Below are 115,343 nucleotides of genomic sequence, written 5' to 3'. Positions count from 1 at the left end.
GCCAGAAGTTCGTCTATTTCCGTTGCAGCCCTTTCGAGCTGGTCGATAAGCCCGTCTTCTTTTACCGGCTCGTTGATGAGGATCTTGTCTCTTATGGTCCTTGCCAGGTTTGCCATTCCGTCCCGGCTTTCAAGATCGGTTCCTTCAGGTGTTTTTAGTTCGCTTGCCATGTTTTTCCCCAAGACAGCGTTGCTTTGAATCCTGATCTTTTGAGAGCTTTCCCTGGAAGTTCCTGATCTTTTGAGAGCTTTCCCTGGAAGTTTCCGTCCTGATGTTTTACGGAGTTTTTTCTGGACTCTTTTGTTTTCTTATTGAAAGAGGTCTGTTGGATTTGTTTACCGGCGTTTTATCGGAAGTTTTATGATAGAGGTTCTTGCCAGCATTTGGAATTTTCAATTTTTTATGGTGTCAGGGCGTACTTCCCTTCCTGAGAAGCGTCTGTAAACGCATGATCAGCTATCTGTTTTTTAGCCGCAGGTTTCTTTTTTCTTTCCGGTCCCTGGATGCCTGTGGATTCGGAATGTTTCTGAATGCTTCCGAGATAAGCGTAAGGTTCTTCCATTGTAAGGCCAGTTTCAAAAGGCAGACCTGAATTCACAGGAAATGAGTATGCAGTGCATGCGAAATCCTGAGTTAGTTCATAGTTCACAGGATCCGCTTCAATATCAGAATACCGGAAGAAAGTCCTCTTAGATGAGTGGCTCGGCTCCTGTTCATAAGCAGCAGGAAAGCTTGCAGGAATCGTGTAGATTTGTTTTTCTTCAGGTTCAGGTTTTCTCTGGGATTTCATCCAGTTTCACCTCTTTCCTAAATTAATCAAAAAAGGTTCTTCGCCATTTTCTACAAACAGCTGAATGCTTTTTTCAGCTTGTTATATTTTCAATTCGTTTTTCAATTCGTTTTTAGAGTTTACATGTACTTTTTTTGGAGCATATATCTGTGCAGAAAAAGGCGGGAACCTGAATCATTTTCAGAATAAATAAGAAAGGGGGGAAAAAATCCCATCCTTTCTCAAAAAAGTCGAAGCTTGCTTGTTTTTCAGGAAGCGACTTTTCTCCCGTTTTATCCGATGATCTTCTTGTAGATTTCCGGTCCCTTCTCTGCTACAGTGTAGGTCTGGGCAGTGATAGCGTCACAGGGTGCTCCTGGCGGCACTTCACAGCCGGTTGCAATCGCATACTTGGACTGCATGCCGTTTTCCTTGAGGGCGGTGAGGACGCTCTCCTGGAGGTTCACGGTGTCTGCTTTCATTTTCTCGATGCCTTCTGGGGAGTTGTCGAGGAAAAGGATCGGACTGACTTCCCCGGCGAACATTGTGTCCTTGCCGTAGGTGGAGATCAGGTGCTTGTGGTCCTTGGATCCCTTGTTGACTTCATCCGGATAGAAGGTGTAGCTGTAGTATTTGGTGTCCCACTTGCTGATGAGGTCCCAGTGCGGGGCGTCGGAACAGTTGTGGATGACCGTTGGCTTGTTGTACTGCTTGTAGAGCGGAGCAACCCTGTTCTGCATGATCTGACCTTCGGACTTCATGTATTCGTCAGCGCTGAGGATGACGTTGTTGGTCCAGAGGGTTACCATACAGAGGTTGTCTGGCTGGGCTTCTTCGAACATGCCCTTCATGATCTCTTCAACGTAGGTAGCTGTCTTGTCAAGGGCCTTGAGGACGACATCCGGGTTGGTCCTGAGATCGGAAAGCACGCGGGTTGCTCCCATAATCTGGGTCAGGGCGACCATCGGGCCTTCGATCAGGGCGGTCATGGGGGCATCGATGGAGTGGGCCTTCTCGGTTGCGAGCTTGTTACCCTGGATGAGGTTGTAAGCCCGGGTTCCTTCCTTGATTTCGGGGACTTCGAGTTTCTCGTAGTCTTCAAGGTGGCCGATTGCTGCAGGGGTGTCTTCTTCGGGGTACCTTATCTCTGCGCCGAAGTCGGCTGCATCCACACAAAGATCGGTCAGCCCGACGAAAGTGTCCATGTTAAAGTATTTGATACCTGTGAAGGCACTTTCTGCGTACTTCTCTGCACTTGTCGAGTACTCCTTGTAAGAACAGGGCACGAACTTTCTGGATACACCGCAGGCAAGAGTTGCGATCGGAAGCCTGTCGACCTTCTTGTCTTCGAAGGATGCGGAGAACCTCTCAATCTTGGTCATGGTTTCGTTGAACTTGGGCACGACAGATTCGAACTCTGCTATGACCTTTTCGGCGGTTATAAGACCGATGTCTATATTTTCTTTTGTTCCTTTCTGGGCCAGGATTTCCTTGTACTTCATCTTGCTTTCTGCGATTGAGGAGTCGCTCCAGGAATCGGCAGGAAGTTCGCTTGCAAGGGAGGTCATGGTTTCGACTGCTGCGCTGGCGTCAAGGGCTGTGCCGTCTGCGCCGATCGAGTCTGCGAAGTCTCTGGAAACAGGTGCGCCACCTATCATAACTACGAGGGAGTCTCTGATACCTACCTCCTGGAGCTGCTCGATAACTGTTTCCATGCCGCCCATGGTGGTGGTCATGAGTGTGCTCATGGAGATACCGGTTGCCCTTTTTTCCTTTGCAACTTCTGCGAACTTGTCGAGAGGCACGTCGCAGCCGAGGTCGATCATGTTGAAACCTGCTGCTGTCATCATGGTCTTAACAAGGTTCTTTCCGATGTCGTGCACGTCCCCTTCGACGGTACCGATGATAACGTTCTTGGGCTCAGCGCTTGTGTCTGCGTTGATGTAGGGAGTGAGGATGTCCATTCCGGCATACATTGCGTCAGCTGCGAGCAGAAGGCTTGGCACGAATGCTTCTCCCTTCTCGTACATGTCACTGATGATCTTCATACCCTTTGCAAGCCCGTCGACAATTGCTTCGTATGCATCAACTTCCTCATCAAGGGCTTTTTGTGCAAATTCTTCTGCAATGTCGTCGTCGCCTTCAACTACAGCGTCCGCTAAACCGTTTAAAATGTCTTCTTTTGCCATTGAAAATCTCCTTTTTTCAAGATTAGGTGTGCCAGGTCACGGCATTCCTTTTTCCATATAATGCTGCAGGTAAGGGTCAGTTCAGAAATCCCTGCCCCTTAATTTTTCCATAGAGCTCTTGATGCCCATCCAACCGTTGCTTCCCTGAATAGATGATCTTTCATCGGATTGGTCTGAAAATAACTGTTTTTCCGGCTTCCTGATGTTCACCTTTTTGCTATGGTAGTAACCATTCAATTAGTAGCCTTCAATAATATATAGCATAGCCGACGCGGTTTTTTATATTATATTAAATATTTTCTGTGACATTCTTTTTTCAACTTTTCTCTTTTGCGGGTATCTCCATGTTTTCAGATCTTCCTCTTTTGGGAACCTGGGTCAAATAGGAAAGAATACCTTTCGGGAATTTAGATCAAATAGGAAAGTGTGCCTTTTAGGAATGGAGGCAAAAAAAGATTCCTTCCTGGATAATGGGACCCAGTCAAAATATGTGCCTTCAAAAATTTTCCCTCTTGAAATATTTGAGGGTATTGTTCAGGGCACGTTGATTCAATATTTACTGGACGGTGTATCAAAAAAGCAGGATTGAAAAGCAGGATTGAAAAGCAGGATTAAAAAACAAGATTAAAAAACAAGATTAAAACCTTTATGGTTTTGAATTTATTCCAGCGGTGCAAAAAATACACCGCTGGTTACAGCAGGATATGTTGCAGTTTTCACTTTAATTTACTTTCTCCGAGAGTCCGATGTAGTAATCCGCCAGCTCGTCTCCCCATTCAATGGCACTTTTGTTGAAACTCATTAACCTTCGGTGGTCAAACTCTCCTTTTTTTCTAAAGAGTTTCAGGGTTATAAACTCATCGGTGACCATAAATGAAGAGGGTTTTGTTTCTCCTTTGTAAACGTAGAGTGGAACATTATTTTCAAGAAGGGTCCTGTATGTGTCCTCAAAGTCGTTTTTTAATCTGCTGTATACTTTTTCATCCATAATCAGGTCCATTTTTGTCCCTTTTTTTGCGCAGGTTTCCTGAATTGCAGGAGATTCAGGGCAAAAGAACGAGTAAAACACTCTGAGCCTTGTGGATCTGAATACTATTTCTTTCAGCTCGTTCGGGAATTCGAAAAGGTGACCAAGGTCAGGCTCATCCACTTTGCATTTCCCAAGCATGTGCATTTTATTTATCAGGTGCTCGGGGATTGGCCTTCGGTCGTGCTTTGACCAGTAATCGTTGTTGTCCTCAAAGGCCTGGAAGAGTTCGGTTAGAGGCAGCATTTTTTTAACAATTATTTTCCCTATATCCGTGAGTTCGAAGGTATCTTCGTGCTGGACAATAATGTCCATGTCCTTCAGCTTTTTTAGCTGTGGAGTTATTGAAAGTGTGTCGCCACAAAGTCCGTTTTTGATTTCGTCGGCGCTTTTTGGGCTCTCAGCAAGCAATATAAGAATTTCTTTCCTTTTTTCAGAATAAAAGATCAAATCTACAATCCCGCTCATAATATCAACTTCTGACCCTTTGCCTGGGGGCAACTCCAGAAATTCAACTCCGGGACCTCAACAGAAAGTCTTTTTTCTATATTGCAAATGTTTAAGGTTGCATATGGAACCTGACGTTCCACAGAGCTTTTATCCCATTTGATCTTTCCACTTATTTTCCTTGTATACTCACACAATTGGGAAGAAACACCTATTTTTTTCATGTTTTTCCTCTCTCCATTTCCACGAATAAATTTGTTTTATTTTTCAGGTCTCAAGGGAAACTTATAATACCTTTTTTCTATCCGGAAGGCCTGCTCTCTGTATAAGTTTCGAAGTGCCTGTTAGATCTGCAGGGAGTACAGGTAATTTGTCCACATCTTTACCTGTCAGGGATTTGAGCAAAAGGTCCATATTTCTAACTTCCCTTGAAATCCTTTGGAATTTGCACAGTTCACGTGTGTGAAAATCCTCTTTGAGAGTTTATTACATACAAAACCATTTTTATAATTTTTCAATCCAAAAATATTTATATTCTCCCTAATCTTCCCTATGTTGGAACTGTGGGTATTCTCGATCCTGTGTATTTCTTCAGGTATTTTTTGGCTACTGACCCTGCGCTCGACAAAATTGAAAAGCCGGTTTTGAGGCAGGTGTCTCTATCTTGAATCCATGGTAAGGTCCTGATGCCCCAGTGGAGACTGGATGTAAAAAACGATGGGGCATCATTTCCTCTTATAGGGCCTCCGTTTTACCGATCCGTTATAGACCATTGAAATGGCAAACAAGGTCCAGGATCTAGCTTTCCGGGGCTTTTATGGGTGTATAGGCCGTTTACCTCCCGGGACTGCGCATAAAAATGGCAAACATTTACAGTCCCGGGAGATGGCATTGCAGGTCTATTACTCACTTCTTGGGGGATAGATGAACAATGCCCATAGAGATGGGGATTTAAGGCATTGTCATCAGCGTGATTCATTTCAGTCAAATACCCCGCCAACTTGTTGCGGGGTGCGCCAGCGCAACTTTGATTTTCTGCTTTTCGTCTTTTCTCTTGCTGTGGTGCAGGTGTCCGTTTATCCCGCAGCGCCCCCGGTCCTGCCCTATAAATGATGACAGAAGGGGCACTACAGTTTCGTCTAAATGTGTCCCGGGCTTTGTGATACGGCCCTCTTGCAAGCGGAAATTGTCCTGCTTGAAGGCAGTGCATCCATCCCTGAACTTTTTGAGGTTCGGCGCCCCGTTTTCTACCCGGTGTTCGAGGTGGCAGGGTATCTCCGGTCCCGGGGATTTCCCGGAATTTTCTATACTGTTTCCAATCCTGGTAAAATGGAGTGCCCGGAATGGAGTAATGCTGTATCTATTCCGGGGGCTTTGGTCCAGGACCGGACGTTCCGGGGCATTTTGGGGCTGTAGACTTTCTTTCTTCCAGGAAAAGCACATTAAAATGGCAAAATGTACCTCTCCTGAGAAGGCGTTGCAGGTCTAACTCACTATTTTGGGAATAGATGAACAATGCCCTGGAGAGAGGTATTTAAGGCATTGTCATCAGCGTGATTGATTTTTTCAATTTTTTCTGATTACTCAGCTTTCATTCAGGCTTTTGGGATTATCTCGTCAATCCTGAGGACGTTTCTTGCGGTTTCTGTTGCCGATATCAGGGCAAGTTTCTTGATCGTTGCCGAATCGTAGACTTTCGGCCCCTTATCCGTAACTTTCCTTGAGATATCTATCCTTGCCTCCACTCCTCTGGCGTAGGCGTTTCTCATCTCCACCATCGCATCGATGGTTTTCATTCCCGCATTTCTTGCCAGGGTTTCCGGAACCTTTTCCAGGGCTCCGGCGTATGCCAGGATAGCCAGCTGTTTCTTTCCTGTCTGTGTTGCCGCAAATATCCTGATCATGTGGGCCAGTTCAAACTCAATTGCGCCTCCGCCGTTTACTATCTCCCTGTTTTTTATGAGGAAAGCAGCATTGTTAAGGGCGTCATCCACTGCTTCTTCCACCTTGTCCAGCCCGTACCTTGTCGGGTCCCATATCAGGATCGTGGAAATCGGTTTTCCCTTCACGGTTATGAATACGAAGTTTTCCCTGTTTCGTTTTTCAAGCTTAATCCTGTCGGCTTTACCGAGGTGCCGGGGCAGAATCTCGTCATTCTTGCTCATCAGGGTCGTACCCGTGGCTTCAGAAAGCTTTTCCAGGTCTTTCATTTTCAGTTTCTTGAAAGCCAGTATCTTGCTGTCTCGAAGCAGGGTCTCGATATAGGGGTCTATATCTCCCTCGCAAAAGAGGACGTTTGCGCCCGAATTGATTATTTTTCCCGCAAGCTCCCTGCACATCTCCTTCTTTCTTTCCTCAAACATAAGGGCTGTCTGCACGGAATCCATTCTCAGGTTGTGCTGGGGGTTGAGGTATCCGCTTTTAATCTTGAGGTCGTAATTGATCAGGAGCACCGAGGGGTTTTCAAAGTCCTTTGGCATATCCGTCCTTGCCGGGTTTTCGTCCATTATCAGGCCTTCCAGGGCCACCATCTCCGGCCCTCCCACCTTCTTCAGGACCTTCACGTTCCGGTTGAGGTCGAGGCGGCCTTTCTGCGTCTCGCTCAGGTGGGCGATAACTCCCAGTACGACGTCCGTAATCTCTTCCGCCTGCTTTCTCTCCACTCCTTTCCCTGTGGCAGAGCATGTAATCGTGGTCCTGACATCCTCTTCTCCTGCCTGCCTTATGCTGTACCGGAGCATTTCATAGGCTTTTTGCAGGGCAAGTTCATAGCCTTCTATTATAATAGTGGGGTGGACTCCGGCTCTTATCAGCTCAATTGCGTTTTTAATCAGGTTGCTTGCCAGGATCACTGCGGTTTTAGTTCCGTCCCCGCAGGCCTTGTCCATGGATTCCGCAAGCTTTTTGAGGGTAGTTACGATCGGGTGGAGGACGTCCATTTCCTTGAGGATGACCTTCCCGTCGTTTGTTATGAATACGTCGTTCACCGGGTTTACTACCATCTTGTTCATCCCTTTAGGACCCAGGGATGATGCCAGAAGCTCGTCGATTTCCTTTGCAGCCCTTTCTAGCTGGTCGATAAGCCCTTCTTCTTTTACCGGTTCGTTGATGAGGATCTTGTCTCTTATTGTCCTTGCCAGGTTTGCCATTCCGTCCCGGCTTTCCGGATTAGTACCGTTAGACGTTTTCAGTTCGCTTGCCATGTTTTTTTCCCCTGATTGTGTTGATCGGTCTTGACCTGCTTCTTAACCTTTAATTTTTGACCTGTATTTTTATTTTACAATTTTTATGCAAGTTTTCCGTTTGATCCTACTCCGATCCCGATCAGGCGGGTTTCCAGCGGGGCTTTTCCAGCGCTTCCCACATCGTTTCGTTTCAGGTCATACTCGACGTTTTCCATTTCTAAGCCGTATCCGCCCATGTACTCCGAAACTAGTTTCTGGCTGAGTTCAAGGCCGTAGTCCAGGGCATGTCCGTACTCTTCGAAGATATCTCTCCCAAGTTCGGAGAACACCGTGTACCCGGCATTTCCTGCGGCAAGGGGGCGGATCAGGACTTCTGTCCTGTGGATTACTTTGCCTGCGAGGGCTCCCACGGCATTTCCAACTTCGTGGTATGCGGGGATCCGGATGTCTGCGTCAATAATCTCGTTAAGGTCTTTGAGGTAGGCCCTCACCGGAGCCCCTACTAATACAACGGGGACTTTTACCCGGAATTTCAGGTAAGCTTCTTTTCCTATCAGTTTTTCAATATCCGTTTTCTTCAGGTCATCCGCAAAGAAGGATACCAGTTCCAGGGCAAGTTTCCTTACGACTTCTGCCTTGATATGGGCGGAAAACTCTTCCGGGCCCTTTTTCAGGTAGGGCCCGAGAATTTTTGCCCCGAGCCAGGAGGCTCTTGTATCCCACCGGGCATATTCCCCCAGTACGTGGAGGGCATCTGTCGGGGTAAACCCAACCTGGCCCACATAGCGTTTCTGGATCAGGGCCTTCAGGTTGCTGGCAAACATCAGCGGGTGTTTTCCGGATTTTGCCGAGATTTCATAAACTGAAAGCGGCTCTTCTCCAAGGAGGTCAAGGATTACTTTTTCGTCCTCCCCGAGTTCCGCGGTAAGGTGCTCCTCGGAATGAGGCCCGTTCCTGAAGAAAAATGTTGTTGGCTGTATGATCTCGTCCATCAGGCGTTCTTTTGGTTTTTCGATGGCTTCGAGTTTCTCCAGCAGCACCGGGAATTCCGCGGCTGCAAGGCAGAGAGGAACTACCCTGTTAGGACCCAGGTACGGCTTCCTTTTAATCCAGACCTGGCTGTCCCCGCCAAGCGCGGATGTGTCCATCCTGATAGCCTTCACCATCGTCTTCCAGCCGCCCACTTTAGCACCTGAGTCGCTGATCTCGGGAACACCTTTCGAGATCATGGCAATATCGGTACTTGTACCTCCCACATCCACAGTCACGCAGGTGTCCAGGCCTGTCAGGTGGGCTGCCCCGACAAGACTTGCGGCAGGGCCTGAGAATATGGATTCTACGGGTTTTTGCAGGGCCTCTTCAATCCTTACAAGAGAGCCGTCGCATTTCATCATCATGAGGGTGGCGTTGATACCCTTTTCTTCTATCACGGTCTGGATGGATTTGATGAACTGCTTGCTTATGGGGATGAGCTGGGCGTTCAGAAGGGCTGTCACTGCTCTTTCGTAAGCCCCGAGGCTCAGGGAAAGTTCGTGACCACAGACTACTGGCATGTCCGTTATTTCCCGGATGGCTTCTTTCACTTTCAGTTCGTGTTCGGGGTTTCTGACCCCGAAATATCCTGAAACGGCAAAAGCAGCTACCCTTTTTCCTACCTTCCGGACAAACTCCTTTACTGTTTCCAGGTCTTCAAGGGGAGCACTCTCATTTCCATCGGAGTCGTGGCCGCCTTTGATCGATATTACGTAATCGCCGGAAAGTTTTTTTGGAACGGTGTGTCCGATAAGGATCATCCCTGCCGGGTAGCCTTTTCCCTCAAGTGTGGTATTGGTGGCAAGAGTGGTAGAAACTGATACGGATTTGATGCTTTTCAGGTAGTCGGGGTTTAACCCTTCAATAGAATTTGTTATTCCTCTTATCAAATCCGGATATGTCGTAAGTGCCTTGTTTGATTCGATTATTGTCCCGTTTAACATATCCATGATTGCGGCATCGGTATATGTTCCTCCAGTATCGATTCCCAGACCCAGCTCCATGGTATTCCTCCTCTCTATTGTCTATGGCCACTATTTTGGTTTTTTAAACCGTATGAATTTATTTATGAGATTTATTTATGAGATTTATTTATGAGATTTATTTATGAGATTTATTTATGAGATTTATTTATGAGATTTATTTATGAGATTTATTTATGAGATTTATTTATGAGATTTATTTATGAGATTGATTGGTAAATTCAGGTTAATTCGAAGGCTGCAAAACCCTTTTTAATTTTTACTGATAAAAACACCTTTTTAAAAAAAGACATAACAGTGTTTTCCCGTTTTTCTTCAGGTTGAGGAGGGTGGCGAGCAACCACCCTTTTTCTGTTCTTTTTGCCGGAAGATGCTGCACGACATTCCTCCGCTGTATATTTGAAAGTTTTATGAAGTTGGAGATATATAATGGAACGATTTCTCATCCCTATTGGAGGTTAAAACATTTTTTTCGTTTTTCCGTTTTTTCGTTTTTCCGTTTTTTCGTTTTTCTGTTTTTCCGTTTTTCTGTTTTTCCGTTTTTCTGTTTTTTATCTGGGATTTGGTAAAGGTTTTCTTTGGCTGTGATATGCCGCATTAAAACCAGAGATAAATTTGATTACAGGAGTTTTGCCTTTTGTTTTTCAGTTTCCCGGATTAAATTGAAAAATAGGGGAGGTGAACCTCACCCTATGATTGACTTCTGGAGTTCCGGACCGAGTTCCTTAACGGTGTTCACCATTGCCTGGACTGTGGTCAGCGGGCCTCCTGGTGGGACTTCACAGCCGGTAGACATGACGTACTTGGACTGGAGCCCGTTCTCCTTGAGTACGGGGAGTACGTTTTCGAGCAGGGTCTTCGTATCGTCTGTGACCTTCTGGACCCCTGCAGCGGAGCCGTCCATGAACTCAACCGGGTTGACTTCTCCCATCATACAGCAGATATCTCCGTACTTGGGGATGAGGTCTGCGTAGTTCTGGGAACCCTTTTCCCTGGTCTTTTCATAGTATGCGTAGCTGTAGAGGGATGTTCCGAACTTCCTGATCTGGGTCTCGAAATGAACCGCGTCTGCACAGTTGTGGATCATGTAGGGCTGGTTGTACTTCTTGAAGAGCGGAACGTGCTGTTCATAGACGAACTTCCCGTCAAACTTCCAGTAGTCTTCCTCGCTCATGATGATGTTGTTGGACCAGAGGTTGTCCACACAGAGCCCGTCACAGGCGTCTTCTTCGAAGAAGAGCTCGGAAAGCTGGCAGATGTAGTCGGTACACTTCTGGACCGCTTCAAGGACGACTTCAGGGTTGGTCTTCATGTCCATAAGGACCCTGTCCGCTCCCATGAGCTGGGTAAGGGTAAGAAGCGGGCCTTCGTGGAAGCCAACGAAGGGAGTGTTGAGTTCACTGTTGAGTTTTTCCTTTGCCTTCTTTGAAGCCATGACAAGTTCGTAGCCACGGGTGCCTTCCTTGAGTTCGGGGACCTCAAGCTGATCGTAGTCTTTAAGGTGGCCTTCGGAGGAGGGGGTATCGTCTTCGGGGTATTTGATCTTGCATCCGAAGTCCGCGGAGGTTGCGGAAAGGTCAATAAGCCCCACAAACATGTCCATGTCCAGGTACTTGGACCCGAGGAATGCACTCTCGACAAAGGCGTCTTCGTTTGTTGCGTATTCCTTGTAGGTGACAGGGGCAAACTTTCTGAGGACACCGCAGGCAAGGGGGTAGACAGGCAGACGGTCAACCTTCTTGTCGGACATTGCGGACACGGTCCTATCGATGTGGGTCATTTCTTCCTTGACCTTCACACCCACACTTTCGAACTCTTCCTTGATCTTGTTTGCAGTCTCAATTCCGATGTCGACTTTCTCGGAGACTACTTTCTTTGCCAGGATCTCCCTGTACTTGATCTTGCCCAGGTTGATCTTCTCGTCACTCCAGCGCTCATCCGCAGTCCCGAGTTCTTTCACAAATTCGGTTGCCCAGGCGCTTGCGTGCAGGGCGTCGGGGTGAGTGGAGTCCGCGCCGATGGCTGCTGCGTATTCCTCTGAGACGGGGGCTCCTCCTACCATGACCTTCATGGCGTCGCGGATACCTTCTTCCTGGAGGATCTCAATGACCTTTTCCATGTTTGTCATGGTCGTGGTCATAAGAGCGCTCATGGAAATCAGGTCGGCCTTGCGCTCCTTTGCGGTTTCCACAAACTTCTCGATGGGGACGTCTGCGCCCAGGTCAATCATTTCAAACCCGTTTGCACTGAGCATGGTCTTAACAAGGTTCTTACCAATGTCATGCACGTCTCCCTCGATGGTTCCTATGATACCTACAGCCTGCTTGGAGTCCCCGTCTTTGACCATGTGTGGGACGAGGATGTCCATGCCTGCATACATTGCTCCGGATGCGAGCAGGAGGTGGGGTACAAAGGCTTCTCCTTTCTCATACTGGTCACTGACAATGGTCATTCCTTTTGCTAGGCCGTTGATGACTGCTTCATAGGGGTCAACGCCCATTTCGAGGGCTTTCTGTGCGAGTTCTTCTGCGTCGTCTTCTTCTCCTTCGACGACAGCTTCCGCTAATTGGTTCAAGATGTCTGCTGCCATAAAAACGCTTCCTACATTTTTTGCGGTTATTCCCTTGTTAACAGTGAGTAGCTCGAATCGGGATTCACTTTTCGGGTGCATCCCTTCATGCTGTTAACTTCAAAGCATAAATTGACTTTTATACATATAACATAAACGCAGAAATTTGATTAACGTAGTTAACATCTCTCTTGATGGCCAATTTTGTGAATTTCCCTGATTTTGTTAACTCTCATGATTCTGTAGTTTCATCCGATTTAACGGCGTTAACCTATTTGATCGGGGACTTTAATTTGATCAAAGCCTTTGATCTTATCAGTGTGTCTGATTTGCCTCGGATAAAAGGGCCAATGCATTCTGATTTTGTGTTCATTTGATATGTTTCCCGAATCACGCGGGTATCCTACCTGGTAGAAAAGTCCTTGGTTCTGGAAGTAGATGCCCTGAGAAACAGATTATTCAATAATCAGTAATTCGGGAAATAGCTCGTTCAAGGATCAGTTATTCCGGAAACATCTCATCCATAAAACATCTCATCCATAAAACATCTCATCCATAAAACATCTCATCCATAAAACATCTCATCCATAAAACATCTCATCCATAAAACATCTCATCCATAAAACATCTCATTCATAAAACATCTCATACATAAAACAGATCGTTCAAGGATCAGCAATTCTGGACTCAGATTATTCTGGAAAATAATATCGGGAAATGAGGAAACCGTATCTTGTTGAATTAAAAATAGTCGTTTGTTTTTTAAGTGAGAAAGGGCAGGATTTGTAAACTCAATATGAGCTTGAGGGATCGGGGCTCAATCAGGGGAACTGAGTAATTCTGTTCACTGTAAGAGCACATGTATCCCCCGGCATTCTGCGGGCAAGTTTTCCTTTTTCGGACTGAAATGGAATCTTGAGAACTCAGGTTTACAGTTTGTCCTTTTCAGCCAATTACTTTTTAGTTAATCCTTCTCAGTTAATTCTGTTTCAATCAATTCCTTTTCCGTTATTTCCTTTGAGTTTTTCATGTAATGCAGGAAGAGGTCTTCTCCCCACTTCAGGGCGTTTTCCTCCAGACTCATGATGGCATGGTTATGGTAAATCCCGTTTTTGTAAAATAGGGAGAGTGCCATGAAGCGGTCTGTAACCACACTTGACGCAACTCTTATAGGACAGTCGCAAACGAAGATTTTTGCATTTTCCCGACTCAGGTATTCTTGCAGGGCTGTATTGTATTCCTTTTTCAATCTTTCAAAGACGGGTTTTGTGATTATCAGGGAAACATCTGTGCCTTTTTTTATCAGTTCCACATAGGTTGACGGATAAGCCGGGTTGAAATAGGAGGAGATTTCCATTACATGAGCTGAGATGACCAGTTTTTCTTCTATCTTTTTTGGGGTTTCATACATCCTGTCCAGGTCGGGTTCCACGAATTCGCAGTGCCCGAGATCCTCGATCTTGTCCAGGAGATGGGGTGGAATCGCGCTGATATTGTGGTTTTCCCAGTAGTCCTTGTTCTCCGAGAACACACCCAGGGTTTTAAGGAGTGGTATCATTTTTTTAACAACCACTTTCCCGATGTCAGATAGCTTGTAAAGGTCGTCTTCATGTGTGATCAGGCCCTGGCTGATGAGGATCTTGATCTGGGTCATGATCGCGCTTGAGGTTACATTGAGAATATCTTTGATCTCATCAATATTCCGGGGTTCCTCCATCAACAGCAGAAGAAGATCTTTCCTCTTGTCTGAGAGGAAAAGAGTGCCCAATAGTTCAATTTTCATCTTAAATCTCCAGCCACTTCATTACAACATTTTTTAATTCCGACTATGCTCAATTTCAAATTTTTTGTCTCCACCACACTTGCCTAGCTTCGCCAGCCTAGCTGCACCAGCCGAGTTGCGGCTCGGCATCAGAAAAATCTTTGATTTTTCTTTTAGTTGCGATGAAATCGCAACAGTGCGCGGTGCGTTTCGTTCGCTTTGCTCGCTCAAGCGGACTGATTCAGACAGATTGATTCAGGCAGACTGATAGCTCTCGTTATGCCTCTTTTTCCGGTTCAGGTTTTCTTTTCGGAAGTCTCACATGCATGGTGGTTCCCGAACCTTCCTCACTTTCCACCCAGATTTCCCCGTTATGGGCACTGATAATGTTCTTGCAGATATATAGCCCGAATTCAAGTCCCTGATACCTGCGGCTCAGGGAGTCTTCAACCTGGTAAATCCTGTTGAATAGGTGTGGGATAAGTCTTTTCTGAATGCCGGTCCCGCTGTCCTTGACCGTGATATGGATGCTTTGTTTTTCCTCTTCGGCTTTCACTTCAAGGGTTTCGCCGTGGGGTGTAAACTTGATTGCATTGCTGATCAGGGTGGTGAAGAGCTCGGTAAGTTTTTGTTTGTCTCCACTGATCGGCGGCAGGCTTGCAGGCAGGTCCTTTTCAATCTCCAGTTCTTTTTCATCTATCAGGAGGATGAGGTTGAGGTAGGCATCTGAGAGGACCTTTTTAATCTCGACTTCCCCGAAGGAATATTCGATCTTTCCTGCCTGTTCCTGGCTGAGATAGAGGAGGGAGTCTACCATATGCCTCAATCTGTCCGAATTGTTGATGACCGAATCGATTGCCTTTTGCTGCTGGTCCTCTATAGCTTCCCAGGTTTCAAAATCAATTAGTTCCCCGTAGTCGAGCCTCACAGGGGGCAGGCTTTCAGTCATGAACTCCGCTTTTATCCTGTTCAAAGACCGAAGTTCATCACTGGCTTTCGAGAGGTCTTCGGAGTAGGTTTCCAGGGCGTCTTCGAGTTGCTTTCTCTGGATGAGCTGCCACATGCCCTGCATAAGCAGTGTTAGCTGGCGGACGTCCGATTCGTCATAGTTTTCGTCCTTGTTTCCAACTCCCGCAACGGCAACTATCCTGTCCCCGTCAAACACGGGCACGTTCAGGTGCCGGGTCAGGTGTACGTGGTCTTTCGGGTATCCTTTCTTCAGGGAACTGGGTGCTGTATAGTCATTGGTAATGATGGGTTTTCGCTGCCTTATGGCTTCTCCCCAGAGCCCGGTGGTCTTAATCGGGTAGATGAAACGTTTGTCTTCAATGCTGCACTCCTTCATTGCACTCTTTGACCAGGAGTGCATTATGAGGGCTGTTTCGTAGGCATCCATGAATGCCAGGTACCCGAGTTTGCTTCCCGTGAGCCTGACTGCTTCTTCCCGGGCAAAGTCCGTGATTTCTTTCAGGGACGCACCGGTCATCTGGTTAAGCTTTACCAGGGCTTCGAGCCTGGCTGCGTTCAGAACCTGTGCAGCTTCTGCTTTTTTGCGCTCTGTGATGTCCCTGGCAACCGAGAGGATCGTTTTCTTGCCATCGTAATCAATAATCCTGGCACTTACTTCAAGGGGGACAACTGTCCCGTCCTTACAGATAGCGCCTGCTTCGTAAATCCGGGACCCTTCGCTCTGGATCTTTTTCAGGTTCTCCCTGACGGAGTCCCAGTACTCGGAAGGAATTATCTCTTCGGCTTCCATTTTCAGGATTTCTTCCTTACTGTATCCGAGCCTGTTCACAACTGCCTGGTTGACGTCCAGATAGCTTTTGCCTTCAGGCTCCCGGATGTAGAGCTGGTCGTTGATATTATTGAATATGGTCCTGAACTTGTTTTCGGATTCCCGCAGGGTTTCTTCTGCCAGTTTCTGCTCAACCGCAATGGCTGCAAGCTGGGCGCTTGTCTTCATAAAGTCGAGGTCCTCTTCTTCGGGTTTTCGGACTTCGCCGTAGTACATGGAAAAGACACCGAGCAATTCCCCCGAAGAGGATATGATGGGTTCGGACCAGCAGGCTTTCAGCCCGGCTCTGGCTGCCACCTCCCTGTACTCGGTCCAGTATGGGTTTTCTATCAAATTGTCCGAAGTTATCCTTTTTCCCAGGTAGGCTGCGGTCCCTACAGAAGTCATGCCAAAACCGATCTCAAGCCTGTCGGTCTTCTGCCTGTAAAATTCAGGAAGCCCTGGGGCAACGCAGTAAAACAGGTGTTTTTTCTCCCGGTCGGGGAGCATGACTGAACATGTTGAACCGCTCCTGATCTTTTCCACATTCCTGACCAGGAGGAGGAGTACTTCGTTAAGTGGGGCTCCTGAGGCAAGTTTTTCAAGGACCTTGTTCTGCCCCTTTATATGTTCCTCTGCCAGTTTGCGTTCGGTGATGTCCAGGACAATCCCCTGGTAATGGGTGATCTCCCCTTTCTTGTCCCTTTTTATCAGGGACCTATCATCGATATATCGCACATCTCCTGACTTTGTCAGGACCCTGTAATCCTAGGTACAGTCCGTGTACCCTTCCCTGGAAAACCTGGCCACTTCAGCCTGGAAATATTCCCGATCGTCAGGATGTACAAAGTCGATATACCTTATTTTTCCGGAGGTAAAGTCTTCAGTTGTGTAACCCATCTGCGTAACGTTTTCAGATACGAATTCCACGGGCCAGCCCTCTTCCGGTTGGCAGAGGAACACAATCACAGGGCTGCTGTTGATTACGTTTTTTAGTTCATTATTTCTTTTAAGCGCTTTTTGCATTGAAGCTTCTGCCTCTTTTCGCTGGGTGGCATCGCAGAGAGTTCCCTGGTAGTGTTTTATGTGTCCTTTTTCGTCTCTTCGGATCAGGACTTTTACCTCGACCCAGTGTGTATGTCCCGAGGCTGTAAGTATCCTGTACTCCTGGGTTAGCTCAGGGAATCCTTCCTCAGAGCACCTGAGGATTTCGGCACAGACCTCTTCCCGGTCTTCGGGATGGATTATGTCAAGGTACCGTATGCGTCCTGATATGAAGTCATCTACTTCGTAGCCGAACTGCCGTATGTTCTCGGTTATCAGTTCAACGGGCCAGTTTTTACCTGTGCCGCATAAAAAAATGACTACCGGGCTGCTGTTTATTAGTGATTCCAGATTAATATCGAATTGCTTCATCGATCCATTTCCCGTATTTTATTTCTATGAAATAACCGATCTTTCGAGCTACTGTATGGGTTTTGGGTGCAGGAATAATCAAAATTTTATTTATTGTAAATATATACTTAAGTTCTTCTTCCTTCCATATATAGTTTGATTTTCTTCCTGAGGATGTCTCTCTTTGGGCGGGTCCCTATTCTACTTATTATGTGTGACGGATAATTTAAAAGACATTTTCGAGTTATAATGTCTATACTTATACTATCTTTATGAACGGATTATTTGCAAGTATTAATGAAAAGTTTCAAATAAATAACAGGTGAAAATTAGTGTCAATATAAATAAAAAGTTATGTAATTACTTGTTTTATCCTGAAATAATTTAAATAATACATTACACTGTGCAACCAATACTCATAAGTAATAAATTAGTTAAAGCAAAGACATGAAATAAATTCGCTAGCTTTCCCTGCTTTTTCACATTTTGGTCTTTATATCCTTTTCAGGGCAGGTCTATGTTTTCCCTCAATTTATTTAAATGTCCTATATACTATTATTAGACAACAGTTCCTTGTTTCATTTCTCATTATGGTGGCCTAATTTTTGGATACCTTTATATATAACTATGTTCTATATAGATACTATACAAGTGAATAGACTGCCTCCAGGGGGTTCATTTATCACCAAAGATAAGAGAAAAGTCCAGTTTACGGGAAATTCAACTTATATTGTTTCCCTTCCTATAAAGTGGGTGAGGGATATCGGGCTCCAGGCAGGAGACACGCTTACCCTTACCCCGATGCCTAACAAGACCCTGCTCGTTTCCTCAAGCGCGACTTCAAGGGAACAGTCGGTTCTCAAGGCATCGATCGATTACGTGCATTCCGACAGTGCTGAAAACAACCTGAGGGTTCTTATTTCACATTACCTCGTGGGTTATGACTTCATCAGGCTTACCACCAAGAAAGGCTTCAGTGCCTACGACCGGAAGTTTATCAAAGATTCCGTGCGTCAGAAGCTTATCGGGCTTGAACTCGTGGAAGAGTCCAGAAACGAACTGGTCTTCCAGTGTCTCCTGAATTACCACGACCTGCCACTCAGAAGGGTCATCAAGAACATGTATGGGCTTGTCCTCTCCATGCTTGAGGACTCGATGACTGCCCTTAAGGACCACAACGTGGAAATTGCTGAGGATGTCATCCAGCGGGACGATGACGTGGACCGTTTCTATCTGCTCTCGGTGCGCCAGCTTAAGGCTTCTATCGAGGACGTCGAGCTTTCCGAAAAAATAGGGATCGGTGACCCAAGGGAATGTCTCGGATACAGGCTTATTACCAAGAGCATCGAACGTGTCGGAGACCACGCTGTTCGTATCGCCCAGAACGTAACTAAGATGGAAAACGGAATCAGTTCCGACGACCCCATCTTTAAGATGGCTGACCTTTCCCAGAAGGTTTTTGAAAGTTCGATCGATTCTATGACAGAAGAAGACCTTCAGGCTATAAACAAGATTGTTGTGGAAGCCAAGAAAGTGTCCCAGTTCGGGGTTTCCCTCGAATCCAGGGATGGAGAAGGGTCCGGGAACATCGAGCTCAGCATGATCCTGGAAAGCCTGCGGAGAGTTGCCGAGTACAGTGCCGATATTGCGGAAGTCGCAATCAATATGAACATAAAACCGTCTGTTGCCTGATTTTTCGGCACGGTTGGTTTTAAACGTTCTTTCTGTTTTTCCTTTTTTTATTCCCTTTCTGTTTTTCCTTTCCTTTTTTCCTTTTCTTTATTCCCTTCCTTTATTTCCTTTTCTTTATTTCCTTTTCTTCATTTCCTTTCTTTATTTCCTTTTCTTCATTTCCTTTCTTTTTTCCTTTCTTTTTTTCTTTCTTTTTCCTTTCCCTTTCTCGTTCCATTGGTCTTTTTCCTTTTTCTCTACCTCATCCTTTTTCTTTCTTTTTTCTTGTATTTCTTTCTCCCCTTATCTTTTCAGAAAATGTTTTTTCACATTTATTTTCCTGACAATGTAACAAAAGCTATATGTCTACCTAAAACTCTAAACCATGCCTATGGATTTTCAGATCTTGGATGCGGATTACGAAGTCATTAATGACAGCAAGCCTGTCATCCGCCTTTTCGGGAGAAGTGCGGATGGTAAAAGCGTATGCTGCCTTGTTCCTGATTTCGAACCCTATTTTTATCTCAAAGCTTCCGGAGACCTGCATGCCGTTGCGAGGCTTATCAAAGACACTTTTGAGCAGGTCAAAAAGGTAGAAATCGTTGAAAAGTTTGAGCCTGTGGGGTATCAGGAATCCAGAAAAGATATGCTCAAGATCACCACTTCTTTGCCAAAAAATGTGCCCGAAATCAGGGGCGATGTGCTGAAAATCCGGGATGTGCTCAAAGCCGAAGGCGATTGGGAAATTTATGAAAGTGATATTCTTTTCAGGAACCGTTTTTTGATTGACCGGGACCTTGGTGGGATGGTCTGGGTTTCGGTGCAAGGGACTCCCGTGGATCCTGCAAAGTACTTCCAGGAAAATAATTTTTCAGGCAGGCCCCGCTGCCGGGAATTTGCCTGCGACACCGTGATCCTGGCATCCGATGTCAGAAAAATTGACAACCTTGCCACAGCTCCTCTGAAATACCTCTCCTTTGACATTGAGTGCCTGCCCCTTGACGGGGGGATGCCTGCTCCCGAGACGTCTCCTGTTATCATGGTCAGCTTTTCGTTTGAACCCGAATATAAAGGACATCAGACCCTCATCCTGACGGCCAAGCCGGTAGAAGGGGCGGACAAAGACGTCCTGCCCTGCAAAGATGAAGCTGAAATGCTGAACCTCTTTTTCAAGATCTTTTGCGAATACGACCCTGACATTGTTGTGGGCTACAACCACCAGGACTTCGACATCCCTTATATTACTGACAGGGTGAAGACCCTTTATTCAAGAGGCGAAAAGGTAAATTCCGTGGTTGGCAGGGATGGCAGCTTCATGGGATACCGGAAGTTCGGGCTCATTACCCGGACCGAGATGAAAGGGCGGGTTGTCGTGGATGCACTTCCCCTGGTGCGCAGGGCTTTCAGCCTGAAGCAATATACCCTGCGGGCGGTTTCAAAGGAGCTTCTGGAACGGGAAAAACTCGATGTGGCTCCCTCGGAGATGGAGGAGTACTGGGCTGATTCCGGGGAAAAGCTCAAGAAATTCATCGATTATTCGCGGAGGGACTCCGAACTTGCCCTGGAACTGGTGCTCAATCTCAGGCTACTTGACAAATATGTTGCTCTTGCCCGGGTCAGTGGGACCCTGCTTCAGGAAATCGTGGACGGTGGACAGACTTCCATGGTTGAGCACCTCATGCTCCGGGAGTTCGGGTTAAAAGACCGACTTATCCCTCCGAAACCCGATGACGAACTTTCGGCCAAACGCCACCAGCAGAGTTCGGAGCTGAAAGGAGGGGAAGTCCTTGAACCGAAAAAGGGCCTGCTGGAAAATGTGCTGATCCTTGACTACAAGTCCCTTTATCCCACCATCATGATGGCGCACAACCTCTGCTACACCACGGTTGTGACGGAGGACCGTCCTGGGGGGAAGACCATCAAACCCCCGTCTGGAGGGGAGTTCGTCCCTTCCGTAGCTTTCAAGGGTATCGTGCCTTCCATACTTGAAGATCTTCTGAACCGCAGGGTGGATACCAAGGTCCTTATGAAGAAAACCAGGGATGAAAACGAGCATCGGGTGCTTGATGCAACGCAGTTAGCCCTGAAGATCCTGTTGAACAGCTTTTACGGATACTCCGGGTATGCCAGGGCGAGGCTTTACAGCCTGCCCCTTGCAAACGCCGTGACAAGTTTCGGGCGGAGCAATATCCTGAACACCAGGGACCTGATAAATGACAGGATCGGGAAGGTCATTCTCAGGGGGTCGTCAGCTCTTCTTTCCGGGGAAGCCGGGGAGCTTCTCCCCTCTGACCGGATGGTGGAGCTCTCGGTTGCCTACGGGGATACGGACAGTGTTTTTGTCCACTGCAAAGCAGAAGGGGAACTTTCCCTTGATGACATCAGCCTTGTGGGAAACAGGCTTGCAGAGATCGTTTCGGCATCGCTTCCCGACCCCATGGAGCTCGAATTCGAATCCATTGCAAAGCGCGCCCTTCTGATCGCAAAGAAACGCTATGCTCTCTGGCTGTTTGAGCCTGAAGGGGATGGGTGGAAGGACAAGATCAAGGTGAAGGGGATGGAGACCGTTCGCAGAGACTGGTGTGGGCTGACCTCAAAGACCCTTAACACGGTCCTTGAACTTGTTCTGAAAGATGGTGAAGTTGACCTGGCAGTAGAACATGTCCAGAAAGTCGTAAGCAATGTCCGGAATCTTGACCCTCGAAAAGACACCGAGCTTGTTGAGAACCTGGTTCTTACCCGTACCCTTACCCGGAAAGTGGACAGTTACAAAAGCAAGCAGCCCCACCTTACAGTCGTGGAAAACCTGAAGAAAAGGACCGGGATAATGCCTTCCATAGGAACAAGGATCCCCTTTGTCATCACCGCCGGAAAAGGGCTTTTCGTGGACCGGGCCGAAGACCCTGACTATGTAAGGGAGAACAATGTTCCAATCGATGTGGACTATTATATTAAGAAGCAGATCCTTCCCCCCGTGGAACGCATCCTCGGAGTTTTCGGAGTGAAGACGTCTTCTCTTGATTATGATTCAAAACAAAAAGGGCTCTTCGATTTCGAGCCGAAGAAACCTGAACCGGAAAAGCCTCCTTCTGCAAAGGGATTGACAACTACAGGTGCAGATTCCTGTTCGGAGAATGGGCGAGGAGAGCAGAGGTCTCTTTTTGACTTCTGAGCTCTTCATTTCCTTTTTTCCTGTACCAACGTCTCTTCTCTTTTAGTTTTTTTCATTTTTCTTCCACTTTTAGTTTTTTTTTCATTTTTCTTCCACTTTAGGCTTCTTTTCTTCCTTTTCTTCTCCCATTTTTTATCCTTGATTGTTACTGTTGCTAATAACTTTAAATTTTCCGGGTATTTTTCCCTGCATTTATTCTATATATTTTGTATAGTTGATATATAGTATATTTTTTTATTACATTTATATTTATATTATATATTCCTCTATACTATATGTGGCAAATGTTTATATATAAACTCTTTTCTTAGTGTGATGTGTTAGAAAACTCTGCAACTGCTATAGATTCTTATCTTGGTACATATTTATTGGAGGAATATTTACAACATGGCACATTTAAAAACTTATGCGGTCCTCACAGTTCTCTTGATGGGGCTCGTTTTTTTGGGAATCGGATGTACCGATAATGAAGCCGGAGAAGAAGGGGCTCCTTCAGAAGAAGCTCCTGCAGGCGAAGCACAGGGAATTTCCATCAAGGGTTCGGACACGGTTCTCCCTCTTGCTCAGTATGAAGCTGAACAGTTCATGATAGAATATCCCGATAAGAGCGTTACCGTAACTGGCGGCGGATCCGGTGTGGGAATTGCTGCCATGATCGACGGGGAAGTTGATATTGCAACAGCTTCCAGGGAAATGAAGGGTTCCGAGTTTGAAAATGCCGAAGCAAACGGGATCACACCCCTTGAGCACGTGGTTGCCTTTGACGGGATCTCTGTTGTGGTCAACCCTGAGAACCCGGTTTCCGAGCTTACTTTTGACCAGATGCGTGGGATCTACAACGGAAGCATCAGCAACTGGAATGAAGTGGGTGGAGAAGACAAGGAAATCGCTGTAATGTCCAGGGACAGCAGCTCCGGGACTTATGAATACTTCAAGGAAGCTGTACTCCTTGAGGACGAATACCGGCCTGATGCTCTCACCCAGCCTACAACCGGGGCTATAGTAAGTGAAGTTTCCATGAATCCCAATGCAATCGGATATATCGGTGTCGCATACCTTGATGACAGCGTAAAGGCTGTCAGTGTGGATGCCGGGGAAGGCTTCGTATACCCGAACCCTGAGGACATCATCAGCGGCGATTACCCTCTCTCAAGGCCCCTCTACTTCTATACCGATGGGGAGCCCGAGGGTCTCACAAAGGAATTCGTTGATTTCGTAATGAGTGAAGAAGGGCAGAACCTGGTCATTGAAGTCGGGTACTTCCCTGTTCAGTGAGCCTCCAAACAGGGCTTCAAAAGTATGACTCGAAAAATGAATCAGGGATTTTAAGGGAAAAAGAATGTTCAACAGGAATTATAGGGAAAAGACGATTGAATTCGTGCTCTTTGCAGTGAGCGCCCTGACAGTCGTCATTCTTTTCCTTATATGCCTTTTTTTATTCAGGGACGGTTTAACCCTTTTTGAAGACGTGCCGTTTTTGAGCTTTTTAACCGGCAAATTCTGGTACCCTACATCCGTAAATGCACAGTTCGGGCTTTTGCCTTTGTTTTTGGGCTCACTGATCGTGACTGCGGGGGCAATCCTTTTTTCCGTACCTCTGGGGGTCGCTTCTGCCATCTTCATCTCTGAACTGGCAAATCCCAAAGTTGCGGATTTCCTCAAGCCCTTTGTCGAGATCCTTGCAGGCGTTCCTTCGGTTGTATACGGGTTCTTCGGGCTTGTCGTGCTGGTCCCCTTTGTCCGGGAGACTTTCAACCTGCCCACCGGGCAGACCGCTCTTGCAGGTTCCATTATGTTAGGGCTCATGGCACTTCCCACTATCATCTCCATCTCCGAAGATGCCATCAGTTCGGTCCCCGGTTCCCTCAAGCAGGGTTCTCTTGCCCTCGGGGCTACAAGGTGGCAGACCATCTACAAAGTAACCGTTCCCGCGGCACTTTCCGGGATTTCGGCTGCCGTGATGCTCGGCATGGGCAGGGCAATCGGGGAGACCATGACTGTCATGATGGTGACCGGAAACACGGCTGTTATCCCCTCTTTCCCGGGTGGGATCCTGGACCCGGTAAGGACAATGACCGCCACTATAGCGCTCGAAATGGGGGAGGTCCCTCAGGGCAGTGACCATTTCCATGCCCTGTTTGCAGTCGGGTCCGTACTTTTCATTGTCACGTTCCTTATCAACCTGCTTGCGGACGCAATCAAAAAGAAATACAGGTTTAAGGTGGACTGAGCATGGGCCTGAACGCAAAAACCAGTGAAAAGATTGCCTTTGCCTTTTTGACTCTTGCAGCGTTAACGGTCGCAGGCTTTGTGCTTGTTATCCTCTATTACATAGTCTCCAACGGGTACAGTGCAATCAGTATTGAATTCCTGACTGAAATGCCCCGCAAGATGATGACCGAAGGCGGGATCTATCCGGCAATCGTGGGCACGGTATATTTGATCATCGGCTCAATGCTGGTGGCGCTCCCTATGGGAATCCTGGCTGCGATCTACCTTACCGAATATGCCGGGGAGAACCGGACCACCTGGGCCATAGAAATGGCAATAAACAACCTTGCAGGGACACCTTCCGTGGTCTTTGGGCTTTTTGGCCTGGCTATGTTTGTCAAGTACCTCGGGTTTGGCCCTTCGCTCCTTTCGGCTTCCCTGACCCTTGCCCTCCTGATTATCCCGGTGATTATCCGCTCCAGTGAGGAAGCCCTTCTTGCGGTCCCCCCGGAATACCGGGAATCCTCCCTTGCGCTCGGGATCAGTAAGTGGCAGACCATCAGGCATGTGGTGCTTCCGGCTTCCATTCCCGGAATAGTTACGGGTTCCATTCTGAGTATAGGGAGGGTCGCAGGAGAGACTGCTCCGATTTTGCTTACCGGGGCTGCTTATTTCCTGCCGAGGTTGCCTGACTCGGTCTATTCCCAGTTTATGGCGCTTCCCTACCACCTCTTTGTCCTTGCCACCGCAGGGACGAACATCGCCCAGACCCGGCCTCTCCAGTACGGGACTGCACTTGTCCTGCTTATGATCGTGCTCGCCGTAAACTTTGTTGCAGTGCTGGTCCGCAGGTATTACCGGCAAAAATTGAAAATTTGATTTGAGTTCTAACATTAGATTTGAGGCACATTAAATGACCGAAGCTATCCAAAACGTAGCAAATCCCCAGATTGAGGTCAAAGACCTGAATCTCTGGTACGGGGAAAAGCAGGCCCTTAAGAATATCAACATCCGGATCCCTAAAAACAGTGTAACTGCTTTTATAGGTCCCTCGGGATGTGGAAAGTCTACTTTCATCAGGTGTCTGAACAGGATGAATGACCTTATTAAGAGCTGCAGGATTGAAGGTGAGGTTTCAATCGAAGGTAAGGACATCTATGGGCCAGGTGTGGATGTCGTAGACCTCCGGAAGCAGGTTGGTATGGTTTTCCAGAAACCCAATCCTTTCCCGATGTCTATATATGACAACATTGCATACGGCCCGCGCATTCACGGAGTGAACAAAAAGGATCTCGAAGGTGTAGTGGAGCACGCGCTTCGCTCGGCGGCTCTCTGGGATGAAATTTCGGACAGGATCCGGTCTCCTGCCTTCTCCCTTAGCGGGGGGCAGCAGCAGAGACTCTGCATTGCCCGGACAATGGCCGTGAAACCCGAGATCATTCTTTTCGATGAGCCTTGCAGTGCCCTGGACCCGATTTCCACGGCGAAGATCGAAGAACTGATCATGAATCTGAAAAAGGACTACACTATAGTAATCGTGACCCATAATATGCAGCAGGCTGCCAGGATCTCGGATTATACTGCTTTTTTCCTGATGGGGGAGTTGATTGAATTCGGGAAAACGCGGCAGATCTTTGAAAATCCCGCAGAAAAGAGTACCGAGGATTATATTACCGGAAGGTTCGGTTAACCGTAATTTTCTTGATTGACTATGCTTCCCATAATCGCGAAAACTTCGTGCCGGCTGCAATTTGCCAGTCATAAAATTTTTGAGTATGGCAGCTCAATACTATATATGGTATATACCCAATTTGACGTATCTCCCACATATATAGCTTCTATATCACACCTAAATCTCATCCTGGCATCTCAAGGTGTGGTAGGTAAAGGTGTGGCAGGTAAAGGTGATTAAATGGTTCGAGAAACATATTTACAGCAACTGGCCTTGCTGAAGGAATCTGTCCTCTCCCTGGGGGAGCTTGCAGAGAAAATCCTTCACGATTCCATGGAGTCGGTCATAAACCTTGACCTGGAGCTTGCCCGCGAGACCCTTGACCTGGAGCCGAAAGCGGACAGGCTTGAATACAAAATTGAAGTTACGATTAATGACCTGATAGCATTACAACAGCCTCTTGCAGGCGACCTCAGGCTTGTGGTGAGCGCCCTTAAAATTTCGGCGGACCTCAGAAGGATTGTGGGGCTTTCCATCAATATCGCAAAGATTCCCGGGAAAATCGAAGGCGGGCATTTGAAACCTCTTGTGGACACCAGGAGGATGGGGGATATTGCAGAGGAAATGCTTGCAAATTCCCTCAAAGCCTTTGAAACCCAGGACCCTGACCTGGCCAAGGGCACTGCTGCCCTGGATGATGATGTTGATAAGCTCTTTTATTCGGTCTGGGTGGAACTGATCGAAATGATGGCAAAAGATCCGAGCATCGTTTCCAAAGCAACTCATCTGCTCTTCCTGATCCGCTACCTGGAAAGAATTGCAGACCACTGCTGCAATGTGTGTGAGAGTGTGGTCTACCTTAGCACCGCTGAGAGAATTAAGCTGAACTGATTGGTTTAGTTTATTGGTTTAGTTGATTGTTTTAATTGATTGGTTTAGTTTATTGGTTTAGTTGATTGTTTGAATCGATTGGTTGAATTAGTTGGCTTATCTGAGAGGGCTTTTCCCGCTTTTCTTCTTCATTTTTTCATTTTCTACTTTTTGGTTTTCATCTTCCTTCTGGTTCTTTTTCACTCATCTTTGGAGTTTTCTTCCCCTCTTCAGGTTGTTTTTTTGCCTGCTTTTTGTTCCCTTTTTTTAAAATCTCCGATGATGTACATAATTTAAGTACGGTTTTGAGCATATAGACGCCCATGCCTGATGTCCTGATTAAAAACACAAGGATTTATTACGATAATGTTCTCCAGCCAGCCGAAATCATAATTGAGGACGGCAAGATCGCGAAAATCGGAAAAGACCTCCGGGTCTCAAGTTCGGATATGATCATAGATGCTGAGGGGGCTCTTACCCTGCCTGCGGGAATTGATGTGCATGTCCACTTCAGGGACCCCGGGATGACGTCCAAGGAAAACTGGCACACAGGGTCCTGTGCGGCGGCTGCGGGGGGAATTACCACTGTCATAGACCAGCCAAACACCGTTCCTCCTACCACTGACCGCCGTTCTTTCGAGCAGAAACTCAAGGTTGCCCGGAAAAAATCGATCGTTGACTTCGGGATTAACGGGGGGGTTACCGGGAACATCGATAAACTCAAAGAGCTCTGGAAGCTCGGGGTTACGGCTTTCGGGGAGATCTTCATGGCTGAGTCCACAGGTGGGCTCAATATCAATGAGGAAGATTTTGAAGAGGCCCTGGCTGAGATTAAGCGCCTGGATGCCCTTGCCTCCATCCATGCCGAGGACGAAAAGGTGCGCCTTGAACTGGAGGATATGCTGAAATCGGACAGTTCCTATGAATACCACTCAAGGGTACGCCCCAACTTCTGCGAGGCGGGGGCAGTCCAGAAAGCCATGGGGCTCATAAATGCTCTCGAGGTCAGGGCTCATTTCTGCCATATAAGCACCCTGGAGGCTATAGGGATCATCAGGAAAGAAAAGTACCTGGCAAGAAGGGATCAAAAACAGCCCCTTTTCTCCTGCGAAGTCACCCCACACCACCTTTTTCTCTCAACACATGACTGGGAAAGGCTCAGGTCTTTCGGAAAGATGAATCCTCCTCTCCGGAACATGCAGAGCATCAAGGCTCTCGCAAACGGGCTGAATGACGGGACCATCGATCTCGTGGCTTCCGACCATGCTCCGCACCTGGAGTTCGAAAAAGATACGGATATCCGTGCAGCTCCTGCGGGAGTCCCTGGAGTCGAGACGCTGATGCCTCTCATGCTTGCGGCAGTCAGGAAGAATATCCTGCCCCTCGGGCAGATGATCAGGCTTACGAGCTGGAACCCTGCAAGAATTTTCGGGCTGGATAAGCATTTCAAGGGCAGGCTTGCCGTAGGTTTCGATGCTGACCTTATGATCGTAAATCCCAGGGAACTCCAGCCCGTCAGGGGTGATATGCTGCACAGCAAAGCCGGATGGACACCTTTTGAAGGTATGGACGGCGTGTTCCCGCGTTACACGCTCTCAAGGGGGGAAGCCCTCTGGATGGAAGAGTCAATTACTGCAAAACCCGGAAGGGGCAATTTCCTGGAAGGCCGTGGGAAAATGGCTGGAGATGATGACTATTTAGAGGATGAGTTGGAAGCAGATGAGTGACTGACTGACTGATTGACTGAATAAATTGAAAAAAGCTAGGTCGGAGAAGCAGGTAGTTTACTAAAGGAAATGTGAGGTCCCGAAAGCTGGGACCCCCTTCTTTCCAGTCTTTATTTTCAGTAGAGGTCTATTGAGTCGAGCTGGGACTGCAAAAGTTCCTGGTGTTTTTTCTCGAGGAACTTGTATACTGTGCCGTGGGGGGCGCCATCGATGAGCATCTGGATGGCAGTCCGGATTATGGTGTTTTGCTCTGCGTATCCCAGTATGGCAACGGTTTTTCCGTATACTGAGATCTTGACGCCTATCAGGGATTCTGCGAGTTCTCTTGTCCTCCCGTTTCTCCCGATGATTCTTCCTTTTAGTCTCTGGAGTTCCTTTTGGGTGTGGGCAATATCGGATAGGTCGATAATCTCAAGCATGAGCATATCGTCGTCCAGGATCCTGAGGGCTTTTTCGGGGCTGAATCCCCTGCCTATAGCTTTCAGGGTTTCAAGAGTCCTGAATTCCTTTAAAGGGTCTTCCTCACAGGTGATGTCGATTTTCCCGCTTTCACTGTCAATGTCGATTTGACAGGTGGTTTTTTCTTCGATCAGATTTTTCATTTCCCCTTTCGGACCTATGATTACTCCGATCCGTTCTTTTGGGATTTTGACATACTGGGTCATGTTATTTTCGCCTTTATTTTTGAGGTAAGTTCTTCCGGGCTTTCTTTTATCCCGAAGCGGCTGAAGTATCTCAGGATATTCAGCACGTCCCTGTGCAGGAACTCCCGTGCGTTGGGGTGTTCCAGGGTTACGGACTGTCCCATGTCAATAAAAACAGGGCTCAGGTCCTTAGGGTCTATGAGGATGTTGTATTCGCTCAGGTCGGCATGCACCAGGTTCGCTTCCGTGTAGAGAAGCCGCATATACTCTACGATTATATCGTAAATCTGCCGGGCTTCTTCTTTTCCCAGAGCTACGTTCTTCAGTAGGGGGAAGGGGACTTCGTTTTCTCCCATAAATTCCATTATAAGGATGTTCTTTTCAGCTATTATAGGTTCTGGGACACGTACTCCTGCATTTTTTGCGCGTATGAGGTTCTGGGATTCCTTGCGGGTCCAGGCAAAGACGATATCTCGCTTTTTATGCCGGATATTTACGAAGCGAGGGTCCTTCATGATGTAGGCGTCCATGGCCTTGAAGGTGCTTGAGCTTATTCTGTATATCTTTACCGCAAGTTCGCGTTCCGGACCCTCGGCGTGGAATACATTTGCTTCTTTCCCTGTACTGATGGACCCTCCCATTGCTTCTATTATCCCCTTTTTCGCCAGGTTGTAGAGGTTTTTCAGGGTGGGAATGTCAAAGACATTTTCTTCCACCTTCAGGGAATCGGAGTCTTTTTCCCTGACGCGCAGGTTGTCAGTGGCTGTGTCAATGCGCCTGACTTTTTTTTCTAGCTCTTTTTTCATGTTATCCTTTCAGGTATCCTTTCCTTTCAAGCCAGTCTACCTGGGGCCTTGTGTACTTCCAGATTACATCAGCTTTCTCGTTCTGGAATTCCCAGGGTGTAACGATGACCAGGTCTCCTTCCCGGATCCAGGTCCTTTTTTTCATGGAACCCGGAATTCTGCCCATCCGTACGACTCCATCCATACAGCGGAGTTTCAGGCGGTTTGCACCGAGAAGGCTTTCAACCGTTGCCAGGATTTCGTTGTTTTCCCTGCGCGGGGTGCGTACTCTTGCCACGGGTTCTTCGGTGGCGCCAGCCTTGCCTGGAGGTTTTCTTAATTGAGCCAGTTCGATACCTCTTTTATTTATATTTTGGATTTTTTTAATATCCTTTTATTTTCTGTATACTTAACTAGCATTATATGTCGTCTTTGGACTTTAAGTTTATTCGTTCTGCTGACTCTGAACTTTATGTTGTTATTTTAATCCTGCGCTTTTCTGCTTTCTCTTTTATTTTTTTTGTTTGCCTCTTTTCCCTTAAATTTCTCCCAATCGTAAGTTATTTATATGGGGTGTGCCATTGTGATGTCCTGCGCGTAACACAAACGCGAGCCGCTCTGGAGGTCTAATTTCTCGGGTGGTGTTCGGAATTTGCCAAAAACAAATCCTTTAAATGTCAGGGGCTTGTTTTCGAAAAAATTTCCCGAACGAAAAGCTTTATATACTAAACGGATGTACTATGAATCCCAGTCAGCATGAGTCGAAATGTGCTGGCAGGTTTTTTGTCGTGGTATCTGGGTCGAAGTGTCCTTTATGTTCAAAGGGCAAATGACAACCTTTATATATCATGGACACATACATATATATTCCTGCACTATAATTTGTGCAGTGCTTACAAGTTATCATTTAATGGAGACTGAAGCTTTTTTCAGTCTGACGAGGATTTGTCGGTTCGGTTAATTCTGGTCGGTGGTTTTTACAAACTATCGAGACTCTGGAAATAGCTGAATTGGCTTTTTGTGCAGTTTCAACGACCAATTTCTTTAGAACAAGTGTGCGATACATTAATTCTGGTTGATCCTGCCAGAGGTTACTGCTATCGGTGTTTGCCTTAGCCATGCGAGTCAAATGTTCTTCGTGAACATGGCGTACTGCTCAGTAACACGTGGATAACCTGCCCTCAGGTCTGGCATAACCCCGGGAAACTGGGGATAATTCCGGATAACGCATATGTGCTGGAATGCTTTATGCGTCAAAGGTCCTCCGCCTGAGGATGGGTCTGCGGCCTATCAGGTAGTAGCGGGTGTAATGTACCTGCTAGCCGACGACGGGTACGGGTTGTGAGAGCAAGAGCCCGGAGATGGATTCTGAGACATGAATCCAGGCCCTACGGGGCGCAGCAGGCGCGAAAACTTTACAATGCGGGAAACCGTGATAAGGGGACACCGAGTGCCAGCAACATTTGTTGGCTGTCCACGTGCGTAAAATGCACGTGTTAGCAAGGGCCGGGCAAGACCGGTGCCAGCCGCCGCGGTAACACCGGCGGCCCGAGTGGTGATCGTTATTATTGGGTCTAAAGGGTCCGTAGCCGGTTTGGTCAGTCTTCCGGGAAATCTGTCAGCTTAACTGATAGGCTATCGGGGGATACTGCTAGACTTGGAACCGGGAGAGGTAAGAGGTACTACAGGGGTAGGAGTGAAATCTTGTAATCCCTGTGGGACCACCTGTGGCGAAGGCGTCTTACCAGAACGGGTTCGACGGTGAGGGACGAAAGCTGGGGGCACGAACCGGATTAGATACCCGGGTAGTCCCAGCCGTAAACGATGCTCGCTAGGTGTCATGCATGGTGCGACCGTGTATGGTGCCGTAGGGAAGCCGTGAAGCGAGCCACCTGGGAAGTACGGCCGCAAGGCTGAAACTTAAAGGAATTGGCGGGGGAGCACAACAACGGGTGGAGCCTGCGGTTTAATTGGACTCAACGCCGGAAAACTCACCGGGGGCGACAGCAATATGTGGGCCAAGCTAAAGACTTTGCCTGAATCGCTGAGAGGAGGTGCATGGCCGTCGCCAGTTCGTACTGTGAAGCATCCTGTTAAGTCAGGCAACGAGCGAGACCCGTGCCCACTGTTACCAGCATGTTCTCCGGAACGATGGGTACACTGTGGGGACCGCTGATGTCAAATCAGAGGAAGGTGCGGGCTACGGTAGGTCAGTATGCCCCGAATCTCCCGGGCTACACGCGGGCTACAATGGTCGGGACAATGGGTCCCTTCCCCGAAAGGGGTTGGCAATCTCACAAACCCGTCCCTAGTTCGGATCGAGGGCTGTAACTCGCCCTCGTGAAGCTGGAATCCGTAGTAATCGCGTTTCAATATAGCGCGGTGAATACGTCCCTGCTCCTTGCACACACCGCCCGTCAAACCACCCGAGTGAGGTATGGGTGAGGGCACGGACATCGTGCCGTGTTCGAACCTGAATTTCGCAAGGGGGGTTAAGTCGTAACAAGGTAGCCGTAGGGGAATCTGCGGCTGGATCACCTCCTAAGCTAAAGAAACTGCCACCGGCCAGAGGCCGAAAAACCGACAGATCCTCAACCCTATTCATATTATACTCAATGCACCCGTCGAATGATATCGCCGGGGAAGGATGGATTGTCTGCTTCCGTAGCTGGAAGCCGGCGTGTGAAGTCATGTATAGGTGCTGTATACTGGACGCTTACTGGATCTGGTTAGGTATAACTGGAGTTATGCCGCCAGGTGGATGGCTCGGCTCAAGAGCTGATGAAGGACGTGCCAAGCTGCGATAAGCCTGGGCTAGGCGCATGGAGCCTATGAACCCGGGATTTCCGAATGAGACCTCTCCTAGTGATCAGTAATGATCGGGAACGCCCCGAATTGAAACATCTTAGTAGGGGCGGGAAAAGAAATCAATTGAGATGCCGTAAGTAACGGCGAGTGAAACCGGCACAGTTCAAACCGAATCCCTTCGGGGACATGTGGTGTTATAGGGCGGTTCTCACGGTTCAGTGATTAAGTCAAACTTGTCTGAAACGGCAGACCATAGAGTGTGATAGTCACGTAGACGTACCCTCACTGAACTTGGACCTGTCCCTGAGTACCGTGCGTTGGATATCGTGCGGGAATTTGGGGGGCACCAACCTCCAAAACTAAATACTCCTTGAGACCGATAGCGAAATAGTAGGGTGACCGAAAGCTGAAAAGTACCCCGAGAAGGGAGGTGCAAAGTGCCTGAAACCTGGTGGCGATAGTACGATACGGCACGCAAGGATCTCTGATGCGAAGGAAACAGCCGTGAGGCTGCAGTACGAGCATCACTGCCGGTGTCGTATCTTACGTTTTGAAGAACGGGCCAGGGAGTGTATCTCGGTGGCAATGGCTAACCTTTTTATCTGGGCAGCCGAAGCGAAAGCAACATGTGCGCAACTCTTCTGAGTGAGGCACGGCGTATACAAGTGCGTGGAGTCACCGGGTTACGACCCGAAGCCGGGCGATCTAGGCGTGGGCAGGTTGAAGCGTGGCGAAAGCTACGTGGAGGACCGCAAGCGGTATTGATCTGCAAATCATTCGTGTGACCTGCGTCTCGGAGTGAAATGCTAATCTAGCCCGGCATCAGCTGGTTCCTTCCGAAACATGTCGTAGCATGACCTGATCTGAGATCGTCGGTGGAGTAGAGCACTGATTGGTGGTCCCGGGGGAGAAATCCCTCAACCGCTTGTCAAACTCCAAACCCACCGTCATCGTAGACGATCGGAGTCCGGACTGCTGGGGTAAGCTTGTAGTCCGTAAGGGAGACAACCCAGCCCGTGGTTAAGGTCCCCAAGTGTCGACTAAGTGTTAACGCTAAAGGGCGTCCTAAGCCCCAGACAGCTGGAAGGTTAGCTCAGAAGCAGCTACCCTTTAAAGAGTGCGTAACAGCTCACCAGTCGAGGTTTGGGGCCCCGAAAATTGACGGGGCTCAAGTCGACCACCGATACCACGGAGTACCGTAAGGTAATCTCGTAGGAAGGCGTTGTGTTCGGGCGGAAGCTGGGCTGTGAAGTCCAGTGGACCGTTCACAAACGAAAATCCTGGTAATAGTAGCAGCATAGCAAGGTGAGAATCCTTGCCGCCGAAGGGGCCAGGTTTCCTCGGCAATGTTCGTCAGCCGAGGGTTAGTCGGTCCTAAGACGTACCGTAATTCGAGTACGCCGAAAGGGAAACAGGTTAATATTCCTGTACCATTTAACACTAAAGCCTGACGTTTTGGGGCAGGTTGAGCGGCGTCGTCGCGCCGTCTAAGCACCTAACCCCGTGGAGAGCCGTAATGGCGAGAAGCGGGCGAATGTGTTATGGCGCAAGTCAGCTTCACCCCGGAACCCGTGAAAAGGGCAGTTAAATGTCCGTACCGAGAACTGACACAGGTGCCCCTAGCTGAAAAGGCTAAGGCGTGTCGGATCAATTCAGTTAAGGGAATTCGGCAAATTAGCTCCGTAACTTCGGGAGAAGGAGTGCCTGCTGTGTAGACAGCAGGTCGCAGTGACCAGGGGGCTCTAACTGTCTAATACCAACATAGGAGATCGCAAACCCGTAAGGGCTAGTACGATCTCTGAATCCTGCTCAGTGCAGGTACCTGAAACCCCGGTTCAACGGGAAGAAGGGCCTGTAAACAGCGGGGGTAACTATGACCCTCTTAAGGTAGCGTAGTACCTTGTCGCTTAATTGGCGACTTGCATGAATGGATCAATGAGAGCCCTACTGTCCCTAACTGGAGTCCGGTGAAGCTTACATTCTAGTGCAAAGTCTAGAGACCTCTAGGGGGAAGTGAAGACCCCATGGAGCTTTACTGCAGCCTGTCGTTGTGTTGTGGTTTTGGATGTACAGTGTAGGTAGGAGACATCGAAGCGGGTGCGCCAGCATCCGTGGAGTCGTCATTGGGACACTACCCTTCTGAGACTATGACCCTAACTCCGCGAGGAGGACCCCGATAGGTGGGCAGTTTGCCTGGGGCGGGACGCCCTTGAAAAGATATCAAGGGCGCGCAATGGTTGACTCAAGTGGGTCGGAAACTCACTGAAGAGTGCAAGAGCATAAGTCAGCCTGACGTTAATCAGCACAGCAGTGGTTGACGAGACGAAAGTCGGTTCTAGCGAACTTTTGAGCCTGCTTGGTGCGGGCCAAAAATGACAGAAAAGTTACCCTGGGGATAATTGTGTCGTTGCCGGCAAGAGTACATATCGACCCGGCAGCTTGCTACCTCGATGTCGGTTCTTTCCATCCTGGCTGTGCAGCAGCAGCCAAGGGTGAGGTTGTTCGCCTATTAAAGGAGATCGTGAGCTGGGTTTAGACCGTCGTGAGACAGGTCGGTTACTATCTACTAGAGGTGTTTGAAGTCTGAGGGTAAGCTGCTTTTAGTACGAGAGGAACAGAGCAGCGGCGCCACTGGTGTACCGGTTGTCCGACAGGGCATGCGCCGGGCAGCTACGCGCTACGGAATAAGAGCTGAATGCATCTAAGCTCGAAATCCCGCCTAAATAAGAGACTTCGTTAAGGTTCCCGGTACAAGACCGGTTTAATAGAAACGGGATGTAAGCACCAAGGCAACGAGGTGTTCAGTCCGCGTTCACTAACCATCCGTTCCGGTTTACCATTTTCCAGATCCAGGCGAAATCCAGTATGCAGCACTGTTATACATGACTATTCATTCACATTTTCCAATCCATTTTACAGGTTGAGTATGGCGGCCATAGCGGCAGGGCAACTCCTGTACCCTTTCCGAACACAGAAGATAAGCCTGCCTGCGTTCCACACTGTACTGAAGTGCGCGAGCCTTCGGGAACTCTGGCACGCTGCCATATTCACCTTAATCTACTCCCTTTTTCTAACAAATTTTGTTTTTAAGAGTTTTTACTATGTTTTTTGACTTTTCTTTACTTTATCATTTATCCGATTCTCAATTTTTTGTCCGCTTGATCAAGCGCAGCGAGTGAAACGGACAGCGTACTTCCGTGTCGCAACTCGGAGAAGATAAGCCTGCCTGCGTTCCACACTGTACTGAAGTGCGCGAGCCTTCGGGAACTCTGGCACGCTGCCATATTCACCTTAATCTACTCCCTTTTTCTAACAAATTTTGTTTTTAAGAGTTTTTACTATGTTTTTTGACTTTTCTTTACTTTATCATTTATCCTATTCTCAATTTTTTGTCCGCTTGAGCAAGCGCAGCGAGTGAAACGGACAGCGTACTTCCGTGTCGCAACTCGGAGCTTTCAACTTTATCTCTAAATAGTTCTTTAGGTCTTCCTCCTTAAGTCAGGACCTCCATGCCAGCATACAGGGCCACCAGTGGCATGGTGATTACAAAGATCATTATAGCTGGCAGAAGCACTAATAAGGAGGACTTCCCAAGGATTATGTTATGGACGAAAGTGCTCCCTATGCCATAAAGGTATACACTATATAGTCCGAAGATTATTCCTATATACGGAATCCAGGCTAACGACAGTACGGCAGTCGCATAGGCTGTAATTCTAACCGTTCCTTCGTAAGTCCCTGATCCTCCCAGGGTTCTGAACAAAAAATAGAGAATAGCCGCTTCAATAAATAGAGATATTGTACCTGCAATCGGGGTAATTATTATAGACGCAGGCACCATAAAAGAAGGCAGTTCCCCTTGAAAGGGAAACATACTCCGATTAAAGACCATTGTAAATAAACCGTAGATTGCAAAGCTAATTCCTGCGAATTTTATCGGGTCGCTATAGCCTCCTTCTCTTGGCATATTCTGATAAAAACCCGGAGAATTCAAAACGACCTCTTTCCATGTTCCAATATATCCTATAGGACCACCCCCCCTTTCCTAATATCCCTTTCCTAATATGTTATATATTTATTTAAATAGATTTATTTAATTAACCGGGAAAGTTGGTTCAGCTAAAGACGCTGAAGTGAACTATCTGAAAACCTTTTTTACTCCGGGGGGAGCTGTTCAGGGTGATGATTATTGGGGGGATTGGACTCGATATGCTCCGGGAAAAGAACAAACTGGTAACTCCACAAAAAACCAGGATCGCCAAAAATAGAAAAGTGCTGGCTTCAGGTCTGATTACCCGAAGCCTCCTTCTTTTTTTCAGTTTTTCATGCGAGAAGCTTCAAAATGACGTCTTTCCAGCCCATGACAAAGACTATCAGGATGATCAGGGGGAGGACATATGTCACATATGGTTTGATCCATTTAGGGAACTTGATCCCTTCCCCGGTGTCAGCTTCCTTTATGAAGTTGCTCCAGCCCCAGCCAAAGCCGTTGGTACAGAAGAGCACAAAGACCAGGGCTCCCAGGGGCAAGAGGTTGTTACTCAGGATAAAATCTTCGAGATCCAGCACAACCGTACCTTCTCCCAGAGGGGCAAAGCTGCTCCAGGGCCCAAAACCGAGAGCACAGGGCAAAGAGAGAATGAAGATTCCAATCCCGTTTATGAGGGCGGCTTTCTTTCGGGTCCATCCCCATTCGTCAATTGTGAAGGCCATGATGTTTTCAAAGACGGCAATCACGGTTGTCATGGCTGCAAAGGTCAGGAACAGGAAGAAGAGAGTTCCCCATATCTGGCCTCCGAGCATCTGGTTAAAGATGTTTGGAAGGGTAACGAAGACCAACCCGGGTCCTGTTCCTACGTCCACTCCGAAAGCGAAGGCCGCGGGAAAAATTACCATGCCTGCAAGCAGGGCAACTATCGTGTCAAGCGCCATTACGTGCAGGGACTCTCCTGTCAGGGAACGTTCTTTACCTATGTAGCTCCCGAAAATAGCCATGCTTCCTATCCCCAGACTCAGGGTGAAGAAGGCCTGTCCCATGGCGGCGTAAATAGCTTCCCCGCTAAGGCTTGAAAAGTCCGGCTTCAGGTAGAAGGCAAGGCCTGCCGAGGCTCCAGGAAGGGTAACGGATTTGGCTACCAGAATGAGAAGCATGATGAACATGCCGGACATCATTACTTTTCCTGCTTTTTCTACTCCTTTCTGAAGTCCCAGGGAGCATATGAAAAAGCCCATGACGACCACAATTGCCATCCAGAATATAAGTTCTCCAGTGCTGCCAAGGAATGCCCCGAACATGGATCCTATTTCTGCCGGTTCCAGTCCGTTGAAAGCTCCCGTAGCTTCCCTATATAAATAGGCAAAACCCCAGCCTGCTACTGTGGTATAGAACATCATGAGGATAATGTTTCCAAGGATTCCTAGATAGCCCACTATATGCCATTTGCTTTTCGAGGGTTCCAGGGCTCTGATTGCACCTGCAATGTTTTTACGGCCTGCCCTTCCGATGGAAAACTCCATTATCATGATAGGCAGCCCGAGCAATAACAGGAATACAAGGTATACCAGAACGAAAGCAGCTCCCCCGTATTTTCCGGTAATGAAGGGGAAGCGCCAGACGTTCCCGAGCCCTATTGCGCATCCGGCCGAGATTAATAAAAAGCCGATCCGGCTCGCAAGCTGCTCTCGCTCATCAGTTTTTATTTCTGACATCTTTTTTTCTCCTGAATGCTGCATTCTTTCATCCATTCAGTTCCTTTTTTTAGTTAGGGATGTTAGCATAACATTAGTGATCTGTAGTGTCAAATGATTTTTCTCCGGATCGTGTCCAACGGTTCAAATATTATCTTTTTTATAATAATGGGTGTTATGTTATGTTCTACGATGCCATACTATGTAAAATCATGTCACACCGTGCCCATTAATGTAGAATTAATAACTTATTCTTTTAAAAACATATCTTTTTTATATTAACTGAGATTGGGGGTTGATGTGTTGAGAAGAGCATTTTTGTATAAAAATCATCAAAGTGTTTATTCGGGATATCATTCATATGGAGTTTTATTTCAGAATAGTTGAATTCTGCCTTATAGTCTGATTCGACCCTAATTTGTAAATCTTGTACATTTGGTGCTGGCTGTCGGATTGGGTTTCAGAACAGTTCCGGAATGGGCTGGATAATTAATAATTTCAAAATTGTATATTTTGTACAGTTGGCACTGGCTGTCGGATTGAGTTTCAGAAAAGTTCCAGAATGAGCTGGATAATTAATAATTCCAAAAAAGGGAAATATTCCAAAATCCAGAAAAGGGTTGTTTAATACTCTACAAAATTAAATTCAGCCGCCTCTACTATTAAATCCAGTAATCTCTAAAATTAAAGGAAATCAGGCAGAAGAGAGTGCCACGATGGCTTCTGCCAGATCTCCGGTTGAGTTTTTGAGGGCTTCACGGGCTTCTTCTTCGGAGACGCCTGTCTGCTCCATTACAAGTTTGATGTCGTCTTCGGGGATATCCAGTTCTTTGGGAACTTCCCTTGCGTCACCGACGATTTGATAGGTGTCCGAACCCTGAACCGTCATGATGGTGACGTTTGCGTTTTCAATAATTATATTGGAGTCTGCGGTTTTTATAATTATTTCTTCAACGTCGTTGAGTTCCCTTGTGTTTATCCCCATCTGTTTCATCATCTGTTTCATTTTAGCCGGGTTCATACCCCGGCCTCCCATGCCTGGAAACATAAGATCCCCTTCTCCTTTTTTTTAAGTTTCCGCGTTCTTCTTCAATAAGATGCTTTTATCTGCAGTTTGATGTTGCTATTTAGTGGCATCCGCCGCAGGTTCCGCATCCACCGGCGTTCGGGTTCCGGATCAGGAATCCCTTGCCGTTTTCATCCTCGACAAAATCGATGCTGCCATCGGGGAAGTTTTTCTGGATGTCCTTTGCCATAACAAGCTTGATACCATTGCTTTCCATTGTTACGTCGTCTTCCTTTATTTCTTCGTCAAGGGCGAGTCCGTACTGTGGGCCGCTGCAGGCTATTCCGGCAACGAAAATCCTGAGAGCAATGTCTGGCTTGTTTTCCTGGTCAAGCAGTTCTTTAAGTTCGGCGGCTGCTCGGTCTGTTACTTCGATCATTCTATATACCTCTTCTGTATTTTTCAAAAATATCAATTTATTCTAAGTTTGATTTTTCCAATATAAGATGCCATCTGTTACAGGTTATAGGTAACTTCTAAGCGTTATATACCCTAACTTCGAAACGTTATATAACCTTGCATTTAATACATTATAACGCTTGTGCGAGGTTATATCTCTTTTTTATTCAAAAGAGTCTGGCTTTCGAAGAAAGTCCGTACAGGGCATGGTCCGGATTTTTGCTTCAAGAATCCGGGGGTCCCATGTACGTATAATTATATTTACTATTTTATATAATTTTCTACTCATAATACTGTTTGCTTCACGGGCGCTTCCTTTACACAAATTCCGCATCTTCATCCACGGGTGCTTCCAGCACCTCGGCGTTGTAAGCGTTGATTTCCAGGGAATTTCGTTTCCCTTTTACTTCCCAGACCGGAATATACACGAGCTCTAATTCAAGTTCGATGTCTTCATGTTTTGGTTTGACGCTTCTCTGCTCATAGACGATTGCCTGCCCTTCGGTGTTGTTGAAGCGCATTTCCCGGGTGTTTTCTTCGATGATTTCGTCCAGAAGCAGTTTTTCTGCCTGTTGTTTATTGACGTTTGTCCTTTTTACTTCGTAGACCACTGCCGGGATCCGGGTCGGGGATTCGAGGCCTTCAAGCTCTATGTCTTCTTTTGTCTTGTTCAGGGCGTTGAGGAAACCTTTTCCTTCTCCGGTGATACTCAGGACCTTGGATCTGAAGCGTTTCTCCGATTCTACGTTATAAGAGTATTTCCAGAAAGGCACAAACTTCAGGATGGCATCTTTCGGGTTGCTTAAATATGGTTTTGCGATTATGATGGCCTGTTCTTTGGAAATCCCGGGTTCGACCGATTTTATATTCAGGATATCGTAGGAATCGACTTTAGGGACTTCAATGTGCTCATGCTTTTTTGAAGGGTTCCTTTCCTCCGGAGTTTTTGGGGCTGACCCCGGTACAAAATAAGTTTTTTCCCCTTCAGCCTGCATCTCCTGGAGCGGGATAAGTCCGTTGCTAAAGTCAGTTCTCAGTATCGGACTTTCATTCTCCGCTTCTCCGCTATCCATAGTTAGATCTCCAGGGACCTCGTTGAAGTGCGCCGGGACCTTTTCCTCTACTTTTTCCGGGGTTTCGGAGTCCTGCAGAGGGATGGTTTCCTTCCTCTCCATGTTTGCCAGGACAGCTCTCCCTATCTGGAGGGCAAGTTCGTCCCTGTCCCAGACATAGACCCCGAGTTCGGCCGCGTAGTCGTTAAGTTCTCCCGTGGTTTTCTGGGTTATAACATAGATCCCTGTGCTGTTGTCGATTTCATCGGAAAAAGCCTTTATTTCCCTGTAGTCAGGCTGCAGTGTACACCGGACAAATGCCTTGTGCCCGTTTTTCTCCACCAGGATATCACAAGGGTTGGATATTGTAACACTGTATCCGGATGATTTGAAAATATCCACAAGGATTTCTAACAGGTCTTGCTTCATGATTCTCATTCGCTTATATCTTATACAGCTAAAATAGTTTATGTTTACTATTGAAATATAATAATTTTGGGTCTAATCCAGATTCCGGCTGTCCTTCTCTGCCAACTTTCACATTTTAATTAACTAGTTATGGTGCAGCTATATATTAAATCAGTGTCTAATCAGGTAAGTATGAGTGGGATCTGGCTTGGGGCAGATTCGTTTTCATCTTATGAAGCGGGCATCGAAAAGGAATGGCTCGTAGGGAACGGGCTTGGTGGATATGCCTCGTCCACTGTCATAGGTGCCGCTTCAAGGACCTACCACGGGCTACTGGTTGCAGCTCCCAAGGGGGCTTCAGGCAGGTTCCTCCTGCTTTCCTCCCTTGACGAGGAACTTTCTTGCGGGGAAGAGGTCTTTAGCCTGGCAGTCCATAAGTATCCGGGTACCGTCCATCCCGAGGGCTTTTCCTACCTTGATAAATTTTCCCTCACCCCTTTTCCTGTCTGGGTATACCGGGTCGGGGACTTTACGGTTAAAAAAAAGGTGTTCATGGTCTACGGCAAAAACACAACTGTAGTGCTTTACGAAATAAAGTGCGGAAGGGAAGAGGCCCGGCTGAGGATCTATCCTCTTGTAAATGCCAGGAGCTTCCACGCTACAACTCGTTCCGGTGACCTCGACTTTTTTCAAGAAATTGAGACAAACGGGTTGCGACTTGAAAGCTCAAACGGTTTTGTATTCCGGATAAAATCCAACCTGGAATACCACCCTGACCCCCGGTGGTACTATAATTTCGAATACGGGGCGGAATTGAAAAGAGGACTGGCTTTTCAGGAAGATAATTTCAACCCCGGTTTTTTTGAAATCGGAGTCAAGAAGGGGACTTCCCGCTTTTTTGTTGCCTCTTCTATGGAAGATATTTCGTCCCTTTCTCTTGAAGATGCCGACGAACTCTACACCCGCGCAGTCTACCGGCAAAATCTCCTTGCCTACAATTCGATGCTTTCGGAACCTTTTGCCCTCAAGCTTCTAAGGGCCACGGACCCTTTTATCGTAAAGCACCCTACCACTGGCGAAAAATCCGTTATTGCCGGTTATCCCTGGTTTTCAGACTGGGGTAGGGATGCCATGATCGCTCTTCCGGGTCTGACTCTGGTGCCCCGCCGCTTTGAAGATGCGCGTTCCATTCTTGCAAACTTTTCCCGGAACTGCCGCAGGGGACTGATACCTAATAGTTTCCCGGCTCTCGGCGGAGCTCCTGTTTACAATACCGTTGATGCCTCCCTTTGGTTCATTCAGGCTCTGGGCCGTTACTTTGCATATACCAAGGACCTCGTTTTTCTCTCGGATGTCTGGAACACCATGGAAGATATTATCAGGCACTACAGCCAGGGCACGGACTTCGGGATCGGGATGGACTCTGATTTTCTCATAAGGCAGGGCCCACAGCTAACCTGGATGGATGCGAAAGTAGATTCCCGTGCAGTGACTTCGAGAGCAGGCAAAGCATGTGAGATCAATGCCCTCTGGTACAATGCCCTGAAAATCACCTCCGAACTCGGGGAATTGCTGGACATGGACACCGCAAACTATGAGTCTCTTGCAGAAGGAGCAGCTTCGAACTTTGAAGCCCTTTTCTGGAACTCCGAATATAATTGCCTCTTCGATACCGTCTCCACGGATACCACCGACGAAGCCGGAAACCCTCTAAAAGACCCCGCCATCCGCCCCAACCAGATCCTTGCAGTCGCCCTCCCCCACACCATGCTTACTCCTTACAAAGAAAAAGCCATTGTGGACCGGGTCGAGCAGGACCTGCTCACACCTTTCGGCCTCCGCACCCTTTCAAGGGACCACCCCCACTATACCGGCCACTACCGGGGGGACCCCAAAACTCGGGACCGCGCCTACCACAATGGCACAGTCTGGCCCTGGATCCTTGGCGCCTACGTCAAAGCCTACCGGAAAGTCCACAATAATTCAAAAGAAAGCCTGGAAGACATGCGCTCCCTCCTCCTGGGCTTTGACAAACAGCTCGAAGAAGCAGGCATAGGCAGTATCTCCGAAGTCCTCGACGGCGACTACCCCTACTCTCCTGGAGGTTGTCCTGCCCAGGCCTGGAGTGTTGCGGAGATTTTGCGGGCTTATGTAGAGGATGTGCTCGGGACAAAGCCTTAAGACACGGATTTAAAGGGTTTTTCAAAAAAAGTAAAGGATCAGACCCCTTTTCAGGGACCCGGATCTCAATTAATGATTTTTCACGTTTCAAGCAGGGTCAGGATTCGGTGTAGCTTGTCGTCCCTGACTTGACGTCTCCATTCCAGGGAATCGTATGGCTCACACTGTTCACGGTAAAGGTGAAAGTCAATGTGCCTTTTTTGTACTTGACCTCATCTGAATAAACCGTCACAGCCCCGTTTGCGTTTGTCACGGCAGAATTCGGCTCACTCACCGAGCCGCTCCAATCTCCGGAAACCTTAGCATCTTCAACCGGATTTCCATTACTGTCCCGGACAGTGACAACTGCCTTCCCGAAAACGAACGTATTTCTTCCGGCATTCCTGAGGTTCGGAGTTACTTCCACGCTGTCAATGTAGAGGCTGGCTCCACTGTTTACCGCTGCAACCTCCGCGGTGGTTGTGTCCGTATCTGTTGCACCTTTGTTGTCAGTTGCTGTCAGGATGACATTATAGGTCCCTGCGCCGGTATAGCTGTGCTTGGGTGTAACTCCCGTACCTGAACTGCCGTCCCCAAAGTCCCACTCGTAGGAAGCAATGCCTCCATCAGGATCAGGGTCATATGAGTTTGATCCATCAAATGCTACGGGCTGTCCTTCCTCAGCACTGTACGGGCCTCCGGCGTCGGCTACCGGGGGATTGTTCACAGGTGTTGTGGTAGGGACTTCACTTATCTCTACTGTGGTGCTGCCTGTACTTGCGGCATTTTCGTTATCCCTGACTGTAAGGCTGACCGTGTAAACTCCGGCTTCATTGTAATTATGGGTGGCAGTTTCCCCGTTCCCTGTACTTCCATCTCCAAAGTCCCATTCATAAGAAACAATGCTTCCGTCCTGGTCCGGGTCATATGAGTTTGATCCGTTAAAGGTCACTGTCTGTCCTTCTTCAGCGCTGTACGGACCTCCGGCATCGGCTACAGGTGGGGTATTCGGGGCTGGAGGCTGCTGTGCCTTTCCCATATAATCCAGGGCGGCTTTTGCATCCACAATGCCGTATCCGTAGTACTGGTCCCATCCCTGTTCCCCTTTATCCTTTGCGCTTTGTTCGATTGCAGTTCTGACTTCTTCAGGAGTGGATGAGCCGTTTGCTATCAGGAGGGCTGCAACACCTGAGACGTGCGGGGTTGCCATGGATGTGCCCTGGAAGAACCAGAAGTTGAATTTTGTCAGGTCCCCGTCAAAAGTATTCTGCAGGATTCCGTCCCCGTATCCATCCCCGTTCTGATCGACGGTTGAGTCTCCTCCGGGGGCGGTTACGTCAAGGGCGCTCCCGTAGTTAGAGTAGTAGGCAAGTGTCCCGTCGTACTTTGTAGCACCTACTGCAATGCATTTATCATAGGCCGCAGGATAGCCGACAGTGCCTGTCCCGTCATTTCCTGCGGCAGCAACAATGGTGACCCCGTTATCGTATGCATATTCGAGTGCATTGTCAAGGGCAGGGCCGGGGTAGTATCCGGGAGAGAATCCCAGGCTCATGCTGATGACCTGTGCGCCGTTATCGGCTGCGAAATAAATGCCGTCGATGAGTTGCTGGAGGGTCCCGCTTCCTTCCGCGTCAAGGACTTTCACGGGCATTATCGTACAGTCATATGCCACCCCAGCCACTCCGTATCCGTTATTGGTACTCTGGGCTATGGTTCCGGCTACATGGGTCCCGTGCTGGTGATCATCATTGGGATGAGCGTCGTTGTTTACAAAGTCATAACCCGGGGCAAAACTGGTGCTTGTAAGGTCCGGGGCTACAATATACTGGCCGTAATTCTCGTATGCAACTCCGGAATCAAGTACTGCAACTATTACTCCCTGCCCTGTGGAGATGTCCCATGCGGGCTCGACATTAATCCCGCCTATTCCGTCCTTGAAATTCCATTGTAGGTAGTAGTAAGGGTCATCCGGTGCCCCGGTTGCATGCGCAATAGCGTTGGGCACTGCATATTCGACATTCGGGTTCCTGCTGTAGGTTTCTACCATCTCTTCGACGTTTTTTGTTTTTGGGATCTTCAGCTTTTTGAACCCTGCATAGGGGCTCGCGTATACAGCTTGAGTCCCGTGTCCGGCATTGATCCTTGCGATCTTTTCTTCGGATACTCCTGGCTTGAACTTCACGAGGATTTCCCCTGGGACATACTCCTGTTCCCCGGGCATTTTGATCGTCAGTTTCTCAAAGATGTCGTAGGGCCTGTTGTTCCCCGCTGCCAGTGCAGAAGCCGGCAGGACTATCCCTGTAAGTAATATACACAGTATTAACAGGGGGATTATTTTGTTTTTTAATCTGAACTCCATCCTCTTCATCCTCATAATTTTTAAAAAATATTGGCTATTATCCTCTGTTTTCTTCCTGAAATTAATACCAAATTTTTTATTCTCTTACAGGTATTCTTTCTATAGAATTTAATATATATCTTACTAATTTTTAGTACTTTATTTATGTGGTTTTTATTTCTTCCTATTTGTTTTTTAATGTATTTTGGATTCCAACTCATGATGGTGTTTTTTTATTTTATCTCGAAAATCTAGTGATGAAAGTTTTTTAAAAAAGCAGCTATATAAGGCAGGAAAGAACTGGATGATATGGTTTTTCTTAATCGGTTAATCTGAATGTATTAATCTAAATATCTTCAAAATTTTTATTCATGTAAGGTGGATAAATTGTACTAAATTATAGTTAAGTATGCTTGAAAAAATTGTAACACTATTCCGTTTAGGTGTCGAACCTGGTAAAGGGTAACTTCCAGGTTTTTTTCCGAATTAGTCCCCTGTATAGTCTTGTGTCAGTCGGAACATTAAATTTAAAAATTTTTTAATTTATGGGGATTTTCCGTGTTCACTTATTCATTTTATTAAGGAAATTTCAGTACTATCTCAAGATATCCTCAGACCCATGGCTCAGGCTCTTGGATTAAGCTGCCCGGTTAAGTTTCCCGGTTAAATTACCTGCTTAAGTTAATGGCTCATGCTCACGGCTTAGGCCCATAACTCAGGTTCTCAGCTTTTTGATCTGTGAACCTTACCTGTTTTTTCCAAAAAAGAAAATGAAAGGCCCCTTCTGTGGGACCTTAAATTATTTTATCCCTTATTTTCTGGCTTAGGGATATAATGCCGATCCTGATGCGGTATTTCCGTCCCACGCTATCGTATGGCTCACATTGTTCACGGTAAAGGTGAACGTTAATGTGCTCTTTTTGGGGTAGATGACCTCATCCGAGCTAACCGTCATTGTCCCTGTTGCACCAGTCACAGCAGAATCCGTATCGCTGGCTGCACCGCTCCAGTAGCCGGAAACTGCAGCACCTTCGACCGGATTATTGTTTTTGTCAAGGATGGTCACAACAGCAGTTGCGGTAACGTAAGTTGTTCCGGTAATTTTGGTACTTGTTGTTGTCACACTTACCCCGTCAATGTGTATGACGTTTTCCGCAACCAGAGTGGCTGTGTCAGTACCCGTGGCGTCTTTGTTGTCCCATACTGTGAGGGTTACATTATAGGTTCCTGTGGTTGAATAGGCGTGGTTCGGAGCAATTCCTGATCCTGTACTTCCGTCTCCAAAGTCCCACTCATAGGAGGTAATATATCCGTCACTGTCGTATGAACCTGATCCGTCAAAGGTCACTGTCTGTCCTATTTCACTACTATAAGGGCCTCCTGCATCGGCTACCGGGGAGTTATTCGGGGCTTGAGGCTGGGTTATGTATTCAAGGGCGGCGGTTGCATTTACCAGTCCGTGTCCATAATACTGGTCCCAGCCCTGGTCTCCCATATCCCTTGCCGTATTTTCTATTGCTGCCCTGATTTCATAGGGGGTGGCTTCACTGTTTGCTTCAAGCATCAGGGCTGCGATCCCTGAGACATGCGGGGTTGCCATGGATGTCCCTGTGAGGAACCACCAGTTGAAGTCTGTGGGATCTTTTGTCTGGATGTTAAAGGTATTCTGGAGGACACCGTCCATGTATCCGTCACCGTTCAGGTCCTGGGAGTCTCCTCCGGGAGCTACCACATCAAGTTCTGTCCCGTAGTTCGAGTAGTCTGCCTTCACACCGTTATAATTGGTCGCCCCGACTGCAATGCACCTGTAATAAGCTGCGGGATAACTCACCGAACCTGTCTGCTCATTCCCGGCGGCGGCAACGATGGTGACGCCGTTATTGTATGCATATTCGAGTGCATCGTCGAGGGCCTGGCCTGGATAGTATCCGGGGTCAAAAGTGAGGCTCATGCTTATGATGTCTGCTCCGTTGTCGGTGGCAAAATAAATGCCGTCTATAAGCTGCTGGAGGGTCCCGTTTCCGCTTCCGGCCATGACTTTCACGGGCATTATGGAACAGTCATATGCAACTCCGGCTACCCCGTACCCGTCGTTTGTGTTCTGGGCTACGGTTCCGGCCACATGGGTTCCGTGATAGTGGTCGTCATTTGGGTGGGCATCGTTGTTTACAAAGTCATACCCCGGGACAAAATTGGTGTTTGAAAGGTCCGGGGCTACAATATACGGGCCGTAATTTTCGTATGCTACTCCGGTATCAAGCACTGCAACTACGACTCCCTGCCCTGTGGAAATGTCCCATGCGGGTTCGATATTAATCCCGCCGATTCCGCCCTTGAAATTCCACTGGTATCTGTATAACGGGTCATTGGGTACCATGGAGGCCTGTGCAATAGCATTGGGCAACGCATATTCGATGTTCGGGTTCTTGCTGTAGACCTCTACCATTTCTTCGACGGTTTTGCTTTTAGGGATTTTCAGCAGTTTGAATCCTGCATAGGGACTGGTGTATATTTCTTCTGTCCCGTGTATGGAGTTGATGTTTGCGATTTTTTCTTTGGAAACTCCGGGCTCGAACTTGACTATGATCTCCCTAGGAACATATTTCTGGTTCTGCGTATCGTCCAGCATCCGGGTCTGTGAACCATCTTGAATCTGGTTATACGAATCGTCTAATATACTCTTTTCATAGCTGTCATAGGGTTCTGCCTGCACAAACGCAGATGCAGGAAGAACCGCTCCCAGAATTACTGTGCACAAAACTAACACAGGCAAAATTTTGGTTTTTAATATCAGCTTCATATTCATCTCCTCATGCGATTTTTGCAATTGATTTATGTGGTTCGCAATTTTTTTTGAGAATTGAAGCAATTGAAATACTGTCCCCACTCAGTATTATTTTTGCTACAGTATTCGGTATAAACTTTCTAACTTTTATGGTTTTGTTCGTATAGTGTGTAGTTTATTCGTCTATCATTCATCCATTGGTTTACTCAATGGCCTGTTTGCAGTTCCTTCGCCTCAGGTTTCCCGGGTGGAAATTTTTCCGATCGAGTTAATTTTTATACCATGTAAACTATCAATACGCGCATGATCGACTTCGACACCCTGAAATACGAAAACGGCCTGATCCAGGCGATTGTCCAGGACCTTACGACCAGGGAAGTGCTGATGTGCGCCTACATGAACCGGGAAGCCCTTGAAAAAACCGTAGAGACCGGGATTGCTCATTTCTGGAGCCGGAGCCGGAAGAGTTTGTGGAAGAAAGGGGAGACGTCGGGGCACTTACAGAAGGTAAAAGAGATAAGAATAGACTGCGATCTGGATTCCGTACTCCTGTTCGTGGAACAGGTGGGCGGGGCATGCCACATGGGATATCGTTCATGCTTCTACCGGAACCTCGAGGGAGAGGTTGTCGGAGAGAAGGTTTTCGAGCCGAATGACGTGTACTGAATGATTTACCGGGTATGAGATTTGTTGGGTATGAGATTTGCCGGGTATGAGATTTGCCGGGTATGAGATGTACTGAATTTTAGAGGTATGCTGAAGTTTTTCCGAGGCGAAGCTTTAAGGGTTTTTCAACATTTTTCAGGTCTCTGAGAACCTTGATTTCCTTCAAATTTATGTTTCAACTTTTTTTCATCGCAAAGAAAGCCCCAGAAGTTTTATTATATACTTCTCGGGTCTATCCCCTTATATGGCTGAAGAGACGCGGATATGCAGGATTGTTCCGGATACCAGTGTGATTATTGACGGGAGAATCTCGGCGAGGGTCAGGAGCGGTGAGTACCGGGGAGCTGAGATCATCGTCCCGGAAGCCGTGGTGTCGGAACTGGAAGCCCAGGCAAACAAGGGTAGGGAAATCGGTTACAAAGGGCTAGATGAACTTTCGGAACTGCACAGGCTTGCTGAGAGAGGAGATATCACCCTGAAGTTCAGCGGGGTCCGGCCCACCTTGGAGGAAATCAAGCTTTCGAAAGAAGGTAGAGTGGATGCCTTGATCCGCAGCACGGCCCTTGAGGTAGGCGGGCTTTTTGTGAGTGAGGACCGGGTCCAGTCCCTTATTGCGGAAGCCAGGGGGATTGATGTGGATTACGTGCCCCCGAAGGTCGTGGATCCTTCGGAACTGGGGCCTCTCAGGGTAGAGCATTTTTTCACTGACGACACCATGTCCGTCCACCTCAAAAATAGGGTTTCTCCCATGGCAAAGAAGGGGCCTGTGGGGAGAGTGCGCTATCTCAGGATCCGGGACGAGCCTGTTTCAATGGCAGAACTTCAAAGCATTTCCAAAGAGCTTATCGAAAGGGCAAGGGTCGACCCCGAATCCTTTATTGAGATGTCTTCTGCCGGGGCAACGGTCCTGCAGATCCGGAACATGCGGATTGCAATCGCCCATCCGCCTTTTTCCGATGACATGGAGATTACCGTTGTCCGTCCCACGGTTATAGTGGATCTTGAACAGTACCGTCTGAGTGATAAATTGAAAGAACGAATCGAAAGCCAGCGAGGTATCCTCATTGCCGGGCCTCCGGGAGCCGGGAAGTCTACTTTTGCAGCCGGAGTTGCACGCTACCTGAACGACCACGAACAGGTTGTCAAGACCATGGAATCCCCAAGGGACCTGCAGGTGCCGCCTGAGATTACCCAGTATTCCCCCCTGAATGGGCGGATGGAAGATACTGCAGACCTCCTTCTCCTGGTAAGGCCGGACTATACGGTTTACGATGAGGTCCGGAAGACCAATGATTTCCTGATCTTTGCGGACATGCGCCTTGCCGGGGTCGGGATGATCGGAGTCGTGCACGCAACCCGGGCCGTGGACGCAATCCAGCGCCTGATCGGAAGGGTAGAACTGGGGGTTATCCCTCAGGTAGTAGACACGGTAATTTTTATTGACAAAGGAGAGGTCGCAAAGGTCCTTGTGCTGGCTTTCACGGTCAAGGTGCCCCACGGGATGGTTGAACAGGACCTTGCCAGGCCTGTCATCACAATTGAGGACTTCGAGACCGGAAAAGTTGAGTACGAGATCTACACCTACGGCGAGCAGGTCGTGGTCATGCCTATCGGGACCAGGAAAGAGGAACGAAAACCTGCCTGGAAACTTGCGGAAGAAGAAATCCGGAACGTTATCAGGAAGTATGCCAATGGCCCCGTTGAAGTTGAGGTGACTTCGGACAACAGTGCTATAGTGAAAGTCCGGGACACGGAAATGCGAAAAGTTATCGGGAAAGGCGGGAGCGTAATCGACCGGATCGAAAAGATGCTGGGAATCCATATTGACGTCCGGGAATTCGAGTCCGAACCCTCCAGGCCCGCAAAAGAAATGAAGTACGCCGGGAAATCCGAAGCCTACATGAAAACTGCCGGAATGACCGGTTTTCCGGAAGCCGACCTTCCCGTTTCAGCCCATCCTCTCCTGGAAAAAACAAAAAAACACCTGATCCTTAGTGTCCCGGAACTGGCAGGTGGGGACGTTGAAGTCTATATCGAAGACGAATACCTCTTCAGCGCAACCGTAGGCAGGCACGGAGACGTGAAAATCAGGATTAATTCGGACCTTGCCCAGGAAATCATAGAAGCTATGGACAGTGGGGAACTAATCGAAATCCGGAAGATTTAATCTGATTAGGATATTTTCTTTTTCCCTTTTTTCCCTTTTCTTTTTCCCTTTTTTCCCTTTTCTTTTTCCCTTTTTTTTCCCTTTTCTTTTTCCCTGTTCTTTTTATGTCCTGTTTTCCTTTTTCATCTTTTGATTTTTCTTCTCATTTTTAATATATAACTCATTCATCCAAAAATTTATATTATGTCCTTGCTTCAATTCATATTAGAAATTTAAGTGGGGGTATGGTTTAATTGGGTAAGGTACGTGAAGTAGGTCCCGAAATCAGGGAAGACCTGCACGGGAGGATTGAGGTTTTTGACCAGAGCATCCGGAGTTTTGAAAAGCGGCTTAGGGCAGTAGAGCGCCGCTTGTCCGTGGAAACGCCCGGGAAGTTGCAGCCCGGTGGTTCCTTCTCTAATTCTTTTACTGATCCGTTTCTGAAAGGAAATCCTGGGGATTCCATCGCCAGCTCTTCGGTTTCTCCTGAGTGCCCTTCCGTTTCTCCTGAAAATTCTTTAACGCTGCCTGAGGGTTCTTTACCTTCCGATGAGGTCTCTTCGCTTTCGGAAACAGGTGTTTCGAACCTTTCCTTCAGCGCCGTGCTTTCCTCCGCCGATGTCTCGGAAGGTCCTTTTATTTTCGTGAATACCTCTTCCGAAGTCTCCTCGGGTGCCGATAAAGTTAAGGAGATAAATGCCCTTTTTGCCGGGTTTTCCGAAAGCTTGCGCTCTCTTCAGGAGGCAATAATAGGGCTTTCGGATTTTGTGCATGGGGAACTGAGTGCCGAACTCGAGGCTGCGGACAGGGAAATAAAGGAGGCATGTGAAAGGGAAGTTGCGGCAAGGGAGTCTGCAGAAAGAATTGAACGGCGCCTTGAGGCTGTTGAGAACCAGAACCGTTTCACCCTGGGCTCAATCAAGGTGCCGGTGGAGATCTCCGGAATTACAGGTTCCTCGGTCCTTTTCCTTACCGGTTTTCTGGTCTGGTCAGGGCGCTGGGATATAATAAGGTCTCCGTTTTTCTCCCTGGGGCTTGCAGCGTTGATGGCCGCAGCCGTGCTTTTGAAGTTTTATATGATGAACCGGGAACAGAAATCGATGACAGGTCAGGAATAAAAACAAAGAGAAAAAAGTCCCGGGTCCCGGGCCTTTACAATAATTTCCTCGAGGGTATACGTTTCGCATCTCTGGAATGTGATCGCCGATCTGTCTTTTTCGGACATGCCGCAGCCTTGAAAATCGCCCTATGCTACTGCGAATCAAAATCCTGTAATGTCCGTGAATAAAGCTTTCCTTATTCAGGAGCTTTAAGAGATACGGGAGCTTAGCACATCATTAATATATATCATAACTTCCATCTATTTTGAATATCCACTTTCTCCTGTGGTGATATTCATTATAGAATTGATAAAAGCTCTTATTCTGGGGTTCACAGTAGGTATATCTGCTGCCCTTGTCCCTGGCCCCATGATGTTCGCAACGATCGTGACGTCTTTTAAAGTAGGCTGGAAGGCAGGGCCTTCGGTATTTATCGGGCATGCGATGACAGAATCGACATTATTCATGCTCATAGTGGCCGGGGCATCATCTTTCATCGGGGTAAATCTAATCTCATATATGGCTGTAATTGGCGGTTTGGTAATGGTAATTTTCGGGCTTTTTATGATTAAAAGTGCAAAAGAAACCTCTAAAAAAGATATTTCTGCCTCGGCCAGTAAATTGGACCTGTCGGTTGGGCCTTTGCCTGCAGGGATTGTAACCTCTGCATTGAACCCTATGTTTCTGGGATGGTGGCTGACAGCAGGCAGCGCAATTGTCCTTCAGCAGTACCTTGCAGGCATCTTTGCCGTAATAGCGTTCGTCGCCGGGCACTGGTTGGCAGACCTCGGCTTTCTTGTAGCTGTAGCATCATCTTTTTCCAGGGGAAAGGAGCTGATCTCACAGCGTACACATGAAAGGGTACTATACCTCTGCGGAGGGTTTATGGCGCTTTTTGGCCTGTTCTTCCTGCTCAATTACAAAAACATTTCTGCCATGGTCTGAATCGGTGAGTACTGTTGCCTGATCCCATGTTAACAGTTAAAAATCTAAAAATAAAATAGAATCCGGAATTAGCTCTTTTTCCGGGCCTGGTCTGGCTTTTGAAATAGCTCAACTCCGGGTCACTTTTACAAAATAGTCGTTTACGTAATCCTGATACCCTGTTTTCATGGCTTTCAGGGAAATGTACCCTTCGGATTTTCCCGGGGGAAGCTCCGGATTTTTTAGCTCTATTATAACTTTTCCTTCCGCGTCCGTGACGCCGGAGTATGCCCGGTTGCGATCGGGGCTCCGGAGAATCACATTAGCTCCCCCTACCCTCTGGCTCTCCCCGTCAAGTGCCGTGACAAGGAGGGTCAGATTTGTTTCCGTGTTGTTTTCTTCTCCGGAAGGGAGGAAAACAGCGCTCACGTTTGCTTGCGCATACAGGGGTTCGGGCGGCGAGGGAGCGCTTGAGATGGCTGAGAGGATCGCATAAAACCCTATGAAGCCCACGATCGAAAGGACCACAATTCTTATCGGGAGCCCAACGGTCCCTTCTTCATTCTCAGTTAATTTCCGGGGTTGCATATGCGACCTCCTAACCGAATATCGGTAGTTTTCACTCCTTTTCCCTTTCCGCTCATTTACTTTTTTTCAGTAATTCCTTTTTCAGTAATTTCTTCTGTTTTTAAATGATTTTTTTTCGAAGAGATTTTTCGAAGAGATTTTTTTCTCTTTCAGTAATTTTTCATACTTTCTCAGCTTTCTTCTTTTCAGGTCACCCGGGTCTTTATGATCATAATGGCGTCCTGTTTCTCGTAGTCGTAAAAGCCGTCTGCCAGGATCTTCAGGTCCATAGTCCCCTCATTCTGGTTCGGGTCAAGCCTGGGCATTGCCCCCTCCGGCGTTGTCAGGACCGTGACTCCGTTGATGTCCGTGTTATTCGATGCCGCACCTCCGAGGCCTGTCAGCACCACATTTGCGTCTCTCACTGGGTTACCGTCCTGGTCTGTCGCCTTGATCTTTACCGTTACGCCGAAAGGAGTTTCTGCAACGTCTGCGCTTACTATTATCGAATTTCCTGCCTGAAGGTCTTCTTCTCCCAGGGCTGCTCCTTCAATAAAAACCGACATCTCTTTTGTCGGAGTCGGTATTATTGAAATAAGTGTGGCAAGGGCAACCATCCCCACGACCAGCATCACCACAATATTGATCGGGAGTTCCATAGCTCTTTCGTCATTTCTTAAAAACCGGATTCGTCTCATGAGTTCCCCCACTCTTTGATATTTTCCAGATTATCGAATGTAAATTATTTTACATTTTATCAGTACTCGATCACTGTATATAAAATTATTTGATTTTTAGACCGGCTTATTTTTTAATAATCAATGTTTCTGAATATTTCAGATCATAACTATACACTTATATATCTTCCTGACCATACTGAAATTGAATACTTCATGATTAATCATATCAAATATGCACGAGGAGAAACGGCTTTTTGAACGATAGTGGCTCTGAAGTCTCATCAGAAAAAACGGGTCCGCATAGTTTTTTGTGTTTTTTGGGATTGCATAAATGGAAACGAAAAAGCGGTGCACTTTCCTATTTGCCAAAAGTGGTTGAGAAACGCTATGAATGTGTACGCTGCGGTAAGTCCAGGGTGACTTTTGAAAAGACCGCAGAAAACAAAACGTTAAAGAGCAGGGCAGTAACGAGTAGGGCAGTAAAAAGCAGAGCAGTAAGGAACAGAGCAGTAAGGAATAGAGCAGTAAAGAACGAATCTTACTGAAACTTGCAGCAAAATAAAATTCTCCACAACCGAAAAAGATCCCTTTTAAGCTGGTTGCTTTTTTCCAACTGCCTTTTTTCTTAAATTTTTTTCAATCTTTATATATTTGCTCGTAAACTTAATCTATTTTAACTTTATTTGTTAGAGCTATGAAGAGAATCGTGATTCTCGATTATGGGATCGGAAATCTCCGGAGTGTTCAAAAGGGGCTCGAACACGCAGGAGCGAATCCCGTAATCTCGGGGGAACCTGAAGAGATTCTTGCCGCTGACGGAGTGATTCTTCCGGGTGTTGGCGCTTTTGTGGACGCCATGAGGTGCCTGCTTCCCCTCAAAGAGATCGTTTACGAGTATGCAAAATCCGGGAAACCGATGCTAGGGATCTGCCTCGGACAGCAGCTTCTTATGAGCACATCCGAGGAAGGGCAGCTGACCGATGGGCTCGCCCTGGTCCCCGGGAAGGTCATTCGCTTTCCGAAATCCGAGCTTAAAGTGCCCCATATTGGCTGGAACAATATAAAGATCACACAGGACCACCCCCTTTTCAAGGGAATCTCCGACAGGGCTTTCGTGTATTTCGTCCACTCCTATTACGTGGACACTGACCCGGAGCATACCCTTGCGGCATGTGAGTACGGGCTGGAATTTGCAGCTTCGGTCGTAAACTCGGAGGGCAACGTCATGGGGACGCAGTTCCATCCTGAAAAAAGTGGAGATGTTGGACTGCATATACTGAAAAACTTTGTCAGTATGTGTTGAAGGCTGTTTCAGTCCCTGATTTACTTTTTACTTCTACTTTTATTTTTTCCAGTGCTTGAATGGTAAGGAATCTTGAATATTTATAGTTAATTTCACAAGAAGATGATATTATGGACATAGAAGGCTACGCAAAACGGTCACTCAGGCAGGATCCTGAAAATGAAAACGGGCTTAAGGCACAGCTTGCTGAAAGAATTCTCGAGATAAAGAAGCTAAGCCCGGAAGGCGCCCGGGAGATTGCGTCGGCGGTGATTTCCGAAGCTAGGGCGACTCTAAACGTGAAGGGTGAGGTCTTGAGCTCCACTGTCTCGGGGGTTTCCATGGGTGAATTCGGGGTAGGTTCCAGGGGGACCGGAGACTTCTACGTGCACTCCAAGCTCGGGGAGGTCATAGGCCAAACAGGGGCTGTGGTGGACAGTTCCCAGCTTGATGATTCCGGGGTTGTACGGATAGGCAATGAATATTTGGTGTTGACCATCGACGGTATCCATTCCCGCTTAAGCGACTTTCCCTTCCTTTCCGGTTTCCACGTAGCCAGGGCTGCCCTCCGGGACATTTATTCCATGGGGTCTCGCCCCCTTGCGATGCTCTCCGATATCCATGTCGCAGACGACGGGGACGTTGCAAAGATCTTCGACCATATCGCAGGGATTACTACGGTTTCGGAACTTACCGGAATTCCCCTGATCACGGGAAGCACTCTCAGGATTGGCGGGGACATGGTCATAGGGGACCGCATGACCGGAGGCGTTGGGGCAGTTGGTGTGACTTCTTCCCTGACATCGCGGAACCAGACCGAAGTGGGTGACCTGGTCCTAATGACCGAAGGGGCAGGTGGCGGAACGATTTCCACAACTGCGCTTTACTACGGCATGCACGATGTTGTGGACGAAACCATCAACATCCGTTTCCTGGAAGCCTGCGAAGCCGTTCTTGAGTCCGGGCTCCATGTAAATGTCCATTCCATGACCGACGTAACCAATGGTGGGATCCGTGGGGATGCCCGGGAAATCTCAAAAACCGCAGGAGTAAAACTGGTTTTCGAAGAATCAAAAATGCGGGCCCTTGTGAACCCTAAGGTCCTCTCCATGCTCGAAACCCTGAAAATCGACTACCTCGGTGTGTCCCTGGATGCCCTGCTGGTCATCGCTCCCCCGGAATACGCAGACCAAATCCTCGAGACTGTCCGGGCCGCAGGCGTTGCGATCGACATCATAGGCCATGTGGAAGAAGGTACCGGAGCCGAAGTAATTATTGATGGGGAACGCAGGGACTTTGCCCCGCGCTTCAGGGAATCCGCCTACACCCCGGTTAAAAAAGTCCACGGGGAAGAAAATCCCAGGGGCTTTGAGGAGATGAGGGCGGCAATCGACAGGTCCGCAGCCGAAGCCATTGAGAAAAAGCAGAAGGTTCTGGAGAAAATAAGGAAAGAAAAGAAAAACTAAGACGAGAATGTTTTTTATAAGGATAAATTATAAGGATAAATTATAAGGATAAATTATAAGGATAAAGTCTTGAAAAAGAAATAATGTGTAAAAAGAGTAAATCCTGATAATAATACTTATAATAAAATCAGGATTTACGCTTCACCACAAGCATTTCCTGCTCTTTTCCGATAATTTCCACCTTTTCTCCTTTCCCTATTTCTTCTTCGGACCGGGCCTGCCAGTACTCCCCGCTGTAGCGGATAAAACCCGGCTTATCCGGGCTTATTGCTTCTATTGTCCTTGCGCTGTCTCCGATTATGGCTCCTATAACTGGTTTTTTCTTCCGGGACTCGGCTACTTTGTAGACCGCAAAGACCAGGAAAAGCCCGAAAACGATTGTCGGGGTGACTATGGTAAGGGTTAGCGTCCTCCGGAATTCAGGGGTATAGATGTTTTCAGCCCCCATGGGTACGAGGAAAATACTCCCTATCACAAGGCTTACCAGGCCTGCAATCCCGAAGACCCCGAAACCCGGGGACTGGATCTCCAGAAGCATGAGTCCTACTCCCACGATAATGAGGAAAATGGCGCCGATGTTGACGTCAAAGCCCGTTCCTATCAGTCCGAGCACGATTGCGATGACCCCGAAAATTTCAGCTCCTGCACCGGGATTCGATATCCCGAAAATTATCCCGTAGAGCCCTATGGTCAGGAGGAGGGATGAGATAACCGGGTTTGAGATCAGCCTGAGAAATGCCAGGGGTAAAGGAGGTTCGTAGGTTTCGGTCCTTGCATTTCCAGTTTCCAGGGTCTTTCCCTTTACTTCCTCTCCATCTACCTGGTCAAGGAGGTCGGGTATTGAAGGAGAGACGTATTCGATCACTCCCGAAGCCAGAGCTTCTTCAGCATCAAGGTTTTTGTTTTTGGTAATGACTTCTTCTGCAAAGGTCTCGTTTCTCCCGTGCTTTTTTGCGGTGGAAACCGAGAACTTAACCAGGGCGTTGATGATCTTCTCATCTTCCACAGGCTCGGTGCCTTCGGCAGACATCTGCACGGGCTGGGCGGAGCCAATGACGGTGAACGGGGCCATGGCTGCGATATCGGTTCCCATCAGGATCAGGGTCCCTGCAGACCAGGCTTTCCCACTTTCGGGGACGTAGCCGATAACCGGCACGCTCGTGTTCTCCATCTCTTTTATAAACACCTGGGTCTCTTCAAGGCCGCCACCCGGCGTGTCCAGGCTGATCACCAGGGCTTCAAAGTCCTCGTTTTCAGCCTTTTCGATTGCATCAACTATGACGTTATCGGATGCCGGAGTGATGGCTCCGGCAATTTCGAGTACGAGTACCTTTTCCTCTGGTCCAGCCCCTGCAGGGGTGCCGAATGCTGTCGCAAGGATGCAGCACAGGAATAAAACAGGGAGGAAACGGGAAACCCTTTCCACACTCATGTTTATCGTTCCTTTCTTGTTTATACCACGGTCCTTCTGCCCTTCATTCTATTTTCTTTCCGGAAATTGCCTGGGAAAGGGCGGCTATGTTTCCGGTTTCCACGGTTCCGGACTGCGTTACCACTATGAGGTTCTTTTCCTTGGCAATCTCGGCAAGAGTCTGGAGTTCCCTTAGCTTGATGGCCGCGGGTACTCCCTGGTAGAGGGTAGCGGCATCTTTCATCTTCTGGGCTGCCTGGAATTCCCCTTCTGCAAGGATGATCCTGGCCCGCTTTTCTCTCTCGGCTTCCGCCTGCTTTGCGATTGCTCTTTTCATGTTCTCGGGCAGGGCGACGTCTCTGATAGTGACTCCTGTAACCTTGATGCCCCAGGGGTCAGTGGAGGCGTCGAGCAGTTCCTGGATTTCCATATTGATGTTTTCCCGCTCTGAGAGCACCTGGTCAAGTTCCATCTGCCCCAGCACGTCCCTTAGGGTGGTCTGGGAGAGGGTGGAAGTTGCGAACATGTAGTTCTCGACCTGGGTGATGGCAGCTCCGGGTTCCATGACTTTGTAATAGACAACTGCGTCAACTTCAACTGTCACGTTGTCCTTTGTAATCACGGCCTGTTTCGGAACGTCGATTGTGACAACTCTCAGGTCGATTTTTACGGCCCTATCGATAAAGGGAATGATCAGGAAAATCCCCGGCCCCTTCACGCCACTGAGGCGTCCTAACCTGAAAATAACGACGCGCTCGTACTCATTTACCATTTTTATTGCCTGTGAGAGTATTAATAATACAACTATTAATACAGGAACTAATAATGGACTGGTAAAACCGTTCATAATAATATGCCCCTCTTATTCATTATATTTAAATTGGGCTTATCATTAAATAATTATTCTCTATCCGGGGAATTATGCCTGAAAATTCCTGCTCTAAGAGCATTTCCGGGTTTACAGGTTTTTTATCATGGATTAATCCTCTTAAAACAGGCAAATCCATATAAGGACTCTTCCTGGCTCCTTGTTTCTTTGGAAATTTTTTATTGGGACCATGAGGGGAGTTGAAAGACCCTATTTGATTGAGATCTACCCCACAAACAATAAATTAATAAATGCATAAAGTGATCTAAGCGCAGACAGCGATGCGAGAGTACACGCTCAGGAAGCGATTTTAGGAAGCGATTAGAACTTGAATTACGATTTTGAAGAGCAAAATGAGTGCGTGAAAACGCAGGTTCAAAATATACCCCGGTGTTGATATTCATGAGTAAGGAATGTCCAGATTGCCACGGGCGTGGTTATAGAGTAATTTCAACCGAGGTCTGTCCCCAGTGTAAGGGGAAAGGCAAGGCTAAATCCGTTGATTTAATGAAAATTTCGCAAAACGATATTGACAGTTTACTTAAAAACGGTGCAGAATGTGAAAAATGTAAGGGGACAGGAAATATTGAGAACACGGAACCCTGCGAAACATGCCGGGGGCTGGGAAAGATCTACGCCTGCAGGGTCTGCGGGACATCGATTTATAAGCCTGATGAAGTTGAAGACGAGACCTGTATTTCTTGCTCCAAATCCCAGCACGTCTATGCCCTGGACGACTCATGCGACCTCAAGGACGTGGAAGCCGGGAATCTTTACCACGGAAAGGTGAGCAGTGCGGCTTCCTTCGGGGTTTTCGTGGATCTGAACTCCCACGTAAGGGGGCTCATGCACTCAAGCAATGTAGAGGTCCCTCCGAAAGTCGGGGCAACCGTAATCGTGCTCGTAAAAAGCATCAAGGCCGGAGGAAAACTGGACCTGATCCCCAAAACCCTCCAGAAGTATGAAACTATCGAGCTTGAAAAGGAGCTTCCTGTCAAAAGCTCCGATAATATCGATCCCAGCATGAAGGGCAGGCTGGTCCGGATTGAGGGAGAGATCATCCAGGTAAAGCAGACCAGTGGACCCACTATCTTCACGATCAGTGATGAAGGGGGCTTCGTTCCCTGCGCGGCTTTCGAGAGTGCCGGAAAACGGGCTTACCCGCAAATCGATATGGAAATGGTTGTGTCCATCACCGGGGAAGTGACCCTGCGGGATGACCAGGTCCAGATCGAAGTTATGAGCATGAAGCGGCTGACAGGGGAAAAGGAAAATGCCGTCAGGGACAGGGTCGAAAGGGTAATCGAGGAAAAGGCAGCTCCTGCTGATATCCCCTTCCTGATCGAAAGTGAAATAATGGAAAGGCTTAGGCCCAAGATGCTTCATGTGGCCAGGGAAATCAAAAAAGCGATTCTCCACTCAAAACCCATCATCCTCAGGCACCATGCCGACGCTGACGGGATTACCTCGGCTATTGCCATTGAGAGGGCAATCCTGCCCCTTATTACGGATATCGGGGGTTCGGATGCCGAATATTATTCCTACAAGCGGGCTCCTTCCAAGGCTCCTTTTTATGAGCTGCCCGATATTACCCGGGACATCTCTTATGCGCTCGAGGATGCCTCCAGGCACGGGCAGAAAATGCCGCTGGTAATCCTTGTGGACAATGGCTCCACTGAAGAGGACGTGCCTGCCATGAGGCAGGCTAGGGTCTATGATATGGACATCCTGGTGATCGACCACCACCATCCGGACGAAATTGTCGACCAGTACCTTATAGGGCACGTAAACCCTGCCCACGTGGGCGGCGATTTTGGGGTTACGGCAGGCATGCTCTGTGCCGAAGTAGCCCGTATGATCAACCCCGATATCAGTGAGACTATCCGACACCTGCCTGGAGTTTCAGCGGTTGGGGACCGTTCGGAGGCTCCGGAAGCCGGGAGGTATATTTCCCTTGCCTCGGACCGCTACACCCTTAAGGAACTGAAGGACATGGCCCTTGCCCTGGATTACGAGCAGTTCTGGCTCAAATTCAGCAGTGGTAAAGGTGTGATTGACGACATCCTTGACCTGGGCGACCACAAGACCCACAGGCAGCTGGTCTCTCTCCTCTGCGAGCAGGCAAATGACATGATTCAGGAACAGCTTGACGCCTGCCTTTTCAACATAAAGTCCCAGAAGCTTGCAAATGGGGCCATCATGAACGTGCTTGACGTTGAAAACTATGCCCATAAATTCACCTTCCCCCCCCCGGGAAAGACTTCGGGAGAAGTGCATGACGTGCTCTGCAAAAAGAACCCTGAAAAACCCATGGTAACCCTGGGCTTTGGCCCGGACTTTGCGGTTATCCGTTCAAAGGGCGTGCTCATGAACATCCCGCAGATCGTCCGGGAACTTCGTGAGGAAATCAAGGGTGCCGGCGTGAACGGAGGCGGCCACCTGGTCGTGGGGAGCATCAAGTTCGTGGAAGGAATGAGAACCGAGGTCCTCTCAAGGCTTGCGGAAAAAATTGGATCCACGGAAGTCGAATACTAATAAACGGCTTCTTTTTTCTTTTTCTTTTTTTCTTTTTCCGCTTTCCTTTTTTCCCCCTTTTTGTTTTTCCCCTTTCGTTTTCTTTTTCACAGAGGATGTCCTACTACGGTAAAAATAGCTGCTGGAGTGGTAAAGTAAAAAATCCAGGCAAAGCCCTTGACTAAAAAGAATTGAAACCAAAAAGAATTGAAACCAAAAAGAAGCAAAAAATAAAAAAAGAAGTAAAAGTTAGTTTTTTCTTTCAGTCCACCCTCACAATCCTCACCAGGGACTGTATGGGTACGTTAGCTATGGTATCCGAACCTTTTTTATCTACGAGGACCACTACGACTCTCGGTTTTGCGTCCATTTCCCGCAGGTGTTCTACCACTTCCATGGTGGTGGAGCCAGTCGTGATCACATCATCAACGATCACGCAGTTCTTGCCCGCAACGCTTCCGAAGTTGCGGCTGATGGTCCCTTTATGACCGGGTTGGACAACGTCCTGTGCTTTACGGGAATGGTAGAGGGCAAAGTCTGCTCCCAGTTCGTTTGCCATCATGCTTGCAAGGGGGACACCGCTTGCAGCAACTCCTACGACCACATCCACTTCTGTGTTTGTTTTTTCCAGGGTCTCAAGCACCATGTCGCAGAGGGCAAGGGATATGTAGTGGAGCCTTGTAGCACTTTTCCCGATGCTGCTCCAGTTTACGGAAATGTCCTTCGGTGCGGGAGCTGTAACTTCTTTTTTCGAGCGGGTCAAAAGCCAGGTCACTGTTTCCCTGGAAACATTGAGTTCGTCGGCAATCTGGCCGCTTACAAGCCCGTTGTTTTGAAGTTCAACAGCTTTCTGGATCAAATCTTCTATGTTCTTCATTCCTCCATTCCCACCTGAATATTGTTTTTTTGCTTTGGTATGCAGTATTTTTCAGCTCTTTCTTCCGGCTTATTTCCGGCTTGTCTTGCAAATACTGCCTGAAAAATGTAATCCTGGTATTTTAATACTCAGCTACAAGCATTATTACACTACCAAGCGTTATATCTTTTTCTTCCCCTTTTCATCAGAGCTTTGTCTTTCTTTTCTTCTTGAGGGGTGATCCGCAAACCGGGCAGACATCTCCTTTCTCAAAAGTCTGTTTGCAGCCTATACACTGCTTTTGCCAGATTATGAGGTCCCTTATTTTTTTCTGAGCTATTGGTTTTACCTCAATTCCGAGTTGCACGGCAACGTTTTGAACGGCGTAGTCATCCGTCAAAAGGACCGCTTTTTCTTTGTGTTCCAGGGCTTTTGCAAGGACTTCCAGATCGGTTTTTGAAAGTTCTTCCGAATCCCTGGTATGCTCTGCCTTTTCCCTGACCGCTTTTACCATTTCGGGTTCGGGCCATTCAACTCTAAGCCCTCCTTCCTTTGCCAGGTCAAAGCGTAGGACGGCATCCCTGCTCTTCAACTCGTCTTCAACCGACGGGACGGTGATAAGGAGGGAACTGTCGACGTCGCAGTTGCCCATTATGAAAACTGCCGAGTCTGCTATGTAATAGGTCATTTGCCTCAAATTTTCTCTTTTAGTATAATAATTCATTGGCTTCCTCAATTCATTTGCTTCCTGCCCTGAATATTAGGTTCTTCAAGCATTTCCTGTCTTGGGGTGTATAATGTGTGGGTTTCTGGGAAGAAGGTACGTAAAAAGTAGTCGTGGATAGGTCTTTTGGAAGTTGGGGTGGGGAGAAATAGTTAAAAAACAGGTTTATCGGAAATATGGCCCAGATAAAATAGTCCGAAGCTGGGTTTTAAAATGATAAGTCGCAATGAAGGGATTAAGGGGGTAGCCCCCTTACATTTAATTCGGACAGATTCTTGCCAGGGCTTTAGTGATATCTGGGAGGAGTTCCACGGGGATGCCGATTGTCATTTCCTCATCGGCAATTTCCGTATAGGCCCGGCTTCCGCTGCAGCCTACTGTGATTCCTACCTGACCGTCTCTGTAGGCCTGCACTACTCCGTCGGAACAGACACTCTGCTTTCCGGCAAAACCGACTTCCAGGCGGCCTCCACGTTTGTACATGATTGCCTGGGTGAGCAGCATGATCTGCCTGGGGTTGCAGATGACCACTGCGACGTCAGGTTCAAAGCTAGCTTTATCAAGGGCTCCGTACAGGATCGCTTCGGTGCTGTTGGGGGGGAGCATGGGAGCGTTTTCAACAGTGCGGCGGGCGGCATTGATGTTGCTGAAGTGGCTCAGGCCTTTGTAGTAGAACTCTCCGCTTCCTACTTTTTTTGGCATCTTGCCGAGCCCCATGGAAGCGGCTCCTCCCTTGCACATATGGTCTTCGACCAGGGAGTAAAACTCTTCCCCTGTTTTCCTAACCCTGTCGATCATCTGGCAGTGGCGCATGGTTTCTTCTACCTTTTTGACTTCTGTGGGGATTTCTCCGCCTGCAGGTATCAATCTTACTGCCACCGGGGAGGTCTTGAGGTTCAGACGAGTGATCAGTTCCTGGCCGTAATTGTTGATTTCCTTGATATCCATGTTTCTCTCTCGGGTTTCAATATTTGATACTGTGTTGTGACTATTTGAATCTCTTATTGAAATATACATTTGTTCTGTTTTGTATAAACTGAACACAACCATTTCCATATAAATATTTCGATTTTTATGATTCTAAAAAAAATTTCGCGAGGTAATCCTGAAGGGTATTGGGTTTCGATGAAAATTTATTCTTCTGTGTAGGGTTTCCGGAATTGTGACGAAAGTAATCCGGGTGAATACTTCACCCTATTTGCTAATAATTTATTCCAGCTTGTCAAAAATAATCTGCATCTTTCCCTTTTCCCTGGCAAGATTCTTCGAGATCATGCCGTTTTCCAGCCAGCAGGCATTCATAACGGCTGCAGGGACAAGGCAGGTGGGAGTAATCGGGTTCTCAGCAGACTTTTTGGAAAGGATAGTATCCTGCCCCCCCATGAGATCATTCATCTCAAAGTCAAATTTAGTTCCCCAGTTCCTGAGCTTTTCACAGGTCGTTTTGATATGAACGTGGGTTTTTTTGCCTTCCTTTGTGGCAATAATCTTTGTCGTGTGTCCGCATATACTATCTATAGAAATTTCCGTGACCATTATATTCTCTCCTTAATCCGCTGTTTTTGATTTAGTTTGTTTTTTGATTTAGTTTGTTTTTTGATTTTATAGTCCCGAACGTAAATACTTACACTTACGTTATAACCACTGAAGACACGGAAAGCACGGAAGGATTGTGCCCTATTTCCTTTATTCCGGGTTTTCCGTGCTTTCTGTGGTTAAACTTTCGCTTGAGATTGGTGAAGGAATTTGGGTCCTTGACTATAGTTTGTTTTTTGAATTCGCCCGGTTTAAGTTGCCGATGTTTAAAATTGCCGGGGCCAGGTTTGCCAATTTTTCAAAATTTTCGGGTTTAATTACGCTAATGTTTAATTACGCTGGTGTTTATTCTTCGGTGATACCTGGTTCAACGATTCGGTTTTATCTATTATACCTGGGCTCTCCAGTACTTTATATATTTATATTTCATCTCTTATAATATTTCGGGTATATCCGGATTTTCAGCGTTAACATTTTATTTTGCGTTGATTTTTATACTTGTACTTTGTTACTCTTCAGGCACATTGCCCTTCGAAGACAGGTCGTGCCTGGGGGCCGGGGGCAAATCCGGGAATTATTCGGATGCCTGATCGCAAAGTTCTTATACGATTCTATTTGTAATGATATGTCCGTAGCAAATACTCTTATTAAATACTCCTGTTCATACAATTAATATATTATCAGGGCAATTAAGCTACTTAACGGCATACTTTTGCCCTGATCGGGATCTCCAGATTACAGGATATTTACTATCGGGATAACCTAAACTAATTACATAATGCATATTTGTAGAGTTAAGGCATTAAAAGCATTAAATAAAACATATATAGAATTTTAATACATTCATGAGGCGATAATATGAGATGGCAAGGCAGTTCCAGAAGGAAGGCGACTGGTGGGAAGGTCACAGCTGCCCGCGGGAAGCGTAAGTTTGAGATGGGCCGTGAATCTGCGGATACCCGTATCAGCGACGTTAAGCGGAAGAATGTCCCCACTATGGGTGGCAACAGAAAGGTAAGACTCCTTCAGTCCAATGTGGCAAACGTAACGAACCCAAACGACGGTAAAACAGCGGTCACAACTATCGAAACCGTTGTCGACAACACTGCAAACAAACACTACATCAGGCGTAACATCCTGACCAAGGGCTCTGTCATTAAGACCCCTCTCGGTACTGCAAGGGTAACGAGCAGGCCGGGACAGGAAGGAGTCGTAAACGCTGTCCTGATAGAGTAATTCTTTTCAGGACCTGGTCCCTCTCCAGGGATCAAACCTAAATTTTTGAAAAAACTTCGTGCCGGTGACTATCAATGGATGAAAAGATAAGACACATTCTGGAAATTCTTGAAAACGATGCGAGAGCAAGCTCTGATGAAATTGCAGCACTTACGGATATGACTGCACAGGAAGTTTCTCAGGCAATTGCAAAACTCGAGGAGACAGGAGTTATCCGGCACTACAAAACCATTATTGACTGGGATCTGGTTGGAGAAAACTACGTTTACGCCGTGATCGAACTGAAGGTCACGCTGGAGCGCAACCAGGGCTACCAGGTAATTGCAGAAAGGATCTATAAATTCCCAGAGGTCCGATCTGTTCGGCTTTTGTCCGGGGACTACGACATATCCCTTACCGTTAGGGGTAGGTCTATGAAGGATGTGGCCTTTTTTGTGGCAGAAAAAATTGCGACCCTTGACCAGGTCCAGAACACGGCAACTCATTTCGTGTTAAAGACCTATAAGGAAGATGGGGTAATTCTCCACGAACCGGAAGCAATTAAGCGGCTCCCGGTCTCGCTTTGATTAGAGGGTTCTAATAGGCCTGATCCTTCTATTCCTTTTCACAATTTGTTTTACTCATATAATTTTTGATCGGGGTGTTTTCTTGAGACCTCCATGTGATCCTTCAAAATTTGTTGCGGAAATAGTTAAAAATGTCCCCCCCTCGGGGATACGCCGTTTTTTTGATCTGGTTTCCGGGCTTGAGGATGTCATCTCCCTTGGCGTGGGGGAGCCGGATTTCATTACTCCCTGGCACATCAGGGAAATGTGTATCCACTCCCTTGAAAAAGGGCAGACTTCCTACACTTCCAATTACGGGCTTCCGGAACTCAGGGATGAACTTTCAAGGACTTATTACAGGCGATATGGCCTGGACTATGATCCGGCATCCGAGATCTTGGTTACCACCGGGGTTAGCGAAGCTATTGACATTGCACTCAGGGCAGTGGTAAACCCCGGAGACGAGGTCATCGTGGTCCAGCCTGCTTACGTGGCATACGTCCCTGCGGTGGTCCTGGCAGGTGGCAAGCCTGTGGTCGTTTCCACCCACCGGGGAGATGAATTCCGTCTCACAGCAGAAGTCCTTAAACCTGCTATCACCAGCAAGACCAGGGCAATTGTGCTCAATTTCCCGAACAACCCCACAGGGGCTGTCATGACCCGGGAGGACCTCGAGGACATTGCTGACCTTGTGGCGGAGCATGACCTCTTCGTGATCTCGGATGAGGTCTACGAATGCCTTACCTATGAAGGCAAACACATCCCCTTCTCTTCCCTTGAGGGTATGAAAGAGCGGACTGTCATGCTGAACGGCTTTTCCAAGGCATATGCAATGACAGGCCTGAGACTCGGTTTTGCAATGGCCGCTCCCGAGATCATCCGTTCCATGATGATGATCCACCAGTACTCCATGCTTTGTGCCCCCATAACCGCTCAGGTAGGAGCCATTGAAGCTCTCCGGAACGGGAACGACGAAATGGAAAGGATGGTCCGGGAATACGACCGGCGCAGGCATTTCATCGTCAGGGGCTTTGACAGGATAGGTCTCGACTGCTTTACTCCCAAAGGAGCTTTCTACGCCTTCCCATATGTAGGGGCCACGGGCCTTTCCTCCTGTGAATTTTCAGAACGGCTTCTGAACGAAAAGAGAGTTGTTGTAATTCCGGGGGACGTCTTCGGGGAAGCAGGGGAAGGTTTCCTCCGCTGCGCTTATGCAGCGTCCATGGATGACCTTAAAAAAGCTATCGATCGAATGGGTGAATTTGTAGACGGATTATAACAGTGAAAGGAAGCTGAATTCTTTTTCAGGCTTGCCGAAATTATTCTTCGGCTGCTTTCCTTTCTTATTTTCTTTCTTAAATTCCTTTTTTCTTTCAGGAATTCTCTCGGGGTCCATTTCACTTTTATAATTGGATTATATATAATTTTATTGAAAATTCCTGTAATGTATTTAAAAATTCTTTAGCAACATGGTGTGTATATCCAGATTTTTCATGAGCTATATATCTGAACTGTTAAGGACTGCGTATCCGGAAATGTTTCGTTGGAGTTTTTGGGGTCAGTCTTCCTCATCGTCCATTCTTATGATAAGGATATTCATTTTATCATCCATTTTTTCAATCAAATCGTTCATCTGGTCGTACCATTCATCCACGTTTTTCTTGACCATCGTTTTCATTTCCTGGGGTTCGATTGCCACGTATTCGTAGTAGTATCCTCCGCTTTCAATGGACCGGGTTTCCCGGTAAACAACACCGCAGGCTATCAGGTTTTGAAGGGAACGGTATGCAGTGCTCCTTTCTCTGTTAAGGATTTCACCCAGGTTTTCGGCTGTAAGGGGGCCGGAAGTGAGCAGGGCTTTGTATGCATCGATGTCAAGGGACTTCAAACCAAGCACACATTTTACCATGTCCTCGCACCTGAAGCTTGCTCTTATCATCTCATGAATTGAATTTGCCATAAGACCACTTAGCAGTTTACCTTTTTTCAGGTTTTTCTGTGTTTTCACCTTTGTACTGGCTTAAAATTGCACTCCAGAATCTTTTTGAGCACCAATTTTGTTGCCCGGTTACCATTGGTGATGAATATATTTATTGACTTATTTATGTTAACACTTTTAGGCTCTTTTATTATATTATTGTTTTGCGCTGTTTGCACAAAAGCTCACATTCTCAATTGCCATGCTCAATCACAAAATTATATATATAATTTCTCTGATCAATAGCCCTGGAAGTTATGAAGCCGATTATTCCTGAAGATGAACGCTCTTCCGAGCCTCTTGATAACGAGAGGATTATTTACCATCCGGATATGGTAAGGGCCAACGAGTGGATTTTGAACGAATACGAAGCCCCTTTTAGGGAAATCTGTATTTTTGTTCCCTGTGCAAAGAGGAAACCCTACCATGAAAGCCCATCCCATAAAAAATTCGACCGGATCATCTTCGGACTTGCAAAACCCGAGGATGTGCACGTTGTGACTTTCGGGACCTGCGGGGTTGCCCCCAGGGAACTTGACACGCAGTACCCTTTCATGCACTACAAATTCATGATGGGAAAATGCAATGTGACGCAGATCAAAAGGGATTTTATAAAAATCGAAAGTGAACGGCTTGCCTGTTATCTCGAAAAGACCCGGGATAATTACGGGCACAGGATTGCTTACTGTATCGGGGATTTCCGGACTGCCATGGAAAAGGCTCTGGAAATGGTGGATGTGGAAGTTTCCCTGGTCCCCAGGGAATCCACAATCCGGAGTATGCTCCAGCCCGAAAAATCCTTCATCTACAACAGTCTCTCCTGCAAAGAGTACCTGCAGGACTTTTCCGATGCAATTGCAGAAGCTTTAAAGCTTCCCGGGAGGAAGGTCGGTCTCCGGGAAGACCTCTCGGTTGACGATACGGACTGGTACCTCCTGTAAACTCTCTGCAAATTGTATGCATTTTTCGGGTGTAGCCCGTGTCTTTTGCTGTCTGCATTTCCTTGAGGGCATAAGCTCCGCTCTTCCAGGGGTGGAGGGACAACAGGCCCTTCACTCTTGAGGATATTCTTCCCGGCGGTATTTTACTTAAGGAGTGGTCGGAAGTGCCTTCAATACTTTTTTTGTTTTTCCCTGAAACTTATACATTTTCCGAAAGCTCAGAACTTCTCCTAAGGCTTAGAACTTTACCGGAAGCCCTGAACTTTGTCGAATGCTCAGAATTGGGACACAAAGGTCCTGGCCTGCCAGAGCGCAATCACTGCCAGGATCAGGATTAAAATCATCCACATAATGTCTCCGGCAGGTATGAAGGAATTTGCCCAGTAGGCATTGTAGGCTTCCATTGCGGCTTCTGTTTGTACCATATTAACCCCTCCGTTTCACTTTTACACGTATCTCAGACATGCGTCCGAACCCCGGACTTTTCCGAAGTCCGTAATCATGTACCTGTGCAGAAGGAAACCTTTTTTGTAGATCCCCTCTTCATCCACTTTTTGTTCTATATCTTTCAGCATTCCTCCGGATGCCAGTTCGATGATATCGAAGTTGATGCTGTCCCTGTGGTAATCTCCCTTCATCCCGTACTCTTCCATTATCTTTGAAACTATTTCATAGTTCCAGTGTTCTTTTTCGTCGAGGAAAAGTTCCAGAATCCTGAATTTTAACGGTCGGTTTCCCATTTCACTCACCTCTCAAGGTTTCGAGTTCTCCGGCTTCTTCCGTGAACATGATGAAACTCCCGGCAACACAGAGCGCACCTCCAAGCAGGATTGTCCACTGGGGCACATCCCCGAAGAAGAGGAAGATGAAGATAATGGCACACAGTCCGTAGAGGTTTCCTATGCCCTGCCCTCTCCCGACTCCTATCAGGGGGAAAGATTTGTACCAGCATACATAACAGAAACCAAAGGTAATCCCTGCAAAGATAAGGACCAGCAGGGTCAGAGGCTCAAAGGCCTGGAATGCAAAGGAATACATCGGGAAGCCAACTATTGCCAGAATAGGCACGATAAGGATCCACCAGATGATGTTTTCTCCCAGGAACCTGAGGGTCAGCCCCACATCAGGCTCGGCAATGTCAAGTCCCTTACCTGCGATTGCACCTTCAATTCCCCAGCCGGCAGCTGCCATCAGTCCGCCGAGGTATCCGATCCAGGGCACTTCTCCTGCACCAAGCTCGGTAATGAGCCCGCCGCCAAAGATCGTAATTCCTCCAAGAATAATAACTAAAATTCCGATTGCAGCTCTCTTTGTAATTTTTTCCCCGTACCAGTAATATGCAAGCACGGACCCGACCACAGGATAGAGAAGGGCAGCAACCGCGGCAAATGCGCCGCCGATAAATCCCATTGCCATAAAGGACCCGAGAATCGCAACCGGTCCCCCGAAGATTGAGGCAAGGAAGAACCACTTGGAACAGGGATTGAACTCCTTTAGTGTACGGCCCAGTTCCCCGAATTTTTGCAGCACCCCATTCCAGACCATAAGGGCAAGCATAACCGTAAGTGCATTGAATGCGGTGATCAGGACTGCTGTTACAACCAGGGATACTGCGTCTCCGTTTGTCCCGGCAATGACTCCGAACATTTCGTCAAAGGGGTTCAGCACCCAGACAACAGTGCCCGGCAGATACCAGATTCCCCAGAATACGGCACAGAAAAGGGCCCACATGTACCCTTTACTGATTTTTCGTTTGCTTTCCTGCTTTTTCAAAGCTTTCAGATCCACTCCAACTCCTCCCTTTTATGACCTTATTTATTTTCATGCCCCGATCCGTTTTCATGCCCTGATTCTTTCAGGGCAGGATGCCCGGGGAGCAATTCCCGGATGCTCACCCGGAGCGAGCCTTAAATTGCCCTGAATTTTCCCGGAACTTTCCGCTCTTTAATCTTTTTAGAATCCCAATGCCGCTTTTATCTTGTTCACCGCGTCAGTGGCATTTTCCCCGTAGATGTTGGCCCCTATCTTGTCAGCCCAGTCCTGGGTAACCGGAGCGCCCCCGACCATTGTCCTTACCTGGTCGCGGATGCCTGCTTCTTTAAGCTGTTCCTCGATCTGGATCTGGTTAACCATGGTGGTAGTCATGAGGGCGGAGCTCGCAACGAATTCAGGCTTGAGTTCCTTTGCCTTTTCAATGAAGGTCTTGATGGGCACGTCTCTTCCGAGATCAATCACTTCAAAGCCTGCAATGTTGAGCATGGAAGCAACGATGTCCTTTCCTATGGAGTGGATATCTCCTTCGATGGTCCCGATAACGATTGTTCCTTTCTTTTCTGTTTTGGATTTCCTTCTCTCCATCTCCGGTTTCATAACTTCGATTCCTGCTTTCATTGCCTCGGCTGCAGCTAGCACGTGGGGAAGGAATACTGTCCCCTGTTCGAACTGTTCTCCTACTTCCTGCATGCCCTCCGTAAAGCCGTGCTCGATGATTTCCACAGGGTCTATCCCTTCTTTGAGGGCCTCGTTTGCTGCTTCTTCTGCCATTTCCTCATCATATTCGGTAATTGCTTCTTTTGCTTTGGCGATGATTTCTTCTTTGCTTGCCATTTTTATCCCTCCCTGAAGGCCTTGTCAGCTCTGTCCACGACTGCCTGCATGTCCTTGAGGATGTCGGCGTCGATTGGCGGGACCTCATGGTGTTTCATGACATCCAGGACCTTCTCGTTTGCCACGGCTGCCAGGTCCTTGGAGCCTGCGTGCTCCCAGTCTCCAAACATTTGCCTGTCAATGATCATAGGATCGGAAGGGTAGTCCACAAGCATTCTTGTTTGTTTGAGAGCCAGGAAATTGTTTCCTATGCCTACTTTCTGGATGGACTCAACTGCAAGGGTCTCGGTGTTGACAGGGATTCCCTTCATTGCCTTTTTGGTCATCTTGATGATGTCGTTGTCGATTACCAGCTGTTCCATGGAGAAGGTCATACCAAGCTCAAGCATCCCTGCACCGTAGAGGGTGTTTGCACCAGAGAGGGCTGGAAGGAGACAGGTCATGGTCTTTTCGTGCCCTGCCTGGTCGTCCGGAACTTTGGCGTCAGACTAAGTGCCTGCCACGAATGCAGGAAGACCGTAGAACTGTGCGAGTTTTGCGACAGCTCCACTGATCAGGCCAAGTTCAGGAGATCCGACAGGAGCAGTACCCTTCTTCAGATCGAAGGTCGTGGTGGAACTTCCGTACCAGACTGCTGATCCGGGCACTGTGAGCTGGGCAAGCACGATTCCGGAAAGGACTTCGGCATTGTGGGTCACAAGCGTCCCTGCAAGATAGACGGGAGATGACCCTCCGGACATTGCCATACTCAGGACGTTTACCGGGATTCCCAGGCGGGCACCCTTGATGATGACCTGGCAGGCGTTGACGCTGAGTTCCAGTGGGCTAGTCGGGCAGAGCAGCATGGAGAAGATCGGTTTTCGGCGGGTTTCTTCTTCGTCCCCTCCGTAGAATGCTTTTGCGATGTCCCAGTAGTACTCCACGTTCTCGCCCACGGGATCGATGTGGTGGAAGTGTTTCTGAGTGTTGGTTAACGGAGTGAATGTCTCGTGGACGTCCTGGGCTCCTTTGCCTGCCCAGTCCCTCGCCGAGACTGGCAGGGAGTAGTAGTCGATGTTTTCGGCCCAGTCACAGAGTTTTGCGATATCCGCAATGTCCTGCTCCACGGAGTCCACGGTTACGTACTTGCCGTCCTGGAACCGGCACATCTTGACCCCTGTGCCGAAGCAGGTCCAGTGTACCTTTCCTCCGGCTTCCTGGACAGTGTTGTACTTCTTGTTGCGCCCCCAGAGCACGAACCTGGACGGTGCGAGCTGAAGAGCTCTTCTTACCAGGTATTCCGGAATTTTAACGACCTGGGTCTTCTCATTGACCTCACAGCCGTTTTCCTTGAATAGCTGCCTTGCTTCCGGGTCCGAGACCTGGATACCCGGGTTCATTAAGACTTCCATTGTGGCGTAGTGGATCGCCTTGAGCTCGTCTGCGGTAAAGAGGTTCAGTTCCACGCCCTCAAGATAATCGAATCCTGCAAATGCGTTACATTGTGCCATTTTCTCTCTCCTTTTTCATCGGATTTTCTTCTTATTTCCATTTGGTTCTTATCTGCGGCAGGGCAAGTCTCTGGATTGTATAGTCTCTGGATTGTATAGCCTAGGCTACCGGCATCAATTATATTTTTCAAAAAGTTCCTCCGGTCCCCACTTACGTGATTGTACAGGAGAACCTGTGGAGCTTTTCAACGGAATCCCACTTCCCTTTACGGATTTGCCCCTTTCTCCCGAATTTCATCGGGAAATATTATAATATTTAATCTATTTTTATTTTATCTATTCGTGTATATATGTTTTCCTTATATTTTTTTCTTGAATTTATTTCCGGAAACAATTTTCTGGTTTTCGATTTATGCGATCTGTTTCCTGAAGAGGTCACAGGAGTTTATCTTTGTATCGAGCAGCTTCTCGATGTTCATCTTTGCGGCAATGCCCTTTGCTGCGCCTGCCACGGAGGTGATTACACCGATGTCGAGTTCTTCACGGAGTTCGCGCATGACGTGCTCGTCCGAGAGGTCCAGGGTGCTAACGCCGAGCTTCTTTGCGACGTATTCCTTGGCTTCACCGATTCTCATTTTCTTTGAAAACTCCATCCTTGCTACAAGGTCTCCTGCTGCTCTGATCCCGGTCATCCCGGAAGCCATGATGTGGGAAATCGGCATACCCATCGGGTCGCCGACTCCGATCTATATGCCGTCTACGCCGGCAATCTCGACCATTGCCTTGCTCGCCCTGGTCACCGCATCGATGGGCGGGGTCTCAAGCATCGGGATTCCACCTACACCCATACCCATGTCCACATGACAGGGGATTGTGGATGCTTCCACGGCTGCCTTCATGAAGGTGACCGCACGGCCCAGGTTCCAGGGAGAGGTCTTGCTGGTATTGGTGTTGCATACAGGCCCGAAGACGCTTGCTCCCGCCTTTGCGGCAAGGGGTGCCTGCTGGTGCGGCCAGAGACCTGCAAGGGTTGTGCCGTCGTACTTGAGTTCCCCATGCATCCCGAGAACGCATTCACCTGCCATGCCGGCTTCGATGTAGATGTTCGGGAATTCCTTCCGAAGAGCTTCGATTGCGTGGAGGGATCCGAAGAAGTCTCCGTCTCCTGCTGCCCCGATGGTATCGAAGTTCACACCGTCGGACCCGCTTGCCATGAGCCTCTGCATGATCCAGATGGTGTCCCTGGTGAGGTGTTCTGCGGCATGTTCCATGGAATCCCAGGCTTCCTGAATTTTGAAAGCTTTCATGAGGTCTCCGGGATTTTCGAAGGGACCGTCTGGAGTGTAGTACAGGCCCATGTTCGGCATTGCCCCGTAGAAGAGTGGAACGATCATGTTTTGCTGGCAGACTTCCATTGCCTGGCACTCGTTTGAGATGACAGGCTTAACAGGCTTGTAACTGTAGTCAATGTGACCCAGTTCCATGGTGTCGGCACCAAAAGCCCTCTCGTGCATCATGCAGCCGACCAGGCGGCTGGAGGGAATACCTACGCCGCTGTTCCCCTGGTCCCCGTCAATCCTGAGGGTCCCGATGTCGTGGGTAACAGGCACTTCCATGCCCTGTTCCACACTTACGGTTTTACCCGGCATCATCAGGATTTCTGCGACCTTGTCGATTTCATTCCCGCTGAGAGCAGGGATTTCTCCCAGGTCTGCAGCATCAGCAGACCCCGCTTCAAGCTCCTCCAGAATCTTTTCTTTGCTCAGGAAGATCCTCTTTCCGTCTCCCATTCTCAACGCATATTCCGTTGCCATTTTCTTTCACCTCCTTTTTGAAAATAAGGTTCATTACTTCCCTACTATGAGCTCCTTTGCTTTTGCAACGGCTTCGCTTGCGTTTTCGGCATAACAGTCTGCGCTTATCTTGTCAGCCCAGGCCTGGGTTGCAGGGGCTCCCCCTACCATGACTTTTACCCTGTCTCTCATTCCTTCTTCCTTGAGGAGCTCGATCACTTCTTTCTGCCCCGGCAGGGTGGTGGTCATAAGGGCAGAGAGCCCTATCATGTCAGCATTCACTTCTTTTGCTTTGTTCACGAAATCCCGGATTGGGACATCCCGGCCGATGTCGTGCACTTCGAAGCCTGCGGATTGGAGCATCGTTGAAACAATCGACTTCCCTATGTCGTGCACATCTCCTTCCACAGTCCCGTTCACGATGACGCCCATTTTCTTTTTCTGTTCCCCTGCAGGCATGTCGGCCTCAAGGACCTGGACCCCTGCCGTCATGGCGTCTGCGGCCATCATAACGTGTGGCAGAAAGAGTTTTCCCCTCTCAAAAAGGGTACCTACCTCGTTCATTCCGGCTGCAAGCCCTTTTTCGATAATCTCGGACGGTTCCATCACCCCTTTTGCCTTCTCTACGGCCTCAAGTACCCTGTCTTTCTTGCAGGATATGATTGCATCTGAAAGTTCTTGAATTAGTTCTTCTTTGCTTGCCATTTTAAACCCCCCTTTCAGGCTGATATCATTCGGGCGGGAATGCCTCAATGGTTCAGTATGCCTCACTTAGATGTCTTACTGGCTCATTGGGACTAGCTAGTATGATTGCCCTCTTAAGTCGTGAGGATCTTCCTGCCTTCCTGTTGTTCAGTGTTTTTGCCAGGACCCGGCTTTCCAGTCCGTCTCTATAGTCTCCACTAAGATGTGCGCTGGCTAATTTCTGGTCCGGTATCATCCCCCTCTCCATCTGTGATATCTGATTGCCGGCGAATTCTTTTTACGAACCGGGGTTTTCTGCCTGTTTTCTTAATATATTGTGGTTCTTCCGATTCGTTTTCCTTATGTCCCTTGATGGCCTTCTGTCAAAAGATTGTGCCGGAAAGTTCCGTTTTTCCGGGCTTTTATTCTCCCTGCTTAATATCTTTAGGATCAATGTATTTATTTATATTCTTCCTAAATTTATTTTTTAACAATATGATTTTATTTAATCTGTAAAAACGAGATCTAACTGCTTCTTTTATGGATTAAGCAGCTCCTGAAAATAAGATCCCTGAAATATGGGTTGAATTGAAAGTGAATGTAAAAATATGCAAATATAGGCGGCAAATGTAAAATGAATTGCCGGAAATTTTCCGGATTTCGGACAGCAAATGGGAAGTTTTTCTGGATATAGGCTGAAAAAAAAGAATTTGCCTGGATATATGCCTGAAAACAGGACAATTTTTCCCAAAGCTAAGCTGATAATAAGGGGGGTTTCCGGTCTCCAGGCCGATAATTGGGGGTTTTGAAATATGGGCAGAAGAAAGAGGAGCTTTTGAAAAGGGGTCGAAACAAGAGAGATTTTTGTAATATGGGCCTGTAAAAGGGGATGAAAACGTGCCTTAATGGATAGTTGAACTGAATTCCGGATTATGGAAATTCTTGAATTTAAGTGGGGCATTTTTAAAAAGGTAGTTAAAAAGGTAGTAAAAAAGGTAGTTAAAAAGTAGTAAAAAAGTATAGTTAAAAAGTAGTTAAAAAGTATAGTTAAAAAGTAGTTAAAAAGGTAGTTAAAAAGGTAGTTAAAAAGGTAGTTAAAAAGGTAGTTAAAAAGGTAGTTAAAAAGTAGTAAAAAAGGTAGTTAAAAAGGTTAGTTAATAAGTAGTAAAAAAGTAGTAAAAAAGTAGTAAAAAAGTAGTAAAAAAGTAGTAAAAAAGTAGTAAAAAAGTAGTAAAAAAGTAGTAAAAAAGTAGTAAAAAAGGTAGTTAAAAAAGGTAGTTTAATAAGCATCATCGATTTCCGGGACTTCTCCTCCGAGCATCAGTTCCCCGTAGAGCAATTTCTCAAGGGTTTCTGCAACATATTTCCTTTGCTGGCATTTCTGGATGTCCTCATGCATCCTGAGGTCCGAATCAACCTGAACCCGGAGCAGGGAAAAATGAAAGGCCTTTTCGTTCTTAATCTGCATTGTGTAAAAGGTTTCCAGCATGTAAGGAAGCCTCAGGGGGTCTTCGATAGTTTCGCATAAAAGGAGCATTTCTTCAGGGATGTTTTCCGTGTGGCAACTAACGTCCTTTTTGCCTGTGATTAGCCGGAGGTTTTTCTCGGAATACTTTTTTCCAAGGATAATAACATAGCTGTTTATGTTCTCAACTCCTGTTTTGAATCCCTTCAATTTTAATCGAATCTTTTCCGGCCGGCGGTATGGTATTCGAATTCTTGAGGGGGTGAATAAGGAGAATACTGCCCTCAGGCAAGCATTCCCTTCACGATTATATCTATTGCATCATCTTCTTCGAGGCCACGGGCCATGAGGGTCTCGACTTCCTTTTTGTCCACGCAGCCGATGGCGGCTTCGTGAGTGACCTTAGCAAGGGGGTTGTCGACACGAACGATGGGTACGGCTTCGGCTTTCGCGTTGCCCTGGATAACTTCCATACAGTCCACGTGCCCGCGGGCTCTGGGGGCATGGCCTTCGGTGATTCCCTTGAATTCGGATATCGCGTTGTCGGTGATGGCGATCCTGCTCTTGATGACGCTCCGGGCGTTTTCCCCGTTCAGGGAGATTCTTTCAAGGACTTTTATTACATCGTCCTCTTTCCCGTAGACCTTCGTGATCATTTCGCAGAGGGAGTCCTTTTCGGCATCTACGTCGTAGTCGAACTGGAGAAGGCCTACCCTGCCGGTGATCAGGGAAAAGTTCGTTAAGTATCTGCCTCCTTCCTCAATCTGTATGTGAGCTTTCGGGAGCACCTGTATCCCACCGTAAGGGCCGTGGAAGTGGATTTCGGTGTAGGTTACGGAAGCGTTCTTTCCGACGATCATTTCCGCTTCCATTTTGTGGACGACCTTTACTGCGTTTGGGAAAGTGCAGTGGGCGATCAGTTCGACCTCGGAATCCTCTTCTGCAACGAAATCCATCTTGATTTCCTGTATTCCGTCTTCCGGGATCAGCCCGAAACAGAGGTGGACAGGGTGGGGGATTTTGTACCCTTTCCTGATGGTCATTTTTATGTCTACACCGTGTTCTGTCTCCTGCTTTTCCAGCACAATCCCTTCGGTTTTGTTTGCGCTGAGCACCTTGTTCCCGCTTACAACAAGGCTGGAAATTTCATGGTTATGCAGGACTTCCACATCTCCCCCGGCTACGGTATAAGCTGCGGTCATATCTTCCGTATCTTTGGAAAGCATGTCCAGTTTTGTAAGGGTCATCATCAATTCTCCTTCAGGGGATATACCCTGTTGTCACAGGGGATGCACCTGTTTTTGAAAAATTCACTGATCTCCAGGGGGTCTCCGCTTCTCAGGATCACCCCTTCACACATGAGGGATGCTTTGTCCGAGGCAGCGGCGATTTCTTCCCTGTGTGTGATTACAAGCACCGAAGAGCCGTTTTCCTTGAGTGCCCTGATCAGGTTTACAATTTCCTTCAGGGAGACCACGTCGATTCCCGAGTCAGGTTCGTCGAGGATGGCAAGTCTCGGCTTCATGGTGATGATGGAGGCAAGTTCGATCCTCTTCCTTTCGCCTCCGCTGAGGGCTTCCCCTACTTCCCTGTCCAGATACTTTTCGGGGTTCAGGTCGACTTTGCAGAGGGCATCTTTTATCTCTTCTTCCGTGATGCCGCCGTTGTCTCTTGCTCCGATTGCAAGGTAGTCCCTGACTTTGAGCCCTTCGAAGCGGGCTGGTTCCTGCCAGGCAAGGGTTATGCCTTTTTTTGCACGGTCCGTGATTGAAAGTTCCGCGATGTTTTCCCCGTCAAAAATAACGCTGCCTTCATTTTGTTCATAGCCCTGAAGTCCCATCAGGGTATAGGCAAGCGTACTTTTTCCCGCACCGTTTGCACCAATGATGCTGTGGATCTCCTGGTTTCCAACTTCCAGGTTGACCCCACGCAGGATTTTTTTTCCATCACGGCATAATTCCAGGTTTTTTAAGGTTAGAATATATGACACCTCTAGCAATTTTTTTAATTTGCACATTGCAGCAGTTCCTTGCAGCGCTGCAGGTCCTTAACCGTATTCACATTCATTGCTAGTCTGGGATTATCCAATATCAGATTAAAGTCTTCCTGTTCTTGTCTGATATTCGAACTGTCCAGAATGTTTACTCCCGTCGGGACGATTAGTTTTCCTTCCTTGTTAAAGACGGTGTCCGGTCGGATCCCTGCTTCCTTACAGGTATTGATAGGCACATAAACCGATAGGGCCGGAGTCCCTTCTTCTTCATACTTTTCTATGACCGAGTCGATCATAGCAGAGTCAAGGAGGGGGAGGTCTGACATGATAATCATCACCGGTCCCTTTGTTCCGGAAGTCTCCACGGCGTGGATCATGTCTCCCACATAATTTCCGCCAAAGGTCCGGATTACTCCGACTTCACTTTTGTAGCGTTCCTGAAGCATGATCTCGGTCCTGGGAGTGACCGGCGAGACTGCTACGAAGATCTTGTCTATATTCTTTGCGGCCCTGAGGGTATCGATCACGTAAGAGATAAGTGGTTTTCCAAGTAGTTCTATACAGGGTTTTTCCCCCATCCCGAGCCTCTGGCCCAGTCCCCCTGCCATTACAATAGCGTCCATTCAAATCCTCCCAGGTTTCCGTTTATAGATAGTTTCAGGATAACTGCGATAGTAATCAGGGCAACTACCCTGCCAACTTCGTTTGCCATGCCGATCCCGTCACCGTTGAGGCCCCCGAAATGGGCATAGCTGCGGTTCAGGAGCACAAGAGCTGAGCCGCAGGCTGCAAGGTACGGAAGCAGTCCGATGAACCCCATGGCCAGGAAACATACAACCGCTCCGAAGACAAAGCCTATAATAAAATTCTTTTTAGTTGCGCCGTCTATGGTCATGCTTCCAAGGCCTGGATATGCCTGGTCTCCCTGAGGGGGTATGGGCTTTCCGAATGCTGCAATGGTGAGCATGGACTGTTTGGCGCTGACCTCTGCTATAAACAGAGCTAAAAACATTAGCAAGGGCAGACCGGGTCCGAAAGTAACTATGCCTTCGACCTGAACAGCCCTTATTGAAGCGTAGAACACTAACAACAAAAGAATACAGGAAGATACTCCTCCGGTCCCGAGGTTTGTATCTTTCAAAGCCTTTATTTTCTTTTCAGGGGAGCCATGGGCCATGAAACCGTCCCCGATATCCGTGACCCCGTCAAGGTGGTTGAAGCCTGTAAGATAGTATGTTAATGCCATAATCAGGGCGGCGATAATCGTATTAGGTAAAACTGCCTGCCCGATATATGCGGCTGCCCCGATAAGCAATCCGAGCACGGCTCCCACAACGGGGTAAAAATAGATCTTTTTCATAAGAGCGTCGATTCCTTCCATGCTGATGCCCACTGGAATCGTGGAAAGGAAACCAAAGCCCGACTTAAAAGCAAGTAGATAAGAATTCATCTGCTTCACCGTCCGTTTTTTCAGTCACTGCTCTTACAGTCTGCCATACCTCGCGAATACATGTTGGAAGATACCCCTCCTATCACCCCTCCTATCACGTCATCCATGAAAGGCCCGAGCTTTGCAAGGATTCCCGGTTTTTGCTTATCGAACCTCACGAATTCAAAAGTCCCTTTGGACCCGCTAATGTAGTTCGCGATGCTGTTGCCCAGCACCTCGTCTGCGATGATAAAAGACAGGTCTTTTTCATAGGACTTTTTGCTAAGGTTCGGAAGGGTCCCTGCTCTGCCTTCTCTTTCCAGCAAAATCCCCGAGTAGATCAGGAGGCAGAGGTTCGGGTCCGAAAGGGCGAATTTGAGTTCCCTTTTAAACAACGCCTCGGCTTTTTCCCTGGTCTCGAGCCCCGGGTGCGGGACGTACATTTCGAGAGCCGTATCTGCAAGGTCCTGTACGCTGATGCCTTCTTCTGCCAGAACGTCGAGGATGTCAATAGTAGCTTTTTCCTCTATCTGTTCAGGCTGCCCTTTTTTCAGGTCCCTCTCCTCAATATCGGATAACTTCATAATGATCACTTCGAGAGTTCTCAAAACGGTTGATATAAATTTTAATGTTTATTACGGGTTGTATATCTAAACGGTTGATATAAATTTTAATGTTTATTGCAGGTTGTGTATCTGAACGGTTGATATAAATTTTAATGTTTATTACGGGTTGTGTATCTGAACGGTTGATATAAATTTTAATGTTTATTACGGGTTGTATATCTAAACGGTTGTATCCGTTTAAATGTTTATTTTGGCTGATTTGCCAGTTGACATCTCAGGTCTAAATAAACGGATTCTACAATGTCAATAATTGTCAGGAATTTCTGTTGAGTGCACACAATATGAATTTACTGAATCAGTTGAAATCCCATTTCTTCCGCAAAAATTCTGATTGGGCTAATCCCGATTATTCACAGTGTTACTATATCCGGGTAAACAATCTTCAGGTAAATAATATTCCGATAAACAATCTTCAGGTAAATAATATTCCGATAAACAATCTTCAGATACTATTATCCTGATAAATTCTATCCGGGTTCTGCCAGGGTCACAGATACAGAATCGCTGTTATTTGGACGTAAAGGATCTGGATCACTGCCGCAAAGACGGCAAGTGAGAACCCTGATGCGATTGCTATCAATTGGGATACCCTTTTTATATCCTTTATTTCCGTGGGAGAATACGCTGCCCCAAGCACATAATTGTCGGGTTTTTCGAGCTTCACCCCGAGGGCCCCTGCAGTGGCTGCCATTGGATATCCTGAATTCGGAGAAGGGGTTTTTGCCCCGTCTTTTATAGCGCTTTTTATGCTTTCCAGAGGGTTTACTTTTCCTTCGTTTCTCGGGATCAGAGCAATAAAAAAGGCTGCAATAAGGATAAAAAACACGGAAATACGAGCAGGGATCCAGTTGAGCACATCGTCGGACTTTGCCGAAAAGTATCCGAGTTCCCTGTATGGTTCGGTTTTGTAGCCTACCATAGAGTCAAGGGTATTTATGGCTTTGTATGCGTATGCGGCTACTAACCCGAGCTCCCCGAAAAGGGCGTAATAGAATATCGGGCTCAGTATGCCATCTACGAAATTCTCGGAAACGGACTCTACAACTGCCGATGACATCTGGGTCCTGTTCAGCTTTTCAGGGTCCCGGCTCACGTAGATAGGGAGCAGTTCTCTGACCGCTTCAAGTTTTCCTTTCTCCAGGTTTTTGTATATGTCCCGGGCCGGGGTGAGAAGACAGCGGATAGCAAAGGTTGCTTTCAGGAAGTAAGCTTCGATCAGAAACCCGAAAATTCCTGGCATCCAGGGAAGGGCGGCAATGTAGATCGCCGAATAACCTATCAGGGCTGCAAAAAGCACGCAGAAAAGCGCCATTGCAACCCCATATAGTTTCCTATGGGTTTTTGGGGCCGCTTTTTTCAGGATACCTATAAGTTTCCCTATCCAGACCACGGGATGTACGGCTGCCGGGGGCTCTCCAAACACAACATCGAGGGCCGCGGCTAGCAGGAGTACCAGCGCAAGATGTCCGCTGTCCGGAATGATCATAAAATGGGCTCCATCACCTTTTTCCAGGCAACTTTCACGAGCTCTTCGGTATCGCCTTCATGCATGAGGCAGTCCAGGATCTGCTGGGCGATTTCCGTTTTGTGGACAAGGTGGCAGTCTACGCAACTCCATACCTTCCCACCCCTGGAACTCTTAATCCATTTTCCGCCTGTCCTTTCGTCTTCACAGGGATAGAATGGACAGAAGCAGAAAGTACAGTTCTGGCCTTCAAAGTGACAGGGGTAGTATTCGCAGGTCTTTCGGCCGCCTATTCCTTCTTCAGCCGCCTTCTCAATCACATGCTGGAGTTCCTGCTTCGCCTGTTCCCTGCCCCATTCGGTAATCACTTCTCCGATTGCGGATATTAGTTTGTCATTTTCTTCTGCGGGCCTGACTGCAACTCTTATGAAATCCTTTCCCAGGCACTGGAAGTTGGCACAGTCCCTAACAAGGACTCCTCGGGCTGCCAGGCGCTTGCTCAGTTCCCCTGAGTCAAGCATGAACCCGCTGATGTCGACAAAGATATAATTGACGTTTACTTCGCCGACCTCAAAACCCCTGATCCTGTCAAGCTTTGCTTTCAGGAGCCTTCCTTCTTCCCTGATTGCGACTCTTGATTCTTCAAGGTACTGGCTGCAGGCCCCGCCTTCCATGTTCAGGAGGGCGGTTCCGATCGCATTTGCGATTGTCCCCAGGTTCCAGGAAAGTCGGGCAGTGTTCAGGATTCCAGCCATTCCGGGAGAAGCAATCCCAAAGCCCATCCTGACACCAGGAATTGCAAAGGCTTTGGTAAGCGAACGCATTACAAAGACATAGTCGTTGGAGGTCGTGAGGTCTGCCACACTCTGGGCGGGGTCAGATAGGTCGATAAAGGCCTCATCAACATAAAGTAAGGTTTTGTGGGCCCTGCAACGTTCTGCAAGGGCTTTCAGCTGGTTTCTTGTGCGCAGTTTTCCGGTGGGATTGTTCGGGTTGCATATAAACAGAATTTTTGCCTTTTCCAGGACTTCGTCCGGAAGGGTTTCAATTTCTTCCTGGGAAGGGTATTCGATCTCAGCCCCCATTATCCGGCATTGCATTTCGTATTCTCCGAAAGTGGGCCAGGGGATGAGGACTTTGTCTCCCTTCTCAATCACACATTCAACGAGGAGCCGGATTATTTCTGTCGAGCCGTTTCCCGGGATGATATTCTCGGGGGATACTCCAAGCCCCACGAATTTGGCTGCGGCTTCCCGGAACTCCAGATATCTGTTGTCAGGGTATTCCAGAATTTTTCCGAGACTATTTTTTATAATCTCATCAAAGTCCAGTCCACTTCCAGGATATTCAAAGGGGCTTCCCAACGGGTTGAAGTTTGCACTAAAATCAAGAATTTCACTTTCGGGAATCCCGTATTTCTCCGAAGTTTCCTGGATAAGCCCTCCATGTCGGCAGGGTTCCAGATTCAGCAGATGCTCCCTTACAGGTACACTTCTTTGCTCTGACACGTTAATCGCAAATATTTACAGTGAATCAGGTATATTAAGTTGTTTATTATATTAGTAGGTTTAAACTTGCCTTTATTTGCTTTGAGGTTGTTTGATCTCGAAAAATATGCCTGTTGGAATCCATTCTACTTTATTTTACAAAATTAATATACTATTTCTGTGTTTATATCTTGTTTTCATGAGTGTTCGTACCCCCTGTTTGCGGGTTTGGGGCAAACATCGAAAAGGTAAAATAGCTTGTTTTTAACTACTACCATTCGAAATCCATTTGCACGTTATTCCATTTATATATTATTTGGTTCACATAATATTTGGTTCACATAATATTTGGTTCACATAATATTTGGTTCACATAATATTTGGTTCACATAATATTTCATTTACCGATTATTTATCAAAGATAAATTCTATTTACCGGTTGTTTCATTTACCGATAATTTCGTTTAATTCGATCGAATTCAGGTGCTTTTAAAAATGACAGTCAATAGGCCAAGAGGGACCCGGGACTTTTTACCTGCCAATACTTCCCGGAGAAGGTACGTGGAAAGCATAATGAGGGATGTTGCCCGCAACTGGGGCTACAGCGAGGTTATTACTCCCACGTTCGAACATCTGGACCTCTTCACCCTGAAGTCAGGGGAAGGGATCGTAGGAGAACTCTACAACTTCATGGACAAGGGTGGTAGGGCCATGACCCTCAGGCCCGAACTCACGGCTCCTGTCATGCGCATGTATGTAAATGAACTGCAGGCCCTCCCTAAACCCCTGAAGCTGTTCTATTTTGAAAACTGCTTCCGCTATGAGCGCCCTCAAAAGGGCCGTTTCAGAGAATTCTGGCAGTTCGGAGTAGAGCTTATCGGGACCAACAAGCCCGACTCAGATGCCGAGGTCATTGCCCTGGCAAATGCAATGTTAAAGGCTGCAGGGATCAAAGGTGACCTGAAAATCGGGAACCTGGCCGTGATCCGCACTATTTTGCAGGAACTTGACCCTGAGACCGTGAGCAAGATAATGCGGCTTGTGGACAAGAAAGAGTATGAGGGGCTCGAAGCCCTGCTCGAAGAGATCGATACCGGTGAAACCCTGAAATCAAACCTGTTCAGGCTGATCAAACTGGAAGGCAAGGGAATTCTCCCACAGGTAAAGGAAATCGTAGGAACCATCCCGGAACTCGAAAGTTTCGAAAAGACCCTGGAACTCCTTGACGCATACGGTGTTGAGTATTCCCTGGACTTTGGGATTGCTCGAGGGCTTGATTATTACACCGGAATGGTCTTTGAAGTCTACGGTGAAGGCCTGGGCGCCCAGAAGCAGGTCTGCGGCGGGGGCTCCTACCAGTTGATCCAGCTTTTTGGCGGCGGTGACGTGCCTTCGACAGGTTTCGGGATCGGCTTTGACAGGATCATGGAAATCTGCGAACTTGAGCCCGAAGAACCGAAGAAACTGGTACTGGTCTCAAAACCGGCAACCCACCTGGAAGCTGTCAAACTCGCAAACAAGCTCAGGGAATACGTGCCCGTGTATGTAGACCTGATGGAGCGCAACTTCAAGGCCCAGCTCTCCTTTGCAAACAACATTAATGCCGACTATGTGGTAATCGTGGGAGAAAAGGAACTCGAAGCCGGAAAACTGACCCTGAAAAACATGGAATCCGGAGAACAGGACTCTCTTACGTTGGAAGAAGTTATTGGAAAGGTCTCACGGCAGTAAAGCCGCAGGACTTTTTCTCTTTAATATCTTTTTCGATTTTCTTTATTCCTTCAATTTCTTTTGTTTTCTTTCGATTTTCTTTGTTTTTTGTCTTCTTCGTTTTTTCCGCTTTCTCTGCTTTCTCTTTTCTTTTAATTTTCGTCCCCTTCTTTTTTCCTTCAAACTCTCTTTTAATTACTGAATCTTTTTTGGATGTAAAAATTTTTATATACTTATTGCAAACTTTGTATATTCTTATTCCGTAATTTCAGGGATTCAAAGAGTGGGGTTAGAGTTACGGCTGGTCAGGTTTCGGTTTTAGGGGTATCCATTTCGGGTGACGAGTCTGCAGTCTTCGGACTGCCTTTCAGGCTTTCGGTGGGAGCTTTGCTTTTTGCCGCTCTTCTGGTGCTTTCCTCTATTTTCCTCTCCGGGTTTCTTGAGGATGAAAAGGAACGGGAAGTTGCGGCTGAAGTTTCGAAACTTACAGTTGCGGCCGAACAGCTCTCTCTTCGTGGAGCGGGTAGTGAGGTTACCCTGGAGCTCAGGATCCCAGAAGATGTAAAAGTCGGTTTCGGAGCCCTTCCCGGAAGGGAAGGAGAATGGCCGGCAGATGCCCACAATTATTATTTAAGCATGGGAGGGAGGGAAAGTTTTCACGCCTCATCAGCAAGCTTTTCGGGTCCGGCCATGAAAGGGCCTGCAATTTTGGGTTCCGGACGGCACAGGCTGGTTCTTGAAACTGCTATTGAACCTGAGACTGGGAGGTTATTCGTGCTGGTTTCCGGATCTGAAAGTGAGGGTTTGCAGGGAGCAGATGAAGAAGTGGATGAAGAAGTGGGTGAAGAAGTAGATGAAGAAGTAGATGAAGAAGTAGATGAAGAAGCGGTGGGTTGGGTATGACTTTCAGGATCAGGGGACATTCGCTGAGGAAAATTCTGGAGGACGAATCCGCATGGGCTGATTTCCTTATCTCAAAAGCGGCCCTTATTCTTGCAAGTGTCGTCCTTTTTGCAGCCCTTTTTCAGCTGGGGGCCGGTTTCCGAGACTTTGAAGCCGGAGAAGAGCTTGATGCCGTTTCCATGGACTTCAAAGCTGCTGTTGATGAGGTCGGAGCCGGAAGTTTCCAGGGGGAGTCCTCTGAGGTCCTCTATCATTTTGAAGGAATTGGTCGGTTTCGGGCTTCTCCTTTCGAGCGGGAAGTCGATGCATACGTCTCCGGGGAATACTTCCGGCTGGAAACCGAAATTGACGGAAAAACGGTCAGGGCAGTAAAACCTTTTACTTTCAGGGTTTTGCCTTTAAATGAAACTACTCTGCGGGAAAAGCTCCTGGACAGGTTCGGGGCAGAAGGGGGCAGAGAAGACCCCCTGCCTGCGGGCTATTCGGAAATAAAGGAGTACCTTTTGGCTGTCGGAACCGCGGAAAAGGAGCTGGATATTGTTAAAGATGTCTCGATAAGGAAGGAATTTATTTATGTTAAGGAAGGGGAGGTGGTTTCGGGTTTTGCGTGTATTCTCATCTATCAATGATTTTTCTCTTGTTAGCTGGAAGGTTCCTGGAAAAATTTCAGGAATAATTCCGGGCAAGCTTTCCGGAAAACCCTTTTCCGGGCTGTTCCGGGACGAAAGTGGGGTGCTCGAGCCTCAGGCTGACCTCCTTTCTACAGCTCTTGCTGTAATCGGTTTTGTTGTCTTTGCCGCCCTGCTCTCCCAGGGTTATCTGGGCTACGAGGATCGTTCCTTTGCCCTTGAACACTACGAAAGCGCTTCTCTCCTGGCAGAATCCCTTGCCGGGTCTCCTGTCCTGAGGGCTGGAAATCCTGGCCTCCTCTCTGCCGAGGTTCTCGACGGACTTTTGGGCTCTGAGGGGAATGTAGAAAGGGAACGGCTTTTTGCGGCTTTTTCGGAAAATTATGTTTTCCTTATTGAGGTCAGGACTCTGGATGGAAAATGTAAGTGGGAGATTATTCCAGATGACATAGACCCTGTTTTTTTCCTTGAAGAAATGGACCGTATTGCTGCCTCCGTACCGGTAGTTATCGAATTGAACCCCGCAGAATCGGTCCCTGGGACTCTAACAGTTGTACTCTATCAACCGGGGTGGGTTTGAAAAGGGGATCGGGAGTAAATGAAACTCTCTGGATTCAATTCCCGGATTTAATTTCCGGATTTAATTTCCGGATTTAATTTCCGGATTTAATTTCCGGATTTAATTTCCGGATTTAATTTCCGGATTTAATTTCCGGATTCAATTTCTGGATTTAATTTCCGGATTCAATTTCTGGATATGATTAAAATAAATGAGTTGCGAGAAGCCGAAGAGCATTGGATATAATTATTGGAGGGTCGGAATAATTGACAGACAGGAAATGGACGGTTCTGGGCCGGAAGATTGGGAAAATTTTGGAAGGCAGAAAACACCGGGCGTTGGATTTGTCCGCTTATTCCACGGTCTTTGATGCCCTCTTTTTGCTTGTTCTGATCTCACTTGCGGGAGTTCTGCTTATGCCTTCCCTGCAGGCAGGGGGGCAGTATGAAGCGGCTTATTACACAGCAGGCTCAGAAATGGATTCCCACCTGCTGGAGACGCTTCTCTCCTGCAAGTTTGAAGATTTTGATTATGAAATCTCCCCTTTTTCGGTTTTAGGGCTTGACCTGCCCGAAAATTCCGTGGTTGAAAGTCCTGTGCGCACCCTTTTTGGGAAAGAGCAGAAGCACCGTACTTTTGCCGACCTGACTGCAGAATACCTTGCCCTTTCCCTTATGCTTTCGGATAATGGCTCTTCCGTTCCTCTCAATCCCCTGGTTGCCGATTATAACGCAAGGGTTTCGGATGTTGTTACGGCTTACCTGGACCGGGAACTTGCAGGGAGGTTCTCCTATCGCTTTGAAGCATATTGGTATCCTGTGAAAGCCTTCTCTCTCGGGAGCGAACTTATCATCGGGGATGAAGCGCCTGCCAATGCGATCCGGCAGAGTGCAAAGCTTTCCATGCCTCCTGGTACCTATGCCCCTTCAAAAGAAGCTATCTTGAGTCCTGTGAGTGATACCGTCCTTGTAAGCTCCCTCAATGTTTCCGAGGGGGAAGCCGCGGAAAACCTTTCTGTAGCTTTTGATTCCGTCCTTGATGCCGCTGCTCTTGAAGGGGCAAGGGCGGTATCGGAACTTCTTTTCCCATCGGAATATTTCGGTTCGGTTTTTGGAGAGGACGCAGATGAGTCCATGCAGACGCTGCTCTACGGGGTTCCGGAAAGTCCCGGGTCCGAGAGCTCCTTAAGTCCGGAAGAAGCGTTCCTGGTTTTTTTCGCGGAACTGCTTGAAGCCGATTTTAAATTTGAATCCGGAATCAGCCCCGAGAATGTCTCAGCTTCCGACCTCCCGGTACTTCAGGACCTCCTGCTCGCCGTTCTTGAGGAGGAAATAAGGACAGGGCTTGAAGCTGAGTTTTCGGGGGAAATCAACCGGACCGTTTCGGGCATGGTTGAGGCTGATGATTTCTCAGAGGCACAGGTCCTCAGGGATGCCCAGGTGGAATCGGTTTACAGGCAGGTAAATCCGGGAGGGGCTCGAATAGTCCTGAGCCTCTGGGGACCTTCCTGAGTTCCGGGGAAGGCTTCTCTCCTTCCTCAGTATTTCTCTTACTTCAGTATCTCTCCTTCCCCTGTTAAGGGCGGTAATCTTGAAGAGTGCTGCAAGAATAAATTTTTCAGCCCTGAAAAGAGGTTCTTTCGCCGCTTCCTCTGCCTTTTCCTTCAACACAAAGTATATATTACATGCTGAGCTTACTAGAGTCGCTTTTACCGAAAAACTCCCGCTTTATTCAGGAATACTTATCCTGTAAAAAGTCATACGGCAGTAGTTGCTGTGACGGAAAAAAATCTCCCGATCGGTGTAATTGGTCCGTTATAATCGGTAAAGATATAACTTCAGCCCGGAACATGGACCTCCGGGTGCTGATCAATCGATATCAGGAGAATGACACATGGCTAAAATGCATACAAGAAGTAAAGGTAAGTCTTCATCTACCAGACCCAACAGGACCGAAGTGCCAGAGTGGTGCAAGGTTAGTGCGGAAGAGGCTACCGGAGTAGTGCTTGACCTCTGGAAACAGGGTGTAGCAACCTCAGAAATCGGAATGATCCTGAGGGACCGCTACGGAGTTCCTGACGTGAAACTTCTCACAGGCAAGAAGATCACAGCTATCCTCAAGGAAAACAATGTTGCTCCAAATGTCCCTGAAGACCTCTACAACCTGATCGTCAAGGCCCTCGGACTCAGGAAGCACCTTGCAATTAACAAGAAGGACGTCCACAACAAGCGTTCTCTCCAGCTGACCGAATCCAAGATCCGCAGACTTGTTAAGTACTACCATCAGGAAAAGGTACTCCCCAAGGAATGGCTCTACAAGCCTGAGACCGCTGAAATGATGATTACCAGGTAATTCCGAAACATAATTAGGATTTTTAAGGGTCGTCTCGTCTTTCTGGCAGGCGGCCCTTTTGATCATTTTTTCAGGAAAAATTGTTGATGTTTTTTTGAGTTTTTTTGTTTTTTTGTTTTTGTGTTTTTGAGTTTTTTGAGTTTTTTTGTTTTTGTGTTTTTGCCACTGCACTTTTTGCTTCGGCAACTTTTGTCCCTGTCACCGAACTTCCTTCTTTTTAGTGCAGATATGTTTTTATTCAAGTCTACAAGGTTAATTGATTGCGATGTTGAAATTTGGCACTGTATAACGCGTAGTTTAATTTAAGCAAATTGTTCGATATCAAGCGACACTTATATGCTTGGAAATACGGGCCTAAAGCTGTTACTTTTTTGCCTCTCTTTATATATTCTGTTTTTAATACTCCCGTTTTTTCCCTTAACGGTGTTTATTACTGTCCCTCATTTATTGATTATTTGTTTTCATTAATCGCTGACTAAATCGTAAGTTTTATACATTAAAACTAATATCCATATAACTTGGTATTACTAAAATTTTGATTATTATCTTGCAGAAACATAAGAATTTTTATCTACATATGATTGTTGCAGGTTTTGAACTAAATCTGATCTGAAAGTTCTTCCGGTAATGAAACGCATGTTGTGTTCATGGAATATGGAGTTGGTTTGTGTGATTCATAAAAAATATCTGTGTGTTCTCCTCGTACTTGTGCTGGTGGCGGCATGTGTGTCAGCCGGGTGTGTTGGCTCCTCTTCCGAGTCGGATGCCGGGGATGAAAGCGGGCACAAAGCTGCCAAAAGTTCCGACGCCAGTTCGGACACGGAAATGATAACTATAACGGATGGGCTTGGGCGGACGGTAACCGTCCCGAAAAACCCTGAAAAAGTCGTTTGCCAGGGGGCAGGAGCCCTCCGCTATCTTTGCTACCTGGGGGCCCAGGACGCTGTGGTGGGGGTAGAAGATATCGAACTCCGTAAGGACGAAAACCGCCGGCCCTATGCAATCGCAAACCCCTGGCTCCAGGAAATGCCCCTTATCGGGGAATTCCGCGGGAACACCGACCCCGAAAAGGTCGTTGCAGCTGATCCTGATGTGATTTTCTGGACCTATGTGCCTTCTCCCGCTGATGCGGATGAGTTTTCGGCCAAGACCGGCATCCCCGTGGTTGCGCTTAATTGCGGGAACCTCGGAGTCTACCGTGAAGACATGTACAGTTCTCTTCGGATCATGGGAGAAGTCATGGACAGGGGGGAAAGAGCAGAGGAAGTTGTTGAATTCTTTGATGCTGCTATCGCCGACCTGGAGTCCCGGACTGCGGATATCCCTGACGAGGAAAAAATGAGTGTTTACGTGGGTGGAATTGCTTACGCGGGCCCGCACGGTTTCCAGTCCACGGAACCTACCTATCCGCCTTTCATGTTCATAAATGCAAAGAATGTTGCGGGTGAGATGGGTACGGATCACGCCGACGCCTCAAAGGAAGCCATTATGGAATGGAATCCTGACATTCTTTTCGTTGACCTGTCTACCTACCAGACAACACCTTCGGCTCTTGACGAGCTTAAGGAGGACCCTGCTTACCTGAGCCTGACTGCGGTGAAGAAGGGAGAGGTCTACGGGGTTTTGCCTTACAACTGGTACTCCTCGAACCACGGCTCGGTGCTTGCCGCGTCTTACTATGTGGGTACCGTGATTTACCCCGAGGAGTTTGAGGATATTGACTCTGTGGCCAAAGCCGATGAGATCTATACCTTCCTGCTGGGTCAGCCTGTATATGATATGATGGAAATCGGTTTCGACGGAGGTTTCGGAAAACTTTCGCTTGATTGATCCGGATAAGGGCTGAAAAGCCCCCGGTAACTCTTCTCCTTAACAACTCTCCTTTAATCTTTAATGATTCAATAAAGGCTGCTACAATGGACTTGACCAAGACTGCTGGGATGAATAAGGTAAACGAATCCGGGGTAAAATTAGGGGGAGATTCGGTTTCTTCTGCCTACTCCAGGTATATAGGGAGGAAATTCACATTTATTTTCCTCTCAATTCTTCTGCTGATCCTGCTCTTTCTTCATTCAATAGCTGTGGGGGCTGCAAATGTCTCCGTTATGGATGTCGCAAGAGTGCTTCTAGGGGAAGACCTGGGCAATTCGAACACGATTATCTGGCAGATCCGGCTGCCCAGGGCTCTCACCGCGATTGTGGCAGGGATAGGGCTTTCGGTTGCCGGGGTTTCCCTGCAGTCCATTCTCAGGAACCCACTGGGCTCGCCTTACACCCTGGGAATCTCGCATGCTGCTGCTTTTGGAGCGGCTTTTTCCGTAATCGTACTCGGTTCGGGCACCATGCGGAGCACCGGGGCGGATGCGGTAATGCTGAACAACCCGTATATCACCACCGCCGTTGCCTTCCTTTTCTCAATGCTTACTACCTTCATACTGCTGGCGATTGCAAAGTATAAGGGGGCTTCTCCCGAAGTGATGATTCTAACCGGGGTTGCTCTTTCTTCCCTTTTTACGGCAGGGACGATGTTCCTTCAGTATTTTGCGGATGATGTCCAGCTTGCGGCGGTTGTTTTCTGGACTTTCGGGGATGTAGGCCGGGCTGACTGGGGGGACCTTGCGATCATCTCGGCAGTTGTACTTCCTTCACTGTTGTATTTCTACCTGAACTGCTGGAATTACAATGCTATTGACGCCGGGGACGAGACTGCCAAAGGGCTCGGAGTGGATGTGGAAAAGATCCGGCTCTGGGGTATGCTCGCAGCTTCCCTGGTGACTGCATTTATTGTTGCTTTTCTTGGTGTTATTGGTTTTGTGGGGCTTGTCTGCCCGCACATCTCCCGTCGTTTCGTGGGGGATGACCAGCGTTTCCTGCTCCCGGCTTCCTGCCTTGTGGGCGGGCTTTTGCTGCTTGCGTCGGACACCGCAGCCCGGATGATGATGGCGCCTCATGTGCTTCCCGTCGCCATCCTGACTGCATTCATGGGAGCGCCCCTTTTTCTCTACCTGCTTGTCAGGGGGTATAGACATTGATGCTTGAAGTTCAAAATCTTGGGTTTGATTACGGTACAAGGGAAATTTTGAGAGGTATTGATTTCGGAGTCCTGCCCGGAGAAGTAATGGTCGTGCTTGGCCCTAACGGGGTCGGGAAGTCCACGCTTCTCCGCTGCATAAATTCGATCCTGAAGCCGAAGAGGGGGCTTGTTATGGTGCAGGGGGAAAACCTGCATACCCTTGCCAGGGATGAGGTCGCAAAGCGGCTCGGCTATGTCGCCCAGCGCTCGGAAACGGGAAGGCTTACCGCCTTTGATGCGATTCTTCTGGGCCGCAAGCCCCGGATTGGCTGGAGCGTGAAAGCCCGGGACCGGGAAATCGTTGAGGAAACGGTAAACGCACTGGGCCTCGAAGACCTGGCTCTTCGCTACATCGACCAGTTGAGCGGGGGTGAACTTCAAAAGGTGGCAATTGCAAGAGCCCTTGTCCAGGAGCCCGAACTCATTCTCCTTGACGAACCCACCAGCAACTTGGACCTCAAAAACCAGGTAGATATCCTGGATACCATCCGGGGGATCGCAAAAGCCCAGGGCATCTCCGTGGTCCTGACCATGCACGACATCAACATGGCCCTCCGCTACGCTGACAGTTTTCTTATCATCAGGAACGGGAAAATCTATGCCAGGGGAGGCCCTGAAATTATCACCCCCGAAGTTATCGAAACAGTATACGGCCTACCGGTTATGGTGGAGTCTTTTAACGGTTTCAGGCTTGTAATCCCGATAAGTTAAAAAATCAGGCGCATAACCCCCCGTAAGCCCGCTAATATCCCAGAGTAAGCTACACAGAAGCTAACAGAATCTAGCATAATCTAGCATAATCTAGCATAATCTAGCATAATCTAGCATAATCTAGCATAATCTAGCATAATCTAGCAGAATCTAGCAGAATCTAGCAGAATCTAGCAGAAGCTAAACAGAGTGAACTTTTCAAAAAATATAAACGGACTGTTTTTAAAAAGCCGTTTTTTAAAAAATTTTCTAAAAAGGTTGTAAAAGCAGGACTGGAGTTTCAAAAAACGAAAATGGGGATAGGAAAGCTTGAAAAGGCTTTCCGCAGTTTTTTTCTTTTAGTATTCGGGTTCAAGGCCTTCGAGCTGGGAAAAGGTTTTGTCCAGTTCGGCTCCTTCCTCTACCCTCTGCTTTTTCGCTTTTTCATGATGAATGGCCTGGACGGCTACACTGTAGAGTTCTTCAAGTTCGTGGGCGGATTCCAGGGTGAGGACCGAAAGAACCTGGGGGAATTCGCCGTTCCGCACGACTATGCCCTTGAAAACATGTCCTACAGCTCCGGAAAGTTTCTCTATTTCGCTTGAGATATCGTCTATGCTCAGGAATTTCCGGTCACCCTTGATGATGACCATTGCCCTGCTGGCTTCATCATAGACGTCTGTGGAAAAGAGGAGGCCTGAGGGGGAAAGGGCGTTCTGGATAGCTGTTTTGATCGGCATTTCCTTTTCAGCCCTGAAAAAGCCGATTGTCGCCAGGCCTGCACCTCCGCTCATGACCGTTTTAAAGTCCCCGAGGTCTGTTACCATCATCATTTCACTGTCCAGGGCGTCGAGGAGGAAGAGCAGGCGCTCGGCGATCATGTCGTTGATCCCGTTGTAGGCTTCCTGGATGCTGCCGCCGATGTTTTTCAGGTACTGGTTGTCCGCAAGGATGACCCCGTCCGCTCCGCTCTGGCGGAGTTCCCGGAGAGAGAATGCCGCGTTCTGGAGGTAGAGTGTGCCTTCTTCCCTGAAAGGCAGGACCACGATGCAGTAAACCGGATAATCATAGCGCTCTTTCATCTCCTTTACGAGGAGGGGGGTAAAAGAAGAACCTGTGCCGCCGGAAGCCGAGGTTACCACAAAGGCGATATCGAAATTGCCCTTCTCTTCGATCTGGCGCATGATCATCTCTTTTTTCTCTTCAAACACCTTCTTTCCTATGTTCCGGTTTGCACCGACGCCATGCAGGTGGGGGATATGAACTCTGTCCTTTGCTTTTGTGAATTTCATTTCTTTTAAGTCATTGACAGCAGTGTTGAAGGCGATGGTTTGCACGTTACTCTTAAACTTTTGCTTGGAGTAAAATTTGACAAGCTTGCCGCTTTTACCCCCGCCGAATGCATGTTTGTTGACAGAATCAAGGATTCTGTTTCCACACTGCCCGTTTCCTATCACCAGTATGTTGAGCAAGAAACTCCTCCATTTTAGGATATGTTAGCATTTTTCCTGTCCCGGGGTTATTCACGCTTTTTTACCACGAAAAGCCTGCGTTGCCTGAGATAATCCTCGAATACTCTCATTAAATATTATGGAGTTGATAATTATCCTCAATAAAGAATCTCTTAGTATTTGTATTCTTTGTGCTTTCTGTAGATGTGCACACCGACTGCTCCAAGGATCAGGAGGGGGATTATGTATACGTACACAGGCTGTTCAAAGAGGTAATCGAACTTACCTTTTGTCACGTAAATGCTGGAGGTTTTCACTTCTGCACTTTCTTTTATATTTTCGGTGTCCACTTCGTTGTTATACTCGTACGAAAGCTCTCCTGCAATGGTGTAGGTACCCACTTCGTTTGCCTTTAATGCATAGCTGTACTCTTTATCGTTGTTTGCCTGGAGAGTGTCGATATATATCCTGGGGTTCCCGCCTATGAGCTCTATGTCCTCATCTCCTCCTTCATATTCGAGACCCTGAGGGAGCGAGATGTCCAGCCGGACAGCCTTTGCGGCAGCATCACCGGTATTCCTGAGGATGATGGTTGAGATAATTTTTCCGTTTCTTTCTACGGACGTCAGGTCCAAGTCCATTGAAGTTTCTATCTGGGCGCTCTTTTTATTCCCCTCGCTTATGGTTATCGTAGGAGTATTCGAACTTGACTGGTAAGCCTGAGATGCACTGTTGGTGTAACTTGCAGTGACCGGTTTGAGGTCATAGGTCCCTGCTTCTGTTGCCTTTAACTCATATATGTATACCGGTATTGATTCCCCTACGTCGATTTCCGGGATCGCACCCGTGACTTCGTACGTTGTCTTTTCCAGGACGAAGTGTTCCTGCTTTGGGTCCGTAAATAACACATTATTTGCGGCATCATTTCCGGTATTCTTTGCGTTAACCGTCACGGTTATGGTTTCCCCTATCTCGATTTCGGATTGGTCAACCTTTTTTGTTATTTCAATTTCGGGGTCCCCTGCAAAGTCTGCCGCAGAATGTCCTCCGTCGACGAGATCATTTATGTAGAGGTCTCCTATGTTGTAGTTGGATATCGTAATCTCGACCGTGGCTCTGGGTACTACTCCTGCGTGTACGGACTTCAGGCGCATCTGGACTTCTCCGTCGTCGTCGAAATCAAATTCGAAACTCTCATTTATGTCCAGCAGCCCGTCTTCAACTTTCTTTTCCCTTTCGTACACATAATAAGAGGCGGTATTTGCTTCCACAAAGACATCCGTGATTTCAATCACGTAGTTGTTCAGCTGGTACCCGTCTCCTTCTTCGATATCCCCTTCATATACGTCCGCTCTGGCCGATGCCGCGCCGCCGAGCATCAGCAGGATGAAAAATGCACATAGAACAGGTATATGGATCCTTTTTAGTTTCAATTCTGCTACCTCAGGTTTTTATAAAAAAAGATTTTTTTTATGGGGTCATTTTCCTTCTCAATTTTTTTGATTTACGCTTATTTATCTTCAGCAAAACCAGATATAAAGCTTATGATCTTTTCCTCTTTTCATCGTTATATTATTTTCATTTAAAATTTTATCTGGTTATTTTATTTTGTTCTTTTAAAATGTCAATTAAGGTGGCTTATTCCGGATTCTCCGTATCCCCCGAATTAACCATTTCAAGGCTGATGTCTATCCATCTGGCCCGGTGGATTAGGGAACCCATTGATATGACATCTACCCTGGTTTTTGTGTACTCTTCAAGGTTCTCTCCGGAAATCCCTCCCGAGGCTTCGACCAGAACGTTACCTCTCAGCCCTTTTTCTTCCAGTACTTTCAGGGTGTTTCGGATTTCTTTCGGCTGCATATTGTCTAGCATGACTATGTCCGCGCCCATCCTTGCAGCCAGAACTGCGTCTTCTGCGGATTCTACCTCTACCTCTATTTTCCGGGTAAAGCTCGTCTTTCTGGCTGCTTTTATTGCGGCTTCGATTCCCATGAGTTTGATATGGTTGTCTTTTATCATGACTGAGTCCGAGAGGTTGAACCTGTGCGGGTCCCCTCCTCCGGCAACAACAGCCCTCTTCTCAAATTTTCGGATCCCAGGCGTGGTCTTTCTCGTGCATGCCACCCTGGTGTGCTCCGAATGCTTCCTGGTAATGTCCACGCAGGTCCGGGTAAGCGTTGCAATCCCGCTCAGGTGCCCGAGAAAGTTAAGGGCCAGTCGTTCTCCTTGTAGAATGGAAACCGCTCCCCCACTCAATCGGAAAATAACGTCTCCCGCTCGGAGCCTGTTCCCGTCTTTCAGATCGGTTTTGGCCCGGACTCCAAGGTAAGAAAAGATTGCCGAAGCTTCCCTTATTCCGGCAACAGTACAATCTTCTTTTGTGAATATAACCGCTTCTGAAGGTTCATCAGGCACGATGGTGCATGAAACATCGTCATATCCCAGATCTTCCTCTATAAAGCGTTCGATATCTTTTATAAGCATGATGTTTTACCCATGCTACTTTATGTTGCCCGTGATTTATAAGGGGTGTGGGAGTTTTCATCAAATTCCTTATGTTCCTGTTATTTGATTTTCCTGTTATTTGATTTTCCGGTTAGTTGACGTTTTTGTTTTGTATATCGCGATAATAAAAGGGAGACACATGAGGTAAACCCGACAACAGAAGGTTTAAGGAGGGTGAGTATATACAGTACCCCTCAGTTCTCCCTCTTCTTAGGGCTTCAGAGAGCTTTTTATAAGGATTATCTCGAATTTATTGATTATTTTTTCAGGAGTTTGTATGCTGAAAGTCGGAATCGTTGGCTGTGGATTTATTGGCGGACAGATTTGCAGGGCTGTTGATGAAGGAGCGATAGATGTTGAAATGTACGGGCTCTGCGACTCTACAAAAAGTAAAGTTCTGGATCTTGCGGCTTCCTTAAATACATGTAAGCCTCAGCATATGGAGCTTGAAAAACTTGTAAAAAATGTGGACCTGCTAGTTGAATGCGCTTCCCATGGGGCAGTTAGGGAAATCGTCCCGCAAGCCCTTGAAGCAGGATGTGACGTGATTGTCCTGAGCGTCGGCGCTTTTGCGGACCGGGAACTCAGGGAGAAGGTCTTCGGGCTTGCCAGGAAGTTCAACCGTAAACTCTACTTCCCTTCGGGCGCAGTGGTCGGAATAGACGGGCTGATCTCCGCATCTGCCGCAGATATCTCCTCTGTAACCCTGACCACCAGGAAACCTCCTTCAGGGCTTGAAGGGGCTCCTTTTGTTGTGGAGAAGGGCATAGACCTTAAAAAAATAGACCGTGAAACCGTGATATTTGAAGGTCCGGCTTCCGAAGCCGTGAAAGCTTTCCCTGCAAATGTTAATGTCTCAGCAACTATCAGCCTCGCTGGAATTGGTTTTGATCGAACGAAGGTTAAGGTCATTGCTGACCCTGTCCTTTCACGGAATATTCACGAGGTCAGGGTGGAAGGTGATTTTGGCAGTTTTTCTACCAGAGTCGAAAATCTCCCCTCGCCGGAGAACCCCCGTACCAGCTATCTCGCTGCTCTTTCTGCGATTTCCACTTTAAAAAAGATTGTGAATCCTCTCCAGATTGGGACCTGAATAATGTTGCTTTAAAATAGGTTACTTTAAAATAGGTTACTTTAAAAGGGTTGTTTTAAACGATTGAAACTTTCTTCTCAAAAATACTTATTTTACTTCCTTCCTTATCTTCCTTTTAACCTTCTTTCCCCTATTCTTCACCCTCATTTTATTACCCATATTATATATTTATATAATATTTTTTTTATAATTTCATTCTGCTACCTGAAATGTGCTCACAAATGATTATATAGTTCGGGAGAGTTAAGCAGGTACGCTCAACTGAACAGGTATTATGTGTGCTTTTAGCACCTGATTATTTGAATTTCATTTTGCGCTAAAATGACTTGATGAAATCTCAAACCCATAAATTGACCTCATGAATTGTAACGAAATTGTAAATTATATTTTCAAATCATATTCCTTTCAAAAATTTTCGGTGGTCCCATGCAGCAAGCAGAGCTTATAGAACGGATCAAAGAGTTGAAGAAAAAACGAAATGCAGTTATTCTTGCTCATTACTATTCCCGCCCTGAAGTCCAGGATGTTGCGGATTTTGTGGGGGATTCCCTGGGCTTGAGCCAGGAAGCTGTCCGCCAGGGTGCGGATGTAATCGTGTTTTGCGGCGTCCATTTCATGGGGGAAAGTGCCGCGATCCTCTGCCCGGACAAAACCGTGCTGTTGCCGGAAATAGATGCAGGTTGCGCCATGGCTGACATGGCGGATGTGCCTGGCCTCCGGAAGCTTAAAGAAATGCATCCTGATGCCCTTGTTGTCTGCTATGTGAACAGTTCGGCAGCGATCAAAGCGGAGTCCTACATCTGCTGCACCTCGGCAAATGCCGTGGAAGTGGTAAATTCTCTTGACGCCGATGAAGTTATCTTTGTGCCGGATAAAAACCTTGCAGCTTATGTGGCAACTCACACGGATAAGAAAATCATTCCCTGGGAAGGGCACTGCCCGACACATCACCAGGTCCTCAGGGAGGATGTCCTGCGGATGAAAGAGGTACATCCCGAAGCTGAGTTCATTGCTCACCCCGAGTGCCGCCCCGAGGTTCTCAAACTTGCCGAAAAAGTGGCAAGCACCAGGGGCATGATCGTGTATGCAAAAGAATCAAAAGCCAGGGAATTCATCGTTGGGACCGAATGCGGGCTGATACATGCGCTTTTAAAGGAGGCTCCTGAAAAGAAATTTTACTGCATCTCCGAATACGCATGCTGCCCCAGCATGAAGATGGTTAACCTCGAAAATCTCCTTGTTTCCCTTGAAAACATGCAGAGTGTGGTAACCGTTCCCGATGATGTAAGGGAAAGGGCAAAAGAAGCTCTTGACAGGATGCTTGCGGTAAAAATCAACCTGTAATTTTACTCCTCTTTCTTCCTTTTTTGTAATTTCAGTTATTTTTTCCTTTTTTTGTAATTTCAGTTATTTTTTCCTTTTTTGAAATTTTCAGTTATCTTTTGTCCTTTTTTTAGAATTTTTATCTCCTTTGGGCATACGGGATTCCAGGCGGACATTTCCGATACTTTTAATACTTTATAATGCTGCTTTCTTGTGATGTCTGGCGGAATACGCACATATCTGGAACTGATGAGGTACGGAAACTGTCTTATGGCAGGGTTTGCTGCTGTTATAGGGACGCTGATTGCTTTCAATATCCTTACTTCGGACCCCCTGAGTTCGTATCAGCCCGGGGCTTTTCCTTTCCTTGATGTTGTTCTCGTATTCCTTGTTGTGTTTTTCGTTTCAGGGGCAGGAAATGCCATCAATGATTTTTTTGACATCAAAATCGATTCCATCAATCGCCCTGAACGTCCGATCCCCTCCGGAAGGGTGGGTGCAAAGGAAGCCCTTTATTTTTCTTATTTCCTCTTTGCCCTGGGTACAGTCCTTGCTTTCTCGATCAACCCTGCCTGCGGTTCCATCGCCCTTTTCAATTCCCTGCTCCTGATCTTTTACGCGAAAACCCTGAAAAGCACTCCCTTATTCGGGAACCTGAGCATAGGTTGCCTTACCGGTTCGACTTTCCTGTTCGGAGCTTCTGTTTTCGGGATTAGGGGGCTTGAAGTTCTCTTTGTCCTTTTCCTGCTCGCTGCCCTTGCCATTACGGCCCGGGAAATCGTAAAGGACATCGAAGATATGGAAGGGGACAGGCAGGAAGGCGCCGACACCCTGCCGCTCAGGATCGGGGCAAAAAAGGCGGGATACCTTGCGGTACTTATCGGGTTTCTGGCTGTATTATTAAGCCCTCTCCCCTACTTTATGTCCATCCTGGGTATGCGCTACCTCTACCTTGTTTTCCTGGCTGACCTAGGCTTCCTGTTGGCCATCTACCAGCTCCTGGTAAAGGACTCCCCCACCAAATCCTCTAAAATGTTCAAGATTGCCATGCTCTTTGCCCTGATCGCTTTTGTTGCCGGGGCATAAGCTTTTATCTATTTTTGGGAGTTTTAGCAAATTGGAATCTTTCCTGCCGCAAGTTCCGTGCAGAAGGCCTGGATGTTTTCGAGCTCTTTTTCTATGACCTCTGCGGCTTCTTCTTCCACATCCCCGGCAAAGCCTTTTTTCATGATAAGCTGGGCGGTTGCAATCTGCGGCTTATCGATCGGGGTCCCGATTTCGCTAAGGAGCCAGACATAAACTTCCGCTATGTCGGGGACCTGTCGGTAGATCCTGTCCGCTATCCTGTGGGAGAGCAGGTTGTAGATCTTTCCTATATGGCTTACCGGGTTTTTCCCGGCGGCGGCTTCGCTGCTTACCGGCCGGTTCAGGGGTATGATTCCGTTTACCCTGTTTCCACGCCCTACCTGCCCGCAGTCCGCATCTTCTGCAGAAGTGCCCGTAACTGTGGTATAAACTCCTTCCAGGCTTCTTCCTGGGGCGTCAAGGGTGTTCAGGGAAACCGAGGGCTTCAGGTCAATGGAAGTTTCGGATTCCGCCTCTTCTTTTTCCGCAAAACCCGCGGTAAATTCCTCAATCCTGCCGTGCAGGTCCTCTTTCTTTTTGAAATAATCGGTTTCCGATTCCACAAAGCGGTCCATGAGGGGCATGGCAACGGTCAGGTGGATCTCTCTATCATGCCTGAGCCCCATTACCTTGATATCTTCCCCGGATTCCGGGTGTTCTTTCTTGAACTTCCCGGAGTTAAGGTGGCGTTCGCATTCGAGCACCAGCCTTTCCGTGGGGCTGAGGGGAGCGTAACCCACAGCAGCAGAAGTGTCATTTGCCCCCAGGATTTCCCCTCCCCGGCTGAAAATGTCCGTGAGCTCGGCAGAGCCTTTTTTCAGTTCCACCTGGTAAAAGAGGCTTTCAGGGTCCACGAAGCGGAGGTTTCCGGAAAGCCATTGCTTTGCCGTATCCACAGCAATGCCCGGCACATCGATTTCCACCCCCCCTGCTTCAAAGGTCGCCCGATCTCCAAAGATGAGCCGCATCGGGCTTATGACTTTACCTCCCCCGAATTTTCCCTCGACTTCTCCTGCAACGAGCAGGCCCTTGTCAATGTTGTGGTGGAGGATGGCCCCGAAGTTTTTCAGGTACTCCGCCGACAGGCGGACCGAGACCTGTTCCATGATCGAGTCACAGATATAATCCGGATGTCCAAGTCCTTTTCTCTCGACGACTTCTACCCTTTGCCGATAGACTTCAGAAGCTTTCAACTCTTCAATGACGATGTTTCTCAAATTTTTTCCCCCGGCTATTTCCTATATACAAAATATCCAGTGAACCGAATAATTGTCAGTGAACCGAATAATTGTCAGTAAACCTAATAATTATCAGTAAACCGAATGATTTTCAGTAAACCGAATTATTTCCAATGAACCGTTGGCACTTATCTTCCCGGTTATGTGCTGCAAATGTCAAATATAGTACTCAAAACGAAATGATTAACGTAAATTCTTTCTTTTCAACCCTTTCACTCTTGTTTGCTGGTTTCGTTTTCCAGCCCTGCTCCCTTTCCACTTTCCGGGCCGTGCCTGAGGTATTCCCTTATCATCATCGGAAATGTGTTCGCGGGCACGAAACGGACTCCGAGCTGTTCCGCCCACTTTTCTATCCCGTAATCACTTGCGACCACCGCAGCGTCCAGTTCCTTTGCCAGGATCAGGACATCGATATCAGGGGCGCTGTCCAGGATTCCGTAGCGTAGTGCTGCACGGTACTTGTTTCGGAATTTCCCGATAATCCCGCCTATGACCTCCCTTTCCACCTCTTCCTTGTATTCCTTCTTCTTGGTCTGTGGGTTTTCCATAAAGAGACATTCAGTTGCGGCTTCCCATATCGCATCTTCTGCTACCCCCATCCCCCGGTTGATCCTTTCCCGCATGTAAGCCACATATTCGTGGAAGATCTGGGATGTTACGTCCACCTGGTACCTGTCAGGGGATTTTTTCACAAGCCAGGTGTCGATTTTTGCCATAACTTCCCGGTCGCAGCCGTTTCGACTGGCAAATTCGTGCATCTCCTTGTAGACCGAAGGGTAGGGCACATAACAGCTTATCCCGAACTGCAGACGGGCTTCGGCTATCAGGTCAAGGATTGCTTTCATCCCTTCGCAAAGGGCAGCATAACCCATAACCTCCCGGGTCTGCAGGTCAGTCAGTGCGGTGGTGTCCAGCACAAATCTTTGCTTGAGCATTTTTTCAGTCCTGTTGATTGATACTTATTTTCTAAATTCTGAAAACAATTAAGAGAAGTTTCTCCAGGAGAAGTCTCGCCTGAATTTTTTGAAGCAAGGAACCGTGCTTTTCTTCCCCCCTTATCTATTGAACAAGGAATGATAAAATTCTTTGTCTCATTTATCTCGTTTCTCATTTTTGTTTTATTCTGTGAACCGTTTTTTGTTTATTTTATGGGCTATTTTTTTGTTTATTTTATGGGCTATTTTTTTGTTTATTTTATGGGCTATTTTTTTGTTTATTTTATGGGCTATTTTTTTGTTTATTTTATGGGCTATTTTTTTGTTTATTTATGGGCTATTTTTTTGTTTATTTATGGGCTATTTTTTGTTTATTTTATGGGCTATTTTTTTGTTTATTTATGGGCTATTTTTTTGTTTATTTATGGGCTATTTTTTGTTTATTTTATGGGCTATTTTTTTGTTTATTTTGTGGGCTGTATTTTCTCCAGAGTGTCCTACCGGGTTTGATTTGTAATTATTATTTATGTTATTATTCGTCAAATTTTGACTAAAATGAATAACTGTATATAGTTTCAAAACGTATATTTACATAGGGAAGTTGATAATAGTGACCGAAAGCCCGGATTTCCGGCAGATTTCTTGAGATGCTTTGACCCCTGAGCTTAAAGTGTTTCTTTATACACATTTAAATAAAAATAAATATGTTTTTGCCGTGTCGGGTTTGTCCAATTCGGTCCGGTTGACATTTCCCTTGCTGAAACACTGGTAAGTGTTTGAATCCGGCTAATATATAGTGCCGGATCCAGGGCATTTACAGGTGACTAAAAAAAATTGAAAAATGGCAAAGTGGCGAAATTCGGAAGTGTGGAATCCAAGTGTGGAATCTATAATATAATAAAGGAAAGCTGGTGATCAAATGAGCACAAGTGCGGCGGGCACAAAGCCTCTTGCAGGCTCTGAAAAAGGTTTGTCAAAGAACCCTCTTCAGAAAGGAGGCAACACAATGAAGGAGTATTGTAATATATGTGGTCAGGAGCTTCTGGAGGATGTAGTTGTAGTAGACACAAGCCTCGATATGAAGCCAATCACATTCAAGGAGGTCCACGGAGATAAGTCTGATTTGATATGTATCGAGTGCGCAATTGATGTTGTTGAGAATCCGCCATTTGTATGCGGAAGGTGCGCACAGCCAATAGAATTCAATGAGAAATTCTACGTGTTCAGGGAAGCCATATCAAAGCCAAGCGGCCCCAAAGTGGATCTTTGCGTACATACCGACGAGAATTACATCTGTAGCGAGTGCTACGACGAGATTATGAATCCCGAGTATGAAAAAGACGAAGTTTGAGTTTTTTTGTGGAGCTTCTTTTTCTCTCCAGGATTTGAAACCAACATATTTCAGGGTATAATAACCGAAATTTCAGTTCCTTACCGGGTCTTGAGCCCGAAAAGGACAGAACTGTTATTCTAGCAGTTCTGTTCAAATAGTTTTTCTACTTTTTACCTTTTAATATTACTTCATTTCGTTTTTCTGGTCTAGTTTTTCTTGTTTTTGTTTTACTGCTTTCCTGTCTTACTTATCCTGGCTTCCCATTTTTCCTTTTTTTTACCCTGTTTTTTTCGTATGATTTTTTTCTTCTGGTTTTACTGCTCTTCTTTTAAGTCACATTTTAATAGGGGTAATAAACATAGTATTTTTTAATTCTTTTTGGATTAATACTGGGGTGCTATAATTGGATGAAAATCATGTAATTGAAGCCGAGGATTCGACCTGGGGAAAACTTGTGGAAAGCTCTGGAAAACCTGCTATTGTAATGTTCTACAGCCCCGGCTGTCCCTTCTGTAAAGTGATGGAGCCCTACTTTGCAGACTACGCTAAGGAATTCAGGAACTCAGCGGTCTTTGTCCGGATAAACGTTGCAACGAATCCCTGGACTGCGGAGAGGTATGGGGTACAGGGGACTCCAACATTCAAAATCTTCTGCCACGGGAAGCCTTTGTGGGAACAGGTCGGACAGATCTATCCTTCTATCCTGAAAGGCGCGGTTGAGAACATGATAGAATATGGAGATGACTGTGTAAGGAAAACTACGTCCATAGGGCAGGATATCACCGGTTACGTGTGATTTTTTACGTGCCTTTCGCGTGATTTGTTTCACTTTTTTATGTTTCACTTTTATGTTTCACTTTTATGTTTCACTTTTTGTTTTAACTTTTTTTCTTTGTATATTTCCTTTCTTACGAGCCCGTATTCATCGAAGGCAGTCCGGATAGTACTCAGGATACAAAAGGTCGTGCTCATTACTGTGGAGACAAAGATCACGATCATGATTGTGATCTGGTATTTTATTGCGAGGATGGGAGTTACTCCCCCCAGGATCTGTCCGGTCATCATGCCTGGGAGGAAAACGATTCCGGTTGTTGCGATGTTTGCAAGGGTTGGGCGGAGTGCCGAACGAAGGCATTTCCGGATATAGGGCATGAGTGCCTCGTACTTTTTTGCCCCCAGGGATAGGTTGTAGAGGTACCTGTTTTCGTTTCTTCGGATATCCTCGTAAAATTCCCCTATCCCTACCACGTTTCCTCTGAGAGAGTTTCCGAGGATCATTCCTCCTATGGGGATGAGGAAGCGGGCTTCCAGGATGTTTTCTAGGTCCAGCACGAATTCGTTGAAATACAGGAGCACACTGAGGTTAGTAATAGCAAAGGAAAGTATAACGGGCAGAAAGAGCTTTTCCATTTTAAGTTCTACATTTTTAATGGTAGTGTAAGTCGCAACAGTTACCATCCCGAGCACCCAGCCCAGGCTCAAAATCCAGTTGTTAAGGTCAAAGACGACCGTTAACAGCACTCCGGCCAAAAAGAGCTGGGAAGTCATTCGGGCAACAGCAGTTGAAGTGGCTTTGATGACATGGAGTTTTATCCTGTAGCTGATGGCTAGGGGAATGGCAAGCAGAAGGAAACACATGATCAGGGAAAGGACCGTTATTTCAGGGGTTGGTATTTCCGGGCCCGCCATCTTAAATTCCTCCTTCAGTTATCTGTTTTCCCTCAACTGCCTGTTTTTTGAGTTCTACTACTTTTACTTCCTCCCTTTCCCATTCCCGGTCGTGGGAGATAATAAAAAGTGTCCATTTCCCATGCTTCAGAAAATACTCCGCGACCTTTTCCTTGAGTTCGGAATCAAGGGCTGAAGTAGCTTCGTCCAGGAGAAATATTTCTCTTCCCAGCATGAGGGCGATCAGGATCCCGATCCTTTGTTTTTCCCCTCCTGACAAATCTTCATAATTTTTATCAAGGGTGTCTTCTTCCAGTTCGAAATCCTGCATGAGTACCTGCAGCTTTTTGGGGTCCATTTTATCCCGGTTTGGGTGGTACGAGAAGATCTCTTCAAGCAGGACTTTTACGGGGCCTTCTCCCAGGTCAGTTTCCTGGGACACATAGGCGACCTCTTTTCGAATTTCCCATACACGGCTGGGGTCCACGGGCTGGTTCCTGTAATAGAGAGCACCATCTGTCGGTTTTTCAAAACCCAGCAGCATTTTGAATAAGGTCGATTTTCCTGCCCCTGACTTGCCTTTCAGCAGGATTTTCTGGCCCCGTTTAATATTCAGATTAAAACCGGAAAGCACTTTTTTACTGTTGTACGTCATGCCGACGCCTTCATACCTGATTATTTCATCCTGCATCATCTAATTTCCCTATTTTCCTGCATCATCTGCCATCTCTGTCTTCCTGCATAATCCAATACCCTATTTTTTTGAATACAAACTATGCCTTATGGATATTTTTCCCTCTGTTCTCTCTTCTCCTACCTTTCCTAATTTTTTCAAAAGGTAAGGTTTATCAAGCACTTACGTATTCAACCTAGAATCAGGAAGATAAAGGAATATTGAATATAAAATACAGTATAACTCATCTACTATGTAACTCATCCAGAATATAAATTTCCTGTATGTACAATCTATAGATACTTTGTTTACTATGGTGATTATCCTGACACTTTTCAACTTTCTGAGGGAAATGAATGGACTCTGAGACTTCCTGTAATAAACTTTCAACTCCTATCAAAGGCGCAAAAATAGTCCCTGGTATGAGCGTGGACGAGCTTGTGAGTGAATATGCCGGCTGTGCTTTCGGGGCTGGCAGGCTTGCCGAGGCTGTCGATATCTATTCTGAGATGCTGGCTTCGGAAAAAACTACAAAGTTTTTCGGGCTTGCAGGAGCCATGACTCCCGCGGGCATGAGGCAGGTCGTTGCTGACCTGATCAGGGACGGGCATATTGACGTCCTGGTCACCACCGGTGCCAACATGGTGCATGACACGGTTGAGGCTCTGGGCTTGCACCACTACAAGGGTAATGAGCACGTGAACGACATCCAGCTCCGGAATGAGTGCATTGACCGGATCTACGACGTCTACCTTCCTGACGGGCACTTCACTGATCTTGAGGAATTTTTGCAGGATGTCTACGCCGGGCTCCCGCAGGAAAAGCTCTCGATCCGGCAGGTCCTCACGGAAATCGGAAAGAACCTGGACGATAACTCCTCAATCCTGAAAACCGCCGCAGAGATGGGTGTACCCGTCTACTGCCCTGCGCTCCAGGACTCGGTGATCGGGCTGCAGGCCTGGTTGCACAAAGAAGGAAACTCCTCCTTTACCGTGGACGCTTTTGCGGACATGCACGAGTTCATGGATATCTGCTATGAAGCCGAAAGTGCCGGGGCTCTCCTGATCGGGGGAGGTGTGCCCAAGAACTACATCCTCCAGTCCATGCTTGTGACCCCCAGGTCTTTTGACTACGCCATCCAGCTTACAATGGACCGGCCCGAAACCGGCGGCCTTAGCGGGGCTACCCTGGACGAAGCCCAGTCCTGGGGAAAAGTCGGGGAAAAGGCCCGTTCGGTAACTGTCTACGCAGATGCAACTATTACTCTCCCTCTTATGGTCGCGGCAGTCCGGACGCGGCTTTCTGAATAACGAGCATAAAATGATTTTGAGGTGATTGAATGGAAAAAAAGACCCGCCTTATTCTTGCCCTTGATGTGACTAACAGGGAAGATGCCCTCCGAATTGCCGAAGAAGTCTGGGAATTCGTGGACGCAATCAAAGTCGGATACCCCCTCGTGCTCGCCACAGGGCTTGGAATTATCCGGGAACTTGCCGAATTCGCGCCCATTATTGCCGATTTCAAGGTTGCTGACATCCCGAACACAGACCGCCTTATCTGTGACCAGGTCTTTGAAGCCGGTGCCGAGGCCGTAATCGTCCAGGGCTTTACCGGAAAAGACAGTCTTGAAGCCTGCATTGAAGTCGCTTCCGAATATAAAAAAGATGTTTTCGTGGTAAGTGAAATGAGCCACCCCGGAGGTGCCCAGTTCCTCCAGGCCGCAGCAGAACCCATAGCAAAGATGGCTCTCGAAGCCGGAGCCTTCGGGCTCGTTGCCCCTGCAACCCGGCCTGAAAGGGTCAGGGATATCCGCAAAGTCATCGGCTACAAACTCACAATCATCTCCCCTGGAGTAGGAGCCCAGGGTGGAAAAGCCTCGGACGTCATCGCAGCAGGTGCTGACTGGGTGATCGTCGGAAGAAGTATCTACAAAGCCGAAAACCCCGGCGAAGCCGCAAAAGAGATTGCTGCCGAAATCGAAGCTGAACTTCACGGCGGAAACTGAGAGTTTACCGGGCAGGGAAGTTCCGGTTTGGGACTGAGAGTTTAATTACCTGCCCGAATATATAATCCGGAATATCTGAAATATCAATTATCTTGATAATATCAAGAGCGAGTGCCTATGATGAAAAATTATTCTGATTCGTGATGAACCCTATGAGTTCTGAGGCACTCTAAAATTGTTTTTTTAAAAATAAGTCTGACACTTTCTCTGTTATCGTTTCAAATCCTTCTTTTTTCTCAGTTCCTCATGAAGAAGTGAAAGGGACCCATAAGTACGAGCAGCCCGGCGCGAAGTCTGCTTCGATTATGTCTCCAGGCTGGGTGACATCTCGACCTGCTTGGTCGGGAGCCCTGACGGCTGGTCGACAGTCTTTATCCCCCCAGGGTGGGTAACAACATCTGGTCAAAGGCGGTCGCTGCGGGCATATTCGAGACATTGACACAAACCGGCAAGAAAAAGGAAATGAATAGTGATTACTTCCTTTCAAGAAATTCTATGAACGAATCTAAATTCTGCTCTTTCATTTCAATACAAAAATCATTATTTTTATCTATGTTTCTATACTGTTCGTACAAGTCAGTTAATTGACTATGCATTATTGAGTTTACCGCCTTATACCACTGTGCATAATCTCGAACTATGTTAACAGACATCGGACACAATAACAACGTTAAACCAAATCCGATTTCCGCATCCGGATAAATTACAAAAGGAAAAGTTCTACAGGCTTCCGGCCTATTATCGTATATTCTGCATTTTGAGTTTATCAATAATGGGCATTGTTCGACGGCATTTATTGCTTTATAACATCCTTTCAACTCTGATTTTACCGCATTCGATTTTAAAATATTCACACTTTCTTTATCTACATTTTTTAATATTTTCTCATATTCTTTTCTATGAAAATCAATAATATGATTTTTGCAGCAACTCGCATTGCATGATTCAGGACAGCTATAATGTTTAAGTATGCTTTGAGTTTTTGAGATTAACCAGTCATATTTTTTGAAACGTTGTCTTCTATCCATAGCACTCACCCAATTGAACGAAAAAAAGAGATATTCAGTATATAATAGCTATCAATTGCCCTATTTTATGAGGGCTTAACATACTGATAAAAACTTATTTCTCCCAAAATTATTTCTCATTTCCTATCCTGGTTGTAATTTCTTATCTTTTGTGTCATGTCTCAAATAGAGCCTATCCTAATAGTATTGTTCCCTCTATATCTAATAATATACAATGTGCATAGATAGACAATCTCTACAAATGGTGTAAACACTTGATGTTAAAACAAAGTTCTAATAATGTCGTTATCGATTTTCCCGATGGTTTAGAGCCTATCTTTCTTCTTTTTTTCAGTGAAGACAAAGCTAATATGTAGAGATTACTAAACTTAGGGAGATAGACGATAGACAGACGTTCATTACATATTTCGTAAATCGATCTTTATTGAAAATTTTAGGTAAATTTACACTAAACATTCGCATATCTTAGACAAAATGAAATGAAAATAAATATAGAAGTTTAAACATAATACTGAATTAAAAATTATTTATGGGCAGATTCTAATGAGTAGCAAAAATAAAATTGTAGATAAGAGAGCAGTTAGTACAACATTTGACTCTATTATATGCGCTTATTCTGAACATCCCGACATTCAAAATAAAATATCTTCATATAACGCTTTGGTAATATCATCTAGTGAATTTTACAGTAAAGATACTTGTTTTCCACAGGGAACGATTGATTTTTATCAATATTTACAACGTAACTCTTCTGCTGACTTTAAGGTAGGAATTGCTGTCATTGATGACGAATATCAAGAACTCACTCAATATAGTGATACAATAGTACTTGCGACCATTATTGTACAATCAATTTATTTTCCAGTCATCATAAATTTAATTTCGAATTATATCTATGATAAGTGTATCTCAAAAAATAATGAAGTTGTAAGTGAAATTTTGATAAATAAAAAAGATCATACAATTAATTACAAATACTGCGGTCCTGCAGAAACATATGAAAAAGTAATGTTAAATCTTTTAGAATATGGTGCTGTCGAACTCACTAATGGAAGTGAAGAAAATTGACAGATCAAGAAATCTCCTACCTAATTTTAAAGGATGATTTGTTTGATGAAAGTAGAAAACTGTTAAAAAAATACCGCAGTAGAAATAAAGATATTCTGCCAATAACCTTTTACAAAAATATATTCAAAATAATAGAGCAAGCCAATGTTTCTAATAATCATGAAATTTCAAAAGCGGCATGGTGTTTAGAAGCAATAGGACATATTCAAGATTGCTTTATGACTGCTTTCAATTATATGCATGAAGACTACTTCTATAAAGGATGGTGTCGACTAATCGAATGTGAGACTTCAATTGGATATCTTGATAGACATTTTTTAGACAAAAACAAAGATTTTGGAATTGAACACATTCGCTTGCAGGTAAAAGAGTTTCAAAAAATATTTCCATATGTGCTTTTCCTGAGTCCTTCTTTTAGAGCAAAAAAGATTTTCTGCTCTATTTGCAACCAGAAAATTACTCCGCTAAACTACTGTGGACATGAGGTTGGAGAAATTTATAATGGTAGGTTATGCTTTAGATATTATGATGATGTTGAAGAAGATCACGTTTTATTGTGCCCAAATCCAAGACATAAGTATGCTGTGGCGTTTAAGGACTCAACTTATGATTATTCAATTGTTAAATCTGTAATAGACTATCTCAAATCTCCATGGGATTCTTGGGATTGTCAAGAAGTGTTTAACAATAACATACGAGTTTATTATGATATCTTTTTTGAAGTAAAATACCCTAACAAATCATCGTATCACAAGCCAAATGCAAAATATTTAGTTTCAACTGATCCAGAAAGTTCAACGCTTTCATATATGTATCCGGTTGGTACAGAACTATATTACCTTTAATTTTTTATGGTTTGTAAAATATTTAATATTTAAAAATGATTGTATAGGATTTTTGGATCTGAAATAATCAACACCAGCAATGATCAAAGGAATATTAAAGTTGCTGTATATAGCAATATTATCGGATAGGCTCTAGTTAAGACTGTCTCTTATAGGTGTTTCTAACAGTGTTCCATCTGTAGCGTTTTTTATATTAGTGCCAATTCTACTTTTCCTCTTTTTTTGCCAGTGACTGCCATATATCTGTTCACTTTGTAAGTATGCGGCGTGGAGGGAAGTTTTTGAATGGAAATTAAAAAACGTTTTTTAAAAGATAAAGCATAAATGAATATAGTAGTTTTATGTCATTTTTTAGGTCCTTCAACTGTTTTTATATGAGAGAAGGAGGAAGCTTGGATGGCTGAATACTGTACATATGAAAAATATGTATTTAAAAAGAAGCTTGAAACTCTAAGAAGTAAAAGTGGAAGGGGCACAGAATTAATTTCCCTTTATGTTCCTTCTGATAAACAGATTTCAGATGTTGCAAATCATTTGAGAGAAGAACATGAGCAGGCTTTGAACATTAAGTCTAAACTTACCAGCAATAACGTACGGGGAGCACTGGATTCTTTGATGGCAAAGTTAAGACATCTTAACAAAATACCGGAAAACGGGATAGTTTACTTTACAGGAACTGTCGATACCGGAGCTAACAGGACAGGCCTGGAAAACGAAGTTCTTATTCCTCCGGAACCTGTTTCACATTACATATATCACTGTGATTCCGTTTTTTATCTTGAGCCTCTTGAGGAAATGGTCAAAGAGTGCAGTACTTATGGGCTTATACTTCTTGATTTCAGAGAAGCTACAATCGGAATGCTTGTAGGTAAGCAAATTGAAGTTATTAAACATCTCCACTCTACTGTCCCTGGCAAACAAAGAAAAGGAGGGCAGAGTGCCCATCGGTTTGAACAGCTCAGACGCATTGCTATTCATGATTTCTACAAAAGAATAGGGGATGCTGCAAGTGAGGCATTCCTTGAACTAGAGCCAGCTGAACTTAAAGGCATTCTTATAGGAGGGCATTCTCCAGCTAAAGAAGAGTTCAGTGAAGGCGAATTTCTACATTATGAGCTTCAGAAAAAGGTTCTTGGATTGTTCGATACGGGGTATACGGATGAATCCGGTTTTTCTGAGTTAATAAATGCCGCAGAGGAAATTCTCCAGGGTATTGACTTAATTAAGCAAAAGAAAGATATGGAAATATTTTTTAAAGAAATCGCTACTGAGTCCGGCAAAGTATCCTATGGAGAAGACAATTTGCGGGCGAATCTTGAAATAAAGGCAGTTGATGTGCTTTTACTTTCTGAAGACCTTCGGGCTGAAAGAGTAACTCTCAAATGCAGTGTTTGCGGATATGAGTATAAACGGACAAGAAAATGGAAAAACAGTGAAGCCGTTCCTGCGGCTGGAAATTGTCCTGAATGCGGTTCTGCACTTGAAGTCACGGATGTTATTGATATCGTTGGTGAATTCTCAGAACTCGCTGATAAAGGCAATGTAAGGATTGCTTTTATATCAACAGATTTCGACGAAGGCTCTCAACTTATGATAGCTTTTGGCGGAATTGCTGCAATCCTTAGATATAGCACAGGGGTGTAATTACCAATATTTATTTTATCAATTAAATGATGGTTCTGATTTCCAATAAGTCACTAATTTGACAGAACTCACTAATTGATAAAGTATTCTCCTTTCAAAAAATGTATTGTATCGACATATATATTATTTTGGTTCTTCGCTATTTCGAGTGGGTAACTTACGTTCATTTCCTAAATATTTAAGTAACATTTACAAGATTTAGATACACTTGCTGTTGAACATCACGTTCAAGCTTGATGTTTCTCTCTTTGGCCTAGTGTTGCGTCAAGAATAAAATGTCGTATACATCCAATCATAACCACTCATAATTATACAACACTTGGTTGTTGACGCGACACTAGCTACTTTCTGACGAAGCAATTATTTTCAACCCATAAAAAATAGCGAAGAGTCATATTATGAAAAGTGAAATGTATAAACGAAAAATGTAGACATTATCTGGCTTTTTGAGTATTATCTTGCCTAAAGTAAAATTAT

General features: G+C 46.8%; 99 protein-coding genes, 3 rRNA genes and 2 pseudogenes (1 of these 104 cut by a window edge). 45 read left to right on the top strand and 59 right to left on the bottom strand.

Annotated elements, in window-relative coordinates; translation table 11 throughout:
• The 4 genes from MSMTP_RS14245 to MSMTP_RS19435 all read right to left on the bottom strand — a co-directional run.
• Nucleotides 1-170, bottom strand: partial view of a TCP-1/cpn60 chaperonin family protein gene (locus MSMTP_RS14245; protein WP_048180705.1) — the 5' portion only. 1,438 nt of this gene lie to the left of the window's left edge; only the first 170 of its 1,608 coding nucleotides appear in the window; its start codon is at nt 168-170; its stop codon lies off the left edge, out of view.
• A gap of 230 nt (nt 171-400) precedes the next feature.
• Entirely contained in the window at nt 401-790 is a 390-nt protein-coding gene (locus MSMTP_RS14240) for a hypothetical protein (RefSeq protein ID WP_048180703.1), read from the bottom strand.
• A 272-nt stretch (nt 791-1,062) separates the two neighbouring features.
• Nucleotides 1,063-2,958, bottom strand: coding sequence for a uroporphyrinogen decarboxylase family protein (locus MSMTP_RS14235; protein ID WP_048180700.1), 1,896 nt, complete (start codon nt 2,956-2,958; stop codon nt 1,063-1,065).
• 81 nt (nt 2,959-3,039) lie between these two features.
• The gene (locus MSMTP_RS19435) at nt 3,040-3,195 is read right to left on the bottom strand and encodes a hypothetical protein (protein ID WP_156153847.1); all 156 of its coding nucleotides are present in this window, start codon (nt 3,193-3,195) and stop codon (nt 3,040-3,042) included.
• 202 nt (nt 3,196-3,397) lie between these two features.
• On the opposite strand from MSMTP_RS19435, the gene MSMTP_RS19430 reads away from it, so the two are divergent.
• On the top strand, nt 3,398-3,547 hold the full coding sequence (locus MSMTP_RS19430; RefSeq protein ID WP_156153846.1) for a hypothetical protein: 150 nt from the start codon (nt 3,398-3,400) through the stop codon (nt 3,545-3,547).
• 132 nt (nt 3,548-3,679) lie between these two features.
• Here the strand turns inward: MSMTP_RS19430 and MSMTP_RS14230 are convergent, their stop codons facing one another.
• The 9 genes from MSMTP_RS14230 to MSMTP_RS18655 all read right to left on the bottom strand — a co-directional run bounded on the left by MSMTP_RS14230 (nt 3,680) and on the right by MSMTP_RS18655 (nt 17,156).
• A complete protein-coding gene (locus MSMTP_RS14230) occupies nt 3,680-4,453 on the bottom strand; it encodes a winged helix-turn-helix domain-containing protein (RefSeq protein WP_048180697.1) in 774 nt (257 codons plus the stop codon).
• A complete protein-coding gene (locus MSMTP_RS14225; protein ID WP_048180695.1) occupies nt 4,450-4,656 on the bottom strand; it encodes a hypothetical protein in 207 nt (68 codons plus the stop codon). The genes MSMTP_RS14230 and MSMTP_RS14225 overlap by 4 nt, the downstream gene beginning before the upstream one ends.
• 760 nt (nt 4,657-5,416) lie before the next feature.
• Nucleotides 5,417-5,875, bottom strand: coding sequence for a hypothetical protein (locus MSMTP_RS14220; RefSeq protein ID WP_048180693.1), 459 nt, complete (start codon nt 5,873-5,875; stop codon nt 5,417-5,419).
• Between the two features lie 152 nt (nt 5,876-6,027).
• A complete protein-coding gene (locus tag MSMTP_RS14215) occupies nt 6,028-7,635 on the bottom strand; it encodes a TCP-1/cpn60 chaperonin family protein (protein WP_231582800.1) in 1,608 nt (535 codons plus the stop codon).
• A gap of 83 nt (nt 7,636-7,718) precedes the next feature.
• Nucleotides 7,719-9,653, bottom strand: a complete 1,935-nt coding sequence (locus tag MSMTP_RS14210; protein ID WP_048180691.1) for a hydantoinase/oxoprolinase family protein — start codon at nt 9,651-9,653, stop codon at nt 7,719-7,721.
• A 664-nt stretch (nt 9,654-10,317) separates the two neighbouring features.
• Nucleotides 10,318-12,222, bottom strand: a complete 1,905-nt coding sequence (locus tag MSMTP_RS14200; protein WP_048180685.1) for a methyltransferase cognate corrinoid protein — start codon at nt 12,220-12,222, stop codon at nt 10,318-10,320.
• Nucleotides 12,223-13,165: 943 nt separating this feature from the next.
• Entirely contained in the window at nt 13,166-13,984 is an 819-nt protein-coding gene (locus tag MSMTP_RS14195) for a winged helix-turn-helix domain-containing protein (RefSeq protein ID WP_048180682.1), read from the bottom strand.
• A 256-nt stretch (nt 13,985-14,240) separates the two neighbouring features.
• Nucleotides 14,241-16,478 carry a GAF domain-containing protein gene (locus tag MSMTP_RS14190; RefSeq protein ID WP_082090635.1) on the bottom strand — a complete coding sequence of 746 codons (2,238 nt, stop codon included), beginning with the start codon at nt 16,476-16,478 and terminating at the stop codon, nt 14,241-14,243.
• A gap of 30 nt (nt 16,479-16,508) precedes the next feature.
• Nucleotides 16,509-17,156: a PAS domain-containing protein gene (locus MSMTP_RS18655; protein WP_082090634.1), complete on the bottom strand. Its 648-nt coding sequence runs from the start codon at nt 17,154-17,156 to the stop codon at nt 16,509-16,511.
• A gap of 660 nt (nt 17,157-17,816) precedes the next feature.
• Here MSMTP_RS18655 and MSMTP_RS14185 point away from each other — a divergent pair.
• The 7 genes from MSMTP_RS14185 to phoU all read left to right on the top strand — a co-directional run bounded on the left by MSMTP_RS14185 (nt 17,817) and on the right by phoU (nt 26,752).
• Nucleotides 17,817-18,827 carry a phosphate uptake regulator PhoU gene (locus MSMTP_RS14185; protein WP_082090764.1) on the top strand — a complete coding sequence of 337 codons (1,011 nt, stop codon included), beginning with the start codon at nt 17,817-17,819 and terminating at the stop codon, nt 18,825-18,827.
• 364 nt (nt 18,828-19,191) lie between these two features.
• Nucleotides 19,192-21,978: a DNA-directed DNA polymerase gene (locus tag MSMTP_RS14180; protein ID WP_048180679.1), complete on the top strand. Its 2,787-nt coding sequence runs from the start codon at nt 19,192-19,194 to the stop codon at nt 21,976-21,978.
• 387 nt (nt 21,979-22,365) lie between these two features.
• Nucleotides 22,366-23,253 (top strand): PstS family phosphate ABC transporter substrate-binding protein, encoded by an 888-nt coding sequence (locus MSMTP_RS14175; protein ID WP_048180676.1) that lies wholly within the window; start codon nt 22,366-22,368, stop codon nt 23,251-23,253.
• A gap of 64 nt (nt 23,254-23,317) precedes the next feature.
• Nucleotides 23,318-24,208: a phosphate ABC transporter permease subunit PstC gene (gene pstC / locus MSMTP_RS14170; protein ID WP_048180674.1), complete on the top strand. Its 891-nt coding sequence runs from the start codon at nt 23,318-23,320 to the stop codon at nt 24,206-24,208.
• 2 nt (nt 24,209-24,210) lie between these two features.
• Nucleotides 24,211-25,068, top strand: coding sequence for a phosphate ABC transporter permease PstA (pstA, locus tag MSMTP_RS14165; RefSeq protein WP_082090633.1), 858 nt, complete (start codon nt 24,211-24,213; stop codon nt 25,066-25,068).
• Between the two features lie 34 nt (nt 25,069-25,102).
• On the top strand, nt 25,103-25,879 hold the full coding sequence (pstB, locus tag MSMTP_RS14160; protein ID WP_048180670.1) for a phosphate ABC transporter ATP-binding protein PstB: 777 nt from the start codon (nt 25,103-25,105) through the stop codon (nt 25,877-25,879).
• 222 nt (nt 25,880-26,101) lie between these two features.
• Nucleotides 26,102-26,752 carry a phosphate signaling complex protein PhoU gene (gene phoU, locus MSMTP_RS14150; protein ID WP_048180665.1) on the top strand — a complete coding sequence of 217 codons (651 nt, stop codon included), beginning with the start codon at nt 26,102-26,104 and terminating at the stop codon, nt 26,750-26,752.
• Between the two features lie 157 nt (nt 26,753-26,909).
• Here phoU and MSMTP_RS20245 read toward each other — a convergent pair whose 3' ends face one another.
• Complete coding sequence (locus MSMTP_RS20245) at nt 26,910-27,044, bottom strand: hypothetical protein (RefSeq protein ID WP_255350981.1); 135 nt, start codon at nt 27,042-27,044, stop codon at nt 26,910-26,912.
• 10 nt (nt 27,045-27,054) lie between these two features.
• On the opposite strand from MSMTP_RS20245, the gene MSMTP_RS14145 reads away from it, so the two are divergent.
• Nucleotides 27,055-28,458 (top strand): dihydroorotase, encoded by a 1,404-nt coding sequence (locus MSMTP_RS14145; protein WP_048180662.1) that lies wholly within the window; start codon nt 27,055-27,057, stop codon nt 28,456-28,458.
• Between the two features lie 116 nt (nt 28,459-28,574).
• Here MSMTP_RS14145 and MSMTP_RS14140 read toward each other — a convergent pair whose 3' ends face one another.
• From MSMTP_RS14140 to eif1A, 3 genes are read right to left on the bottom strand one after another with little or no spacing between them, the layout of a single operon-like run.
• Nucleotides 28,575-29,123, bottom strand: a complete 549-nt coding sequence (locus MSMTP_RS14140) for a KH domain-containing protein (RefSeq protein WP_048180659.1) — start codon at nt 29,121-29,123, stop codon at nt 28,575-28,577.
• Nucleotides 29,120-29,908, bottom strand: coding sequence for a serine protein kinase RIO (locus MSMTP_RS14135; RefSeq protein WP_048180655.1), 789 nt, complete (start codon nt 29,906-29,908; stop codon nt 29,120-29,122). The genes MSMTP_RS14140 and MSMTP_RS14135 overlap by 4 nt, the downstream gene beginning before the upstream one ends.
• 1 nt (nt 29,909) lies before the next feature.
• On the bottom strand, nt 29,910-30,242 hold the full coding sequence (gene eif1A, locus MSMTP_RS14130; RefSeq protein ID WP_082090632.1) for a translation initiation factor eIF-1A: 333 nt from the start codon (nt 30,240-30,242) through the stop codon (nt 29,910-29,912).
• 713 nt (nt 30,243-30,955) lie between these two features.
• Between eif1A and MSMTP_RS14125 the strand changes: the two genes are divergently transcribed.
• The 3 genes from MSMTP_RS14125 to rrf all read left to right on the top strand — a co-directional run bounded on the left by MSMTP_RS14125 (nt 30,956) and on the right by rrf (nt 35,742).
• Nucleotides 30,956-32,430, top strand: a 16S ribosomal RNA gene (locus MSMTP_RS14125).
• A gap of 190 nt (nt 32,431-32,620) precedes the next feature.
• A 23S ribosomal RNA gene (locus MSMTP_RS14120) occupies nt 32,621-35,533 on the top strand.
• An 87-nt stretch (nt 35,534-35,620) separates the two neighbouring features.
• Nucleotides 35,621-35,742, top strand: a 5S ribosomal RNA gene (gene rrf / locus MSMTP_RS14115).
• Together the 16S, 23S and 5S rRNA genes form the textbook arrangement of a ribosomal RNA operon.
• A gap of 446 nt (nt 35,743-36,188) precedes the next feature.
• On the opposite strand, the gene MSMTP_RS14110 is transcribed toward rrf, so the two are convergent.
• The 5 genes from MSMTP_RS14110 to MSMTP_RS14090 all read right to left on the bottom strand — a co-directional run bounded on the left by MSMTP_RS14110 (nt 36,189) and on the right by MSMTP_RS14090 (nt 41,329).
• Nucleotides 36,189-36,689, bottom strand: coding sequence for a YIP1 family protein (locus tag MSMTP_RS14110; RefSeq protein ID WP_255350980.1), 501 nt, complete (start codon nt 36,687-36,689; stop codon nt 36,189-36,191).
• 329 nt (nt 36,690-37,018) lie between these two features.
• A complete protein-coding gene (locus MSMTP_RS14105) occupies nt 37,019-38,404 on the bottom strand; it encodes a sodium-dependent transporter (RefSeq protein WP_048183687.1) in 1,386 nt (461 codons plus the stop codon).
• A gap of 673 nt (nt 38,405-39,077) precedes the next feature.
• Nucleotides 39,078-39,431: a nascent polypeptide-associated complex protein gene (locus tag MSMTP_RS14100; RefSeq protein WP_048180646.1), complete on the bottom strand. Its 354-nt coding sequence runs from the start codon at nt 39,429-39,431 to the stop codon at nt 39,078-39,080.
• A gap of 79 nt (nt 39,432-39,510) precedes the next feature.
• Nucleotides 39,511-39,828 (bottom strand): iron-sulfur cluster assembly accessory protein, encoded by a 318-nt coding sequence (locus tag MSMTP_RS14095; protein ID WP_048180643.1) that lies wholly within the window; start codon nt 39,826-39,828, stop codon nt 39,511-39,513.
• A gap of 337 nt (nt 39,829-40,165) precedes the next feature.
• Complete coding sequence (locus MSMTP_RS14090) at nt 40,166-41,329, bottom strand: hypothetical protein (RefSeq protein ID WP_231582799.1); 1,164 nt, start codon at nt 41,327-41,329, stop codon at nt 40,166-40,168.
• A gap of 171 nt (nt 41,330-41,500) precedes the next feature.
• Between MSMTP_RS14090 and MSMTP_RS14085 the strand changes: the two genes are divergently transcribed.
• Nucleotides 41,501-43,489, top strand: coding sequence for an amylo-alpha-1,6-glucosidase (locus MSMTP_RS14085; RefSeq protein ID WP_048180639.1), 1,989 nt, complete (start codon nt 41,501-41,503; stop codon nt 43,487-43,489).
• Nucleotides 43,490-43,586: 97 nt separating this feature from the next.
• On the opposite strand, the gene MSMTP_RS18120 is transcribed toward MSMTP_RS14085, so the two are convergent.
• Nucleotides 43,587-45,830, bottom strand: coding sequence for a S8 family serine peptidase (locus MSMTP_RS18120; protein ID WP_156153845.1), 2,244 nt, complete (start codon nt 45,828-45,830; stop codon nt 43,587-43,589).
• Between the two features lie 802 nt (nt 45,831-46,632).
• A complete protein-coding gene (locus tag MSMTP_RS18115) occupies nt 46,633-48,567 on the bottom strand; it encodes a S8 family serine peptidase (protein ID WP_197076094.1) in 1,935 nt (644 codons plus the stop codon).
• A gap of 330 nt (nt 48,568-48,897) precedes the next feature.
• On the opposite strand from MSMTP_RS18115, the gene hisI reads away from it, so the two are divergent.
• The 4 genes from hisI to MSMTP_RS14055 all read left to right on the top strand — a co-directional run bounded on the left by hisI (nt 48,898) and on the right by MSMTP_RS14055 (nt 53,451).
• Nucleotides 48,898-49,260 carry a phosphoribosyl-AMP cyclohydrolase gene (gene hisI / locus MSMTP_RS14070; RefSeq protein WP_048180637.1) on the top strand — a complete coding sequence of 121 codons (363 nt, stop codon included), beginning with the start codon at nt 48,898-48,900 and terminating at the stop codon, nt 49,258-49,260.
• Between the two features lie 244 nt (nt 49,261-49,504).
• A complete protein-coding gene (locus MSMTP_RS14065) occupies nt 49,505-51,427 on the top strand; it encodes a PINc/VapC family ATPase (RefSeq protein ID WP_048180634.1) in 1,923 nt (640 codons plus the stop codon).
• Between the two features lie 233 nt (nt 51,428-51,660).
• Nucleotides 51,661-52,524 carry a hypothetical protein gene (locus tag MSMTP_RS14060; RefSeq protein WP_048180631.1) on the top strand — a complete coding sequence of 288 codons (864 nt, stop codon included), beginning with the start codon at nt 51,661-51,663 and terminating at the stop codon, nt 52,522-52,524.
• A gap of 288 nt (nt 52,525-52,812) precedes the next feature.
• On the top strand, nt 52,813-53,451 hold the full coding sequence (locus MSMTP_RS14055; RefSeq protein ID WP_369799603.1) for a LysE family transporter: 639 nt from the start codon (nt 52,813-52,815) through the stop codon (nt 53,449-53,451).
• Between the two features lie 108 nt (nt 53,452-53,559).
• Here the strand turns inward: MSMTP_RS14055 and MSMTP_RS14050 are convergent, their stop codons facing one another.
• Together MSMTP_RS14050 and MSMTP_RS14045 are read right to left on the bottom strand one after the other, a co-directional pair.
• Nucleotides 53,560-54,018, bottom strand: coding sequence for a carboxypeptidase-like regulatory domain-containing protein (locus MSMTP_RS14050; RefSeq protein ID WP_048180627.1), 459 nt, complete (start codon nt 54,016-54,018; stop codon nt 53,560-53,562).
• A gap of 185 nt (nt 54,019-54,203) precedes the next feature.
• Nucleotides 54,204-54,695 (bottom strand): Ig-like domain-containing protein, encoded by a 492-nt coding sequence (locus tag MSMTP_RS14045; RefSeq protein ID WP_048183679.1) that lies wholly within the window; start codon nt 54,693-54,695, stop codon nt 54,204-54,206.
• Between the two features lie 236 nt (nt 54,696-54,931).
• Here MSMTP_RS14045 and MSMTP_RS18645 point away from each other — a divergent pair, with 236 nt between their 5' ends.
• From MSMTP_RS18645 to MSMTP_RS14035, 3 genes are all read left to right on the top strand, one after another.
• Nucleotides 54,932-55,222, top strand: coding sequence for a hypothetical protein (locus tag MSMTP_RS18645; protein ID WP_231582798.1), 291 nt, complete (start codon nt 54,932-54,934; stop codon nt 55,220-55,222).
• Nucleotides 55,223-55,371: 149 nt separating this feature from the next.
• Nucleotides 55,372-55,980, top strand: a complete 609-nt coding sequence (gene hisH / locus MSMTP_RS14040) for an imidazole glycerol phosphate synthase subunit HisH (protein ID WP_048180624.1) — start codon at nt 55,372-55,374, stop codon at nt 55,978-55,980.
• Nucleotides 55,981-56,090: 110 nt separating this feature from the next.
• Nucleotides 56,091-57,425: an AIR synthase-related protein gene (locus MSMTP_RS14035; protein ID WP_048180621.1), complete on the top strand. Its 1,335-nt coding sequence runs from the start codon at nt 56,091-56,093 to the stop codon at nt 57,423-57,425.
• A gap of 127 nt (nt 57,426-57,552) precedes the next feature.
• On the opposite strand, the gene MSMTP_RS14030 is transcribed toward MSMTP_RS14035, so the two are convergent.
• The 3 genes from MSMTP_RS14030 to MSMTP_RS20240 are packed head-to-tail and all read right to left on the bottom strand — an operon-like array spanning nt 57,553 to nt 59,843.
• Nucleotides 57,553-58,857 (bottom strand): nodulation protein NfeD, encoded by a 1,305-nt coding sequence (locus MSMTP_RS14030; protein WP_048180619.1) that lies wholly within the window; start codon nt 58,855-58,857, stop codon nt 57,553-57,555.
• A gap of 43 nt (nt 58,858-58,900) precedes the next feature.
• A complete protein-coding gene (locus MSMTP_RS14025; RefSeq protein ID WP_048180616.1) occupies nt 58,901-59,683 on the bottom strand; it encodes a slipin family protein in 783 nt (260 codons plus the stop codon).
• 28 nt (nt 59,684-59,711) lie between these two features.
• A complete protein-coding gene (locus MSMTP_RS20240) occupies nt 59,712-59,843 on the bottom strand; it encodes a hypothetical protein (protein ID WP_255350979.1) in 132 nt (43 codons plus the stop codon).
• 263 nt (nt 59,844-60,106) lie between these two features.
• On the opposite strand from MSMTP_RS20240, the gene MSMTP_RS14020 reads away from it, so the two are divergent.
• Nucleotides 60,107-62,239: a DHH family phosphoesterase gene (locus MSMTP_RS14020; protein WP_048180613.1), complete on the top strand. Its 2,133-nt coding sequence runs from the start codon at nt 60,107-60,109 to the stop codon at nt 62,237-62,239.
• Between the two features lie 241 nt (nt 62,240-62,480).
• Here MSMTP_RS14020 and MSMTP_RS14015 read toward each other — a convergent pair whose 3' ends face one another.
• The 4 genes from MSMTP_RS14015 to MSMTP_RS14000 form a co-directional block, all read right to left on the bottom strand.
• On the bottom strand, nt 62,481-63,095 hold the full coding sequence (locus MSMTP_RS14015; protein WP_048180610.1) for an orotate phosphoribosyltransferase-like protein: 615 nt from the start codon (nt 63,093-63,095) through the stop codon (nt 62,481-62,483).
• 184 nt (nt 63,096-63,279) lie between these two features.
• A complete protein-coding gene (locus MSMTP_RS14010) occupies nt 63,280-63,762 on the bottom strand; it encodes an NOB1 family endonuclease (protein ID WP_048180607.1) in 483 nt (160 codons plus the stop codon).
• A gap of 294 nt (nt 63,763-64,056) precedes the next feature.
• Nucleotides 64,057-64,746, bottom strand: a complete 690-nt coding sequence (locus MSMTP_RS14005; RefSeq protein WP_048180605.1) for a DUF169 domain-containing protein — start codon at nt 64,744-64,746, stop codon at nt 64,057-64,059.
• Between the two features lie 261 nt (nt 64,747-65,007).
• Entirely contained in the window at nt 65,008-65,334 is a 327-nt protein-coding gene (locus tag MSMTP_RS14000; RefSeq protein ID WP_048180602.1) for a DUF6951 family protein, read from the bottom strand.
• Between the two features lie 858 nt (nt 65,335-66,192).
• Between MSMTP_RS14000 and MSMTP_RS13990 the strand changes: the two genes are divergently transcribed.
• The 3 genes from MSMTP_RS13990 to MSMTP_RS13980 all read left to right on the top strand — a co-directional run bounded on the left by MSMTP_RS13990 (nt 66,193) and on the right by MSMTP_RS13980 (nt 68,394).
• Nucleotides 66,193-66,570 (top strand): 30S ribosomal protein S8e, encoded by a 378-nt coding sequence (locus MSMTP_RS13990; RefSeq protein WP_048180597.1) that lies wholly within the window; start codon nt 66,193-66,195, stop codon nt 66,568-66,570.
• A 74-nt stretch (nt 66,571-66,644) separates the two neighbouring features.
• Nucleotides 66,645-67,136: an Lrp/AsnC family transcriptional regulator gene (locus tag MSMTP_RS13985; RefSeq protein ID WP_048180595.1), complete on the top strand. Its 492-nt coding sequence runs from the start codon at nt 66,645-66,647 to the stop codon at nt 67,134-67,136.
• Nucleotides 67,137-67,218: 82 nt separating this feature from the next.
• On the top strand, nt 67,219-68,394 hold the full coding sequence (locus tag MSMTP_RS13980; RefSeq protein ID WP_048180593.1) for an aminotransferase class I/II-fold pyridoxal phosphate-dependent enzyme: 1,176 nt from the start codon (nt 67,219-67,221) through the stop codon (nt 68,392-68,394).
• 279 nt (nt 68,395-68,673) lie between these two features.
• On the opposite strand, the gene MSMTP_RS13975 is transcribed toward MSMTP_RS13980, so the two are convergent.
• Entirely contained in the window at nt 68,674-69,075 is a 402-nt protein-coding gene (locus tag MSMTP_RS13975; RefSeq protein ID WP_048183675.1) for a helix-turn-helix domain-containing protein, read from the bottom strand.
• A 275-nt stretch (nt 69,076-69,350) separates the two neighbouring features.
• Here MSMTP_RS13975 and MSMTP_RS13970 point away from each other — a divergent pair, with 275 nt between their 5' ends.
• A complete protein-coding gene (locus MSMTP_RS13970; RefSeq protein ID WP_048180590.1) occupies nt 69,351-70,034 on the top strand; it encodes a DUF5591 domain-containing protein in 684 nt (227 codons plus the stop codon).
• A 275-nt stretch (nt 70,035-70,309) separates the two neighbouring features.
• Here the strand turns inward: MSMTP_RS13970 and MSMTP_RS19765 are convergent, their stop codons facing one another.
• The 16 genes and pseudogenes from MSMTP_RS19765 to cobD all read right to left on the bottom strand — a co-directional run bounded on the left by MSMTP_RS19765 (nt 70,310) and on the right by cobD (nt 85,034).
• Nucleotides 70,310-70,459 (bottom strand): hypothetical protein, encoded by a 150-nt coding sequence (locus tag MSMTP_RS19765; RefSeq protein ID WP_197076093.1) that lies wholly within the window; start codon nt 70,457-70,459, stop codon nt 70,310-70,312.
• Nucleotides 70,460-70,480: 21 nt separating this feature from the next.
• Nucleotides 70,481-70,774, bottom strand: a complete 294-nt coding sequence (locus MSMTP_RS13965) for a hypothetical protein (protein WP_048180588.1) — start codon at nt 70,772-70,774, stop codon at nt 70,481-70,483.
• Between the two features lies 1 nt (nt 70,775).
• Nucleotides 70,776-71,822 carry an EamA family transporter gene (locus MSMTP_RS13960; protein ID WP_048180586.1) on the bottom strand — a complete coding sequence of 349 codons (1,047 nt, stop codon included), beginning with the start codon at nt 71,820-71,822 and terminating at the stop codon, nt 70,776-70,778.
• Nucleotides 71,823-71,987: 165 nt separating this feature from the next.
• The gene (locus MSMTP_RS13955) at nt 71,988-72,641 is read right to left on the bottom strand and encodes a B12-binding domain-containing protein (protein WP_048180583.1); all 654 of its coding nucleotides are present in this window, start codon (nt 72,639-72,641) and stop codon (nt 71,988-71,990) included.
• A 2-nt stretch (nt 72,642-72,643) separates the two neighbouring features.
• Nucleotides 72,644-74,131, bottom strand: a pseudogene (gene mttB / locus MSMTP_RS13945) ([trimethylamine--corrinoid protein] Co-methyltransferase).
• Nucleotides 74,077-74,262 carry a hypothetical protein gene (locus MSMTP_RS19425; RefSeq protein WP_156153844.1) on the bottom strand — a complete coding sequence of 62 codons (186 nt, stop codon included), beginning with the start codon at nt 74,260-74,262 and terminating at the stop codon, nt 74,077-74,079. The pseudogene mttB and the gene MSMTP_RS19425 overlap by 55 nt, the downstream one beginning before the upstream one ends.
• Nucleotides 74,263-74,481: 219 nt before the next feature.
• Nucleotides 74,482-75,885: pseudogene (gene mtbB / locus MSMTP_RS13935) on the bottom strand ([dimethylamine--corrinoid protein] Co-methyltransferase).
• 33 nt (nt 75,886-75,918) lie between these two features.
• The gene (gene mtbC / locus MSMTP_RS13930; RefSeq protein ID WP_048180568.1) at nt 75,919-76,569 is read right to left on the bottom strand and encodes a dimethylamine corrinoid protein MtbC; all 651 of its coding nucleotides are present in this window, start codon (nt 76,567-76,569) and stop codon (nt 75,919-75,921) included.
• A gap of 1,258 nt (nt 76,570-77,827) precedes the next feature.
• Nucleotides 77,828-78,223: a hypothetical protein gene (locus tag MSMTP_RS13920; protein ID WP_231582797.1), complete on the bottom strand. Its 396-nt coding sequence runs from the start codon at nt 78,221-78,223 to the stop codon at nt 77,828-77,830.
• A 74-nt stretch (nt 78,224-78,297) separates the two neighbouring features.
• Nucleotides 78,298-79,263 (bottom strand): SufD family Fe-S cluster assembly protein, encoded by a 966-nt coding sequence (locus MSMTP_RS13915; protein ID WP_231582796.1) that lies wholly within the window; start codon nt 79,261-79,263, stop codon nt 78,298-78,300.
• Nucleotides 79,263-80,030: an ATP-binding cassette domain-containing protein gene (locus MSMTP_RS13910; protein ID WP_048180562.1), complete on the bottom strand. Its 768-nt coding sequence runs from the start codon at nt 80,028-80,030 to the stop codon at nt 79,263-79,265. The genes MSMTP_RS13915 and MSMTP_RS13910 overlap by 1 nt, the downstream gene beginning before the upstream one ends.
• Nucleotides 80,018-80,629, bottom strand: a complete 612-nt coding sequence (locus MSMTP_RS13905; RefSeq protein WP_048180560.1) for an NTP transferase domain-containing protein — start codon at nt 80,627-80,629, stop codon at nt 80,018-80,020. Before MSMTP_RS13905 ends, MSMTP_RS13910 begins: the two co-directional genes overlap by 13 nt.
• Complete coding sequence (gene cobS, locus MSMTP_RS13900) at nt 80,614-81,456, bottom strand: adenosylcobinamide-GDP ribazoletransferase (protein ID WP_048180557.1); 843 nt, start codon at nt 81,454-81,456, stop codon at nt 80,614-80,616. The genes MSMTP_RS13905 and cobS overlap by 16 nt, the downstream gene beginning before the upstream one ends.
• A 20-nt stretch (nt 81,457-81,476) precedes the next feature.
• Complete coding sequence (gene cobZ, locus MSMTP_RS13895) at nt 81,477-82,019, bottom strand: alpha-ribazole phosphatase CobZ (RefSeq protein ID WP_048180554.1); 543 nt, start codon at nt 82,017-82,019, stop codon at nt 81,477-81,479.
• 529 nt (nt 82,020-82,548) lie between these two features.
• Nucleotides 82,549-83,547, bottom strand: a complete 999-nt coding sequence (locus tag MSMTP_RS13890; RefSeq protein ID WP_048180552.1) for a cobalamin biosynthesis protein — start codon at nt 83,545-83,547, stop codon at nt 82,549-82,551.
• A complete protein-coding gene (gene cobD / locus MSMTP_RS13885) occupies nt 83,544-85,034 on the bottom strand; it encodes a threonine-phosphate decarboxylase CobD (protein ID WP_048180549.1) in 1,491 nt (496 codons plus the stop codon). The genes MSMTP_RS13890 and cobD overlap by 4 nt, the downstream gene beginning before the upstream one ends.
• Before the next feature lie 474 nt (nt 85,035-85,508).
• Here cobD and hisS point away from each other — a divergent pair, with 474 nt between their 5' ends.
• From hisS to MSMTP_RS13855, 6 genes are all read left to right on the top strand, one after another.
• Complete coding sequence (hisS, locus tag MSMTP_RS13880) at nt 85,509-86,744, top strand: histidine--tRNA ligase (protein ID WP_048180546.1); 1,236 nt, start codon at nt 85,509-85,511, stop codon at nt 86,742-86,744.
• Nucleotides 86,745-87,101: 357 nt separating this feature from the next.
• Complete coding sequence (locus MSMTP_RS13875; RefSeq protein ID WP_197076092.1) at nt 87,102-87,626, top strand: hypothetical protein; 525 nt, start codon at nt 87,102-87,104, stop codon at nt 87,624-87,626.
• A complete protein-coding gene (locus MSMTP_RS13870) occupies nt 87,623-88,255 on the top strand; it encodes a hypothetical protein (protein ID WP_048180543.1) in 633 nt (210 codons plus the stop codon). Before MSMTP_RS13875 ends, MSMTP_RS13870 begins: the two co-directional genes overlap by 4 nt.
• Complete coding sequence (locus MSMTP_RS13865; protein ID WP_052718411.1) at nt 88,230-88,835, top strand: hypothetical protein; 606 nt, start codon at nt 88,230-88,232, stop codon at nt 88,833-88,835. Before MSMTP_RS13870 ends, MSMTP_RS13865 begins: the two co-directional genes overlap by 26 nt.
• A 245-nt stretch (nt 88,836-89,080) precedes the next feature.
• A complete protein-coding gene (locus tag MSMTP_RS13860) occupies nt 89,081-90,325 on the top strand; it encodes a hypothetical protein (protein ID WP_156153843.1) in 1,245 nt (414 codons plus the stop codon).
• A 382-nt stretch (nt 90,326-90,707) separates the two neighbouring features.
• The gene (locus tag MSMTP_RS13855) at nt 90,708-91,166 is read left to right on the top strand and encodes a 30S ribosomal protein S15 (protein WP_048180540.1); all 459 of its coding nucleotides are present in this window, start codon (nt 90,708-90,710) and stop codon (nt 91,164-91,166) included.
• A 70-nt stretch (nt 91,167-91,236) separates the two neighbouring features.
• On the opposite strand, the gene MSMTP_RS20235 is transcribed toward MSMTP_RS13855, so the two are convergent.
• Entirely contained in the window at nt 91,237-91,368 is a 132-nt protein-coding gene (locus MSMTP_RS20235) for a hypothetical protein (RefSeq protein WP_255350978.1), read from the bottom strand.
• Nucleotides 91,369-91,835: 467 nt separating this feature from the next.
• On the opposite strand from MSMTP_RS20235, the gene MSMTP_RS13850 reads away from it, so the two are divergent.
• The 3 genes from MSMTP_RS13850 to MSMTP_RS13840 all read left to right on the top strand — a co-directional run bounded on the left by MSMTP_RS13850 (nt 91,836) and on the right by MSMTP_RS13840 (nt 94,950).
• On the top strand, nt 91,836-92,996 hold the full coding sequence (locus MSMTP_RS13850; RefSeq protein WP_231582795.1) for an iron ABC transporter substrate-binding protein: 1,161 nt from the start codon (nt 91,836-91,838) through the stop codon (nt 92,994-92,996).
• Between the two features lie 110 nt (nt 92,997-93,106).
• Complete coding sequence (locus MSMTP_RS13845) at nt 93,107-94,198, top strand: iron ABC transporter permease (protein WP_156153842.1); 1,092 nt, start codon at nt 93,107-93,109, stop codon at nt 94,196-94,198.
• Nucleotides 94,198-94,950 (top strand): ABC transporter ATP-binding protein, encoded by a 753-nt coding sequence (locus tag MSMTP_RS13840; RefSeq protein WP_052718410.1) that lies wholly within the window; start codon nt 94,198-94,200, stop codon nt 94,948-94,950. Before MSMTP_RS13845 ends, MSMTP_RS13840 begins: the two co-directional genes overlap by 1 nt.
• Before the next feature lie 338 nt (nt 94,951-95,288).
• On the opposite strand, the gene MSMTP_RS13835 is transcribed toward MSMTP_RS13840, so the two are convergent.
• From MSMTP_RS13835 to nadC, 3 genes are all read right to left on the bottom strand, one after another.
• Nucleotides 95,289-96,401: a cell division protein FtsZ gene (locus MSMTP_RS13835; RefSeq protein WP_048180534.1), complete on the bottom strand. Its 1,113-nt coding sequence runs from the start codon at nt 96,399-96,401 to the stop codon at nt 95,289-95,291.
• Nucleotides 96,402-96,553: 152 nt separating this feature from the next.
• Nucleotides 96,554-97,813, bottom strand: coding sequence for a BatD family protein (locus MSMTP_RS13830; protein ID WP_052718409.1), 1,260 nt, complete (start codon nt 97,811-97,813; stop codon nt 96,554-96,556).
• Nucleotides 97,814-98,018: 205 nt separating this feature from the next.
• Nucleotides 98,019-98,867 (bottom strand): carboxylating nicotinate-nucleotide diphosphorylase, encoded by an 849-nt coding sequence (gene nadC, locus MSMTP_RS13825; RefSeq protein WP_048180532.1) that lies wholly within the window; start codon nt 98,865-98,867, stop codon nt 98,019-98,021.
• 298 nt (nt 98,868-99,165) lie between these two features.
• Between nadC and MSMTP_RS13820 the strand changes: the two genes are divergently transcribed.
• The 3 genes from MSMTP_RS13820 to MSMTP_RS13810 all read left to right on the top strand — a co-directional run bounded on the left by MSMTP_RS13820 (nt 99,166) and on the right by MSMTP_RS13810 (nt 102,390).
• Nucleotides 99,166-99,981, top strand: a complete 816-nt coding sequence (locus MSMTP_RS13820; RefSeq protein ID WP_082090630.1) for an aspartate dehydrogenase — start codon at nt 99,166-99,168, stop codon at nt 99,979-99,981.
• A gap of 426 nt (nt 99,982-100,407) precedes the next feature.
• A complete protein-coding gene (nadA, locus tag MSMTP_RS13815; RefSeq protein WP_048180529.1) occupies nt 100,408-101,325 on the top strand; it encodes a quinolinate synthase NadA in 918 nt (305 codons plus the stop codon).
• A 195-nt stretch (nt 101,326-101,520) separates the two neighbouring features.
• Nucleotides 101,521-102,390 (top strand): geranylgeranylglycerol-phosphate geranylgeranyltransferase, encoded by an 870-nt coding sequence (locus MSMTP_RS13810; RefSeq protein ID WP_048180527.1) that lies wholly within the window; start codon nt 101,521-101,523, stop codon nt 102,388-102,390.
• A 23-nt stretch (nt 102,391-102,413) separates the two neighbouring features.
• Here MSMTP_RS13810 and MSMTP_RS13805 read toward each other — a convergent pair whose 3' ends face one another.
• Both MSMTP_RS13805 and MSMTP_RS13800 read right to left on the bottom strand, forming a co-directional pair.
• On the bottom strand, nt 102,414-103,646 hold the full coding sequence (locus MSMTP_RS13805; protein ID WP_048180524.1) for a methionine adenosyltransferase: 1,233 nt from the start codon (nt 103,644-103,646) through the stop codon (nt 102,414-102,416).
• A 233-nt stretch (nt 103,647-103,879) separates the two neighbouring features.
• On the bottom strand, nt 103,880-104,602 hold the full coding sequence (locus MSMTP_RS13800; protein ID WP_048180522.1) for an RNA ligase partner protein: 723 nt from the start codon (nt 104,600-104,602) through the stop codon (nt 103,880-103,882).
• A gap of 919 nt (nt 104,603-105,521) precedes the next feature.
• Here MSMTP_RS13800 and MSMTP_RS13790 point away from each other — a divergent pair.
• Both MSMTP_RS13790 and MSMTP_RS13785 read left to right on the top strand, forming a co-directional pair.
• Entirely contained in the window at nt 105,522-105,953 is a 432-nt protein-coding gene (locus MSMTP_RS13790; RefSeq protein WP_197076091.1) for a hypothetical protein, read from the top strand.
• A 385-nt stretch (nt 105,954-106,338) separates the two neighbouring features.
• Nucleotides 106,339-106,731 carry a co-chaperone YbbN gene (locus MSMTP_RS13785; RefSeq protein ID WP_048180515.1) on the top strand — a complete coding sequence of 131 codons (393 nt, stop codon included), beginning with the start codon at nt 106,339-106,341 and terminating at the stop codon, nt 106,729-106,731.
• 50 nt (nt 106,732-106,781) lie between these two features.
• Here the strand turns inward: MSMTP_RS13785 and MSMTP_RS13780 are convergent, their stop codons facing one another.
• Together MSMTP_RS13780 and MSMTP_RS13775 are read right to left on the bottom strand one after the other, a co-directional pair.
• Nucleotides 106,782-107,624, bottom strand: coding sequence for an ABC transporter permease (locus MSMTP_RS13780; RefSeq protein ID WP_048180513.1), 843 nt, complete (start codon nt 107,622-107,624; stop codon nt 106,782-106,784).
• A 1-nt stretch (nt 107,625) separates the two neighbouring features.
• Nucleotides 107,626-108,297: an ATP-binding cassette domain-containing protein gene (locus tag MSMTP_RS13775; RefSeq protein ID WP_231582794.1), complete on the bottom strand. Its 672-nt coding sequence runs from the start codon at nt 108,295-108,297 to the stop codon at nt 107,626-107,628.
• A 335-nt stretch (nt 108,298-108,632) separates the two neighbouring features.
• Between MSMTP_RS13775 and MSMTP_RS13770 the strand changes: the two genes are divergently transcribed.
• The 3 genes from MSMTP_RS13770 to MSMTP_RS20405 all read left to right on the top strand — a co-directional run bounded on the left by MSMTP_RS13770 (nt 108,633) and on the right by MSMTP_RS20405 (nt 110,720).
• Nucleotides 108,633-109,586, top strand: a complete 954-nt coding sequence (locus MSMTP_RS13770; RefSeq protein WP_048180511.1) for a deoxyhypusine synthase — start codon at nt 108,633-108,635, stop codon at nt 109,584-109,586.
• Between the two features lie 29 nt (nt 109,587-109,615).
• On the top strand, nt 109,616-110,281 hold the full coding sequence (gene pyrF / locus MSMTP_RS13765; RefSeq protein ID WP_048180508.1) for an orotidine-5'-phosphate decarboxylase: 666 nt from the start codon (nt 109,616-109,618) through the stop codon (nt 110,279-110,281).
• A 316-nt stretch (nt 110,282-110,597) separates the two neighbouring features.
• Nucleotides 110,598-110,720, top strand: coding sequence for a hypothetical protein (locus MSMTP_RS20405; RefSeq protein WP_369799644.1), 123 nt, complete (start codon nt 110,598-110,600; stop codon nt 110,718-110,720).
• A gap of 34 nt (nt 110,721-110,754) precedes the next feature.
• Here MSMTP_RS20405 and MSMTP_RS13760 read toward each other — a convergent pair whose 3' ends face one another.
• Nucleotides 110,755-111,309, bottom strand: a complete 555-nt coding sequence (locus MSMTP_RS13760; protein WP_048180503.1) for a YkgJ family cysteine cluster protein — start codon at nt 111,307-111,309, stop codon at nt 110,755-110,757.
• Nucleotides 111,310-111,852: 543 nt separating this feature from the next.
• Between MSMTP_RS13760 and MSMTP_RS18110 the strand changes: the two genes are divergently transcribed.
• The 3 genes from MSMTP_RS18110 to prf1 all read left to right on the top strand — a co-directional run bounded on the left by MSMTP_RS18110 (nt 111,853) and on the right by prf1 (nt 114,866).
• Entirely contained in the window at nt 111,853-112,377 is a 525-nt protein-coding gene (locus MSMTP_RS18110; RefSeq protein ID WP_052718408.1) for a hypothetical protein, read from the top strand.
• Nucleotides 112,374-113,222, top strand: a complete 849-nt coding sequence (locus tag MSMTP_RS18105) for a hypothetical protein (RefSeq protein WP_052718407.1) — start codon at nt 112,374-112,376, stop codon at nt 113,220-113,222. Before MSMTP_RS18110 ends, MSMTP_RS18105 begins: the two co-directional genes overlap by 4 nt.
• Before the next feature lie 396 nt (nt 113,223-113,618).
• Nucleotides 113,619-114,866, top strand: coding sequence for a peptide chain release factor aRF-1 (prf1, locus tag MSMTP_RS13745; RefSeq protein WP_048180500.1), 1,248 nt, complete (start codon nt 113,619-113,621; stop codon nt 114,864-114,866).
• Nucleotides 114,867-115,343 lie beyond the last annotated feature (477 nt).

Origin of the sequence: Methanosarcina sp. MTP4, from assembly GCF_000970045.1 — an archaeon.
Taxonomy (GTDB): Archaea; Halobacteriota; Methanosarcinia; order Methanosarcinales; family Methanosarcinaceae; genus MTP4.
Note: the sequence above shows the minus strand (reverse complement) of the source record. Positions and strands in the feature narration are given on the sequence as shown.

Excerpts from the sequence above, each read along its gene's own strand:
- MSMTP_RS13845 (WP_156153842.1), top strand. The coding sequence starts at position 93,107 with ATGAATAAGGTAAACGAATCCGGGGTAAAATTAGGGGGAGATTCGGTT.
- MSMTP_RS14240 (WP_048180703.1), bottom strand. The coding sequence starts at position 790 with ATGAAATCCCAGAGAAAACCTGAACCTGAAGAAAAACAAATCTACACG.
- MSMTP_RS14210 (WP_048180691.1), bottom strand. The coding sequence starts at position 9,653 with ATGGAGCTGGGTCTGGGAATCGATACTGGAGGAACATATACCGATGCC.
- MSMTP_RS13905 (WP_048180560.1), bottom strand. The coding sequence starts at position 80,629 with ATGGACGCTATTGTAATGGCAGGGGGACTGGGCCAGAGGCTCGGGATG.
- MSMTP_RS20240 (WP_255350979.1), bottom strand. The coding sequence starts at position 59,843 with ATGGATTTGCCTGTTTTAAGAGGATTAATCCATGATAAAAAACCTGTA.
- nadC (WP_048180532.1), bottom strand. The coding sequence starts at position 98,867 with ATGCTTATAAAAGATATCGAACGCTTTATAGAGGAAGATCTGGGATAT.
- pstC (WP_048180674.1), top strand. The coding sequence starts at position 23,318 with ATGTTCAACAGGAATTATAGGGAAAAGACGATTGAATTCGTGCTCTTT.
- MSMTP_RS13990 (WP_048180597.1), top strand. The coding sequence starts at position 66,193 with ATGAGATGGCAAGGCAGTTCCAGAAGGAAGGCGACTGGTGGGAAGGTC.
- MSMTP_RS14230 (WP_048180697.1), bottom strand. The coding sequence starts at position 4,453 with ATGAGCGGGATTGTAGATTTGATCTTTTATTCTGAAAAAAGGAAAGAA.
- cobZ (WP_048180554.1), bottom strand. The coding sequence starts at position 82,019 with ATGAAGTTATCCGATATTGAGGAGAGGGACCTGAAAAAAGGGCAGCCT.
- MSMTP_RS14025 (WP_048180616.1), bottom strand. The coding sequence starts at position 59,683 with ATGAACGGTTTTACCAGTCCATTATTAGTTCCTGTATTAATAGTTGTA.
- MSMTP_RS13915 (WP_231582796.1), bottom strand. The coding sequence starts at position 79,263 with ATGATGACCCTTACAAAACTGGACATGCTTTCCAAAGATACGGAAGAT.
- hisS (WP_048180546.1), top strand. The coding sequence starts at position 85,509 with ATGACAGTCAATAGGCCAAGAGGGACCCGGGACTTTTTACCTGCCAAT.
- MSMTP_RS14180 (WP_048180679.1), top strand. The coding sequence starts at position 19,192 with ATGCCTATGGATTTTCAGATCTTGGATGCGGATTACGAAGTCATTAAT.
- MSMTP_RS13975 (WP_048183675.1), bottom strand. The coding sequence starts at position 69,075 with ATGGCAAATTCAATTCATGAGATGATAAGAGCAAGCTTCAGGTGCGAG.
- mtbC (WP_048180568.1), bottom strand. The coding sequence starts at position 76,569 with ATGGCAAGCAAAGAAGAACTAATTCAAGAACTTTCAGATGCAATCATA.
- MSMTP_RS14195 (WP_048180682.1), bottom strand. The coding sequence starts at position 13,984 with ATGAAAATTGAACTATTGGGCACTCTTTTCCTCTCAGACAAGAGGAAA.
- MSMTP_RS14050 (WP_048180627.1), bottom strand. The coding sequence starts at position 54,018 with ATGCAACCCCGGAAATTAACTGAGAATGAAGAAGGGACCGTTGGGCTC.
- phoU (WP_048180665.1), top strand. The coding sequence starts at position 26,102 with ATGGTTCGAGAAACATATTTACAGCAACTGGCCTTGCTGAAGGAATCT.
- MSMTP_RS18110 (WP_052718408.1), top strand. The coding sequence starts at position 111,853 with ATGAGTAGCAAAAATAAAATTGTAGATAAGAGAGCAGTTAGTACAACA.
- hisI (WP_048180637.1), top strand. The coding sequence starts at position 48,898 with ATGATCGACTTCGACACCCTGAAATACGAAAACGGCCTGATCCAGGCG.
- MSMTP_RS14220 (WP_048180693.1), bottom strand. The coding sequence starts at position 5,875 with ATGTGCTTTTCCTGGAAGAAAGAAAGTCTACAGCCCCAAAATGCCCCG.
- MSMTP_RS14200 (WP_048180685.1), bottom strand. The coding sequence starts at position 12,222 with ATGGCAGCAGACATCTTGAACCAATTAGCGGAAGCTGTCGTCGAAGGA.
- MSMTP_RS13955 (WP_048180583.1), bottom strand. The coding sequence starts at position 72,641 with ATGGCAAGCAAAGAAGAAATCATCGCCAAAGCAAAAGAAGCAATTACC.
- MSMTP_RS20245 (WP_255350981.1), bottom strand. The coding sequence starts at position 27,044 with ATGCTCAAAACCGTACTTAAATTATGTACATCATCGGAGATTTTAAAA.
- MSMTP_RS13790 (WP_197076091.1), top strand. The coding sequence starts at position 105,522 with ATGAGCACAAGTGCGGCGGGCACAAAGCCTCTTGCAGGCTCTGAAAAA.
- MSMTP_RS13890 (WP_048180552.1), bottom strand. The coding sequence starts at position 83,547 with ATGATCATTCCGGACAGCGGACATCTTGCGCTGGTACTCCTGCTAGCC.
- MSMTP_RS14140 (WP_048180659.1), bottom strand. The coding sequence starts at position 29,123 with ATGACCCAGTATGTCAAAATCCCAAAAGAACGGATCGGAGTAATCATA.
- hisH (WP_048180624.1), top strand. The coding sequence starts at position 55,372 with ATGAAGAGAATCGTGATTCTCGATTATGGGATCGGAAATCTCCGGAGT.
- MSMTP_RS13800 (WP_048180522.1), bottom strand. The coding sequence starts at position 104,602 with ATGCTCAAGCAAAGATTTGTGCTGGACACCACCGCACTGACTGACCTG.
- MSMTP_RS19765 (WP_197076093.1), bottom strand. The coding sequence starts at position 70,459 with ATGGTACAAACAGAAGCCGCAATGGAAGCCTACAATGCCTACTGGGCA.
- pyrF (WP_048180508.1), top strand. The coding sequence starts at position 109,616 with ATGGAAAAAAAGACCCGCCTTATTCTTGCCCTTGATGTGACTAACAGG.
- MSMTP_RS13840 (WP_052718410.1), top strand. The coding sequence starts at position 94,198 with ATGCTTGAAGTTCAAAATCTTGGGTTTGATTACGGTACAAGGGAAATT.
- pstA (WP_082090633.1), top strand. The coding sequence starts at position 24,211 with ATGGGCCTGAACGCAAAAACCAGTGAAAAGATTGCCTTTGCCTTTTTG.
- MSMTP_RS13965 (WP_048180588.1), bottom strand. The coding sequence starts at position 70,774 with ATGGGAAACCGACCGTTAAAATTCAGGATTCTGGAACTTTTCCTCGAC.
- MSMTP_RS18120 (WP_156153845.1), bottom strand. The coding sequence starts at position 45,830 with ATGGAGTTCAGATTAAAAAACAAAATAATCCCCCTGTTAATACTGTGT.
- MSMTP_RS14235 (WP_048180700.1), bottom strand. The coding sequence starts at position 2,958 with ATGGCAAAAGAAGACATTTTAAACGGTTTAGCGGACGCTGTAGTTGAA.
- MSMTP_RS14215 (WP_231582800.1), bottom strand. The coding sequence starts at position 7,635 with ATGGCAAGCGAACTGAAAACGTCTAACGGTACTAATCCGGAAAGCCGG.
- MSMTP_RS13760 (WP_048180503.1), bottom strand. The coding sequence starts at position 111,309 with ATGGATAGAAGACAACGTTTCAAAAAATATGACTGGTTAATCTCAAAA.
- MSMTP_RS14045 (WP_048183679.1), bottom strand. The coding sequence starts at position 54,695 with ATGAGACGAATCCGGTTTTTAAGAAATGACGAAAGAGCTATGGAACTC.
- MSMTP_RS14030 (WP_048180619.1), bottom strand. The coding sequence starts at position 58,857 with ATGAGTGTGGAAAGGGTTTCCCGTTTCCTCCCTGTTTTATTCCTGTGC.
- MSMTP_RS14225 (WP_048180695.1), bottom strand. The coding sequence starts at position 4,656 with ATGAAAAAAATAGGTGTTTCTTCCCAATTGTGTGAGTATACAAGGAAA.
- MSMTP_RS14010 (WP_048180607.1), bottom strand. The coding sequence starts at position 63,762 with ATGACCTATTACATAGCAGACTCGGCAGTTTTCATAATGGGCAACTGC.
- MSMTP_RS14035 (WP_048180621.1), top strand. The coding sequence starts at position 56,091 with ATGGACATAGAAGGCTACGCAAAACGGTCACTCAGGCAGGATCCTGAA.
- MSMTP_RS19430 (WP_156153846.1), top strand. The coding sequence starts at position 3,398 with ATGGAGGCAAAAAAAGATTCCTTCCTGGATAATGGGACCCAGTCAAAA.
- MSMTP_RS13910 (WP_048180562.1), bottom strand. The coding sequence starts at position 80,030 with ATGTGCAAATTAAAAAAATTGCTAGAGGTGTCATATATTCTAACCTTA.
- MSMTP_RS14145 (WP_048180662.1), top strand. The coding sequence starts at position 27,055 with ATGCCTGATGTCCTGATTAAAAACACAAGGATTTATTACGATAATGTT.
- MSMTP_RS13985 (WP_048180595.1), top strand. The coding sequence starts at position 66,645 with ATGGATGAAAAGATAAGACACATTCTGGAAATTCTTGAAAACGATGCG.
- MSMTP_RS14000 (WP_048180602.1), bottom strand. The coding sequence starts at position 65,334 with ATGGTCACGGAAATTTCTATAGATAGTATATGCGGACACACGACAAAG.
- MSMTP_RS18655 (WP_082090634.1), bottom strand. The coding sequence starts at position 17,156 with ATGAAGCAATTCGATATTAATCTGGAATCACTAATAAACAGCAGCCCG.
- MSMTP_RS14090 (WP_231582799.1), bottom strand. The coding sequence starts at position 41,329 with ATGAAGCAAGACCTGTTAGAAATCCTTGTGGATATTTTCAAATCATCC.
- MSMTP_RS14015 (WP_048180610.1), bottom strand. The coding sequence starts at position 63,095 with ATGAAGAACATAGAAGATTTGATCCAGAAAGCTGTTGAACTTCAAAAC.
- MSMTP_RS13970 (WP_048180590.1), top strand. The coding sequence starts at position 69,351 with ATGAAGCCGATTATTCCTGAAGATGAACGCTCTTCCGAGCCTCTTGAT.
- MSMTP_RS14020 (WP_048180613.1), top strand. The coding sequence starts at position 60,107 with ATGAGTAAGGAATGTCCAGATTGCCACGGGCGTGGTTATAGAGTAATT.
- MSMTP_RS13770 (WP_048180511.1), top strand. The coding sequence starts at position 108,633 with ATGGACTCTGAGACTTCCTGTAATAAACTTTCAACTCCTATCAAAGGC.
- MSMTP_RS13855 (WP_048180540.1), top strand. The coding sequence starts at position 90,708 with ATGGCTAAAATGCATACAAGAAGTAAAGGTAAGTCTTCATCTACCAGA.
- MSMTP_RS14175 (WP_048180676.1), top strand. The coding sequence starts at position 22,366 with ATGGCACATTTAAAAACTTATGCGGTCCTCACAGTTCTCTTGATGGGG.
- pstB (WP_048180670.1), top strand. The coding sequence starts at position 25,103 with ATGACCGAAGCTATCCAAAACGTAGCAAATCCCCAGATTGAGGTCAAA.
- MSMTP_RS13820 (WP_082090630.1), top strand. The coding sequence starts at position 99,166 with ATGCTGAAAGTCGGAATCGTTGGCTGTGGATTTATTGGCGGACAGATT.
- cobS (WP_048180557.1), bottom strand. The coding sequence starts at position 81,456 with ATGAATTCTTATCTACTTGCTTTTAAGTCGGGCTTTGGTTTCCTTTCC.
- MSMTP_RS13775 (WP_231582794.1), bottom strand. The coding sequence starts at position 108,297 with ATGATGCAGGATGAAATAATCAGGTATGAAGGCGTCGGCATGACGTAC.
- nadA (WP_048180529.1), top strand. The coding sequence starts at position 100,408 with ATGCAGCAAGCAGAGCTTATAGAACGGATCAAAGAGTTGAAGAAAAAA.
- MSMTP_RS13870 (WP_048180543.1), top strand. The coding sequence starts at position 87,623 with ATGACTTTCAGGATCAGGGGACATTCGCTGAGGAAAATTCTGGAGGAC.
- prf1 (WP_048180500.1), top strand. The coding sequence starts at position 113,619 with ATGGCTGAATACTGTACATATGAAAAATATGTATTTAAAAAGAAGCTT.
- MSMTP_RS14085 (WP_048180639.1), top strand. The coding sequence starts at position 41,501 with ATGAGTGGGATCTGGCTTGGGGCAGATTCGTTTTCATCTTATGAAGCG.
- MSMTP_RS14005 (WP_048180605.1), bottom strand. The coding sequence starts at position 64,746 with ATGGATATCAAGGAAATCAACAATTACGGCCAGGAACTGATCACTCGT.
- MSMTP_RS14100 (WP_048180646.1), bottom strand. The coding sequence starts at position 39,431 with ATGTTTCCAGGCATGGGAGGCCGGGGTATGAACCCGGCTAAAATGAAA.
- MSMTP_RS14105 (WP_048183687.1), bottom strand. The coding sequence starts at position 38,404 with ATGTCAGAAATAAAAACTGATGAGCGAGAGCAGCTTGCGAGCCGGATC.
- MSMTP_RS14095 (WP_048180643.1), bottom strand. The coding sequence starts at position 39,828 with ATGATCGAAGTAACAGACCGAGCAGCCGCCGAACTTAAAGAACTGCTT.
- MSMTP_RS14065 (WP_048180634.1), top strand. The coding sequence starts at position 49,505 with ATGGCTGAAGAGACGCGGATATGCAGGATTGTTCCGGATACCAGTGTG.
- MSMTP_RS13780 (WP_048180513.1), bottom strand. The coding sequence starts at position 107,624 with ATGGCGGGCCCGGAAATACCAACCCCTGAAATAACGGTCCTTTCCCTG.
- MSMTP_RS14135 (WP_048180655.1), bottom strand. The coding sequence starts at position 29,908 with ATGAAAAAAGAGCTAGAAAAAAAAGTCAGGCGCATTGACACAGCCACT.
- MSMTP_RS13810 (WP_048180527.1), top strand. The coding sequence starts at position 101,521 with ATGTCTGGCGGAATACGCACATATCTGGAACTGATGAGGTACGGAAAC.